Origin of the sequence: Brevibacterium sp. 2SA, assembly GCF_005502845.1 — a bacterium.
Taxonomy (GTDB): domain Bacteria; phylum Actinomycetota; class Actinomycetes; order Actinomycetales; family Brevibacteriaceae; genus Brevibacterium.
The window spans coordinates 56,490-143,210 of sequence record NZ_SCMW01000005.1 but is presented as its reverse complement, the minus strand read 5'-3'; the positions used below and the strand labels follow the sequence as shown (position 1 = coordinate 143,210).

At 68.4% G+C, this 86,721-nt stretch carries 70 protein-coding genes and 3 tRNA genes; 46 read left to right on the top strand and 27 right to left on the bottom strand.

The genetic code is table 11. The features are described 5' to 3' along the window. From dnaA to FFS20_RS03955, 9 genes are all read left to right on the top strand, one after another. Positions 1 to 1,162 (top strand): chromosomal replication initiator protein DnaA (dnaA, locus tag FFS20_RS03995; RefSeq protein WP_249356631.1); only part of this gene is annotated, 1,162 nt, incomplete at its 5' end. Positions 1,163 to 1,689: 527 nt separating this feature from the next. Next, on the top strand, positions 1,690 to 2,829 hold the full coding sequence (gene dnaN, locus FFS20_RS03990) for a DNA polymerase III subunit beta (protein ID WP_171006973.1): 1,140 nt from the start codon (positions 1,690 to 1,692) through the stop codon (positions 2,827 to 2,829). After that, a complete protein-coding gene (recF, locus tag FFS20_RS03985) occupies positions 2,830 to 3,984 on the top strand; it encodes a DNA replication/repair protein RecF (protein WP_137824623.1) in 1,155 nt (384 codons plus the stop codon). Next, on the top strand, positions 3,981 to 4,493 hold the full coding sequence (locus FFS20_RS03980) for a DciA family protein (RefSeq protein WP_137824622.1): 513 nt from the start codon (positions 3,981 to 3,983) through the stop codon (positions 4,491 to 4,493). Before recF ends, FFS20_RS03980 begins: the two co-directional genes overlap by 4 nt. A 190-nt stretch (positions 4,494 to 4,683) precedes the next feature. After that, positions 4,684 to 6,681, top strand: a complete 1,998-nt coding sequence (gyrB, locus tag FFS20_RS03975) for a DNA topoisomerase (ATP-hydrolyzing) subunit B (protein WP_137824621.1) — start codon at positions 4,684 to 4,686, stop codon at positions 6,679 to 6,681. A gap of 178 nt (positions 6,682 to 6,859) precedes the next feature. Continuing rightward, the gene (gene gyrA, locus FFS20_RS03970) at positions 6,860 to 9,511 is read left to right on the top strand and encodes a DNA gyrase subunit A (protein WP_137824620.1); all 2,652 of its coding nucleotides are present in this window, start codon (positions 6,860 to 6,862) and stop codon (positions 9,509 to 9,511) included. Next, positions 9,508 to 10,386 carry a DUF3566 domain-containing protein gene (locus tag FFS20_RS18210; protein ID WP_249356627.1) on the top strand — a complete coding sequence of 293 codons (879 nt, stop codon included), beginning with the start codon at positions 9,508 to 9,510 and terminating at the stop codon, positions 10,384 to 10,386. Before gyrA ends, FFS20_RS18210 begins: the two co-directional genes overlap by 4 nt. A 121-nt stretch (positions 10,387 to 10,507) precedes the next feature. Beyond that, positions 10,508 to 10,581 (top strand) — tRNA-Ile (locus FFS20_RS03960). Positions 10,582 to 10,732: 151 nt separating this feature from the next. Next, a tRNA-Ala gene (locus FFS20_RS03955) sits at positions 10,733 to 10,805 on the top strand. A 96-nt stretch (positions 10,806 to 10,901) separates the two neighbouring features. On the opposite strand, the gene FFS20_RS03950 is transcribed toward FFS20_RS03955, so the two are convergent. Continuing rightward, positions 10,902 to 12,026: an Atu2307/SP_0267 family LLM class monooxygenase gene (locus FFS20_RS03950; RefSeq protein WP_137824619.1), complete on the bottom strand. Its 1,125-nt coding sequence runs from the start codon at positions 12,024 to 12,026 to the stop codon at positions 10,902 to 10,904. Positions 12,027 to 12,290: 264 nt separating this feature from the next. On the opposite strand from FFS20_RS03950, the gene FFS20_RS03945 reads away from it, so the two are divergent. The 3 genes from FFS20_RS03945 to FFS20_RS03935 all read left to right on the top strand — a co-directional run bounded on the left by FFS20_RS03945 (position 12,291) and on the right by FFS20_RS03935 (position 16,069). Next, positions 12,291 to 13,730 carry a DHA2 family efflux MFS transporter permease subunit gene (locus FFS20_RS03945; RefSeq protein ID WP_249356641.1) on the top strand — a complete coding sequence of 480 codons (1,440 nt, stop codon included), beginning with the start codon at positions 12,291 to 12,293 and terminating at the stop codon, positions 13,728 to 13,730. 370 nt (positions 13,731 to 14,100) lie between these two features. Further along, complete coding sequence (locus FFS20_RS03940) at positions 14,101 to 15,378, top strand: sodium:proton exchanger (protein WP_249356623.1); 1,278 nt, start codon at positions 14,101 to 14,103, stop codon at positions 15,376 to 15,378. A gap of 25 nt (positions 15,379 to 15,403) precedes the next feature. Then, complete coding sequence (locus FFS20_RS03935) at positions 15,404 to 16,069, top strand: metal-dependent transcriptional regulator (protein ID WP_212743280.1); 666 nt, start codon at positions 15,404 to 15,406, stop codon at positions 16,067 to 16,069. A 7-nt stretch (positions 16,070 to 16,076) separates the two neighbouring features. On the opposite strand, the gene FFS20_RS03930 is transcribed toward FFS20_RS03935, so the two are convergent. Next, complete coding sequence (locus tag FFS20_RS03930; protein WP_249356620.1) at positions 16,077 to 17,300, bottom strand: MFS transporter; 1,224 nt, start codon at positions 17,298 to 17,300, stop codon at positions 16,077 to 16,079. Positions 17,301 to 17,452: 152 nt separating this feature from the next. Between FFS20_RS03930 and FFS20_RS03925 the strand changes: the two genes are divergently transcribed. Continuing rightward, positions 17,453 to 17,908, top strand: a complete 456-nt coding sequence (locus tag FFS20_RS03925) for a MarR family transcriptional regulator (protein WP_137824615.1) — start codon at positions 17,453 to 17,455, stop codon at positions 17,906 to 17,908. On the opposite strand, the gene FFS20_RS03920 is transcribed toward FFS20_RS03925, so the two are convergent. The 3 genes from FFS20_RS03920 to FFS20_RS03910 form a co-directional block, all read right to left on the bottom strand. Continuing rightward, complete coding sequence (locus FFS20_RS03920) at positions 17,878 to 20,439, bottom strand: excinuclease ABC subunit UvrA (RefSeq protein ID WP_137824614.1); 2,562 nt, start codon at positions 20,437 to 20,439, stop codon at positions 17,878 to 17,880. The two genes, FFS20_RS03925 and FFS20_RS03920, sit on opposite strands and share 31 nt — an antisense overlap. Before the next feature lie 194 nt (positions 20,440 to 20,633). After that, the gene (locus tag FFS20_RS03915; protein WP_137824613.1) at positions 20,634 to 20,894 is read right to left on the bottom strand and encodes a hypothetical protein; all 261 of its coding nucleotides are present in this window, start codon (positions 20,892 to 20,894) and stop codon (positions 20,634 to 20,636) included. Between the two features lie 275 nt (positions 20,895 to 21,169). Continuing rightward, positions 21,170 to 22,543 carry an NAD-dependent succinate-semialdehyde dehydrogenase gene (locus FFS20_RS03910; protein WP_137824612.1) on the bottom strand — a complete coding sequence of 458 codons (1,374 nt, stop codon included), beginning with the start codon at positions 22,541 to 22,543 and terminating at the stop codon, positions 21,170 to 21,172. Between the two features lie 197 nt (positions 22,544 to 22,740). On the opposite strand from FFS20_RS03910, the gene FFS20_RS03905 reads away from it, so the two are divergent. Then, positions 22,741 to 23,142, top strand: a complete 402-nt coding sequence (locus FFS20_RS03905) for a VOC family protein (RefSeq protein ID WP_137824611.1) — start codon at positions 22,741 to 22,743, stop codon at positions 23,140 to 23,142. Between the two features lie 60 nt (positions 23,143 to 23,202). On the opposite strand, the gene FFS20_RS03900 is transcribed toward FFS20_RS03905, so the two are convergent. The 3 genes from FFS20_RS03900 to FFS20_RS03890 all read right to left on the bottom strand — a co-directional run bounded on the left by FFS20_RS03900 (position 23,203) and on the right by FFS20_RS03890 (position 28,783). Continuing rightward, positions 23,203 to 25,656 carry an HNH endonuclease signature motif containing protein gene (locus FFS20_RS03900; RefSeq protein ID WP_171006972.1) on the bottom strand — a complete coding sequence of 818 codons (2,454 nt, stop codon included), beginning with the start codon at positions 25,654 to 25,656 and terminating at the stop codon, positions 23,203 to 23,205. Positions 25,657 to 26,325: 669 nt separating this feature from the next. Next, on the bottom strand, positions 26,326 to 27,942 hold the full coding sequence (locus FFS20_RS03895) for an MFS transporter (protein ID WP_249356615.1): 1,617 nt from the start codon (positions 27,940 to 27,942) through the stop codon (positions 26,326 to 26,328). Between the two features lie 175 nt (positions 27,943 to 28,117). After that, a complete protein-coding gene (locus tag FFS20_RS03890) occupies positions 28,118 to 28,783 on the bottom strand; it encodes a TetR/AcrR family transcriptional regulator (RefSeq protein WP_137824609.1) in 666 nt (221 codons plus the stop codon). 199 nt (positions 28,784 to 28,982) lie between these two features. Between FFS20_RS03890 and FFS20_RS03885 the strand changes: the two genes are divergently transcribed. Further along, positions 28,983 to 29,192, top strand: a complete 210-nt coding sequence (locus FFS20_RS03885; protein ID WP_137824608.1) for a DUF5808 domain-containing protein — start codon at positions 28,983 to 28,985, stop codon at positions 29,190 to 29,192. Between the two features lie 56 nt (positions 29,193 to 29,248). On the opposite strand, the gene FFS20_RS03880 is transcribed toward FFS20_RS03885, so the two are convergent. Continuing rightward, positions 29,249 to 29,626: a DUF488 family protein gene (locus FFS20_RS03880; RefSeq protein WP_137824607.1), complete on the bottom strand. Its 378-nt coding sequence runs from the start codon at positions 29,624 to 29,626 to the stop codon at positions 29,249 to 29,251. Between the two features lie 253 nt (positions 29,627 to 29,879). Between FFS20_RS03880 and FFS20_RS03875 the strand changes: the two genes are divergently transcribed. From FFS20_RS03875 to FFS20_RS03865, 3 genes are read left to right on the top strand one after another with little or no spacing between them, the layout of a single operon-like run. Beyond that, the gene (locus FFS20_RS03875) at positions 29,880 to 30,926 is read left to right on the top strand and encodes a Dyp-type peroxidase (protein WP_137824606.1); all 1,047 of its coding nucleotides are present in this window, start codon (positions 29,880 to 29,882) and stop codon (positions 30,924 to 30,926) included. A gap of 19 nt (positions 30,927 to 30,945) precedes the next feature. Next, positions 30,946 to 31,746 (top strand): pyrimidine reductase family protein, encoded by an 801-nt coding sequence (locus tag FFS20_RS03870; RefSeq protein WP_137824605.1) that lies wholly within the window; start codon positions 30,946 to 30,948, stop codon positions 31,744 to 31,746. Next, the gene (locus FFS20_RS03865) at positions 31,743 to 32,366 is read left to right on the top strand and encodes a hypothetical protein (RefSeq protein ID WP_171006971.1); all 624 of its coding nucleotides are present in this window, start codon (positions 31,743 to 31,745) and stop codon (positions 32,364 to 32,366) included. Before FFS20_RS03870 ends, FFS20_RS03865 begins: the two co-directional genes overlap by 4 nt. A gap of 96 nt (positions 32,367 to 32,462) precedes the next feature. On the opposite strand, the gene FFS20_RS03860 is transcribed toward FFS20_RS03865, so the two are convergent. Beyond that, entirely contained in the window at positions 32,463 to 35,771 is a 3,309-nt protein-coding gene (locus FFS20_RS03860; RefSeq protein ID WP_137824604.1) for a S41 family peptidase, read from the bottom strand. 78 nt (positions 35,772 to 35,849) lie between these two features. Here FFS20_RS03860 and argS point away from each other — a divergent pair, with 78 nt between their 5' ends. The 3 genes from argS (at position 35,850) to FFS20_RS03845 (ending at position 40,422) form a co-directional block, all read left to right on the top strand. Beyond that, positions 35,850 to 37,586: an arginine--tRNA ligase gene (argS, locus tag FFS20_RS03855; protein WP_137824603.1), complete on the top strand. Its 1,737-nt coding sequence runs from the start codon at positions 35,850 to 35,852 to the stop codon at positions 37,584 to 37,586. After that, a complete protein-coding gene (locus FFS20_RS03850; RefSeq protein WP_349290510.1) occupies positions 37,583 to 38,860 on the top strand; it encodes an MFS transporter in 1,278 nt (425 codons plus the stop codon). The genes argS and FFS20_RS03850 overlap by 4 nt, the downstream gene beginning before the upstream one ends. A 137-nt stretch (positions 38,861 to 38,997) precedes the next feature. Beyond that, on the top strand, positions 38,998 to 40,422 hold the full coding sequence (locus tag FFS20_RS03845; protein ID WP_137824602.1) for an FAD-linked oxidase C-terminal domain-containing protein: 1,425 nt from the start codon (positions 38,998 to 39,000) through the stop codon (positions 40,420 to 40,422). Positions 40,423 to 40,600: 178 nt separating this feature from the next. Here the strand turns inward: FFS20_RS03845 and FFS20_RS03840 are convergent, their stop codons facing one another. Next, positions 40,601 to 41,320 (bottom strand): hypothetical protein, encoded by a 720-nt coding sequence (locus tag FFS20_RS03840; RefSeq protein WP_249356610.1) that lies wholly within the window; start codon positions 41,318 to 41,320, stop codon positions 40,601 to 40,603. Positions 41,321 to 41,496: 176 nt separating this feature from the next. Here FFS20_RS03840 and FFS20_RS03835 point away from each other — a divergent pair, with 176 nt between their 5' ends. After that, positions 41,497 to 42,039 carry a peptidylprolyl isomerase gene (locus tag FFS20_RS03835; RefSeq protein WP_137824600.1) on the top strand — a complete coding sequence of 181 codons (543 nt, stop codon included), beginning with the start codon at positions 41,497 to 41,499 and terminating at the stop codon, positions 42,037 to 42,039. A gap of 35 nt (positions 42,040 to 42,074) precedes the next feature. Continuing rightward, positions 42,075 to 42,776 carry a rhomboid family intramembrane serine protease gene (locus tag FFS20_RS03830; protein ID WP_171006969.1) on the top strand — a complete coding sequence of 234 codons (702 nt, stop codon included), beginning with the start codon at positions 42,075 to 42,077 and terminating at the stop codon, positions 42,774 to 42,776. A 182-nt stretch (positions 42,777 to 42,958) separates the two neighbouring features. Here FFS20_RS03830 and FFS20_RS03825 read toward each other — a convergent pair whose 3' ends face one another. Then, on the bottom strand, positions 42,959 to 43,687 hold the full coding sequence (locus FFS20_RS03825; protein ID WP_137824599.1) for a cell division protein CrgA: 729 nt from the start codon (positions 43,685 to 43,687) through the stop codon (positions 42,959 to 42,961). A gap of 297 nt (positions 43,688 to 43,984) precedes the next feature. Here FFS20_RS03825 and FFS20_RS03820 point away from each other — a divergent pair, with 297 nt between their 5' ends. The 4 genes from FFS20_RS03820 (at position 43,985) to FFS20_RS03810 (ending at position 46,731) form a co-directional block, all read left to right on the top strand. After that, a complete protein-coding gene (locus tag FFS20_RS03820; protein ID WP_137824598.1) occupies positions 43,985 to 45,325 on the top strand; it encodes a class E sortase in 1,341 nt (446 codons plus the stop codon). A gap of 1 nt (position 45,326) precedes the next feature. Beyond that, on the top strand, positions 45,327 to 45,497 hold the full coding sequence (locus FFS20_RS17855; RefSeq protein WP_171006968.1) for a hypothetical protein: 171 nt from the start codon (positions 45,327 to 45,329) through the stop codon (positions 45,495 to 45,497). Beyond that, positions 45,494 to 46,150 carry a gamma-glutamyl-gamma-aminobutyrate hydrolase family protein gene (locus FFS20_RS03815; protein ID WP_137824597.1) on the top strand — a complete coding sequence of 219 codons (657 nt, stop codon included), beginning with the start codon at positions 45,494 to 45,496 and terminating at the stop codon, positions 46,148 to 46,150. The genes FFS20_RS17855 and FFS20_RS03815 overlap by 4 nt, the downstream gene beginning before the upstream one ends. A gap of 68 nt (positions 46,151 to 46,218) precedes the next feature. Beyond that, a complete protein-coding gene (locus FFS20_RS03810) occupies positions 46,219 to 46,731 on the top strand; it encodes a GyrI-like domain-containing protein (protein ID WP_137824596.1) in 513 nt (170 codons plus the stop codon). 40 nt (positions 46,732 to 46,771) lie between these two features. On the opposite strand, the gene pknB is transcribed toward FFS20_RS03810, so the two are convergent. From pknB to FFS20_RS03775, 7 genes are all read right to left on the bottom strand, one after another. Further along, entirely contained in the window at positions 46,772 to 48,691 is a 1,920-nt protein-coding gene (gene pknB / locus FFS20_RS03805) for a Stk1 family PASTA domain-containing Ser/Thr kinase (RefSeq protein WP_137824595.1), read from the bottom strand. 100 nt (positions 48,692 to 48,791) lie between these two features. Then, complete coding sequence (locus FFS20_RS03800; protein ID WP_137824594.1) at positions 48,792 to 50,591, bottom strand: protein kinase; 1,800 nt, start codon at positions 50,589 to 50,591, stop codon at positions 48,792 to 48,794. Beyond that, a complete protein-coding gene (locus FFS20_RS03795; protein WP_137824593.1) occupies positions 50,588 to 52,057 on the bottom strand; it encodes a penicillin-binding transpeptidase domain-containing protein in 1,470 nt (489 codons plus the stop codon). Before FFS20_RS03795 ends, FFS20_RS03800 begins: the two co-directional genes overlap by 4 nt. Continuing rightward, a complete protein-coding gene (locus tag FFS20_RS03790; RefSeq protein ID WP_137824592.1) occupies positions 52,054 to 53,661 on the bottom strand; it encodes an FtsW/RodA/SpoVE family cell cycle protein in 1,608 nt (535 codons plus the stop codon). Before FFS20_RS03790 ends, FFS20_RS03795 begins: the two co-directional genes overlap by 4 nt. Further along, complete coding sequence (locus FFS20_RS03785) at positions 53,661 to 55,115, bottom strand: PP2C family serine/threonine-protein phosphatase (protein WP_137824591.1); 1,455 nt, start codon at positions 55,113 to 55,115, stop codon at positions 53,661 to 53,663. The genes FFS20_RS03790 and FFS20_RS03785 overlap by 1 nt, the downstream gene beginning before the upstream one ends. Then, on the bottom strand, positions 55,112 to 55,660 hold the full coding sequence (locus tag FFS20_RS03780; protein ID WP_137824590.1) for an FHA domain-containing protein: 549 nt from the start codon (positions 55,658 to 55,660) through the stop codon (positions 55,112 to 55,114). Before FFS20_RS03780 ends, FFS20_RS03785 begins: the two co-directional genes overlap by 4 nt. Continuing rightward, the gene (locus FFS20_RS03775) at positions 55,657 to 56,511 is read right to left on the bottom strand and encodes a DUF3662 and FHA domain-containing protein (protein ID WP_137824589.1); all 855 of its coding nucleotides are present in this window, start codon (positions 56,509 to 56,511) and stop codon (positions 55,657 to 55,659) included. Before FFS20_RS03775 ends, FFS20_RS03780 begins: the two co-directional genes overlap by 4 nt. 562 nt (positions 56,512 to 57,073) lie before the next feature. Between FFS20_RS03775 and FFS20_RS03770 the strand changes: the two genes are divergently transcribed. Continuing rightward, positions 57,074 to 57,160: transfer RNA gene (locus FFS20_RS03770), tRNA-Leu, on the top strand. On the opposite strand, the gene FFS20_RS03765 is transcribed toward FFS20_RS03770, so the two are convergent. Further along, entirely contained in the window at positions 57,139 to 58,245 is a 1,107-nt protein-coding gene (locus tag FFS20_RS03765) for an AraC family transcriptional regulator (protein ID WP_249356607.1), read from the bottom strand. The two genes, FFS20_RS03770 and FFS20_RS03765, sit on opposite strands and share 22 nt — an antisense overlap. A gap of 189 nt (positions 58,246 to 58,434) precedes the next feature. On the opposite strand from FFS20_RS03765, the gene FFS20_RS03760 reads away from it, so the two are divergent. The 5 genes from FFS20_RS03760 (at position 58,435) to FFS20_RS03740 (ending at position 64,225) form a co-directional block, all read left to right on the top strand. Beyond that, positions 58,435 to 59,316 carry an NmrA family NAD(P)-binding protein gene (locus FFS20_RS03760; protein ID WP_137824588.1) on the top strand — a complete coding sequence of 294 codons (882 nt, stop codon included), beginning with the start codon at positions 58,435 to 58,437 and terminating at the stop codon, positions 59,314 to 59,316. Between the two features lie 17 nt (positions 59,317 to 59,333). After that, entirely contained in the window at positions 59,334 to 59,843 is a 510-nt protein-coding gene (locus tag FFS20_RS03755) for an anthrone oxygenase family protein (protein WP_137824629.1), read from the top strand. Between the two features lie 105 nt (positions 59,844 to 59,948). Continuing rightward, a complete protein-coding gene (locus tag FFS20_RS03750; protein ID WP_137824587.1) occupies positions 59,949 to 61,166 on the top strand; it encodes a hypothetical protein in 1,218 nt (405 codons plus the stop codon). A 35-nt stretch (positions 61,167 to 61,201) separates the two neighbouring features. Continuing rightward, positions 61,202 to 63,037 (top strand): bifunctional 3'-5' exonuclease/DNA polymerase, encoded by a 1,836-nt coding sequence (locus FFS20_RS03745; RefSeq protein ID WP_137824586.1) that lies wholly within the window; start codon positions 61,202 to 61,204, stop codon positions 63,035 to 63,037. Between the two features lie 102 nt (positions 63,038 to 63,139). Continuing rightward, positions 63,140 to 64,225, top strand: coding sequence for an NAD(P)-dependent alcohol dehydrogenase (locus tag FFS20_RS03740; protein WP_137824585.1), 1,086 nt, complete (start codon positions 63,140 to 63,142; stop codon positions 64,223 to 64,225). A gap of 30 nt (positions 64,226 to 64,255) precedes the next feature. Here FFS20_RS03740 and FFS20_RS03735 read toward each other — a convergent pair whose 3' ends face one another. Next, positions 64,256 to 64,708 carry an anthrone oxygenase family protein gene (locus tag FFS20_RS03735; RefSeq protein WP_137824584.1) on the bottom strand — a complete coding sequence of 151 codons (453 nt, stop codon included), beginning with the start codon at positions 64,706 to 64,708 and terminating at the stop codon, positions 64,256 to 64,258. 85 nt (positions 64,709 to 64,793) lie between these two features. Here FFS20_RS03735 and FFS20_RS03730 point away from each other — a divergent pair, with 85 nt between their 5' ends. Both FFS20_RS03730 and FFS20_RS03725 read left to right on the top strand, forming a co-directional pair. Further along, entirely contained in the window at positions 64,794 to 65,366 is a 573-nt protein-coding gene (locus FFS20_RS03730) for a TetR/AcrR family transcriptional regulator (protein ID WP_137824583.1), read from the top strand. A 127-nt stretch (positions 65,367 to 65,493) separates the two neighbouring features. Beyond that, entirely contained in the window at positions 65,494 to 65,994 is a 501-nt protein-coding gene (locus FFS20_RS03725) for a VanZ family protein (RefSeq protein WP_249356604.1), read from the top strand. Here the strand turns inward: FFS20_RS03725 and FFS20_RS03720 are convergent. Next, positions 65,979 to 66,455, bottom strand: a complete 477-nt coding sequence (locus FFS20_RS03720; RefSeq protein WP_137824582.1) for a MarR family transcriptional regulator — start codon at positions 66,453 to 66,455, stop codon at positions 65,979 to 65,981. The genes FFS20_RS03725 and FFS20_RS03720 overlap by 16 nt on opposite strands. 108 nt (positions 66,456 to 66,563) lie before the next feature. On the opposite strand from FFS20_RS03720, the gene FFS20_RS03715 reads away from it, so the two are divergent. Beyond that, a complete protein-coding gene (locus tag FFS20_RS03715; RefSeq protein ID WP_137824581.1) occupies positions 66,564 to 66,935 on the top strand; it encodes a VOC family protein in 372 nt (123 codons plus the stop codon). 72 nt (positions 66,936 to 67,007) lie between these two features. On the opposite strand, the gene FFS20_RS03710 is transcribed toward FFS20_RS03715, so the two are convergent. Together FFS20_RS03710 and FFS20_RS03705 are read right to left on the bottom strand one after the other, a co-directional pair. Then, positions 67,008 to 67,940 carry a methyltransferase gene (locus FFS20_RS03710; RefSeq protein ID WP_137824580.1) on the bottom strand — a complete coding sequence of 311 codons (933 nt, stop codon included), beginning with the start codon at positions 67,938 to 67,940 and terminating at the stop codon, positions 67,008 to 67,010. Between the two features lie 10 nt (positions 67,941 to 67,950). Beyond that, a complete protein-coding gene (locus tag FFS20_RS03705; RefSeq protein ID WP_137824579.1) occupies positions 67,951 to 68,799 on the bottom strand; it encodes a PhzF family phenazine biosynthesis protein in 849 nt (282 codons plus the stop codon). 369 nt (positions 68,800 to 69,168) lie between these two features. Here FFS20_RS03705 and FFS20_RS03700 point away from each other — a divergent pair, with 369 nt between their 5' ends. The 3 genes from FFS20_RS03700 (at position 69,169) to FFS20_RS03690 (ending at position 74,574) form a co-directional block, all read left to right on the top strand. Continuing rightward, positions 69,169 to 69,933: a M50 family metallopeptidase gene (locus FFS20_RS03700; protein WP_137824578.1), complete on the top strand. Its 765-nt coding sequence runs from the start codon at positions 69,169 to 69,171 to the stop codon at positions 69,931 to 69,933. A 282-nt stretch (positions 69,934 to 70,215) separates the two neighbouring features. Next, positions 70,216 to 70,899, top strand: a complete 684-nt coding sequence (locus FFS20_RS03695; RefSeq protein ID WP_137824577.1) for an HAD family phosphatase — start codon at positions 70,216 to 70,218, stop codon at positions 70,897 to 70,899. A 741-nt stretch (positions 70,900 to 71,640) separates the two neighbouring features. Beyond that, the gene (locus FFS20_RS03690; protein WP_249356601.1) at positions 71,641 to 74,574 is read left to right on the top strand and encodes an HNH endonuclease signature motif containing protein; all 2,934 of its coding nucleotides are present in this window, start codon (positions 71,641 to 71,643) and stop codon (positions 74,572 to 74,574) included. A gap of 269 nt (positions 74,575 to 74,843) precedes the next feature. Here FFS20_RS03690 and FFS20_RS03685 read toward each other — a convergent pair whose 3' ends face one another. Beyond that, positions 74,844 to 76,427 (bottom strand): nucleobase:cation symporter-2 family protein, encoded by a 1,584-nt coding sequence (locus FFS20_RS03685; protein WP_137824576.1) that lies wholly within the window; start codon positions 76,425 to 76,427, stop codon positions 74,844 to 74,846. A 532-nt stretch (positions 76,428 to 76,959) separates the two neighbouring features. Here FFS20_RS03685 and FFS20_RS03680 point away from each other — a divergent pair. After that, a complete protein-coding gene (locus tag FFS20_RS03680; RefSeq protein ID WP_212743282.1) occupies positions 76,960 to 78,390 on the top strand; it encodes an 8-oxoguanine deaminase in 1,431 nt (476 codons plus the stop codon). 54 nt (positions 78,391 to 78,444) lie between these two features. On the opposite strand, the gene FFS20_RS03675 is transcribed toward FFS20_RS03680, so the two are convergent. Next, a complete protein-coding gene (locus FFS20_RS03675; RefSeq protein ID WP_249356590.1) occupies positions 78,445 to 79,260 on the bottom strand; it encodes a GntR family transcriptional regulator in 816 nt (271 codons plus the stop codon). 113 nt (positions 79,261 to 79,373) lie between these two features. Between FFS20_RS03675 and eat the strand changes: the two genes are divergently transcribed. The 6 genes from eat (at position 79,374) to FFS20_RS03645 (ending at position 86,174) form a co-directional block, all read left to right on the top strand. Further along, positions 79,374 to 80,810: an ethanolamine permease gene (gene eat, locus FFS20_RS03670; protein WP_137824574.1), complete on the top strand. Its 1,437-nt coding sequence runs from the start codon at positions 79,374 to 79,376 to the stop codon at positions 80,808 to 80,810. A 144-nt stretch (positions 80,811 to 80,954) separates the two neighbouring features. Beyond that, positions 80,955 to 82,400 carry a glutamine synthetase family protein gene (locus FFS20_RS03665; RefSeq protein ID WP_249356586.1) on the top strand — a complete coding sequence of 482 codons (1,446 nt, stop codon included), beginning with the start codon at positions 80,955 to 80,957 and terminating at the stop codon, positions 82,398 to 82,400. Continuing rightward, positions 82,381 to 83,199 carry a gamma-glutamyl-gamma-aminobutyrate hydrolase family protein gene (locus FFS20_RS03660; protein WP_249356581.1) on the top strand — a complete coding sequence of 273 codons (819 nt, stop codon included), beginning with the start codon at positions 82,381 to 82,383 and terminating at the stop codon, positions 83,197 to 83,199. Before FFS20_RS03665 ends, FFS20_RS03660 begins: the two co-directional genes overlap by 20 nt. 13 nt (positions 83,200 to 83,212) lie before the next feature. Then, positions 83,213 to 84,580 (top strand): aldehyde dehydrogenase family protein, encoded by a 1,368-nt coding sequence (locus FFS20_RS03655; protein WP_137824573.1) that lies wholly within the window; start codon positions 83,213 to 83,215, stop codon positions 84,578 to 84,580. A 67-nt stretch (positions 84,581 to 84,647) separates the two neighbouring features. Then, the gene (locus FFS20_RS03650) at positions 84,648 to 85,424 is read left to right on the top strand and encodes a 3-oxoacyl-ACP reductase (protein ID WP_137824572.1); all 777 of its coding nucleotides are present in this window, start codon (positions 84,648 to 84,650) and stop codon (positions 85,422 to 85,424) included. Positions 85,425 to 85,427: 3 nt separating this feature from the next. Further along, positions 85,428 to 86,174, top strand: coding sequence for a type 1 glutamine amidotransferase (locus FFS20_RS03645; RefSeq protein WP_137824571.1), 747 nt, complete (start codon positions 85,428 to 85,430; stop codon positions 86,172 to 86,174). 6 nt (positions 86,175 to 86,180) lie between these two features. Here FFS20_RS03645 and FFS20_RS03640 read toward each other — a convergent pair whose 3' ends face one another. Next, positions 86,181 to 86,567 carry a hypothetical protein gene (locus FFS20_RS03640; RefSeq protein WP_137824570.1) on the bottom strand — a complete coding sequence of 129 codons (387 nt, stop codon included), beginning with the start codon at positions 86,565 to 86,567 and terminating at the stop codon, positions 86,181 to 86,183. Positions 86,568 to 86,721: the final 154 nt, after the last annotated feature.

Genomic DNA, 86,721 nt, shown 5'->3' with positions numbered 1-86,721 from the left:
ACCTGAGACCGTCGCCCCCCGCCCCGAGGCGGCACCGGGTGAGACCGGGATCCGGGAAGCGGAGATCGCCGAGGCGACCGCTGCCCCGACCCCGCCCGTCGACGTTCCCGGGGTCTCCCAGCTCAACCCGAAGTACACGTTCGACACGTTCGTCATCGGCGCCTCGAACCGCTTCGCCCATGCCGCCGCCTTCGCCGTCGCCGAGGCACCGGCGAAGGCGTACAACCCGCTCTTCATCTACGGGGACTCCGGACTCGGCAAGACCCACCTCCTCCACGCGATCGGGTTCTACGCGACGCAGCTCTTCCCCGAGATCCGCGTCAAGTACGTCTCGAGTGAGGAGTTCGTCAACGACTTCATCAACACGATCGGCTCGTCACGGACGTCGAACGCGCTCCGTCCCGCCTTCCAGCGGCGGTACCGCGAGGTCGACATCCTCATGATCGACGACATCCAGTTCCTCCAGGGCAAGGACGCCACCGTCGAGGAGTTCTTCCACACCTTCAACGCTCTGCACAACGAGGCCAAGCAGGTCGTCATCACCTCCGACCAGCCGCCGAAGATGCTCAAGGGCTTCGAGGAGCGGCTGCGCTCGCGCTTCGAATGGGGCCTGCTCACCGACGTCCAGCCCCCGGACATGGAGACCCGCTTCGCGATTCTGCGCCGCAAGGCCGCCGGCGAGCAGCTCGACGTCCCCGACGAGGTGCTCGAGTACATCGCCTCCCGGGTCTCGTCGAACATCCGCGAACTCGAGGGCGCTCTCATCCGGGTCACCGCCTTCGCCAACCTCAACGATCAGCAGGTCGACGTCTCCCTGGCCGAAACGGTGCTCAAGGACTTCATCACCCAGGACGACACCCCGGCGATCACCGCAGCCGACATCATGGGCCAGACTGCCGCCTACTTCAGCCTCACCCTCGACGACCTCTGCGGCACCTCGCGCTCCCGGACGCTGACGACGGCACGGCAGATCGCGATGTACCTGTGCCGGGAGCTCACGGATCTGTCGCTGCCGAAGATCGGCCAGGCCTTCGGCGGCCGCGACCACACGACGGTCATGCATGCGAACAAGAAGATTCGAACGCAGATGGCCGAGCGACGGGCCGTCTACACCCAAGTCACCGAACTCACAAACCGCATCAAACAACAGCACCGCCTATAGAAGACGCTATGCACACCTGTGGATAAGTCTGGGGACAATCCGATCACAATGGGGATAACCCTGGGGACGGAGGCCGTGGAGCACGTGGACCGCTGTGAACTACACGTCTGTGCTTACCCAGGCCTCCCCGACCGGTCGTCCTGCGGTGCACAGGCGATCCACACCCTCACCGAGGCGGCGATCCCCTGATCTCCGGCACCTGCCCGACCGTCATCCACAGATTCCACAGGTGCTGATACTTCTGCTGTATCAACTCAAGGGGATAGGAGGGCGGACGCCATCGACTGCGCTCGGCGGACGGCTCGGCTACCGTGCGGTCACTCCGGAGGCTGAGGACTATTCGAACATCGCCTCGAAGACGATTCTCGGATCCGAGATCCACGGATCGGACCGCCACCTCGGCGATCGTCCGGGCAGCCGTGACGACCACGCTCGGGTATCGGATCATCGGTTAGGCTGTGTACAGTTTTCCGAGCACCGTCAAGCCACAGTCGCGAGCACATCGGGTGATTTCCCGAAGGAGTGAAGTGAACGCCGAAGCAACCCCTCTGAAGTTCAAAGTCAATCGTGACGTCCTCGCCGACGCCGTGACCTGGGCGACCAAGACCCTCCCCAATCGGCCCTCCGCTCCCGTCCTCACCGGCATCCTCATCACCGCCGAGACCGGCGGCACGGTGCGCCTGGCCGTCTTCGACTACGAAGTCTCCTCCCGGGTCGAGATCTCCGCCGACGTCGTCTCCCCGGGCACCGTGCTCGTCTCCGGTCGGCTCCTCGCCGACATCTCCAAGGCCCTGCCCAACCAGGAGGTCACCCTCGAACAGGTCGGGTCGAAGGTCGACGTCACGTGCGGTTCCTCCCGCTTCTCGCTGATGACGATGCCCGTGGCCGAATACCCGTCGCTGCCGCAGGTCCCCGACGATTCGGGAACCGTGTCCGCCGGCGAATTCCAGAACGCCGTCTCGCAGGTCACGATCGCCACGTCGAAGGACGACACCCTCCCGATCCTCACCAGCGTCCGCGTCGAGATCGAAGGTGAGAAGGTCACCCTGCTGGCCACCGACCGCTACCGCCTCGCCGTCCGCGAATTCACGTGGAACCCGGGTCGCCCTGACGTCTCCGCCGTCGCGCTGCTGCGCGGTCGCACGCTCTCCGATGTCTCGAAGTCCCTCGGCGGGGACGTCACGATCGGCCTGAGCACGGACGCCGGCAAGGACCTCATCTCGTTCACCTCGGCAGGACGGGTGACGACCTCGCTGCTCGTCGAGGGCGAGTACCCGAAGGTCCGCTCGCTCTTCCCCGACTCGGTGCCGATCCACGCGATCGTCGAGACCGCGGTGCTGCGCGAAGCCGTGCGTCGCGTCTCCCTCGTCGCCGAGCGCAACACTCCGCTGCGCTTCGAGGTCAGCGACGGCATGCTCACCCTCCACGCCGGCACCGGCGACGACGCGCAGGCCTCCGAGGCCGTCGAAGCCGTGCTCCAGGGCGAGCCGATCACCGTCGGCTTCAATCCGCACTACATCGCCGAGGGGCTCGCGGCGATCGAGAGCCCCTACGTCAACTTCTCCTTCACCCAGCCGATGAAGCCCGTCATCATCTCCGGGCAGAAGGACCTCGACTCCTCGGCCGATGAGTCGTATCGCTATCTGCTCATGCCCACGCGCATCTGAATGTGGATATCCCGACTCTCGCTGCGCAACTACCGGTCATATCCTGAGCTCGACCTCGAGTTCGGGCCCGGAGTCACCACCTTCGTCGCCGACAACGGCACCGGCAAGACGAACATCGTCGAGGCGATCGGGTATCTCGCGCATCTGCGCTCCCACCGGGTGGCGTTCGATGCCCCACTGGTCAACGAAGAGGCGAGTTCGGCGACCGTCTCCGCTCTCGTCAACCGCGGGGCGCGGCATGCCGCCGTCGAAGTCTCCATCCAGGCCAAAGGCGCCAACCGCGCGCGGGTCAACCGCTCGCCGGTGAAGATCAGGGAGATCCTCGGACTCGTCTCCGCCGTCGTCTTCGCACCCGAGGACCTCGCCCTCGTGCGCGGCGAACCGGCCGAGCGCCGGTCGTGGATCGACACCCTCGTCGTCGCCCGCAATCCGCGCTTCGCCTCGGTGATCACGGACTTCGAGCGCGCCCTCAAACAGCGCAACGCCCTCCTCAAACGCCTCCGCGAGGACCGCGATCCCGGGCTCGAGGCGACCCTCGACATCTGGAACATGGCCTACGCCGAGGCGGCCGCCGAACTCGTCTTCGGCCGGCAGCGGGTGCTCGCCGACATTGTCGACCCGCTCAAGGAGAACTTCGCCTACATCGCCGCCGATGCCCGTCTCGAACGGCAGGGGGTGAGCGCACGCTACGACTCGCGCATCGACTACTCGCAGACCACCTCGGCGAGTGAGGCCCGCGAACTCCTCCTCGGTGCCCTCGAGAGGCGCCGGACGACGGAGATCGACCGCGGGCTGACCCTCCACGGGCCCGGACGCGACGACCTCTCCCTGATGATCGGCTCGCATCCGGCGAAGGGGTACGCCTCCCACGGTGAGACGTGGTCGCTCGCGCTGGCGATGCAGCTCGCCGGCTGGGATCTCCTCAGCGCGGATGCGGGATCGACCGCCGAGCAGCCGATCCTCGTCCTCGACGACGTCTTCGCCGAACTCGACACCGGGCGGCGCAACCGGCTGGCCGCGCGGATCACCGCCGCCGAGCAGGTCCTCGTCACCGCCGCCGTCGACGCCGACCTGCCCGCGGGCCTCGACGGCGCGCGGATCGACCAGTCGACGCTGCTCGGGACCGACGGCACGGATGAGGGGCCCGCCTCATGAGCGGCATCAGCCGCGACGAGGCGACCCCGGTCGCCGCTCTTGAAGCCCTCGACCGGGTGCGGCGGATGGAGGCGACCGAGGCGAGATTCGTCCGCAGCCGCCGTCGCTCGCGCGTCCGCGCGGAGGTCACCTACACCTCGGCGGGCAAGGACCGTCGCGATCCCACGGCGATCTCCTCGGTCCTCGGCGGACTCATCAGCTCCCGCGGCTGGTCGTCGTCGATCGACATCGGCAAGGTGCTCGGGCGCTGGCCCGACCTCGTCGGCGAACAGGTCGCCCGCCACTGCACCCCCGTCGACTTCTCTCCGCCGCTGCTCGTCATCGCCGCGGACTCGACGACGTGGGCCACCCAGCTGCGGGTGCTGCGTCCGACGATCCTCCGGGCCCTCGAGGCGGGACTCGGATCCTCGACGATCACCGAACTCGAGATCCGCGGTCCGGCCGGACGGACATTCAAGAAGGGCCGCCGCAGCGTGCGCGGCCGCGGTCCGCGCGACACCTTCGGATAGAGGGAAATCGGCGAAGTCGGCAGAATCAGCAGAAGGCCTGTAGCGGCGATAACCGGACCCGTCTGCGTCCGGGGGTACGTCTGCCGGGTCGAAAATCCCGATATGGACGTTTCTGTGCCGCTTGCGGGCATTTGTCAGCTGCGCGCGGTAGAATAATGAGCTGATAACGTCCATTTGTACGAGGAGTCACATGACGACCGAGGAACAGCCCCATTACGACGCCGGGGACATCACGGTACTTGAAGGTCTCGAAGCGGTCCGCAAACGCCCTGGCATGTACATCGGGTCGACCTCGGAGCGCGGACTCCACCACCTCGTGCAGGAGATCGTCGACAACTCCGTCGACGAGGCGATGGCCGGGTACGCCGACGACATCGACGTGACGATCCTCGCCGACGGCGGCGTCCGCGTGGCCGACAACGGCCGCGGAATGCCGGTGGCGATGCACCCGACCGAGCACAAGCCCACCGTCGAGGTCATCCTCACGATCCTCCACGCCGGCGGCAAGTTCGGCGGCGGCGGCTACGCGGTCGCCGGCGGCCTCCACGGCGTCGGGTCGACCGTCGTCAACGCCCTGTCCGAGCGCCTCGACGTCGAGGTCCTCCGCGACGGCTACCACTGGACGATGGACTTCCGCCGCGGCGTGCCCACCGGCGAGCTGCAGCGCGGGGAACCGACGGACAAGACCGGCACGATCGTGACGTTCTGGCCCGATGCGGAGATCTTCGAGACCACCGACTTCTCGTACGAGTACCTGCGTGCCAGGTTCCAGCAGATGGCCTTCCTCAACAAGGGTCTGAAGATCAGGCTGATCGACGAACGCCACGCTCAGGTCGACGACGACAACGTCCAGATCGACGAGGACGAGGAGACCGACGCGAAGCCGCGCGAGGTCACCTACCAGTACGATCACGGTCTGCTCGACTACGTCGAATACCTCAATTCGGCGAAGAAGGTCGACCTCATCAACCCCGACATCATCGTCTTCGAAGCCGAGGAGGCCGCGGAGACGCTCTCCCTGGAGATCGCGATGCAGTGGACGACGGCCTTCAGCGAGTCCGTCCACACCTACGCCAACGTCATCAACACGCACGAGGGCGGCACCCACGAGGAGGGCTTCCGCACCGCGCTGACCTCGCTCATCAACGGCTACGCGCGCGAGCAGAAACTGCTGCGGGAGAAGGACCCCAACCTCACCGGCGACGACATCCGCGAAGGCCTCACCGCCGTGATCTCCGTCAAGGTCGGCGACCCGCAGTTCGAGGGACAGACGAAGACGAAGCTCGGCAACTCCGAGGTCAAGGGCTTCGTCCAGCGCGTCGTCCGCGACGAACTCGGACACTGGCTCGAGTCGAACCCCGCCCAGGCCAAGGACGTCGTGCGCAAGGCGCTGCAGGCCTCGCAGGCCCGGCTGGCGGCCCGCAAGGCCCGTGAGGCGACCCGCCGCAAGGGCCTCCTCGAGTCCTCCGGCATGCCCGGCAAGCTCAAGGACTGCCAGTCGAAGGACCCGAACATCTCCGAGGTCTTCATCGTCGAGGGCGACTCCGCCGGTGGTTCCGCTGTGCAGGGACGCAACCCGTTCACGCAGGCGATCCTGCCGCTGCGCGGCAAGATCCTCAACGTCGAGAAGGCCAGGCTCGACCGGGCGCTCGGCAACAACGAGGTCCAGGCGATGATCACCGCCTTCGGCACCGGCATCGGCGAGGAGTTCGACCTCGACAAGCTCCGGTACCACAAGATCATCCTGATGGCCGACGCCGACGTCGACGGCCAGCACATCACGACACTGCTGCTCACCCTGATCTTCCGGTACATGAAGCCGCTCATCGAACACGGCTACGTCTATCTCGCGATGCCGCCGCTCTACAAGATCAAGTGGTCGAACGCGCCCTACCAGTTCGCCTACACGGACAAGGAGCGCGACGCGCTGCTGGCCACCGGCAAGGCCGAGGGCAAGCGCCTGCCCAAGGAACAGGCGATCCAGCGCTACAAGGGCCTCGGCGAGATGAACTACGAAGAGCTGTGGGAGACGACGATGGATCCCGACACGCGCCTGCTCCGGCAGGTCACCCTCGACGACGGGATCGTCGCCGACGAGATCTTCACCGTCCTCATGGGCGACGACGTCGACTCCCGTCGCCGCTTCATCCAGGAGAACGCGAAGGACGTCCGCTTCCTCGACATCTGAGCCGGCATGCGGATCCGGATGCCCCGCCTCGGCGCCGAATCCGCTTGACCGCCGCGCACATTCCATCCGCCGCCGTTCGCCACGGATCCCGCGCCTTCACGGACGGGAGCGCCGCTCCCGCTGAGGGAGAGGGCACCGAGGCCGGAAGAACGGTCACGACACAAGGGAAGAGCCCACATTGGCTGACGATTTTGAAACCCCCACCGAGATCAACCGCGTCGAACAGGTCGATCTCAACCTCGAGATGCAGAAGTCGTACCTCGACTATGCGATGAGCGTCATCGTCGGGCGCGCGCTGCCCGACGTCAGCGACGGACTCAAGCCCGTCCACCGTCGAGTCCTCTACGCGATGTACGACGGCGGGTACCGCCCCGACCGCAACTTCTCCAAGTGCGCCCGCGTCGTCGGCGACGTCATGGGCCAGTACCACCCGCACGGCGACTCCGCGATCTACGACGCCCTCGTCCGCCTCGTCCAGCCGTGGACGATGCGCTACCCGCTCATCGCCGGACAGGGCAACTTCGGCTCACCCGGCGACGACGGGGCCGCAGCCCCCCGGTACACGGAGTGCAAGCTCGCGCCGCTGGCCATGGAGATGGTCCGCGACATCGACGAGGACACCGTCGACTTCCAGCCGAACTACGACGGCCGCAGCCTCGAACCCGTCGTCCTGCCCTCCCGGTTCCCCAACCTGCTCGCCAACGGTTCGGCGGGCATCGCAGTGGGCATGGCGACGAACATCCCGCCGCACAACCTCCGCGAACTCGCCGCCGGTGCCCAGTGGCTCCTCTCCCACCCCGAGGCGACGAAGGAGGAGGCGCTCGAAGCCCTCCTCGGCATCGTCAAGGGCCCCGACTTCCCGCTCGGTGCGACGATCCTCGGCCACAAGGGCATCGAGGACGCTTACCGGACCGGTCGCGGATCGATCACCCAGCGCGCCGTCGTCGAGGTCGAGGAGATCCAGGGCCGCACGTGCCTCGTCGTCACCGAGCTGCCCTACATGGTCAACCCCGACACGCTCGCGGCGAAGATCGCCTCGTACGTCAAGGACGGCAAGGTCGCCGGCATCGCCGACCTCCGCGACGAGTCCTCGGGCCGCACCGGCCAGCGCCTCGTCATCGTCCTCAAGCGCGACGCCGTCGCGAAGGTCGTGCTCAACAACCTCTACAAGCACACCTCGCTGCAGGAGAACTTCTCCGCGAACATGCTCGCGCTCGTCGACAACGTGCCGCGCACCCTCTCGCTCGACTCGTTCCTGCGCCTGTGGGTCAAACACCAGATCGAGGTCATCGTCCGCCGGACGAAGTTCCGCCTGCGCAAGGCCGAGGAGCGCGCCCACATCCTCCGCGGCTACCTCAAGGCCCTCGACGCCCTCGACGAGGTCATCGCCCTGATCCGCCGCTCCCCGTCCTCGGACGAGGCGCGCACCGGGCTGATGGAGCTCCTCGAGGTCGACGAACTGCAGGCCAACGCCATCCTCGACCTCCAGCTGCGTCGCCTCGCGGCCCTCGAACGGCTGAAGATCCAGGAGGAGTCGGAGAAGATCGAGGCGCTCATCGCCGAGTACAACCACATCCTCGAGACGCCTGCGCGCCAGCGCGAGATCGTCTCCGAGGAGCTCGACGAGGTCGTCGACCGGTTCGGCGACGACCGCCGCACGAAGATCCTCGCCGGGTTCGACGGCGATGTGTCGATGGAGGACCTCATCCCCGAGGAGGAGGTCGTCGTGACGATCACGCGCGGCGGCTACGCCAAGCGCACCCAGTCGACCCTCTACCGCGCCCAGCACCGCGGGGGCAAGGGCATCAAGGGCGCGCAGCTGCGCGGCGACGACGTCGTCGAGCAGTTCTTCGTCACCTCGACGCACAACTGGCTCCTCTTCTTCACGAACACCGGCCGCGTCTACCGCGCGAAAGCCTATGAGATCCCTGAGGGTTCCCGGGACTCCAAGGGACAGCACGTTGCGAATCTCCTGGCACTTCAGCCCGGTGAGACGATCGCGAAGGTGCTCTCGATCCGCGACTATGACGAGGCCGAGTTCCTCGTCCTCGCGACGAAGTCCGGTGTCGTCAAGAAGACCCGCCTGAGCGAGTACGACTCGAACCGCACCGGCGGCGTCATCGCCATCAACCTGCGCGAATACAAGGGCGAGCCGGACGAACTCGTCTCCGCCCGCATCGTCGGATCCGAGGACCACCTCCTCATGATCTCCCGCAAGGGCATGTCGATCCGCTTCGCTGCCGACGACGACTCGATCCGCCCGCTCGGCCGCGTCACCGGCGGTGTCACCGGCATGAAGTTCAAGGACGACGACGAGCTGCTCACCATGGACGTCGTCCAGCCCGGCACCTACGTCTTCGTCGTCACCGAAGGCGGCTACGCCAAGCGCACCCCGGTCGACGAGTACCGCGTCCAGGGTCGCGGCGGCCTGGGAATCCGAGTTGCGAAGATCACCGAGCAGCGCGGAGACTTGGTCGGAGGCCTCATCGTCGACGAGGGAGAAGAGGTCCTCGTCGTCATGGAGCGCGGTAAGGTGGTGCGGTCGAACATCGATGAGGTTCCTGCGAAGGGACGCAACACCATGGGTGTGGTGTTCGCGAAGCCGGGCAAAAATGACCGTATCATCGCAGTAACCCGTGGACCCGAAACCGCAGTGGAAGACGAAGACGACGCCGAGGTTCCGGCACTCGAGGGCGCAGCTCCTCAGGCCGCGGCACCCGAGACCGAGGGTGCCCAGCCCGAGGGTGCGGCGACCGACGGTGCCGACACCGCCGGCGCAGAACCTGAAGGTCTGGACCCCGAGACCGGCAGCGAGGATGTGGAAGAGTGAGCGACAACAAGCAGTCAGGACCCGGCAAGATCATCCGCACATCGAGCGGTTCGACCCGACTGACCGCCGGTTCCGGCAAGAGCGAGACCGGCTCGGGCTCGTCCGGGTCCGGATCGTCCGGCTCCGCGCGCTCCGGTTCCTCGGGGTCGTCGGGATCGTCGAACAGCGGCCGCGGCGGTGCTGCGCCGCGCACCGGCACGTCGGCGAAGGCGGAGAAGTCCGCCGCCCCGGCGACGGAGAAGGCCACGGTCGTCGCTCCGCCGGCCCCGAAGGCCTCACCCAAGCCCGGTCGCGCACCCTCGACGGGATCGGCACCCACCGCCCCGGCCACCTCGGCGAGCACACAGACCGCTGACTCCCAGTCGACCGCCTCCCAGACCGCGGGCGGGACCGGCAGCGGTCCGTCCACCTCGGTGATGGGCAACGTCGCGAACACGGTGCGCGCCAGCTCCGGCGGCGTGAAGATGGGCGTGAAGAACATGGTCGACAACGGCAAGGGGAAGAAGCGGAAGGGTCCCCGGACCGTCCGCCTCACCGTCGCCGCCGTCGACCCGTGGTCGGTCATGAAGATGTCCTTCCTCATGTCCGTGGCCATCGGCATTGCGACGATCGTCGCGTTCGTCGTCCTCTGGATCGTCCTCCAGGCCACCGGCGTGATGAGCGGCCTCGAGGCGACGATGACGGAGCTCGCCGGCGCGGAGTCGGCCGAGCGGATCATCGGCATCTTCGGCTTCGGCCGGGTCGTCGCCGCGGGCTTCATCATCGCGGTCATCAACATCGTCCTCATGACCGCGCTCTCGACGCTTGCGGCCTTCGTCTACAACATCGGCTCGCTCATCGCCGGCGGCTTCCATCTGACGCTCACCGACGACTGAGCTGACCGGTCCGGCCGCACAGGATCCGCGCGCCGGCACGCTGTGAGGCGTGTCACGGCGCGCGGATTTGTGCAGGGGATGCGCCGTTCGGTATATTTTTACTTCGGGTTCACCCCGAAAAGGGCCTATAGCTCAGGCGGTTAGAGCGCTTCGCTGATAACGAAGAGGTCCCTGGTTCAAGTCCAGGTAGGCCCACTTCCTTTCGAGGAGGATCATGAAGAAGTGGATTCTCTCCGGTCTCACCCTTGTGGGGCTGGGGGTGTTCTTCCGGTGGCGGCACACGAATCAGCGTGCCCAGGCCGAATGGTCAAAGCACACCGACTCGGTGTAGGGTGATTACCCACCTGGGGGTATGGCGCAATTGGTAGCGCATCTGCTTTGCAAGCAGAGGGTTAGGGGTTCGAGTCCCCTTACCTCCACTCGAGAGCAATTGAGACAGCACTCGTTGACAAAGGCCCAGAATCCGCGGATTCTGGGCTTTCGTCGTGCTCGGGACGCGTCTGCTCCCGCCCCGGTCACCTGCCGGCGAGGATGTCCTTGACGAGTGGGACGACCGATTCCCCGTAGAGGCCGATCGACGTCTGCCGGACGGCGTGCGTGACCTCGGACTGGTCGTACTTGAGGTCGAAGCGGTTGACGCCGAGGGCCCGCACAGTCGTCGCGATCTTCTTCGCCACGGTCTCCGGGGAGCCGACGTAGAGGGAGCCGGTCTCGATCTCCGCTTCGAAGTCGCCCGGCTGCGGCGGCGGCCAGCCGCGTTCACGGCCGATCTTCTTCCGCGACTTCAGCCAGCCGTCGTAGACGAGTTCGCGGGCTGCCTCGTCGGTCTCGGCGACGAGACCCGGTGAGTGGACGGCCACGGGCCGGTGCGGCACGCCGTACTCGTCCTGCGCGCGCTTGAAGAGGTCGATGTAGGGGGCGAACCGTGCAGGTTCGCCGCCGATGATCGCGAGGAACAGATTGAACCCGTACTTCGCGGTGCGCACGACCGACTCCGGGCTGCCGCCGACCCCGACCCACGCGGGGATCGGCTTCTCGGTGGTCGGGTAGACCCGCTGGTTCGACAGCGGCGCGCGTGTCGTCCCCTGCCACGTCACCGGCTGGTCCCGCAGCAGCTTCGCCAGCAGCTCGAGCTTCTCCTCGAAGAGCACCTCGTAGTCGCTCAGGTCGTAGCCGAAGAGCGGAAACGACTCGATGAACGAGCCGCGTCCCGCGACGATCTCCGCGCGCCCGTTCGACACCGCATCGAGGGTCGCGAACCTCTCATAGACGCGAACCGGGTCATCGGAGCTGAGCACAGTGACCGTCGACCCGAGCTGGATCTTCGTCGTGCGCGCCGCAGCCGCTGAGAGCACCATCTCCGGACTCGAGACGGCGAAGTCGGGCCGGTGGTGCTCGCCGACCCCGAAGAAGTCGAGTCCGACCTCATCGGCGAGGACCACATCGTCGACGAGGTCCCGAATCGCCTGTGCCTGCGTCACCGGAGTGCCGTCTCCGGCCACCGTGACCGAACCGAAGGTGTCGACGCCGAACTCCACGTCCCCGGCTGTCGTGCCTGGGCCTGTCGTGTCTGCGCCTGCTGTGTCGGGGCCCGCCGCATTCGTGCTGGCCGTGTCCGCCGTTTCCGCATTGTCTGTCATGATCCTGCCAACGCCGAGGCAGTGCGAAAGATTCCGTGTCAGCACCGCATGCGACGCTGGAGGCCGGGAAGGAGAACTGTGCGACAATTCTTCCTGCAGCCGGAATAAGCGCAATGACGTCGCCGTTGAGTGCTGTGTCTGCCTGATATCCCGCCTCATCTGCGGGGACCGACCACCACGTCCGATCGGAGTCCTGACTTGTCGTCCGACAAGAACACCACCCCAGCTTCAGCCTCGAGCGAGGACGTCATCGATCCCGCGGGGATGCGGGTCATCTGGCTGCTTCTCGTCGCCGCCTTCGTCGCGATCCTCAACGAGACGACGATGGCGATCGCGATCCCCGAACTCAACCGCTCGCTCCACATCCCGCCGGAACTCGGCCAGTGGCTGACGAGTGCGTTCATGCTCACGATGGCCGTCGTCATCCCGACCACCGGCTTCCTCCTCCAGCGCTTCACGACGCGGCAGATCTTCCTCACCGCGATGATCCTCTTCTGTCTCGGCACGCTCATCTGCCTGCTCTCGCAGGGCTTCCCGATGCTCCTCGTCGGACGCGTCGTTCAGGCCGGCGGCACGGGTATCATGATGCCGCTGCTGATGACGACGATGATGAACGTCGTCCCGCCGCATCAGCGGGGCCGCATGATGGGACGGGTCAGCCTCGTCATCTCCCTGGCTCCGGCCATCGGCCCGACGATGTCGGGCATCGTCCTCGACTCGCTGGGCTGGCGCTGGCTCTTCGGCATCGTCCTTCCGATCGGCCTCATCGCCCTCGGTCTCGGTGCGAAGTGGATGACCAACCTCGGTGAGACCACCCATGCCCCGATCGACGCCGTCTCGATCATCCTCTCGGCGTTCGCCTTCGGCGGGATCGTCTTCGGCCTCAGCCAGTTCGGCGGCGGCGAATCCGGTGCCGGCGCCTCGGCGGGCACGGGTCTGGCCTGGGCGGCGATCGCCGGCGGCCTCGTCTTCCTCGGCCTCTTCGTGTGGCGGCAGCTCGTCCTCATCAGAGCAGACCGGGCACTGCTCGATCTGCGGGTGTTCACCTCGCGCAACTACGTCCTCTCGGTCATCATCATGGCCGTCGTCGCGCTCTCGATGTTCGGCACGCTCTCCCTCCTGCCGCTCTACCTGCAGAACGTCGTCGGCCTCGGCGCGACCCAGTCGGGCCTCGTCCTGCTGCCGGGGTCGATCCTCATGGGCCTCCTCGGCCCGGTGATGGGCCGGATCTACGACGCCAAGGGTCCGCGGACGCTGCTCATCCCCGGCACGATCCTCATTGCCTCGGCGATGTTCGCGTACTCGAACGTCGGCATCGGCACGCCGGTGTGGGTCCTCGTCCTCATCCAGATCGGGATGTCCCTCGGCCTGGCCGGATCGTTCACTCCGCTCTTCTCTGCGTCATTGGGATCCCTCGACCGGCACCTGTACTCACACGGCTCGGCTGCGCTCAACACGCTGCAGCAGGTGGCCGGTGCGGCAGGCACCGCACTGCTCATCTCGATCTACTCCTCGGCGCTGCACACCGGGCAGGCCGCCGGTGAGAGCGTCGCCGAGGCCGGTGCCCCCGGTGCCCACAACGCATTCCTGCTCGCCTCGATCATCGGGCTCGTCCCCGTCGTCCTTGCGTTCTTCATCCAGAAGCCCGAGGACCAGCGGGAGGTCACCCGCGACGAAGCTCCGCTCGTCGACGACAACTTGTAAGCAGGCAGCCGTCGTCGCGACCGTCCCCGCATCGGTGATCTGAGCCACATGAGCACCGGCGACAGCCCTCGCCTGCCCCGCGAACTCGGGGCAGACGAGGACTGCGGCAATTGTGTGGGATGCCCAAGTCTCAGGTGTGCGTAGACACACCGAACCCGCGTGGACGAGCCTGGAGGGCGAAGGGGAGTAGTTCCTCGCCGGAGACCACCGGCTTGAGCCCTGTCGACACACTGGCGGTCACGAGGACCGCCCGGCGCGGCACCTCGCAGGGACCTCATCGACTCAGATGGGGCACGTGAGGCGAACGAGACCTTCGGCCGCTTGTCGCGTCCGAGGTCCTGCCCGGCTGCGGCACGTTGAAGGAGTCCACGTGCCCCCTGCACTCATCCGTCGCATCATCCTCTGCCTGCTCATCGCGGCTCCCGCTGTCGTCGTGCGCGTCGCCGGCATCGAGATCGCCCCGGTCGTCGAGCTCGTCCTCTTCGGCGCCGCGATCGTCGCCGCCGCGTTCCTCCTCGCCTGGGCCGCCGAGGCTGCGCAGAAGGACATCGCCGGGGCGCTGGCGATCGCGCTCCTCGCCCTCATCGCCGTCCTCCCCGAATACGCCGTCGACCTCTACTACGCGTACCGGTCGGGCTCGGACCCGCAGTACCTCCACTTCGCGGCCGCGAACATGACCGGGTCGAACCGCCTGCTCCTCGGCTTCGGCTGGCCGCTCGTCGTCATCATCGCCCTCCTCGTCGCCTACCGCGTCTCGAAGCGCACCGGCGGCCCGGTCAACCGTGCCCTGCAGCTGAGCGGTGAGAGCCGGATGGACATCGGCTTCCTCGTCATCCTCGCCCTCATCGCGTTCATCATCCCGCTCATCGGCAGCATCCCGCTGTGGTTCGGCATCGGCCTCATCGTCATCTTCGGCCTCTACCTGTGGCGGGCCGGTCAGGGTGCCGACAACAGCGACGAGGAGTTCGTCGGCGCCGCAGCCCTCATCGTCTCGATGCCGACGCGGGCCCGCCGGATCACCGTCGTGGCGATGTTCATCGTCTCCGCGGCGATCATCCTCACCTCGGCTGAGCCCTTCGCCGAGGCGCTCGTGGCCTCGGGATCGACGCTCGGCATCGACTCCTACTTCCTCGTCCAGTGGCTCGCCCCGCTGGCCTCGGAGTCACCCGAGTTCATCATCGCCGCGATGTTCGCCCTCCGCGGGCTCGGCGGTGCGGCGATCGCCACGCTCATCGCCTCGAAGGTCAACCAGTGGAGCCTGCTCGTCGGCTCGCTGCCCGTCGCCCATTTCCTCGGCGGCGGCGACACGATGCTGCCGCTCGATGCCCGGCAGGTCGAGGAGTTCACGCTCACGGCCACGCAGACCATCCTCGGCGTCGCGATCATCCTGGCCCTGCGCTTCCACTGGATTCCCGCGGTCGGACTCGCCGCGCTCTTCGGGGTCCAGTTCTTCGTCACCGACACGACCGGACGCTACGTGCTCTCGGCGATCCAGGTCGTCCTCGCGATCATCTTCCTCATCATCCATCGCAGGGACATCATCCCGACCCTTGCCGCCCCGTTCCGCCGCACGACGCAGCTGACGGGCGCCTCGGCGGAGAGGACGGACCCCGCCGAGGCGGGCGCGACGACGGGACCGCGCGCGTAGGAACCTCATGCATAGAATGGTCAACGTGCCACGTCCCGCAGTCACCCGCATGGTCGAGGACTACGTCACCCTCATCTGGAAGGCCTACGAATGGCCGGGAGGCCGTCCCTCCACGACGGACCTCGCCGAACAGCTGGGCGTGACCGCCTCGACGGTTTCGGCGAACCTCAAGAAGCTCGCGAAGGACGGCTACCTCGACTACGAGCCCTACGGGGCGATCGCGCTCACCCCTGCCGGGCAGGAGATCGCCGTCGAGATCGTCCGTCGGCACCGGATCGTCGAGACCTACCTCGTCGAGAAGCTCGGGCTGAGCTGGGACCAGGTCCACGACGAAGCCGACCGGCTCGAGCATGCGGTCTCCGACCTCGTGCTCGAGCGGATGGATGCCGTCCTCGGCGGTCCCACCCGGGACCCGCACGGTGATCCGATCCCCGATGCCGACGGTCACACCGCGGCCGCACCGAATCTCTCGCTCGCCGAGGTGACCGTCGGTCGCGATGTCACCGTCGTTCGCGTCTCCGATCGGTCCCCCGAGCTGCTGCGCTACCTGAAGGACCGCGGCATCGTGCTCGGCACGGTTCTCCAGGTGACAGCCGTCAACCCGGCCGCCTCGGCGATCGGGGTGAGCATCGACGGCGTGTCCGTCGAACTCGCCCTCAGCGCCGCCGAGGCGATCCGGGTGGGATGGTGAGGAGGCCTCAGCCCGCGGTCGCCGGAGTCTCAGCGGTCTCCGGAGTCTTCTCGTCACGGGTGGTCGGGCCGCCTCGGCGCAGCTCTCCGCCGCGGGAGAGCCCGGCGATGACGAAGACGACGAGGCCGGCCAGGGTGACGAGCGCGCCGGCCCAGAGCGGGGAGGCGTAGCCGAGGCCCGCGGCGATCGTCAGCCCGCCGACCCAGGCACCGAAGGCATTGCCGACGTTGAACGCGGCGATGTTCGCACCCGATCCGAGGGTCTGCGCCGTTCCCGAGTGGTTCATGATGCGCATCTGCAACGGCGGCACAGTGGCGAAGCCGAAGCCGCCCATCAGGAAGAGCGCGATGATCGCCGCCGGCTGCGAGCCTGCGACCTGCGAGAACACGGCGAGGATGACGACGAGACCGATGAGCAGGGTGAGCAGAGTGGCACCGAGGTTGCGATCGGCAGCGCGCCCGCCGAGGAAGTTGCCGATGAAGAGTCCGACGCCGAAGAGGACGAGGAGCCACGGCACGGTCGAGGCGGCGAACCCGGAGACGCCGGTGAGGGTGAACGCCATGTAGGTGAAGGCGCCGAACATGCCGCCGTAGCCGAGGACGGTGAGCAGGATCGAGGCCCACACCTGCGGTGTGCGGAAGATCCGGAACTCGCCGAGGATGCTGCCGGTCCCGGTCGCGCGCCCGGCGTCCTTGGGGATGAGGGTGACGATGCCGATGAGGGCGATGATGCCGATGATCGCGATCGCCCAGAAGGTCGAGCGCCAGCCGGCGGCCTGGCCGAGGAACGTGCCGAGGGGAACACCGAGGACGTTGGCGCTGGTCAGGCCCGCGAACATCATCGAGATGGCAGCGGCCTGCCGATTCGGGGCGACGAGTCCCGCGGCGACGACCGAGCCGATGCCGAAGAACGCGCCATGGCAGAGCGCGGCGACGATGCGCCCGATCATCATCATCTCGTAGGTCGGGGCGAGCGCGGAGAGCGCATTGCCGATGATGAAGAGGACCATGAGGCCGATGAGTGCGGTCTTGCGGTTGACCCTGGTCAGGGCGACGGTGATGAGGATGGCGCCGATCGCGACGGCGAGGGCGTAGCCGGAGATGAGGTAGCCGGCGACGGTCTCCGTGACGGCGAAGTCGGCGGCGACCTCGGGCAGCAGGCCCATGATGACGAACTCCGTGAGTCCGATTCCGAACCCGCCGATGGCGAGTGCGAGGAGCGCGAGTGGCATGAGGTGTCCTTTCGGAACGATGATCTGTGAGGTGCTCGTGCAATATGCGGCGTGTGCAGTAGTTGCAGACGCATCGACATAGATATTTGCACACGCGCTCTATCGGCGCAAGTGGTGTATTATGGGAAGACCGAGATTGCGAGGAGGAACACATGGGCATCAGGGACGACGCCGTGGAGATCCGCGCCCGCGGCTGGCGCACCCTGGCCGCGCTCCACGGCCTCATCGACACCCGGCTCGAGAAGAGCCTGCAGCGCGAACACGAGCTCTCCGTCGTCGAATTCACCGTGCTCGACGCCCTGAGCAGGCAGGACGGGTGGCATATGCGGATGAGTCAGCTCGCCCGGGCGGCGGCGCTCTCGAGCAGCGCGACGACGCGGCTCGTCACTCGCCTCGAGGATCGGGGGCTGCTCACCCGCATCCTCTGCGCCGATGACCGGCGCGGCATCTACACCGAGCTCACACCGGCAGGGGAGAAGCTGCTCCTCGCCGCGCACCCGACGCATGACCGGGTGCTCGAGGAGACCCTCGCCGAAGCTCGCGAGATGCCCGAACTCGAACCGCTCGTCACTGCGCTCTACGCCGAGGCCCCGGCCGCTGCGAGGTAAGCGGCGGTGAGGCCGGCGCCGTTGGCCGTGGAGTCGGCTCCCTGGGCGGCGAGGTCCGCGGGGGTTCCCGTCGCGACGATCGACCCGCCGTCCGTGCCGGCCCCGGGGCCGAGGTCGACGATCCAGTCGACGACGCTCAGCGTGCGCAGATCGTGATCGGCGATGACGACGGTGTTCCCGGCGTCGACGAGCCGCTGGAGCTGACCGATGAGCATGTCGATGTCGGCCGGGTGGAGACCCGTCGTCGGCTCGTCGAGGATGTAGAGGCTGCGCCCGCGCGATGACCGGTGGAGTTCGGAGACGAGCTTGATCCGCTGCGCCTCCCCGCCGGAGAGGGTCGGCGCGCTCTGCCCGAGGCTGACGTAGCCGAGTCCGATGTTCTGCAGCAGGGTGAGGATCGTTGCCGCCACCGGCACCTCGGCGAGGAAGTCCGCGGCCTCATCGACGGTCATCGCGAGCACATCGGCGATCGTCCGATCCCGGTAGGTGACCTCGAGGGTCTCGGGGTTGTAGCGCTTGCCGTGGCATTTGGGACACGGCGCCGTCTCCGTCGGCATGAAGAGGAGCTCGATGCTCACGACTCCGTCACCGAGGCAGACCGGGCACCGTCCCTCCGGCTGGTTGAACGAGAACCGACCGACGCCGTAGCCGCGCTCCTTCGCCCCCGCCTGGGCCGCGAAGAGCCTGCGGACGCCGTCGAAGAGGCCGGTGTAGGTGGCCGGTGTCGACCGGGAGGTCCGCCCGATCGGCTTCTGGTCGACGACGATGATGCGGTCGAGGGCATCGAGGCCGGACGTCGATGCCGTCGTCAGCTCATCGCTGCCGAGATCCCACACGGGCACCCCGTGGACGAGTTCGTCCCCGATCTCGACGGCGGCCGGATTGCGCTCCTCATCGGCGGCGACTTCGGCCGAGTCGAGGTGGGCGCGGACAGCATCGGCCAGGGCCGTGAGCACGGAGGTCTTCCCAGAGCCCGAGACTCCGGTGATCGCCGAGAGCGCATGGAGCGGCAGCCGGACGTCGATGCCGGTGAGGTTGTGCCCGGTGACGTCGTGGAGCTCGACCCAATCGGTGAGCTGCCGCGCCCCCGACCCGCCCGGTGGAAGCGGAGGCGTCGCGCCGAGGTAGCGGGCAGTGACCGAGTCGACCACCTCGGCGAGACCGGCCGACGGTCCGTTGAAGAGCACCTCACCCCCGTACCGACCGGCGCCGGGACCGAGGTCGACGATCCAATCGGCGGCGCGGACGACCTGCGCACTGTGCTCGACGACGAAGACGGTGTTGCCGTCGTCCTTGAGCCGCGTGAGGGCGGCTAGGAGGAGCTCGAGGTCGGCGGGATGGAGACCGGCCGAGGGTTCGTCGAGCACGTAGAGGACGCCGAAGAGGCCGCTGCGCAGCTGGGTGGCCAGGTGGAGGCGCTTGAGCTCACCGCTCGAGAGCGTCGAGGTGGGGCGGGCGACCTCGAGATAGCCGAGGCCGAGGTCGATCATCGTGCCCAGCTGGCTGACGAGGGCGTCGATGAGCGCCTGCGCAGCCTGGTGGCGTTCGACGGAGAGCGCGGTCGTCGCCGGATGGGTGCGGGCGGATTCGAGGAAGGAGACGAGACCGGTGAGGGGAAGGCGGGCCGCCTCGGCGATGTCGATGCCGGCGATCGTCACTGCGAGCGCTTCGGGATTGAGCCGCTTGCCGTGGCAGGTCGGGCAGAGCCTGTCGGTCATGAAGGACGCGGCCTTCGCCCGCATCCTCGCCGACGGTGAGTCGGCGAACGTGTGCTCGACCCAGCGCTTGGGGCTCATGTACGTGCCCTTGTAGCCCTCCTTGACGACGATGGTGGGCTGGTCGTCGGTCGTGAGCACCCACTCCCGGGTGTCTGCGGGCAGGGAGTCGAACGGGACGGTGATGTCGATGCCGAGGTCGCGGAGGACGCGCCGGTTGTTCTTCCCGCCGAAGGCCCCCGGCCACGCGACGATCGCGCCGTCGTCGATGCTCAGGTGAGGATCGCCGACGAGGAGGTCGTCAGCGACCTGGAGGAGGCGCCCCATGCCCGAGCAGGTCCGGCATGCGCCGACTGCGGTGTTCGGGGAGAAGCTGTCGGAGTCCAGCGGTGCGGCGTCCCGGGGGAACGTGCCGGCGAGATCGGCGGGACGGTAGCCCTCGGGGTAGGTGCCGGACCGCGAGTAGAGCATGCGGAGGACGTTGGAGACCCGGGAGACGGTGCCCACGGTCGAGCGGGTGCTGCCGGACTGCTGCTGCCGGAGGGCGACGGCCGGCGGCAGTCCCGTGATGAGGCGGACCCGCGGTGGCGAACCCTGGTCGATGAGGCGCCGGGCGCAGGGGGCGACGGATTCGAGGTAGCGCTGCCGGGAGTGCGTGTAGATCGTGCCGAAGGCCAGCGAGGACTTTCCCGAACCGGAGATGCCGGTGAAGGCGACGACGGTGTCGCGGGGGATGTCGATGTCGATGTCGCGGAGGTTGTGCTCGTGGGCGCCGCGAACCGCGATGTGCCCGGCAACGACGTCGCGTTCGTCCATGTCAGCGTCCTTTTCGTCATGTTCGCTGCGTCACCGTCACGGCGGTGGTGTCGCGGCGGTGGTGTCGGCGGTTCGCCTCATGCCGCCGGGATTCGATCTTGCCATCGGCGGGAGGAGCACCGGGCATGCGACAGGCCGGTGGCGAGATCGCCACCGGCCTGAGGCGGTGCCGCGAGGGGCAGTGCCGTCAGGGGTCAGGAGTTCTCGTCGCGTTCCTTGTCCGACTGGGACAGATCGCTGGCGGCGACGGAGCGAACCTCCTCGGAGTCACCCTCGCGGGTGAGGTCTCCGGCTTCGGAGGCGACCCAGGCGCTCGTCTCCCCGTCGCGCCCGCCGGACTGGCGCAGCACACTGGCGGCGACCGAACGCTGCTCCTCGGTGGAGTTGGGGTCGTCCATGATGCGGGCGGCTTCGGAAGCGGTGACGGAACCGGATTCGTTGGTGTTCTCGGACATGTGCAGACCTTTCTCGACAGTGGGGCGATACCCCGTGGCGCGATGGGTCGGGCCCCGTTGGGTGGATGTTCAGTCTGGCACCGCCCGGTGGGGCTGTCCACCCCGAATGGCGACAAACATCATTGTCAGCTGACATTGCCGCCGATGACAGGCCCGCCCACGGACGCCGGCACCGATCACTGTGCGAGCGCCCACCGTCCGCATGACGGTGGGCGCTCGGGCGTCGGACCCCACCGCAGGCCGGTGAGGTCGGCAGTGTCGGACTCGCCGCGGGGTCAGGCGTGGACGCGGATGAGGTGCTCGTTGGTGAATGAGCGCAGCGCCCACTCGGCGTTCTCGCGCCCGTAGCCGGAGCGGTTGATCCCGCCGAACGGGTACTCCGGACCGGATTCCATGTGCGAGTTGACGAAGCTCATGCCGGCGTTGATCCGGGCGGCGAAGCGCTCGCCCTTCTCGAGGTCGTCCGTCCACACCGAGCTCATCAGTCCGTAGTCGGAGTGGTTGGCGATGCGCAGCGCGTCCTCTTCGTCCTTCGCACGGTAGATCATCACCGCCGGTCCGAAGAGCTCGTTGCAGCCGAGATCGGAGTCCGGGTCGATGTCGGTGAGCAGGGCCGGAGACATGAACCAGCCGGGTCGGTCGAGCTTCTGGCCCCCGGTGACCAGGGTCGAGCCGTCCTCGACGGACTTCGCGATCCGCTCGACGATCTCATCGCGGGCGCTCTCCGACGACAGCGGTCCCATCCCGACCTCGGGATCGTCGAAGGTCGAGACCTTCGTCGCCTCGACGGCCTTCTTCGCCTCGGCGACGAATTCGTCGTAGAGCTCGTCGACGACGATGAATCGCTTCGGCGAGGTGCACACCTGGCCCGCGTTCGTCAGGCGGATGCCGACGACCTTCTTCGCCAGCGCCGGCACGTCGGTCGAGTCGAGGACGACGAGCGGATCATTGCCGCCGAGCTCGAGGACCGAGCGCTTGAGGTATTTCGCCGCGATTCCCGCGACGGAGGCACCGGCGGCCTCGGACCCGGTGAGCGAGAAGCCCTTGACCCGCGGATCCTTGAGCACCTCCTCGGCGTGGGAGCTGTCGAGGTAGATGTTCTGATACACGCCGACCGGAAGGCCCGCCTCGACGAGGAGGTCGGCGAAGTACTGGGAGGACTTCGGACAGATCGAGGCCTGCTTCATGATGATCGCGTTCCCGACGACGAGGTTGGGGATGACGAAGCGGGCGATCTGGTTGTACGGGAAGTTCCACGGCATGATGCCGAGCAGCACGCCGAGAGGGTCGTGGCGGACGTAGCTGCGGGCGGCTCCGGCAGACGGCAGCTCGGTCGGATTGAGGTACATGTGGGCGTGGTCGGCGAACCAGCGGGCTGTGCGGGCGACCTTGTCGACCTCGGCGAGGCCCTGCTGCTTCGGCTTGCCCATCTCCCGACCGATGATGTCGGTCATCTCGTCGGCGTTGGCGTCGACGAGGTCGGCGAACCGGCGGAGGATCGCCGAGCGTTCGATGAGCGGGGTGTCCTTCCACGCGGTGAAGGCGTCATGACCGCGGTCGATGTAACCGGGAATCTCCTCGACGGGAACCGAGGGGAATTCCTCCTCCAGCTCACCAGTGTTGGCGTTGGTGACAGCGAATCTGCTCATGGGGATGTCCTTTCGCATGTGGAAGTCGTGGTCACTGTCGAGCGTAGACCTGTCAGCGGAACGCTTCGTGTGCGGGCCCCATTCCTGAGATTCCCGAATGGTGGGATACGCGCCGAGGTGGGGGTCGGGTGCGTGCAGAGAGTTTCGGTGAGCAGTGGGGGTTCCCGTGGGCGGAGCCCGATCGTAAGGTGGCTGGCATGGAGAGAGTGAACGGAATCGGCGGATACTTCATGCGTACCCGTGACCCCGAGGCGGTTTCCGCGTGGTATCAGGACATGCTCGGCATCGACATGACGGACGGGGTGTGGCGTCAGGCGGCGGGACCGACGGTGGTCGCGGCGTTCGAGGACGAGACCGACTACTTCGGGTCACGGCCCGACGGTGTCGACCGACAGCAGACGATGCTCAACTTCCGCGTGGACGATCTCGACGCGATGCTCGAGCAGCTGCAGGCCGCCGAAGCGGACGTCATCGATGAGATCCAGGAGATGGAGGGGATCGGACGCTTCGGGTGGGTGACCGATCCCGAAGGCAACCGGATCGAACTGTGGGAGCCCGCCCCGGGAGCGGAGTTCCCGGAGAGCTCCGAGTCGCTCTGATGACGGTGCGACGCTCCTCCCGGCAGAGTCCCGGCACGGCCCACTGAGCTTCGGTCCCGGTCAGAACGGGGGCGGATCGGATGCGGGGTCGTGGTCCCAGATCCTCTCATCCGAGCCTGCACCGAAGTTCTGAGGGTATTCGAGTGGGTCGTCGGGGCCGATGGCGCCGTCATCGGTGAACGTCTCATTGCCCGGGAAGTGCTCGGCTACCGCCTCGGCGATCCTCGTGTCGAAGTACGCGCACGGCGTCGACGATCTGGTACGCCATCTCCGCTCGGCCGCCAGCTGTTCGGGATCGGGTTCGGTGCGGCGGGGTCTGCGGCCGCTGGGGCCTGGTGGCAGTGCCTGCGTCGTGAGCAGATCGGATCCCGGCGGGAGGCTCTTCCGGTGGTCGATCTCGTTCCAGTCGATCTCATTCCAATGGAGGGCCAGCCAGAGCCGGCGTCTGCGCCGGGCGGCTTCGGAGCGGGCGATGGCGTCCTTCATCGCTTTCTGCCGAGCGGCCTCGTCCGCGACTCGACGTCGTTCGGCCTCCCACTCGGCGATCTGCTCTTCGGTGGGCATGACCTCGACGATTGCGGATTCGTCGGGCACCTCATGGTCCGGCACGGCTCGTCGCAGCGGCTTCTCCTGGAGGAGCTCGTAGAGTTCGATCGCCTGTGCCGCATTGATCGGCTGGTCGGGTGCTGTCACCGTGGTCATGAGGCCGTGACCGAATTGGTAGTCGATGGCCGGGGTCGCCGACCCCCGGTCCGCCATGCGCACCGAATATCGCCGGGCAGTCTTGAGCGCGTGGTCCTTCTTGCACAGGGGATGGAGGTTGCCGAACCGCGTCAGTCCGCCGTGGCTCGGGTCGTCATGGTTGTAGGGGTCGACATGGTCGATCTCAGACTTCTCCGCTGTTCTCCGACAGCCCGGCACAGTGCACACCGTCCATTGGGAGATGAGTGTTCTTCTCACCTGCTGGGGAATCGCATAGGTCTTCGCCTGGGCGTTGATCGGAGTGCCCGTGGCCGGGTCGGTGAGGATGCGCGTGAGCGTGGGCGAGCCGGCGGCGATGCGTCGTGCCGTCTCCGCGGGGATCGGAGAGCCGTCGGGCAGAACGCCGGGCAGGTTCGAGTCGCCGAGGAGCGACATGAGCGGAAGCGTGACGACGAGTCCTGCCTGATTGCGGATCCAGTGCGGACCCGTCGGCATTGAGACGTCGATGAAATACTCCCGTGGCACGGGATGGGGCGGCGGACCGGGAAAGAAGGCCGAGCCTGGGCTCCAAGGCGCAGCTGTGGCCTCGGGTGCACCGGTGCTCGTGTTCGGACCTGGGGTGGTGCGCGGATCGGCAGGCGCGCTCGGGTCGGCGGGCGGACGGTGGTCGCCGCCGGTGCGCGGATCGGCGATCGTGGGTCCATTGCCTGTGGCGGTCGGTTCAGCGCTCGTGTTCCGATCTGGGGCCGCTGGGGGATCGAGGAGATCCGTCAGGCCGGAGATGCTGCGCTCATCGGCGGAGAACAGCGGTTCTCCGGTGTCATCGAGCATCGAGGCCGACCGTTCGCTTTCGATCCCCGTCACCGGGTCGATCTCCCGAACCCGGATGCGAAGCTTCGGCTGGGGGCGGAGCAGGATGTCGCACATGAGGGCGTTGATGTCACGCTCATCGATGATCTCGATCCGCGAAGGAAGCCCGAACGTGTTCGTCTGTCCGGCATGGATCGCCCTCGCCATCGCCTGGACGCGTGCGAAGCAGGCATGGATCTCGTCCGCGGGTCCGTTCACCATGAGGCAGGCAGAACCGTCGGAGAACGTCTCGACGCTGACGCGGCGCCGTTCGGCAGCTACCTCGGCACGGTCGGCCGGGGTCTGCAGCAGATTGATCTTCTTGCGCAGTGATGCGCGCAGGGTGTCGGAGGTGATGTCGGCTCGACGGGTCGCGAGATGGTCGTCGAGCTCTGGCAGATGCCTGAAGGCCACGGTCTGGCAGAGGTCGGCGACGGCGACGACCTGAGCGTGGGTGAATTGGCCGTCGAGGGCACGAGCGGTGAATCGCGGGAGCCCGAAGATCAGGGTCATCGACTGGGTGAAGTGCCGATATGAGCGAGCCGTGGTCGTGCCGAGGATCGTCGATGTCTCGGCGACGTGTTCGCTGCGCACATGGTCGTGCACCCACGCCGCGAAGGTCGTGTCGAGCGAGAAGTGGAGGAACTCGGGCAGTGCCGGGGCCTCGTCTCGGTCGCGGTCTCCGTCGTGGTCTTCCGCTTCGCCACCGGCGTTCGAGTCAGCTGCGCTGGAGTCGACTCCGGGGGCGGCAGCGTCAGTCCCGGGGATGCCAGCGTCAGTCCCGGGGGCGTCGTCACTGTCACCACCGATGGCATTGTCCCTCGTCGCGCCAGTGGTGGCGCGCAGGACTGATTCCGAGAGTGACGCGAACCTGTATGGTTCGCCGTCGCCTGGCGCGGGAAGGTCGAGGTCGGCAGCGGCCTCACCGAGGATGATTCCGGCGGTGAGCTCGAAGACCGTCATCTGAGCACGATCGACTGCTGCCGATGCCTGGGCGAAATCCGTGATGCTCGATCCGACGCGCAATGTGTAACGGGAGGTGCCCGAGGACACGGCGCCACTGCCCGAAGACACGGAGTCGTTGCCCGAAGATACGGAGCCGTTGCCCGGAAACTGGGAGACGGGGGATTCAGCGAGAGAATCGGGTGATCCAGCGGCGCGCGCAGGTGGGTGTGCGTCGATGTCGGGGACATCGACGGGGATCGGATCATCATGACTGCTCGAAGGAGCAGTGGTGCCGCGCATTGTGTTTCACCTGCCTCAGACAACAGTGTCGGGGAAGAGTGGTGCCACGAATCAATGGAACAAACTAGTACATCAATAGTAAACAATTAGGAGAGATGAAGTCAACAGTTGATTCGAAATTCATTAGAAGTGTTTTCAGTCTCGCTTCCGTCAGCTCTTCTCTTTGTCCTTCAATGATGGCATTCGGCACTGACACGAGAGTGCACTGATTCGAATCGCGGCAGGGATGTGACTCGGAGTTCGTGGACGAACGCCGGTATCGATGCACGCTCTCACCACGGGCTTTCACACGTTCTCAGAGCGGATGCCATGCAGAAAGGGGCCAAGGCTGCGACCGTGACCGGCCGATCAAGGGTGAGGACAGGGAAAGGAGACCCGCGAGACGGCTCACCTCGCCTCGTCGATGCCGCCCCTCGCCGAGCATCCAGCCTCAGCGGTTCCAGCTCCGGCGCACGCAGATTCAGCAGTCTCCGCTTCCGGACGTGGAGTCCCACCGGGCGCGATCCCGGGTTGCGCAGGCTCGGCGCCGGCAACCTCACCGGACGTTGCCCCAGAACACGCAACCTCACCGGACGCCTCCCCGGAAACCGCACCCTCACCGGATGCAGTCTCCGCAGTCGATGACATGGGGACGGTCACCTCGGCGAGGGACTGCTGATCACGCGCACGCCAGCGCCGTTCGAAGCGGATCGCGATGCCGGCGACGAGGAGCGCGGTGAGGGCGAGGAGGATCGCGACGATGACCGGCGCCCGGAATCCCCAGCCGAGGGCGATGACCGCCGCGCCGGCAGCGGGCCCGAGCGCATTGCCGACATTGAACGCTGAGGTGTTGACGCTGGCCGCGAGGGTCGGCGCCTCGGTCGCGATCTGGAACACTCGGGCGTTGAGGGCGCCGGCGATCGAGAAGCCGCTCGCCCCGACGAGGACCATCGCCACGATCGCCGCCCAGCCCACGTCGGCGACGAGCCACAGCGCGAACAGGCTGATCGCGAGTGCGGTGAGGCTGCCGACGATGTTGCCGAAGACGGTGCGGTCGGCGAGGCGGCCGCCGATGACGACCCCGATGAACGCGCCGACGCCGAAGGCGGCGAGCACACCGGGCACGAGGTCGTGCGAGAGTCCGGCGACCTGGGTGAGGAGCGGGGAGAAGTACGAGAAGGCGGCGAACACGGACGCCTGGAAGAGCGCTGTCGTGCCGAGTGCGAGCCAGATCCGCGGGCCCCGGAAGGCGACGAGCTCGGCGCGGATGAGAGTCGGGAGGTGAATGTCGGCGCGATGGTCCTCGACGGTCGCAGGGTCGTGGGCGCCGGTCGCAGGGTCGTGGGCTCCGGCTGCGGCTCCGCGCGCGTCGTTCGGTGTCGCTCGCGGGCGGGTGGCGATGGCGATGAGGATCGCGGCGAGCGCGGTGACGACGGCGACGGCCCAGAAGGTCGCGCGCCAGCCGAACTGCGTGCCGATCCACGTGCCCATCGGCACGCCGACGAGGTTCGCCACGGTGAGTCCGCCGACGAGGCTCGCGAGCGCCCGGCCGTGCACGGCGGGAGGCGCGATCCGCGTCGTGTGCACGGCGGCAACCGCCCAGAATCCACCGCACGCGATCGCGGAGAGGACGCGGCTGACCATGAGAACGGTGTAGTCGGGGGCAAGAGCGCCGAGGATGTGGAGCGCTGAGAAGGCGACGATCGTGATGATCATCGTCGCCCGGCGCGGAAGTTTGAGGGTGAGCAGGGCCATGGCGGGCGCCCCGACGATCATGCCGATGGCGAATCCTGTGATGAGGAGGCCGGCCTGTGGGATCGAGATGGCGAGGTCGCCGCTGATCGGCTCGAGGATGCCCGCGATCATGAACTCCGAGGTGCCGAGGCAGAAGATCACTGCGGCGAGCAGGTAGACCTGGCCGGGAACGCGCGGTCTCGGTTCGGGGGCAGCGGGCGCGGTGGCGTGGCCAGGGGTCTGGGCAGAGCCGGGGGCGGCATCAGCCGAGGCGCGGTCGGGGGTGGTCATGCTGTCCTGCTTTCGGTCGGCGGAGCGTCGTGCGGGGCGTCGTGCGGGGAGCGTCCGGCGGTCAGTGGAGCGTCGTGCGGCAGTAGCGCGACCGGCAGTCAGTCGAGCCTCGTTCAGTCGGCAGTAGGGGCGGGGCACGTCGCGCAGCGCGGGCACGCCGCCGGTGTCGGTGCGGTCAGGTGGACGAGGGCAGAGGCGCCGGAGTCACCGGAGTCTCCGGAATCACCGGAGTCTCCGCGGCCAGGGTGGTCACCCCGTCCGGGGTGCAGAGGCTTTCGACGAAGGTCCTGGCCTGGGCCTGGACGTTGTCGGCGGGCATGACGCGGGCGGCGATGCGAAGGCCGGCGAGCACGCTGTGGATGAGCTCGGCGGTGACGGCGGCATCGAGGTCCGGGCGGATGTGCCCCTCGGTCTGACCGCGGTCGAGAAGCGCGCGATAGGTCGCAAGCCACGCGGTGCGGTCGGGGTCGAGGATCGTGCACACGGCGTCGACCTCCCGGCCGAGTTCGGCGGCGGTGTTCGCTGAGAGGCATCCGGTGCGCTTCTCATCCGCGCACTGCTGCGCCAGAGCCCCGCCGAGGCGCTCGAAGACGAGCACCGGAGCCGGCAGTGTGCTCGTGCCCAGGTGCTCACGCAGTGGGATGCCCGTGGCCGTGTAGTCGCTGAGCGCGCGGAGGAAGACGGCGTCGAGGCTCTCGAATGTGTTGTAGAAGCTCGACCGGCCGATCCCGGCGCGCTCGCACACGAGTCCGACGTCCGTTCCCGCGTACCCGTGCTCGCTGAACACGGCGATCGCGGCGTCGATGACCGCCTGTTCGTCGAACGTCTTCTTCCTGCCCATGGCTCGAGCGTAGATCATTATGGACATTGGTGTCCAATAAAATTTCCCCATCGCCGAGGCGAGTGTACCCTGACAGCGGATGTCGTCATCAGCGTCGGCAGAGTTGGTCGATCAGTGCTGTGACCTCGCAGGACGGTCGGCAAATGGTGAGACGCGCAGTGAGAAGGGGCGGCACGAGTCGAGCGAGAGGTGAGACGCGATGAGTTCGCTGAGCGCAGGTGAGAAGCAGGCGATGCGGGAGAACGACGCGAACTGGAAGCTCGGCCTCCTCTATTTCTGTCCGCGGGATCCCGGCTTCCTCGTCCCGAAGAGATTCGGCGTCGGCTGGACGCTCAACTTCGGCAGCATCTGGACGCTCATCGCGCTCATCATCATCGTTGCCGTCATCGTCTGGGGCGTCGCGTTCTGACCCAACGCTGCCGGTGTGGGGTTGGAGCGCAGTGAACCCGAGCGCGGAGCGGCCGCCTACCCCTCCTCGCCTGAGTGCTCGAGGACGTGGTCGAGGACGGCGGCCTCGCTGATCTCGGCGTGCTTCGATGCGGTGAGGAGGGTGACGGTTCCCTTCTCCGCATACTCGCGCAGCGCCGCGAACGCCTCGGCGTGGTCGTCATCGTCGAGCTCCGCACGGTAGCGGCGGGAGAACTCCGCGAACTTCGCGGGGTCGTGGGAGTACCACTTCCGCAGGCTCGTCGAGGGGGCCACGTCCCTCAGCCACTCGGTGAGATCTGCTCGCTCCTTGCTCACTCCGCGCGGCCACAGGCGATCGACGAGGATGCGCGCCCCGTCAGCGGGGCTCGGCTCGTCATAGATCCGCCGGACTCGGACACTGTGCTCCGTCGCCATCGTGCTCCCTCACCTTCCATCGTCGCTCAGCCACCCAGTCTAGCTCTCGGCGCCACCCGGCCGCTTCTCGTCACCGACGCTCCGACCTGGGAGAACACCGGCGCGCGAGGGGTACGGGCCGGGCCGGCGAGGGGGTGCGGATTCGTCGGCCTGAGTCCACCTCACGGCGGCTTTCGCCGCGTATACTGACCGACCAAGGACGATTGTCGTCCGACCTCGCACTGTCGGGGCTCGCGGAAGAGGAGACGATTCAGTGACAACGCAGTATGGAAACCCTCCGGACAGCACGAACCCGCAGCACGTCCTCGAGCCGCCGTCGCAGTCGGGCGTCTTCCTCGTCGTCACCGTCAAGCCCGGTGCCGAGGACCATGTGCGCGACTTCTTCGGCGAGATCGGCGGCGTCATCCGCGCGGTCGGCTTCCGCGTCAAAGCGGCCGGCCTCAGCTGCGTGACCGGCATCGGCTCCGACCTCTGGGATCGTCTCTTCCCGCAGAAGCGCCCCGCGAAGCTCCATCCCTTCAAGGAGCTCAAGGGCGGCAAACACGTCGCCCCGTCGACCCCCGGCGACCTTCTCTTCCACATCCGCTCGGACCGGACGGATATGAGCTTCGAACTCACCCGCCAGCTGATGAGCAAGCTCGAGGGCTATGTCGATGTCGTCGACGAGGTCCACGCGTTCCGCTACTTCGACCAGCGCGACATCCTCGGCTTCGTCGACGGCACCGCCAACCCCGAGGACCAGCTCGCCGTCGACACCGTGTTCGTCGGCGACGAGGACCCGGACTTCACCGGCAGCAGCTACGTCATCGTCCAGAAGTACATCCACGATCTGCCGAAGTGGAACTCGATCACCGTCGAGGAGCAGCAGGACGCCTTCGGCCGCCACAAGCTCTCCGACATGGAGTTCCCCGACAAGGACAAGGCCCCCGACTCCCACATCGTGCTCAACACCATCACCGAACCCGATGGCACCGAGCGCAAGATCGTGCGCGACAACATGGTGTTCGGCTCCGTCGAGTCCGGCGAGTTCGGCACCTACTTCATCGGGTACGCCGCCGATCCGACGGTCACGGAGACGATGCTCGAACGGATGTTCCTGGGCGACGGCGACGCCACCCACGACCGGATCCTCGACTTCTCGACCGCGCTCACCGGCTGCCTGTTCTTCGTGCCCACCGCCGACTTCCTTGACAACCCCGCCTCGGTCCTCGGCTCGACCACGGAGTCGGGAACTCAGGTTGCGAGCACTCCGGGCGCGGGCGGCGACCACAGCGGCGGGGTCGGCACGGCGCCGAACTGACCGGCAGGAGAACCCGGTGGTGAGCGAGACTCCGACGGTGCGCCGGATCCTCCCCGGAGACCCCGCGCAGCTGAGTCTGCCCGAGGCCTTCGCCTTCCCGCAGGACCACGCGGCCCCGGCAGGTCCTGGGCAGTCCTGGGTCCGGGCGGTGTTCGTCGCCTCCGTCGACGGCGCCGCGACCGTGTCCGGGCGGGCCGGCGGTCTCGGCAACGCCACCGACCGGGCGGTCTTCGCTCTCAACCGCGCTCTCGCCGATGTCATCATCGTCGGCGCCGGAACCGCCCGCACCGAGGAGTACGGACCCGCCGAGGACGACCCGCAGTGGCGTGCGCTGCGGGCCGGCCGCAGTGCGACTGCGCCGCTCGCCGTCGTCTCCGAGAGACTCGCCCTCGACTTCACGGCACCGCTGTTCACCGACGCCCCGGCTGACGCCCGGACGATCGTCCTCACGAGCGAGTCCTCCCCGCTCGCGGCGCGGGAGAGGGCATCCGAGGTCGCCGAGGTGATCGTCGCCGGAGTCGATGCCGTCGACTTCGCCCTCGCCCTCGCTCAGCTGCGTGACCGCGGCTTCCACCGGATCGTCTGCGAGGGCGGCCCGAGCGTCTTCGCCGAACTCGTCCGCGCCGGGTGCGTCGACGAACTCTGCCTCACTCGTTCCCCTGAGATCGTCGGCGGGACAGGCACCCGCATCGTCCACGGGCCGACCTTCGATCCTCCGGTTCCCCTCGACCTCGCATCGGTGCTCGCCACCGACGACGGGTACCTCTATCTCCTCTACCGATTCCCCGCAGACAGCCGCTCGCTCAGGAGCCGACCATGACCGAGGCCCCACAGTCCCCCGAACCCCCGTCCGGGGCGGCCTCGACGCCGCGACCGGCCGACGGCGCGGAGATCGGGTCGCTCATCGCCGGCGTCTTCGGCCTCGTCTTCCTCATCGTCAACAGCGCCGGGTTCTCGACCTTCGGCCGGATCTTCGTCATCGTCCTCGGCATCGCGGCGTTCGCGGGAATCCTGTTCCTCGCCTTCCGCAGCCTCAGTCGCCGCCGGGGACAGCCCCGACCCGAGGGCGCGACCCCGTTCTCCCGCAGCTACTGGATCATCGTCGCCGTCGAAGTGCTCGCACTCTTCGGCGGCGCGAAGCTGCTCTCGGGTCTCGGCTACCCGGAGCTCGGCGTCGCGTGGGTGGCCGTCGTCGTCGGCACGCACTTCTACGCACTCGGGTACGTCTTCAGGCTCGGCCGCTTCCACGTCCTCGCCACCGTCGTCACGCTGCTCGGCGTCGCCGGATTCATCGCCTTCTTCGCCTCCGCCCCGGCATTCATTCCCGTGCTCGCCGGCGTCATTCCCGGCTTCGTCCTGCTCGCCTTCGCACTCTGGGCGCTCGCCCCCGCCGCCTCGGTGCCGGCCGCACGCGACGCGCAGCCCGAGGTTCCCGCCTGAGACTGAGGTTCCCGCCTGAGGCGGAAGCTTCCGGACGCAGAGTGTCGATCCGACGCCGCGGAATCGACACTCTGCGTCCGGAAGCCGGTGCGCGGCCTACGCCTCCCCGCCGGGTGCGGCACCCGAGGCGTCCCCGCCGGGTGTGCGGGGGCTGCGCACGCGCGGAGCGGGGAGGTCGGGGGCGGTGACGGCCGGCGTCTCGTCGAGGGCGGCGAGCACCTCGGCGATGCCCCGATAGAGCTGCGGATCATCGTCTCCGAACAGCTGCGCGGGATCGTGCTCGACCTCGATGTCCGGGTCGACGCCGTAGTTCTCGACGTCCCAGCCCTTGCCCTCGAGCCAGAACGCGTACCGCGGCTGGGTGATCCCGGTGCCGTCGACGAGGTCGTAGCGGCCGTCGATGCCGACGACCCCACCCCACGTGCGCACGCCGATGACCGGGCCGATGCCCTTGGCCTGCACGCGGGCGTTGATGATGTCGCCGTCGGAGCCGGAGAACTCGTTGGCGAGGAACACGACGGGACCGCGTCGGGTGTTCTCCGGATCCGGGGTCATCTCGTCGTAGCTGCGCACCGCACCCCACGCGATGACGCGGTCGGCGAAGCGCTCGGCGACGAGCGCGCTCGTGTGCCCGCCCCGATTGAACCGGACATCGGCGACGACGCCCTCGGCGGCCATCGCCTGCCGGATGTCGCGGTGGAGCTGCGCCCACCCGCCGGCCATCATGTCGGGGATGTGGACATAGCCGACGCGGCCCCCGGACTTCTCCGCCACGTACTCCCGCCGCGAGCGCACCCAGTCCTGGTAGCGCAGCTTCTCCTCGCTGCCGATCGGCACGACGGCGACCGTGCGCTCCCTGCGCCCGCGGCGCAGGGTGAGCTCGACGATCGTGTCCGCCGCCCCGACGAGCAGGGGGGCCGGCCCGAGGTCGGGGTCGACGCTCTGACCGTCCACCGCGACGATGACATCTCCGGGTGCTGCCCCGACCCCGGCCTGGCGCAGCGGCGATCGCGCCGCCGGTTCGCTCGTCTCACCGGGGAGGATGCGCGCGATCTCCCAGCCCTTGTCCGTGCGCGTGAGATCCGCGCCGAGGAAGCCGAGCCTCTTCGTCTCATCGCCGAGCGGCGCCGGCGGGGTGACATAGGCGTGGGACGTGTTGAGCTCACCGACGGTCTCCCAGAGGATGTCGACGAGGTCGTCGTGAGTGAGCGCCTTCGCCGCGACCCCGCGCCACCGCAGGGTCACGCCCTCCCAGTCGACGCCGTTCATGTCGGAGCGCCAGTAGTGGTCGCGCATGATCCGGGCGTTCTCCTCGAACATCTGCAGCCACTCGGCCCGTCGGTCGAGCTCGAACCGCAGCCGCCCGAGGTCGACGGCGACGTTCTCGTCGTCATCGGCTTCGACCTTCCGATTCGCCGGGCGCACCGTGACGTCGTCGCCGGAGCGGACGACGATGAGCTTGCCGTTGCCGGACACGCTGTAGTCATCGGCCTTGTCGACGACGGTGGTGAGCTTGCGCTTGGCGAAGTCGAAGTACTGGATGACCTCGGCGGCCTTCTCCCCGGTGTCCCCGGAGTGCTTGTCCCCGATCTCCCCGTCCTCGGCATCGCCGACGCGCATCCACAGGACCCCGCCGTCAGCGGCTTCGAGGTCGCGGAAGACACCCGAGGAGACGGGGAACGGCACGATCCGCTCCTCGGCGCCCTCGAGGTCGACATCGACGGTCGTCACCGCCTGGTCCCGCTCGGTCTTCGCCTTCTTGTCGTCCTCGGTGAGGTCGCTGATCGCCCAGCCGCTCGTGCTCGGGCCGAAGGGCGCCGGGTCGGTCGCCGACAGCGGGAGCAGCCACGGCCTCGTCACCCCGTTGAAGGAGAGGTCGAAGGAATGCTGGTTGTATGCGGGATCGAACGTCCGGTCGGAGAGGAAGACGACGTACTTCCCGTCCCGCGTGAACGCCGGGGAGTGGTCGTTGTACTTCCCCGTCGTCAGGGGCGCGCCCTCCCGCCCGGCCTTCACCTCGGCGATCATCAGGCGGTTGAGCTGCTCCTCGCCCTGCGTCGGCTGCGCCCACACGAGGTACCTCCCGTCGGGGGAGAAGCGCGGGGACGTCGCCTCCCCGAACCCGGAGTGCCCAACGACGTGCGTCCGGCCCCCGGAGACCTCGATGAGGCGCACGGTCCCGTCGTGGGAGATCGTCGCGAGCACCTTGCCCGCGGGATCGGCGGCCAGCGACAGCACCCGGCCGAGCGCTCCCGCCCCGATCCGCCGCGGCTCCTTCTCGCCAGCGAGGTCGCGGATCTCGATCGCGTCCTCGCCCTCGGCGTCGGTGACGTACGCGGCCTGCCCGGTGGTGCCGAGGACGACGGGCAGGCGCACCCGCACCGAGGAGTCCGCCGCGAGCGCCCTGGCCGGACCTTCGCGATGGGCGAGGTGGAAGGCCTTGCCCCGCCATTCGACCACCGCGGCGTTGCCCCCGTGATCAGGGGCGATGGCGCCGATTCCGGCGCTGGGATCGAGTGTGAGCGGCTGCACCTGCGTTCCCGGCAGGACGACGTCGAGGGTGCGAACGTCCGAATCGAGGCTGTCGAGGACCTTGATCTGCCCGCGTGAGTGCCACACGATCCGCGTCCCGTCGCTCGTGGCGTCCCGGACATAGCCCTCGGCCTCGGTCTGGTGGGTGAGCCGACGGGGCTCGCCGAGGCTGCCGGGAGTCCGCGTCGCCAGTCCGTCCCAGATCCACAGGTTCGCCTGCTCGCCTGCGTTGTCGGGGAACGTCGCCGCCCGATCCGAGGTGACGACGAGGGAATCGCCGATCCACAGGGGATCGGTCAGGGAGGCCTCCTCGTCGCGGAGCAGCCGCTCCCACTGCGCCCCGGCACCTGTGTCGTCGGCGGTCCGATCGAGCCACAGCCGCGGCGCGGTGCCGCCGCGGTAGCGCTTCCAGTGGGCGGGCGGCCGGCTGAACGGCGTCGACAGCGCACTCACCCCGGTGTGGTGCCGGGCGAAGCCCGAGGCCCGACCCCACGTCAGGCGCTCGACGTCACCGGTCAGGCTGACGGACTTGATGACATGGTTGCGGACCTCGGCCTCACCGGCGTTCGACCCGATGAGGATGTGCTCGTCGTCGGCCCAGCCGAGCATCGTCGTCACCGAGCCTCCCAACCAGGTGAGCCGGCGCAGGGCGCCGGTGGCCACCTCGGCGAGCATGAGCTCAGGATGGCCGTCGCGGAACGACACGAACGCGACATGGGTCCCGTCCGGGGAGATCCTGGGACTGCGCACGGGAGCATGATCCGAGGTCAGACGCCATGCGCGGCCTCCCTCGACGGGGACGAGCCAGACGTCGTCGTCGGCGGTGAAGGCGATGAGATCGCCACTGACATGGGGGTAGCGGAGATAAGTCACGTGATCCACATTACAACCGTGAATCCAGTCCCTGACCTGAGGAAACCCCATTGGCACCGCGCGAATAGAATGGGAGGCATGCCGACGCTCACTTCACTTCTCAACGACCGGTTCGCCGCGGCCCTCACCGCCGCCTTCGGGGAGGACTTCTCCGATCGCGACCCTGTCATCAGGAGCTCGCAGTTCGCCGACTTCCAGGCCAACGTCGCGCTGCCGCTGGCGAAGGAGCTGACGTCGAAGCCCCGCGACATCGCCGCCACGATCGTCGAGAACCTCGACCTCGACGGCGTCTGCGCACCCCCGGAGATCTCCGGGCCCGGGTTCATCAACCTCACGTTCCTGCCGGAGTTCCTCGCCACCGCGCTCGAGACCGGGGACGCCACCGCCGTCGACGCCCAGGCGACGCCGCAGACGGTTGTCATCGACTACTCGGCGCCGAACGTCGCGAAGGAGATGCACGTCGGCCACCTGCGCACGACCGTCGTCGGCGATGCGCTCGCCCGCACCCACGAATATCTCGGGGACACGGTCATCCGCCAGAACCACATCGGCGACTGGGGCACCCCGTTCGGCATGCTCATCGAACACCTTCTCGACGTCGGGATCGGCGAGACGACGGAAGCCGAGATCGCCTCCGACCCGAACTCCTTCTACCAGGCCGCGCGTGTGAAGTTCGACGGCGACGAGGACTTCGCGACCCGCGCCCGGGCCCGCGTCGTCGCCCTCCAGGGCGGGGATGCCGACACGCTGGCACTGTGGGACACCCTCGTCGGGTACTCGAAGACCTACTTCAACAGCATCTACTCCCTCCTCGACGTCACGCTGCGCGATTCCGACCTCGCGGGGGAGAGCACGTACAACGACGAGCTCGCCGATGTCTGCGACGAACTCGAGGCGAAAGGGCTCGCGTGGATCAGCGACGGGGCCCTCTGCGTGTTCCCGGACGGCTACAAGGGCCGCGACGGCGAACCCCTGCCGCTCATCATCCGCAAGTCCGACGGCGGCTACGGCTATGCGACGACCGACCTCGCCGCGGTCCGCCGCCGCGCCCGTGACCTGCACGCCGACCGGGTCCTCTACGTCGTCGGCGCCCCGCAGGCCCTCCACTTCGAGATGGTCTTCGCGACCGCCCGCGCCGCCGGCTGGATTCCCGAGGGCACGACCTTCGAGCACGTGAAGATCGGCAACGTCCTCGGATCCGACGGGAAAATCCTGCGCACCCGCTCCGGCGCCCCGCTGCGCCTGGCCGCCCTCCTCGAGGAGGCCGTGGCCCGGGCCAAGGTCACCCTCGAGGACTCGAGTGCCGACTTCGCCCCCGGTGAGGAGGACGAGGTCGCCGCGATCGTCGGCATCGGCGCGGTCAAGTACGCCGACCTCTCCGTCGCCCACGACACCTCGTACACCTTCGATCTCGACCGCATGCTCGCCCCGATCGGCAACACCGCCCCCTACCTCCAGTACGCCGGGGCGCGGATCCGCTCGATCCTCCGCCGGGCTGACGCGGAGGACGGGGCTCGCGCGTTCGCGACCGCGCCGATCGTCCTCGGTGAGCCGGCCGAACGCGATCTCGCGCTCGCGATCCTCGGGTTCCCCGATGTCGTCGCCGAGGTGGCCGCCGGGTCCGTGCCTCACCGGATGGCCGCGTACCTCTTCGACCTCGCGCAGTCCTTCACCGCGTTCTACGAGCAGTGCCCCGTCCTCGTCGCCGACACGCCTGAGCTGAGGAACTCGCGTCTGCGCCTGAGCGCGACGGTGCTTAAGGTCCTCGAGGCCGGACTCGGCGTGCTCGGCATCCGCGTGCCCGAGAGGATGTGAGCACGCCCGGCCGCCTGCCGGTGACGGGGATGGTGCCGTGGATCGTCGCGGGCATCGTCCTCCTCGCCCTCAATCTGCGCACTCCGATCATCGCGCCGACCGCGGTGCTCGGCGACATCCGCGCCGACACCGGTCTGAGCGCAGCCGGTGCCGGTCTCCTCACCGGTCTGCCTGTCCTCCTCTTCGCCCTCGCCACGCCGCTGGCGACGAAGACGATCCGCCGCCTCGGCGCCGAAGCCACCGTGCTTGCGTGTCTCACCGGGGTGCTCGCCGGCACCGTGCTGCGCTCGGTCGGGCCGACGTGGCTCGTGCTCACGGGCACGGCGATCATCGGGCTCGCGATCACACTCGGCAACATCGTCGTGCCCGTCATCATCCGCCGCGAGGTGCCGTGGAACCAGGTCTCCATGGTCACCGGCCTCTATTCGGCGACGATGAACATCGGCTCGATGGTCACGCTCATCGGCACCGGTCCGCTGGCCGCCCTCGTCGGCTGGCGCTGGGCGATCGGGCTGTGGGGGATCCTCGCGCTCGCGGGCCTCGGATTCTGGCTGCTCGTCCTCCGCCGGCGCAGACGTGCCGAGGCCGAGTTCGACGCTGGGTTCGATGTCGAGGTCGACGTCGAGCTGAAGCGCCCGCCGGAGCCGGGGAAGCGGCCGTGGCGGGAGGCGCCGCCGCAGTTCCGGGCGATCGTCGCCCTCCTCGTCATCACCTTCAGCGGCCAGTCGATCTCCTACTACACGACGACGACGTGGCTGCCGTCGCTGCTCGCCGACACCGAGGGACTCGCCGCCGGTGCGGCCGGCAGCACGGCCTCGCTCTTCCAGGTCGCCGCGATCCTCGGCGCCTTCGGCGTGCCGCTGCTCGCCGGACGGGCCCGCCCGTGGGTGCCCGTGGCGATCGTCGCCGTCCTCTGGCTGTCCCTGCCCGTCGGCCTCCTCCTCGCCCCGGATCAGTACGCGCTCTGGGCGATCACCGGCGGCATCGCGCAGGGCGGCGGTTTCACCGCGATCTTCTCGATCATCGCGCGTACCGCGGGCAGCGACGCACAGACCGCGTCCGCCTCGGCGCGCGTGCAGGGCGGGGGCTACCTCGCAGCGACCCTCGCCCCGCCGTTCGCCGGCTGGCTGGCGACGACGACCGGCGGATGGGTCGGACCCCTGCTGCTCGTGCTCGCCGCAACACTCGCGTTCACGGTCGCCGGCCTCCTCGCCGCCCGCCTCGCCGGACGCTTCACGCCCGGGGGACCCGCGGGTCGACGCGAGGTGCTCTGAGCATCGCCGACGGCGAAGTGCCGACCCGGTGCACAGGAGGGCTTGCCGACCGCGTAGAGTGAGACCCACGACACACCCGACCGTGTGGAGGAGACCGGCGCATCGCGGCGCCGGTGCGCCCTGACCCGAGGAGAACTATGACGGCCGATGTCCTCACTGCCCTGCGGGACGCGCTGCCCGCCGACGCCCTCGTCACCGATCCGGACTCGATGGACGCCTATCGCTGGGATCGGGCGAACGACCCCGGTGCCGGGATGCCGCTGGCGATCGTCCGCGCGACCTCGACCGCCGATGTCCAGGCCGCGATGCGCGTCGCGGCCGCCGCGAAGATCCCCGTCGTCCCCCGCGGGGCCGGTTCGGGGCTCTCGGGCGGCAGCTCCGCTGTCGAGGGCGGAATCATCGTCTGCCTCGACCGGATGCGCGAGATCGACGTCGACCCCGCGACCCGCATGGCCGTCGTCCAGCCCGGTGCCTTCAACGCCGAGGTCAAAGCCGCCGCTGCCGAACACGGTCTGTGGTACCCGCCGGATCCCTCGTCGTACGAGTTCTGCTCGATCGGCGGCAACGTCGCGACGAACGCCGGCGGACTGTGCTGCGTGAAGTACGGAGTGACGACGGACTACGTCCTCGGCATGACCGTCGTCCTCGCCGACGGCCGGGCGATCGAGCTCGGCGGTCCGCGGATCAAGGACGTCGCGGGACTCTCCCTGCTCAAGCTCTTCGTCGGCAGCGAGGGAACCCTCGGCATCATCACCGAGGTGACCCTGCGGCTCGTGCCCGCCCAACTGCCTCCGACGACCCTCGTGGCGACCTTCCCGACGCTCGAGGGTGCGACCCAGACCGTCCTCGACATCTGCGCGCAGATGCGCCTGTCGATGCTCGAGTTCATGGACCGCGCCTCGATCAACGCCGTCGAGGACGAGCTGAAGATGGGCCTCGACCGGGAGGCCGAGGGCATGCTCGTCATCCAGTCCGACGAGCCCGGCGAGTACGCCGCCGGTCAGATCGCCGTCGTCGAGCAGCTGTGCGAGAAGAACGGGGCGACCGAATGCTATGCCACCGATGACGCCGAGGAGGGGGAGGCCTTCGTCACCGCGCGGCGGATGGCGATCCCCGCCGTGGAGAAGAAGGGCACCCTCCTGCTCGAGGATGTCGGGGTGCCGCTGCCCCGCCTCGGCGACCTCGTCACCGGGATCGAGCGGATCGCCGCCGAGCGCGACGTCCTCATCTCCGTCATCGCGCACGCCGGGGACGGGAACACGCACCCGCTGCTCGTCGTCGACCCGACCGATCAGGCCCAGCGGGAGCGGGCGGACATCGCCTACGGCGAGGTCATGGATCTCGCGACCTCGCTCGGCGGCACGATCACCGGCGAGCACGGGGTCGGTCGGCTGAAGAAGCCGTGGCTGCCGGAGTACCTCGGCGCCGACGTCATGGAGCTCAACCACACGATCAAGCGCGCGCTCGACCCCGACAACATCCTCAACCCCGGGGCGATCTACGCCGACGGCTTCAGCCGGGCGGATGCGGCCGAACGACGGGTGGCCGAGCCGGAGGGCTGAGCTGCAGAGACGACTGCGCACTCAGGGGAACCTGAGATGCAGAGACGACTGACCTGCGGGGACGATTGAGCAGCAGAGACTGTGCAGCGGAAACGACTGAGCAGCGGAAACGACTGAGGCGGACCACCGGAGAGGTGGTCCGCCTCAGTCTTGGATGGCGCTGTGCTGAACAGTCAGCTCAGTGCTTCGCGTTGGAGTCCGTGGTCGGGTCGACGGCCGGCTTCGGAGTCGGGGTCGCCGGGGTGGCGGGAGCCTTCGACTCGGGCACCGGGGCCTGGCTGACGTTCGGGGTCGTGCCCTGGCGCGAGGCCGGGGTCGATCCGACGGGGCGGGCGTCGGCCGGACGGTTGTTCGGCAGCGGCGTCGACCAGGGGTCCTCGACCGGCTGGGCCTTCTTCCACACGTAGTAGCCGATGCCGGCGGCGGAGCCGACGACGAGCGTCCACACGAGGGCCTTCTTGCCGCCGCCGGACTTCTGCGCGGTCTCCTTCTGGATCCGCTTGCCGGCCTGCGCGAGGGCCTTGCGGGCCTTCTTCATCGCCTTCTTGTCACCGGTGAGGCGGACGGCGAGGTTGTCGATGAGCTGCGGGGTCTCCATCGCGGCGAGCGAGGTCGCGGCGGTGCCGGCGAACTTGCCGGCGCGCTCGGTGGCCTCGGGCCGGTAGGCTTCGATCCGGTCTGCCCAGTCGTGAACCTGCTGGTTCGCCTTCTCGGCGAGCGCCTCGACCTGGGGGCGGGCCTTCTCGGTGAATGCCTCGACGCGACCGTTGGCCTTATCGGCTGCCTCACGCAGTTTGGGAGCGGCGGCATCCGAGGCGTCGGCCAGGAAGCGGAGCGACGTCTTCTTCGCGGAATCGAGCTTCGACGCGAGCGGTTCCCGAGCTGGCTTCTTCGACATGAACATTCCCAATCCTCTTAAGTCCGGGGGCAACTGATCACTCCCCAGTCTACGGCCTGGCCCGGGGGGAGGGGCCACCGGAGGGCGAGGAATTTGCCTGCGGATCTGCTGGAGGTTTGTGCAAACCCTCCTTGACGGATCAGCAGATTCGCGGCCGGCGTGGAAGAATGAGGGGCATGTCCACATCTGCAACGAACACAGCGGTCCTGCACACCAACCATGGCGACATCACCATCAACCTCTTCGGCAACCACGCCCCGAAGACGGTCGCGAACTTCGTCGAACTCGCCACCGGTGAGCGCGAATACACCGACCCCCAGACCGGTCAGCCCACGAAGGGCGCCTTCTACGACGGCACCGGCTTCCACCGCATCATCTCGAACTTCATGATCCAGGGCGGCGACCCGCTCGGCACCGGCACCGGCGGACCCGGCTACGTCTTCGACGACGAGATCCACCCGGAGCTCCAGTTCGACCGCAAGTACCTGCTGGCGATGGCCAACGCCGGCAAGCAGATGGGCCGCGGCACCAACGGCTCGCAGTTCTTCATCACGACCGCTGAGACCCCGTGGCTCAACGGCAAGCACACGATCTTCGGCGAGGTCGCCGACGACGCCTCCCAGAAGGTCGTCGACGAGATCGAGGGTGTGCGCACCGGTGCGATGGACAAGCCGGTCGAGCCGGTCGTCATCGAATCCGTCGAGATCAAGGACGCCTGAGCACCGCCTCACACGATCTGCCCTACGATGGGTGCATGAGCACACCAGACAAGGGCCCGGCACGGGAAACCGGCCGGGCCCTTTCTCTGCACTTTCCTCCGGTGACGGCGACGATCATGATCGTCACCGGGCTCTCGTTCCTCCTCCAGCTGCTGCCCGGACTCGATCTCCTCCACCGGTTGAGCTACGTGCCGGCGCTCACCGTCGAGCAGCCGTGGCGTCTGCTCACCGTCGCCCTCGTCCACGAACAGCCCTCGCCGGTCCATCTGCTGGCCAACATGCTCGGCCTGTTCTTCTTCGGCTCGTTCGTCGAGCGCGCGCTCGGCCACTGGAGGTTCCTCGCCGTCTACGTCCTCGGCGCGATCGGCGGCTCCGTCATGGTCCTCCTCCTCGCCGAACCGTGGAGTCGGGACTGGGTGACGAACAACATCGGGGCGTCCGGCGCGGTGTTCGCGATCATCGGCGTCCTCCTCGTGCCGACGAAGCGGCTCGACCGCAACATCACCGGCGTCGTGCTCTTCGTCGTCCTCAACTTCGGCTACGGATTCCTCGTGCCGGGAGTCTCGTGGCAGGCGCACTTCGGCGGCCTCGTCACCGGATTCATCCTCGGCGCCGGTGCCCTGCTCGTGGGTCGGAAGCGCTCGGGACTCGTGTTCTGGCTCGTCGCGGCAGCCCTCGTCCTCGTCATGACGGTCGTGGTCATCGCGAAGACGGCCACTGCCGGGGCGGCGCCCTGAACTGCATTCGTGATTTGTCCACAGTGGTTATCCACACGGTGGATAACTTACATCGGTGTATTTCTGCTGGTCACAGGCGTGGAAAAAGTTATGCACAGGACAGTGCGCGGGCTTGGGTATAACTCAACCCCTCCCTCGGCCCGTGTGGCGGGCCGAGGAAGGGGTGAGTGGGCGCAGGTGGCCTAGCGCCAGCGCGTGGACATGATGAGGCCCGCGACGAAGAACGCGAAGCCGATGAGGATGTTCCAGTTGCCCCATGCCTCGACAGGGAACGCACCCTGCGTGATGTAGAACGTGACGAGCCAGATGAGGCCGATGAGCAGGAGGCCGATGAGCACCGGGAGGAACCAGCGCGGGTTCGGCTTGATCGTCTGCTGGCCGGCTTCGGAGGTGTAGCTCGCGGTCTTGCGGCCCTGTGAGCGCTTGGCCGGATTGCCCGAACGGGTCGTGCGCTTCGCTCCCGCCTTCTTCGCCGACTTCTCCTTGGCCGACGACTTCTCCTTGGAGGCTGCGGTGGATTTCGCGGCACCGGACTTCGCGGTGCCCTTGGAGACAGCGGTGTCTTTAGTCGCCGAGTCCTTGGCCGTCGAGTCCGTCGACGTCGAGTCCGTCGTCGCGGAGTCGTTGTCGTCTTCGTCGGAGTCCGTCTCGGCGTCGTCCTTCGCGTCGTCCTTCGCCGAGGTGGTCTCCGACTTCGCAGCTGCCGTGGACTTCTCGTCGGCATCGTCTTCGACGACCTCGACCTCGTCGACGATGACAACGTCGGTCTCGGTGCCGTCGGCATCGACGACCTCGGTGACCTCGATGTCGGTCTCGTCGACCACGGTGGCGTCATCAGCCGTCGTCTTGGCTTTCGCCGCATTGCGCGTGGTGCGCTGAGGGCGCGAGGTCCGTCCATGGGACTTGGCCACGAGTACTCCTTCGACAGCGACCCCAGGGGCGGGCCACCGATTCACTGGTCGGGGACAATCGCCCCTCAGTCTACTCGGGTGGCGGGGCTGAATGAAAAACCTGACCCCAGACTTCGAGTGAGCTGTGAACCCGCCACAGCGCCGTGTTCATGCGATAAAGTGCATTAGGGTGTCCCCGCTTGTCCACAGGGCGAGCCCCGGATTCAAGGTCATAGGCACGGTGCAGCAGTGGTGAATAGTTCCTCCTCGGGTAACGAAGCGTCTTCGCGACCCACCATCCGATCCGCACAGCGGCGGATGCCCACTCCCCAGACACCGCCGACCCACCCCGCAGAGCCGGTCACGGGCCAGGGCGATGCGGGTCCGGCGACCCAGCCCTTCCGGATCGATGCCGCCTCGGCGAACACCGCAGACTCCACCTCCGCCGCTGATTCCACCGCTCCTGCAAACGCCGGCACGAACTACGACGCACCCCTGCCGAGCCGCCGCGAACTGCGCCGCCGTGAAGCCGCTGCTGCCGCCGGTGGTACCGGGGTCGGAGCAGCCGCCGGCACTGCAGCCGGGGAGGGACGCGCCGACGCCCCGCCGCTGCGCTCCGAGCCCACCGAGGCGATGCCCGCCTGGTCCCAGCAGCACGCACAGCAACAGCCTCAGGCGTACCCGCCCACGGGTGCGCAGCCGACGATGGTCCAGCCCGCCTACGCCGACACCACCGGCAACGCTGCCTCCCCCGGAGCGGGTTACGCAGCAGCGGGCTATGCGGCAGCAGCGGCTGCTCCCGCGGCAGCAGGACCCGGCAGTCCTGGCGGTCCGGGAGGCCCCGGAGGCCCGAACGGCCCAGGCGGTCCCGGCGACGGGGGCTCGGGCGGAGGCCGACGGAAGAAGCAGCCGGTCCAGCGTCAGCCGATCGGCCCGATTCGCGGGACGATCCGCACCTTCGGTGAACTCTGCATCACCGCGGGGCTCGTCCTCATCCTCTTCGTCGTCTGGCAGCTGTGGTGGACGGACCTCGAGGCCAACCGCGACAACGAAGTGCTCGCCGACCAGCTGACGAAGGACTGGGCGAACCAGGACCCCAATCAGCTGCCGGACGATCCGGACGAACCCGTCGTGGCCGAGCCGGTCGAGAAGAACACCGCGTTCGGCATCTTCTACATCCCGCGCTTCGGCGACGACTACTACCGGACGCTCGCCGAGGGCGTCGACCTCGAACCCGTGCTCAACCGCATGGGTGTGGGCCGCTACCCGAACTCCGCGATGCCCGGCGAGGTCGGCAACTTCTCCGTCGCCGGCCACCGCGTCACCTACGGCAAGCCGTTCAACCAGATCGCGAAGCTCCAGCCCGGTGACGAGATCGTCGTGCAGACGAAGGACGGGTTCTACACGTACACGTTCCGCAACTTCGACATCATCCTCCCCGATGCCGTCGAGGTGCTCGCCCCGGTGCCCGACCAGCCCGACTACAAGGGCAAGGACCGGATCCTCACCCTGACCGCGTGCAACCCGATGTTCTCCGCGCGTGAGCGCTACATCGCCTACGCCGAGCTCACCGAATGGCGCCCGGCCGGCGAGGGCCCGCCGGACGCGATCAAGGACTCGAAGGCGTACGACAAAGTCAGCAAGAGCGGAGGAGCGTGACATGTACGGACTGATCTGGCGGATTCTGCCCGGGCCGTGGTTCGTCAAACTCGTCCTCGCCCTCATCCTCATCGCGGCCGTCGTCTACCTGCTCATGCAGTACGTCTTCCCCGCCCTCGCCCCCTACATGCCGTTCAACAACGCGACCGTGACCGACGAGGGCGGGCAGTGACCCGCATCCTCGTCGTCGACAACTACGACAGCTTCGTCTACACCCTCGTCGGCTATGTCCGGGAGCTCGGAGCGAGCGCCGACGTCATCCGCAATGACGATCTGTCCGCCGAGGCGGCCGTGGAGCTGGCGCGCGGATACGACGGCATCCTGCTGTCCCCGGGACCGGGTGTGCCCGCGGAGTCCGGGGTGTGCCCGGACCTCATCCGCTGGGCCGCCGAGGCGGGCCGCCCGCTGTTCGGAGTGTGCCTCGGGCATCAGGCCCTCGGCGAGGTCTTCGGGGCGACGGTGACGCATTCGCCGGTCCTCATGCACGGCAAGACCTCGGTCATCACCCACGACGGGGACGGCATCTTCGCCGGCTGCCCCTCGCCGCTGACGGTGACCCGGTACCACTCGCTCGCGATCGTCGACGAGACGATCGACCTCGAGACCTTCGCCGTCACCGCGCGCACCGCCGACGACGTCGTCATGGCCATCGAGCACCGCAGCGCACCCCTCTACGGCGTCCAGTTCCACCCGGAGTCCGTCCTCACGGAATCGGGCTACCTCATGCTCGGCAACTGGCTCGAGGTCTGCGGACTGTCCGGTGCGGCCGCCCGCGCCGCTGCGATGTCTCCGCTCGCCTCGGCGATCTCCGCTCCCTCGGCCTGAGCGGCACTTCCACCTCCCGGGCTCAAGCGCTTAGGATCAACTCAGAGGATCCAGTGAGAGGACATCCCATGGAAGAGCCGAGTTACTTCCCGACCGAGCCGTATCGCGAACTCACCGTCTTCGAGGCCCAGCCCGTGCCCACGGTCGTCGTCGAAGCCCAGAACCATCCGATGAGCGAGCTGCCGGCCCTCTTCGACGCCGTGTACTCCCGGCTCTTCCCCGCACTCGCCGAGGCGGGGGTCGAGCCCGCGGGACCGGCCTTCTCCCTCTACACGCGCCCGCCCACGGACACCGTCGACATCCAGGTGGGCATCCCCGTGGCCACGGGTCTGAGTCAGGCACTCGAGCTCGGCGACGACCTCACCGCGATCCCCGCCGAACTGCCCGGCGGATCGGTCGGAGCGATCTCCCACCTCGGCGGATTCGACGGTCTCGCCGAAGCGTGGAATGCCCACATGCAGGGTCTCGTCGCCGCCGGCCATCACCCGGACATGCCGTTCTTCGAGGTCTACGTCACCGAACCGAGACCGGACATGGACCCGGCGGACCTGCGCACGGACCTCTTCGTCACGCTCGGCTGAGCGCCCCACGGCGCCTGAGCGCCCTGCCGCGGCTGAGAACTCAGTCGCCGTTGCCCCTGGCGTCGGCCCAGTCGTCGAACCATGAGCTGCCGCCGCCGACGGCACCGTCGTTCGACGTGCCGCCGCCGTTGCCGTTGTCCCCGCCGTTGCCATCGGGGCTGTCGGTCGGCGACGGTGCGGTCGGGATGCCGCCGGGGATCGACGGGATCGTCGGGGACGGCTCCGGCGGCTTCTTGGCCACGCGGATGGTGATCTCCGAATCCTGCGCGACATCTGAGCCGCCCGGCGTCGACTGCTCGAAGACCTTGCCCTCCTCCTGATCGGCGGTCTCGACCTCTTCGACCTTGCACTGGAGCTTGTAGTCGTCGCCGGACAGGGTGCTGCAGGCCTCCTCCTGCGTCTGCCCGAGGACATCGGGGACCTTGACGAGTCCCGAGGACACGACGAGATCGACGTTCGAGTCGACATCGACCTTCTCGCCCTCGCCGGGCTTCGTCTCGATGACGACGCCCTTCTTCACATCCGGTGAGTTCTGGGAGATGTGGGTGCCCGCCTGGAGTTTCGCGTCGTTGAGGATCTTCCTCGCCTCCTCCTCGGTCTTGCCCGCGACCTCGGGAACGGTGACGTTCTCGGGCCCCAGGGAGACGACGAGTTTGACGGTGCTGTTCTCCGGGATGCTCTGGCCGGCGGCCGGATCCGTCGAGATCGCACTGCCCTCATCGACGTCGGCGTTGTACGTCTCCTCCGTCGTGACGTCGAATCCCTGATTGCGCAGCTGCGCCTCGGCGGCATCGGCATCCATGCCTGCGACGTCGGCGACCTGGACCTGGACGATCGGTTCGGGCTTGTTGATCTCGTACACCCACAGAGCGACGGCCGCGAGGGCGAGGAGGACGAAGATGCTGCCGATCCAGATCCACGCCTTCGAGCGCTTCTTCACCGGCTGCTGCTCCTGCCGGGTCATGATCTGGGAGACCGGACCGGTCTCGGGCGCCGCCTCGGCGTCGAGCGGGTAGGCCTGCGTCGCCGGCGGCGGACCCATCATTCCGGCCCCACCGGCCGCGGCGAACGCCTGCGTGCGATCGAGGTCGCCGTCGATGCTCAGCGGTCGGCCGTCGCGCGCGGCGAGGACGTCCTCTCGGAACGTGTAGGCGTCCTGGTAGCGCTCGTCGCGATCCTTCTTCAGGGCGTGGAGGACGAGCCGATCGACCTCCGGGGGCACCTCGGGGTTGTAGAAGCTCGGCGGCTGCGGCGTCTCACCGACATGCTGATACGCCACGGCGAGCTGGGAGTCGCCGACGAACGGGGGCCGTCCGGCGAGCAGTTCGTAGAGGAGGCACGCGGTCGAGTAGAGGTCGGACCGGGCGTCGACGACCTCGCCGCGGGCCTGCTCGGGGGAGAGGTACTGGGCGGTGCCGACGACCGACTGCGTCTGGGTCAGGCCGCTGTTGTCCTTGAGCGCGCGGGCGATGCCGAAGTCCATCACCTTGATGTCGCCGTCAGGAGTGAGCATGACGTTCGCGGGCTTGATGTCGCGGTGGACGATGCCGTTGCGGTGGGAGTACTCGAGCGGGGCGAGGACCCCGGCGATGACGTTGAGCGCTTCGTCGACGGTGAGCGTGCCGTGTTCGTTGAGGACCTCGCGCAGGGTCTGCCCCTCGACGTACTCCATGACGATGAAGGGCACGGAGACGCTCGAGCCGCCGGATTCGACGAACTCCTCCTCACCGGAGTCGTAGACGGCGACGATGCCGGGATGGTTGAGACCGGCAGCGGACTGCGCTTCGCGCTTGAGTCGCGTGTGGAAGGAGGGGTCGCGCGCAAGATCGGACCGCAGAAGCTTGATCGCGATGCGTCGACCCAGACGGGTGTCGACGCCCTCGTGCACCTCTGCCATGCCCCCACGGCCGAGGAGGGCACGGACTTCGTACCTCTCCGACAGCACCTTGGGCTCAGTCATGTACTTCCTCCGCGTATGTCACCCGGACGCGTTGAGCAGTCCGGGCAGTTCCTCAAGATTACTATTCTTCGCTCGTCCCATGTCCCAGTCGCCTCGGCGGCTAACCCTCGTCTCCGCTGGAGTCCGTGGTCGCGTTCGTGCCGTTTCCGTTGTTGCCGTTGGAGTTCGCTCCGCCGTTCGGGTTCGACCCGGGATTCGAGCTCGCTCCGTTGTCGGAATTCGCTGACGATCCGCTCTCCGAGCCCGACTCCGAGGACGAACCGGAGTTCGAATCCGAAGAGGACCCGTTGTCGGAGCTCGACGACGACCCGCTGTCCGAGGTCGACGAGGATCCCGAATTCGACCCGGAGTCGGACGACGAGCCCGAGTCCGACCCGTTGCCCGAGCCCGAATTCGACCCGGAGTCGCTGCTCGGTTCGCTCGGCCGCGAGGTCCGCGTCGGCTCGGGTGCCGGCTCCTCGGCCGGTCCTGAGGAGATGTAGAGGGTGACGGTGTCGCCCTCTTGGAACGTGTAGCCGCCGCCGTCGGCCTCGCCGACATCGGCGACGGTGCCCTCAGACCGGTTCGAGTCGACCGTCTGAGTGTCGACCTGGAGGCCCTGACGTTCGAGGTTCTGCGTCGCCGAGGACTCGGACTGGCCGATGTAGTCATTCGGGTCGATCTCGATCTCCTGCGGCGCCTGCGAGGTCGTCGCACTCGTCGACGGAGCGGGAGCCGGCTCCTCGCCGTTCTGCCCGAGGAAGTACCAGAGGAGGGACCCGACGGCGATGAGCGCGAGGATCGCGAGGATCCAGATGAGGATCCTCCCCTTCTTCGACTGCTTCTTCTCCAGCTCGTCGTCGGTGCCGTTGGGATCGTTCGGGTCGCCTGCGGCGACGGCCTGGTTGTAGCCGGTTCCCGCGGGCGGCCCGTAGCCGGGCTGCTGATCGGCACTGTAGACGCGGGTCGCATCGTTGCTCGAGGTGGTCGGCATGACCTGCGTCGAGGGCACCGGGTCGGGGTCGTTGAAGACCTGCGTGAGCGCCTCGGACGCGGCATTGCCGTGGCGCATCTGCGGCAGCGCGGCCTCGGCGGCGGCGACGTTGCCCACGGCCAGCGCCTCGGCGGCCTTGGCCACGGCCATCGCGTCGTCGGGTCGACGTTCGGGCTTCTTCTCGAGCAGGGAGTCGACGAACCGGCGCATCGGCTCGGAGACCGTGTCCGGCAGCGGCGGGTGCTGCTGGTTGACCTGGGCGATCGCGATCGCGACCTGCGAGTCCCCGGTGAAGGGACGCTGGCCGGCGAGGGCCTCGTAGGCGATGATGCCGAGCGCGTAGAGGTCGGATCCGGGACCCGAGCCCTTGCCGGTGGCCTGTTCGGGGGCGAGGTACTGGGCGGTGCCCATGACCTGACCGGTCTTCGTCAGCGGCGCCTGGTCGGTGACCCGGGCGATGCCGAAGTCGGTGATCTTGACCCGGAAGTCCGGGGTCATGAGGATGTTGCCGGGCTTGATGTCGCGGTGGACGACACCGACCTTGTGGGCGGCGCCGAGCGCCTGCGCGGCCTGCGCGACGATGCTCAGCGTGTCCTCCTCGGACAGGGGGGCGCTGCGTTCGATGATCGTCGACAGGGGTTCGCCGGGCACGTACTCCATGACGAGGTAGGGCGAACCGTCCTCGTCGCCGTAGTCGTAGACGCCGGCGATGCCGGGATCGGAGACGCGGCCCATGTTCTGCGCCTCGGCGCGGAAGCGGGCGAGGAACGTCGAGTCCGAGAGGTATTCGTCCTTGAGGATCTTCGCGGCGACTTCGCGTCCGAGCACGGAGTCGACGCCCTTCCACACCTCGCCCATGCCGCCCACGGCGATCCGCGAGGTCAGGGTGTACCGGTTCCCCAGCTGAGTGCCTTCGCTCGGCCTCATTTGTCGACCACCGCTTCCATCATGTCCTTGGCGATCGGTCCTGCGACCGTCGCACCGTAAGCTTCATTGCCGGCGTTGCCGCCGTTCTCGACGACGACCGCGACCGCGATCTGCGGGTCGTCGGCGGGGGCGAAGGAGATGAACCACGCGTGCGGGGCCGCGCCCTGCGCGTGCTGGGCGGTTCCCGTCTTCGCCGCGACCTGGACGCCGGGGATCTGCGCCACCGAGGCGGTGCCGTCGGTGACGACGCCCTGCATCATCGTGTTGAGCTCTTCGGCCGTCTGCCCGGAGACGGGACGCGAGAGCTCTGTCGGCCTCGTCTCCGTGATCGGCTCGAGGGTGTTCGCGTTGAGCACGCGGTTGACGAGCTCCGGCTTCATCATCTTGCCGTCGTTGGCGATGCCCGCGGTCATCATCGCCATCTGCATCGGCGTCGAGCGGACCTCGAACTGGCCGAGCGAGGACTGCGCGAGCTGCGGCGGGTTGAGGTCGGAGGGGAACGTCGAGGGGGTCACGGTGAGCGGGATCGAGAGGTCCTGGCCGAAGCCGAACTTCGCGGCCTGCTCGGCGATCGCGTCCTCTCCGAGATCCATGCCGAGGGAGGCGAAGGACGTGTTGCACGATTCGGCGAGCGACTCCGCAAGGGTGGGGCGACCGCCGCTGCGGCAGGCCCCGGCGTGCGAGTTGCTGATCGTCGCCGTTGTCTGCGGCAGATCGAGGGTGGCCGGGCCGTTGAGCCGCGAATCCGGCGTGTAGTCGCCCGATTCGAGGGCGGCGGCCGCGACGAGGACCTTGAAGGTCGAGCCGGGCGGGTAGAGGTTGCCGCCGATCGCGCGGTTGTAGGCCGGGTTCTCCGGGTCGTTGTTGAGCTGCTCGAACGCCGCGCGCGCCTCGTCGGGGTTGTGGCTGGCGATCGGGTTGGGGTCCCAGCCCGGCGTCGAGGCCATCGCGAGGATCTTCCCGGTCTTCGGGTCGAGTGCGACCGCCGCGCCGGTCTGGTTGCCGAGACCGTCCCAGGCCGCCTGCTGGACGTCGGGGTCGACGGTGAGCTCGACCGCGGCACCGCGCGGCTGCTCCCCGGTGAAGAAGCTGCCGACCTTGTCGTAGAAGAGGGCGTCGGAGTCACCGGAGAGGTAGTCACCGGCGGCGCGCTCCATGCCCGAGGCACCGGAGACGATCGAGTAGTACCCGGTCATCGACGCGTACGCGCGGGGGTCGAGGCCGTCCGAGCCGTACTGGCGCTGGAACCGGTAGCGGTCGTCGACGGGTTCGGAGTAGGCGATCGGCGTGCCGTCGACGAGGATCGGTCCCCGGTCGCGGGAGAGCTGATCGAGGATCTGCCGGTTGTTGAGCGGGTTGGCGTTGAGGGAGTCGGCGGTGACGAACTGCACCCAGCTCGTCGAGCCGAAGAGCAGGGCGAACATGACGAAGCCGACGACTCCGATGTGCGTGAGCGACTTCTTCATCGGTCTCCTCCCTGGGTGGGCTCGTCGGTCGGGCGCTGGTCGGGGCCGCTGGGGCGCCGGGTGCTGAGGTTCGTGGTGACCGCCTCGTCGGCGGGAGTCGTCGCGTGGACCGTCGTCGGCGACTCATCGGAGCTGGTCCGGTCGCTGGGGTTGTTCCGGTGTACAGCGTCGGTCCGGTCGCTGTCGTCGGCGGTCTTCTTCCGGCGGCGCGCCGAGGCGGTCGTCGAGTCGGGGTCCTCGGTGATCTTGAGGACGCCGGTGTGGAATTCGTCGACCGGGCGGCGGGCATTGTCCGACATCCGCAGCAGGAGGGCGATGATCACCCAGTTCGCGACCAGGGACGATCCGCCCTGAGCGAGGAACGGCGTGGTCAGACCCGTGAGCGGGATGAGGCGGGTGACGCCGCCGACGACGACGAAGACCTGGAGGGCGATCGTGAACGAGAGCCCCGCGGCGAGCAGGGTGCCGAAGCCGTCGCGCAGCTTCTGCGCGGTCCTGATGCCGCGTTCGAAGATGAGGAGGTAGCAGAGCAGGATGACGAAGAGGCCGGCCATGCCGAGCTCCTCGCCGAAGCTCGCGTAGATGAAGTCGGATTCCGCATAGGGGACCATGTTCGGGCGTCCCTCGCCGAGCCCGGTGCCGACGAGACCGCCGTTGGCCATCCCGAACAGACCCTGGACGAGCTGGTAGGACCCGCCCGGCGTCTTGTTGTACTCCTCAGCGGTGAGCGCATTGAGCCAACCGTCGATGCGCTGCTGGACGTGGGAGAAGAGCAGGGTCGCGAGGACGGCGCCGGCGGCGAAGAAGGACATGCCGATGATGATCCACGAGACCTTCGAGGTCGCGACGTAGAGCATGGCGACGAAGAGGCCGAAGAAGAGGAGGGAGGTGCCGAGGTCGCGTTCGAAGACGAGGACGCCGACGCTGGCGATCCATGCGATGACGATGGGACCGAAGTCGCGCAGCCGGGGGAAGCGGATGCCGAGGATCTTCGGGCCTGCGAGCACGAGCTGGTCGCGGTAGGCGACGAGGTAGCCGGCGAAGAAGATCGCGAGGAGGATCTTCGCGATCTCACCGGGCTGGAACGACAGCGGTCCGATGCCGATCCAGATGCGGGCGCCGTTGATCGTCCTGCCGAGGCCCGGGATGAGGGGCAGCAGGAGGAAGAAGAGGGCGAGGAAGCCCGAGACGTAGGTGTAGCGGCGCAGCCAGCGGTGGTCGCGGAGGACGATGAGCACGGCGATCGCGAGCCCCACGCCGAGCGTCATCCAGATAAGCTGCTGGGTGGCGCTGTCGAGGAACTCCACGCGACCGAGGTCGACGCGGTGGATCATCGCCAGGCCGAGGCCGTTGAGGAGGACGGCGATGGGCACGAGGACGGGATCGGCGTACTTCGCCTTCCACCACACGACGATGTGGATGAGGAGGGCGAGAGCCGTCAGCCACGCCATGTACCCGTAGATGTCGGTCGGCATGGCATCGTCGACGCCGAGCCCGACGAGCGCGTAGGCACTCGTCGAGGCGACGATCGCCAGGATGATGAGCCCGAGCTCGGCCAGGCGGTAGGGCCTGGGCCGGGCTGCCTGGGAGACGGAGTCTGACATCACTGCGACTCCTGAGTGATCGCGTCACTGGGTTCGGCGCTCTGCCCGTTGGGCGGGGAGGGGGCCGGATCGCTCGGCGCTGTCGCATCCTCGGCGTTGCCGGAGACGGTGCCGGCGCTCTCGGCCTCCCGGCGGAGATTGTCGATGATCCGGTCCGCCTCTTCGCGGGAGTCGGCCTGGATCGAGCTGCGCAGTCGGTCCTGGGAGAAGCTGTTGAGCGCGTCGACCTGGATGTCGGTGGTGTCCTCGAGGCGGCTGAGCTCGATGGGGCCGAGCGTCGTGTCGAGCCCGCGGTAGAGCGTGACCTGGCCGTTGTCGTTCGTCAGGTAGTAGTGGTTGTTGATGTAGTTGTAGGCGAAGAAGCCGGCCACGGCGAGGGCGATGATGACGATGGCGGCGATGATCCACCCGAGGTAGGAGCGCTTCTCGACGTCCTCAGGCTCGTCGTCCTCATCGGACTCGGCCGCATCCTCGGCGTCGTCCTCGGTCAGCGTCCGCACGGACCCGGCGGGCACCTCGGCGGTGGGTTCCTGCCCGGAATCACCGGACCCGGCATCGGTCACGGTCTGCAGGGGCACGGTGTCGGTGGGGACGTCGGTGTTCGCGAAGTCGTGCTGAGCGGTCGTGCCGTCGCCCTCGGGGCGGGTGCCGATCGTCGCGTACTGCGGGTTGAGGTGGACGGAGCCCACGGATTTGCCCTGGGCGGTCTCGACGGTGCCCTCGATGACGTCGCCGATGACGACGGTGACGTTGTCGGCTCCGCCCCCGGCCAGAGCGAGGTCGATGAGCTGGCGGCAGGCCTCGTCGGGGTCGGCCACCTCGGCGAGGACCCGGGTGATGTCGCCGATGTCGGCGAACCCGGTGAGACCGTCGGAGCAGAGCAGCCAGCGGTCGCCGACGTGGGCCTCGCGCAGGGAGAGGTCGAGGTCAGGGGACGTGCCGACGTCGCCGAGGACCTTCATGACGACGGAGCGCTGGGGGTGGGTGTCGGCTTCCTCGGCGGTGATGCGGCCCTCGTCGACGAGCATCTGGACGAAGGTGTGGTCGTGGGTGACGGCGTGGAGTTCGCCGTCGCGGTAGACGTATCCGCGGGAGTCGCCGATGTGCGCGAGCGCGAAGCGGTTGCCCGGCGCGCGCAGGAGAGCGGTGACGGTCGTGCCCATGCCGGCGAGTTCGGGCTGTTCGGCGACGCCGCGGCAGATCCGGTCGTTGGCGTCGAGGATCGAGGTGCGGAGGATCTCGAGGGCGTCCTCGCCTCCGGTCTCACGGTCGAGTTCGGCGAGGCGGGAGACGGTGATCGCCGAGGCGACGTCACCGCCGGCGTGCCCGCCCATGCCGTCGGCGATGAGGAGGAAGTTGGGGCCCGCGTACCCGGAGTCCTGGTTGTTCTTGCGCACGAGCCCGGTGTGAGACCGGGCTGCGGAGCGAAGGGTGATCGTTCCGTCGGTCGTCACGATTGGGTCTCCAACGTCGTATGTCCGATGGTGATCTGAGTGCCGATGCCCAGGTCGAACGGGGCGGTGATGCGCGAACCGTCGACGAACGTGCCGTTCGTCGAGCTGAGGTCCTCGAGCACCCAGGCGCCGTTCCTCGCGATGATGCGGGCATGGTGGCTCGAGGCGAAGTCGTCGTCGATGACGATCGTGTTGTCCGGCGCGCGCCCGAAGGTCACGGGCGCCCCGGAGAGGATGAGCGAGGTGCCGGCCATCGGACCGGCGGTCACCCGGATCGAGCCGGGATTCGCCCGGGGTGCCGGACGCGAGGGCACCGGCGCGGGCTGGGCCTGGCGGTTCTGAGCCTGCTGGTTCTGAGCCTGCTGGTTCTGGGCGGGAGCGGACTGGCGCGAGGAGCCCCGCGCGGCCTTGTTCTTCTTCGCCTTGCGGGGTCCGCGCCGTGCGCCGAAGATGTCCCGCCTGAGCACGCCTGCCACCCCGAAGACGAAGAGCCAGAGGATGACGAAGAACGCGAACCGGAAGACGGTGACGGTGAATTCGCTCACAGAGAGTCCTGTTCGGTGTAGCGCACATCGGCATCGCCTGCCGTGAGCACATCACCGTTGCTGAGGTTGGCGGAGGTCAGTTTGCGTCCGTGGAGCAGCGTGCCGTTCGTCGAGCCGAGGTCGTTGGCGACGGCATGGTCGCCCTCGACGACGATCTCGAAGTGGCGGCGCGAGACACCGGGGTCGTCGATGACGAAGTCCGAGCTGTTCGATGAGCGTCCGAAGACGTTGCTGCCCTGACGCAGGGGGTAGGTCTGTCCGTTGATGTCGACGCTCGCCTCGATCGTGCGCTGCCGGGCCGGGGCGGCCTGGCGGATCGGAGTCGACGACCGCGCCGGCTCACTCGAGCGCCGAGGTGCGGCCTGGCGCTGCGGCACGGGACGGGAGGTCGACGCCGGGGCCGGTTCGACGATGTTGTGGGAACGGGAGACCGGATCGTAGCCGCCGCGGTTGGCCGGCTGAGCCGCCGGAGACCCGTCGGGACGCTGGGTGCTCGAGACGACGCGGTACATGCCCGTGTCGAGGTCGTCGGCTTCGACGAAGTCGACGGACACCGGCCCGACGAAGCTGTACGCCTGCTCGATCGCGTGGTCGCCGATGACCTGCCGGAGATCGGCCCGCAGTTCGGTCTCGATGCCGGAGAGGCGCTCGAAGTCGGCGGGGGAGAGCTCGATCGTGTAGTGGTTCGCGGTCAGGGTGCGTCCGCGGGAGACGACGGCCGCCTTGTTGTCGGCTTCGCGACGCAAGGCCCCGCCGAGTTCGACGGGTTCGACCTGGGAGCGGAAGGCCTTCGCGAAGGCGCCGTTGACGACGTTCTCCAGTCCCTTCTCGAAGCGATCGAGAATTCCCATGGCACCTCCTCCGGTTCGGCATCGTCTGTCTCGTGTTCGGGCGGTCGGCCAGAACGTGGGCACATGGTCTGCACTGCTCTTTCGCGTGGGCGTGACCGTATCCGGCGCGAGGCGCCGTTTCGGGTACACCAACACCCAATCCTAACGCGGAGGCGCTCTCATCTCACGTCCTGCGCGATCTCGGGGCGCACCTCGGCGGGGATTCACTGTGTGCGTTCAGCCTGGCAGGACACGTTGAGCAGCCCGTCGGTGACGGGGAGCCGAGGGCGGCGGTGGGGTGTGGGAGAGCGCTGGGGAAGGTGTCGGCAGCGGGCCGCGACTGTGCGGTGGCTGGAGCGATGCCGATGGGTGCTGGCGGGGCATCGGCGGGGTGGTTGAACCGGGTCTCAGGCGAGCCGGTGGAATGGTCGGTACGGTGCCGGAAGAGCGGCGAAAGTGTGAAGGTCGCCACTTTTCGGTGGTTTCTGCGGCGATTTCGGCTGTTTTCGCTTGTTTTCGCGGGTTCTCGGGCCCTCTGGGTTTCTTGAAATCCGCGCGGCGATGATAAAGTCTTCTCTTGTTCGCGCGAGTGGCGGAATTGGTAGACGCGCTGGCTTCAGGTGCCAGTGATCGCAAGGTCGTGGGGGTTCAAGTCCCCCCTCGCGCACCAGCGGACGAGAGCCCCTCACCGGCCCGATCAGGGTCAGGTGAGGGGCTCTTCGCATGCCCGCCCGGCACGTGCTCGCCCCACGCCTGCCCGCTCTGCCTCCGCACCGCGCCCGGGGTCGTCCCGACGAGGCGGGTGAACGCGCGGTTGAACGCGGCCTCCGAGCGGTAGCCGAGCTCGCCGGCGAGCTTCGCCGCCGTGACCTCGGTGTCCCGCAGCCGCGACTGGGCGATGGCCATCCGCCATCGCGTGAGGTACGCGATCGGGGTCTCGCCGACGAGATCGGTGAAGCGGGCGCTGAATGAGGACCGCGACATCCCCGCGACCCGTGCGAGGCGCTCGAGCGTCCACTCCTCACCGGGGCCGTCATGGATGGCCTCGATGACCCGGCCGATGCGCTCGTCCCGCAGGGATCGCAGCCAACCCGCGCTCGCCTCGGCGTCGGAGTTCATCCACGACCGGATCGCCTGGACGACGAGGACGTCGGCCAACCGCGTCGCCACGGTCTCCGCTCCCGGCTGCGGATGCGCGAGTTCGGCGGCGATGAGCCGCAGGGTGTCGCGCACCGAGGAGGCGACCCCGGCCTCATCCCCGCTGACCCGCAGGATCACCGGCAGGCTGCGGACGAGCTGCCGGGCGGCCGGATCATCGAAACCGACGACTCCGCAGATCAGCCGCGTCGTCGGGCCCGTGCCCCCGTACCGGAGGACGGAGTAGCTCTCGCCGAGGTAGTCCTGCGGCAGGAGATCGACGCGCGGTCCGCGCGGGGCCGCCGGATCGCTGAGGAGGTCGTGACCGCGCCCGTGCGGGACGAGCGCGAGGTCGCCGGCGGCGAGCTCGACGGGCTCCTCCCCGGGCAGGCGCAGCCAGCACGAACCGGCGATGAGGACGTGGAAGCTCACGGAGTCGGCGATCGCCGGCATCTCGAGCGACCACGGGTCACCGAACTCGGCGTGGCAGCAGAACGTCGAGCGCATCCGCAGGGTGCCGAGCACCCGGGCCAGCCGGTCCTCGCCGCCGGGCGCCTCGACAGTCCGACCGGCCGGCGATCGTCGCCGCGGTGCCGGCGTCTCCCGTGAGCTCATCATGTCGGCATCGTGTCACAGCGCGTTCGCCGCGACCAGGGCTCGGTTCGATCAACCGGTCTGTTCGGACGATCGAGCAAGAAGTGCGGCCTCTCGGGCATGGAGTGTCCGAGATGACGTCCGTAGCGTCGGAGATGCAGACAGATCAGCCACCACAACAGATCAGCCGCCCCAGCTGAGAAGGAGTCCATCATGTACGTCATCGCAGGAGCCACCGGACGCGTCGGATCCGCCACTGCCCACACCCTCCTCGACGCCGGTGTCGAGGTCCGCGTCCTCGTCCGCCGGGAGGCCGACGCCGCACCCTGGCGCGAGGCCGGAGCGGACACCGCCACGGTCGACCTCACCGACCGCGCGGGGCTGACGGCCGCCCTGACCGGGGCCGCAGGGTTCTTCGCCCTGCTGCCGTTCGACCTCGGCGCCGCCGACCTCGACGCTCACGCCGATGAGCTCAGCGACGCGATCGCCGGGGCCGTCGCCGAGGCGGGCGTCCCCCACGTCGTCATGCTCTCCTCGGGAGGCGCCGACCTCGCCGCGGGCACCGGCCCGATCACCGGGCTCCACCGCCTCGAACGGGCACTGGGCGAGACCGTGACGACGCTGACGGCCCTCCGGTCGGGGCACTTCCAGGAGAAGGTCTCCGACGTCATCGACCTCGCCCGGGAGACCGGCGCCTACCCCGTGTTCGCGCCCACCGCCGAGGTGCCCGTGCCGATGGTCGCGACCCGTGACCTCGGGGCGATCGCCGCCCGCGCGCTCCTCGCCCCGCCGCCGTCGAGCGAGGCCGTCGACATCATCGGGCCGAGCCGCACGGAGTCCGAGGTCGCCGAGGTACTCGGACGTGCCCTCGGTCGCGCACTCACCGTCGAGATCGTCCCCGAACCCGCGTGGGCGCCCGCGCTCACCGAGGCCGGGTTCGCACCTCACGTCGCCGACAGCCTCGCCGAGCTCTACCGTGCCGACGCCGCGGGTCTCCTCGCGCCGCGGGGCGACCGAAGCATCACGGTGACGACGACGGTCGAGGAGACGATCGCAGGACTGGTCGGGCACGGTTCCGAGACGGGCGCCCTGTGATGATCACCGGTGTCGTGATGATCATCGGTGTTCTCGCGGGCCTCGCGGCGCTGACGAACGGACTGCTCGCCGGACTGTTCTTCGCGTTCGTCTGCGCGATCTCGCCCGCGTACCGGAGACTCGCCGACGGGGAGTTCGTCCGCGGATTCCGGGCGATCAACGCCGTGATCGTCCGTCCGACATTCCTTGTCGTCTTCGTCGGTGCCCCGCTCACCGCGGCAGCCGCTGCGGTGGCGGGGACGCTGAGGATCGGTGTCGCACCGGGAGGCCTCGGAATCGGAGCAGGACCGGCGGGGACGGCGCTGCTGTGGGTCGCGGCGGCCGCCTCGGTGGTCTCCTTCCTCATCACCGTCATCGTCAATGTTCCCCTCAACCAGGGCCTCGACCGTGCACCGATCGACACACACAGGCAGCAGGAGGCGGCGCGCGCGGTGTTCGAGTCCCGGTGGAACCGCGCGAACCTCGCACGGACGCTCATGTCGACGCTGTCGGTCCTCGCGCTCGCGGCCGCGCTCGCTCTGGGATGAGCGGTCCCCGCTCCGGAAGCAGGGTCCCCGCTCCGGGCGCGGCTGTTGCCGAACCGGAACAGGATGAGCACCCCCGGGTTCGAGACCGGGCATAGATTCGCTTCCATGACCTCGATCCGTTCCGCCGCAATCGCGTTCGCCGCCGTGCTCGGTCTGACACTCTCCGCCTGCACAGACGATCCGGACCTGCCGCCCGAGGCGCAGGTGCAGCTGACTCCGCACGGTGATGAGGGCGCGTGGCTCACTGATGCGTACGCGGCCGGGTTCGTCGCGCAGTACGCGACGGCGAACGAGGTGTGCGCGGTGACCGAGGACATGGCGATCGAGGTCGAGCGCGGGGTCGGCGGGGACTCGACGGTGATGGGCAGACAGCTGCGCGGCGGCCAGCTCCTCTGGCAGATCGACGATGCGACCTGCGGGCAGGGCGCGCTGCTGCCCGGGGACCCGGATTCGTCGGTCCCTGCCGCGTCCGCGGCGACGGTCGTCGTCGGGACCCAGTGGCAGTCGGGGATGCGCGCCTGGAGCCTCGTGGATCCGGCCACGGGGACCGAGCGGCAGGCCCTGGGGTTGGGACCCGAGGTCGCGAGCGCTCAGCCGGTGGCCTGGGCCGGCACCCGCGTCGTCGTCCGGACGGGCGACGAGGATCTTGTCGGACTCGACATGGGCACAGGTGAGAAGAAGGGGAGCGAGGTGTGGCGCAGTCCCGTCGCGGCAGGCTCCGAGGTGACCGTCCTCGTCGACGATCTCCTCGGGGTGACGAACCAGCGGGGGAAGCGGATCATCGTTCTCGACCTCGGATCCGGCGAGGAGAGGCTGTCGACCGCCGTCACCCGGCCTGACTGGATCACGTGGGCCAGCGACGGTTATGTGGAGAAGATCCAGGAGACCGACCCCGAATACGCGTTCGTCGACCTCGACGGTCGTGAGGTCGACCGCACGACGGGCGTCTCGCAGTACCCCTTCGTCCCGGACCCCCGTGAGGGCGTGACGTTCCCCCTGCCCGACCACCGGCAGGCCGGCACCGTCGTCGGCGTGAGCGCCGACGGGACGCCCGCCCTCGTCCAGGACGAGCGGCAGAGCGACTTCACGCGCTCTGGTGAGATCGCCGAGCTGCCCGACAGCCTCATCATGCTCCAGGGTGTGAGCGCCGACGGCTCGCTGCTCCTCTTCCCCGGCACTCCCGACGGACTCGTCCTCATCGACGACGCCGGCGAACAGGTCGCGACCTGGCCGCTGGGGTACTCGGAGCTGCGGATCGAATCCGGGCTCATCGTCATCGGGGGAGAATCGGGGACCTCGGTGCTCCTCCCTGGCGACGCATAGGATCCCGTGTCAGCGGCGCGCAGTAGGGTTGACCCATGCCGAGTGAGACCGCGCCGACGGTCGCGTGGTCCGTCATCGGTGCCGCGCGCCGCGACGAACACGCGGGTCCGGGCGACGACGGGACGCTCACCGTCGTCGACCTCGACGCGTCCGGTGCGGAGATCGCCCGAACCGACCTCGCCGAGGCGGCCCTTCCCGACCTCGTCCGTGCCCGTGAACGCAGTGCCCGTGAGGATCGTGCCCGTGAACGTCGCGACGGATCGCCCGATGGCCTCGGCGCGCCCCCCGCCCCTGCGCCGAGGTGGGTGCTCAGTGACACCCCCAAGTGGTCCCCGGCGCTGCTTGCGGCCGGGGTGCGCGTCGACCGCGCCCACGACCTCAGGCTCGCTCATGCGATCCTCGTCCGCTCCGAACTCGTCACCGAGCCCACGGCGCTGCGGGCCGCCACGGAGTGGGATGCGGGACCCGTCACCGCCCCGGCCGTCGGGCAGGCGGAGGCCCTCTTCGACGTCGCCGGCGGTCGCGGGCGACCGAAGGAGGTGCCCCATGACATCGACGCCGCCCTCGCCGAATTCGCCCGGCAGCAGGCGGCGCTGACGACCGCGACCGACCCGGGACGCCTGCGTCTCCTGCTCGCCGCGGAATCGGCCGGCGGCCTCGTCGCCGCGGAGATGCACGTGGCCGGAGTGCCGTGGGACGTCACCGAGCATGAGCGGATACTCACGGACCTCCTCGGCGAGAAACCGGCTGCGGGTGCAAAGCCCGCGAAGATGCTCGCCGTCGCCGAGGAGGTCCGGGCCGCCCTCGACGATCCCCGCGCGAACCTCGATTCCCCGACCCGCCTGCTCGCCTCCCTGCGCAACGCCGGGATCAACGTGTCCTCGACCTCGAAGTGGGAGCTCGCCGAATCCGACCACCCGGCGATCGAACCGCTGTTGCGCTACAAGAGGATGGCCCGGCTGCTCTCGGCCAACGGCTGGCACTGGCTCGCCGAATGGGTGAGCGAGGGCCGCTACCGTCCCGTCTACGTGCCCGGCGGCGTCGTCACCGGGCGCTGGGCAGCCAGCGGCGGTGGGGCGCTGCAGATCCCCCGGCAGCTGCGCCCGGCCCTGCGCGCCGACGGCGGGTGGACCCTCATCTCCGCCGACGTCTCCCAGCTCGAGCCCCGAGCGCTCGCCGCGATGTCCGGCGACCGGGCGATGGCCGAGGCCGGGCGCGGCCGCGACCTCTACTCCGGCCTCGTCGACGAGGGGATCGTCGCGACCCGGCAGGAGGCGAAGATCGCCGTCCTCGGCGCGATGTACGGGTCGACGACAGGGGAGGCCGGCCGGCTCGTCCCCCGCCTGCGCACGTCCTTCCCTGCGGCGATGCGCCTCGTCGACACCGCCGCCGAGGTGGGGCTCGGCGGTGGGATCGTCACCACCTGGCTGGGGCGGTCGTCCCCAGCGCCGAGTGACGGCTGGCGGCAGGTGCAGTCGCAGGCGAATGCGTTCGATGCGACCCCGGCCGATGAGAACCGGGCCAGACGCGCCGCAGGGGACTGGGGGCGCTTCACCCGCAACTTCGTCGTGCAGGGCACCGCCGCGGAATGGGCGCTCGCGTGGCTCGCCGATCTGCGTCTGCGCCTCGCGCGCCTCCCCGAGCTCGACGAGGGGCGGGCCGACGCCTCCGGACCGGTGTTCGAAGGCCGTGCCCACCTCGTCTTCTTCCTCCACGACGAGGTCATCGTCCACGCCCCGGCAGCGCAGGCCGACGCCGCGGCCGACGCGATCAGGGAGGCGGCCGCCTCGGCGGGACGACTGCTCTTCGGCGACGCTCCCGTCGACTTCCCGCTCGATCTGACGATCGGAGAGCGCGCCGCCGCGAAGTGACAAGGCGCCTGGTGACCGGGCGCCGGTCATCGTCACGTCAGGGACACGATGTAGGGTGTCCCCAGATCAGCACCGCACCGCTGCACACACCGGAGGTCACCCATGGCAATCACCGTCAAGGCACTGCAGAAGACCGGGCCCGAGGAGCCCTTCCGCGTCGCGGAGATCGAGCGCCGCGACCCGCGTCCCGACGACGTCGTCATCGACATCCGAGCCGCCGGCATCTGCCACAGCGACATCCACACCGTCCGCAACGAATGGGGCGAGGTCGACTTCCCGCTCGTCGTCGGCCACGAGATCGCCGGAGTCGTCTCCGCCGTCGGCGCGGACGTCACCGACTGGAAGGTCGGTGACCGCGTGGGGGTCGGCTGCCTCGTCGACTCGTGCGGCGAATGCGCCGAATGCCTCGCCGACCAGGAGCAGAACTGTCTGCGCGGCAACGTCGGCACGTACAACTCAACCGACGTCGACGGCACCATCACCCAGGGCGGGTACGCGGAGAAGGTCGTCGTCAACGAGCGCTTCGTCCTCCGCATCCCCGACGGCCTCGACTTCGACGTGGCCGCCCCGCTGCTCTGCGCCGGCATCACCACCTACGCGCCGCTCAACCGCTGGGGCGCCGGTGAGAAGAAGGCCGGAGCGCCGAAGAAGGTCGCCGTCCTCGGGCTCGGCGGACTCGGGCACATGGGTGTCCAGATCGCCGCGGCCATGGGCGCCGAGGTCACCGTGCTCTCCCGCAGCCGCAAGAAGGAGCAGCTCGCCATCGACCTCGGGGCCGAGCGGATGCTCGCGACGACCGACGAGGACTTCTTCTCCGAGCACCGCGGCGAGTTCGACCTCATCCTCAACACGATCAGCGCCGACATCCCCGTCGACGCGTACCTGCGACTGCTCGCCCCGCGCGGAGTCATGGCCGTCGTCGGGCTGCCGCCGAACAAGCAGGAGCTCGGCTTCGGATCGCTCATCGGCGGCGGCAAGGTGCTCGCCGGATCGAACATCGGCGGCATCGCCGAGACCCAGGAGATGCTCGACTTCTGCGCCGAGCACGGCATCGCCGCCCAGATCGAGACGATCGACATCGCCGAGGCGGACTCGACCTACGATCGTGTCGTCGCCGGTGAGGTCTACTTCCGCGCTGTCATCGACATCGCCTCGCTGACCGCCGCCGAGGCTGTGCCTTCGACCTGACCCAGGGACCGCGAACTGCGGCCGGCCGCGTCAGAGCATCGTCGCCGCACTTGCCACGAGGGCGAATGCGGCGACGATGACGGCGACGCGCACGACATGGAGGCGGTCCCACCGTCGCATCTGCGCGCGCCAGTCGTCCGGGTGGTCCTCGGCCGTCCACGCCTTCGTCCGGGTGTTGATCGGCACGAGGAGGACGGTGGACATGACGACGCTGACGACGAGCAGCACTGCCGCGCAGCCGGCCAGGGCGGCTTCGGGGCGACCCCACAGGAGCACGGAGAGCACGACCGTGACGACGAGCGAGCCGATGTAGAGGATCGGCATCGCCCGTCCGAGCAGACGCGCCCCATCGGCACGCGCGGCGATCGCAGGTCCGGCGGGCAGGCGGAGGAGGATCGGATGGAGTGCGAAGGCGACGGCCGCCTCGATCCCGACGAGCAGGCCGATGACGACGATCGCGACGACGGCGGTGACCGGTTCCATGATGAGTCCTTTATCTAGCGGTGCTAGATTATCTAGCACTGCTAGAATAGGGCGGGTCGAGTGAGAGGGCAAGAGGGGAGCTGCGGTGGCGACGTCGTCGAAGGCGGAGGCGCGGACGTCCGCGCGCCGCGCGGCGATTCTCGCCGCCGCCCGTGACCGCGCGGAAGCCGAGGGGTGGACGGCGGTGACGACGCGTCGTCTCGCCGAGGCGATCGGCTATTCCCAGCCGGTGCTCTACGGCCATTTCCCCGGCGGCAAGACGGAGATCATGCGCGCTGTCGCCCTCGAGGGATTCGTCGAGCTGCGACGGTGCTGCGCCGCCGCGGTCGAGCGAGCAGGGGACACCTCGGTCGAGCGGGCAGGGGACGCCGCGGCCGTCGCCGCACTTGCCGGGGCGTACCTCGACTTCGCCGGGGACCACCCTGCCGTCTACGAGGCCATGTTCGCGCAGCCGATCGGTGCGCGCTTCGCCGAGGAGGGCAATGAACCGGAGCTGCGCGGGGCCTTCACCGTGCTCGCCGAGGTGATCGGCGATGACACCGCCGCTGAGGTGTTCTGGAGTGCGCTCCACGGCATGAGCCTGCTCGAGGCGGCTGGGCGGATGAAGGTCGAGGACCGCAGTCGGCGCATCGGGGAGCTGACCGCACGGTTCCCGTGAGGCTGGGCCTCTGCCGGTCGGCTCCGCCGGTGAGGAGCAGTCTGACCGCTCCTGGCATGACGGCTGGGAGTCCCACCTCGGCGAGATCGCTATCGTTGTCGGTGATGACAGGTGACGGTGATGACGGATGACAGTGACGACAGGTGACGGGCGGCAGACGATGAGCGGATACCGGCAGCGGCTGCGCACAGTGCCGCTCGCACTCCTCATCCTCTACACCGCGTTCATCGCGCTCGTCACGCTCACCCCGCAGCAGCTCGACACGGGCCCCGACTCGTTCGTCTCGCGCCTCCTCGCTTTCCTCGCCTCCCACGAGTCGACGGCGTGGATCGACTACGTGACGCTCGAGAAGCTCGCCAACGTCGGACTCTTCGTCCCGTTCGGCTTCCTCCTCGCCCTGCAGCTGGGACCGCGGCGCTGGTGGATCGCCTGGGTCGCGGGTCTCGTCTTCACATGCCTCATCGAAGGCACTCAGCTCACCCTGCTCTCACCCACGCGGTTCGGCACCGTCAGCGACCTCGTGACGAACACCCTCGGCGCCGGTCTCGGGGCCGCCCTCGCGCTGCTGGCCATGCTCATCTGGCCTCCGCGCACGGAGAAGGAGCCCGTCGACTACGTCGTGCGGTGAGGCGGCTCGTGGGAGGGGTCTGCCGGTCCCTCAAGGGCATCGATGCAGGTGTCGAGTGCCTCGCCGAGGCGCTTCCGCCCCGCCTGGTCGAGGCCGGTGACCATGCGCTCCTCGATCCCCTCGACGAGTCTCGACGCCTGCGTGAGCAGGGTCTGCCCGTCGGCAGTGAGCGTCGTCGGCCGGGCTCGCCCTGAATCGACGGTGTCGGGTCGGGTGACGAGGTCGCGATCCTGCAGGCCGCGCAGCAGCGTGTTCATTGCCTGCCGGGTGACGAACGCGCCGCGGGCGAGCTCCGAATTCGATGCTCCAGGGCTGCGCTTGAGCAGTTCGAGGCACGCATACTGCGGCGTCGAGAGGCCGAGCGGTCGAAGGACTTCGTCCATGCGCGACTTCAGCAGCGACTGCAGGTGCTTGAGCTGATACCCGATCAGTGATTCGAGGCGAGGACTCTCTTGACTCATGTCAATATTCTGACATACGGTGGCAATGTCAGAAACCTGACATTGACAAAGCTCCGATGGGTTCGCAGTGTCGAAAGTGACGTCGGAGCATGAGGGAAGGAAGCCATCATGACCGTCAACGGAGTGGATTTCGTCGCCCTGCAGGTGCGCGATGTCGACGACGCCGCCGATTTCTACGAGACGCGGCTCGGGCTGACCCGAGCGCCGGCCAGTCCTCCCGGTGCCGTCGTCTTCGCGACCGAGCCGATCCCCTTCGCCGTCCGCGAACCGCTGCCCGGTGTCGATCTCGACGCCGTCGAGCGGCCGGGAACCGGGGTGGCGCTGTGGCTGAGCTGTGTGGGCACCGCGGAGCTCCATGACGCACTCGCCGAGGCGGGGGTGGAGATCCTGCGACCGCCGTCACCGAGCCCGTTCGGTCTGACGTTCACCTTCAGCGATCCGGACGGCTACGCGGTCACCGTGCACGAAGCGGGAGTGTGAGCTGGCCGCCTCGGCGATCGGACCGCCTCGGCGCGGTCAGCGGGAACGGCGAGGTCAGCGGGAGCGGCGCGGTCAGCGGGAACGGCGTCCGGGGACCCAGCAGGCCACCTCGGCGCTGTAGTCGTCGAAGTCGGCACCGAAGCGCTGCCGCAGATCCGCCTCCTCATGGGGGCGGATCATCCAATTCCACAGCAGGGACCCGGCGATCGCGTAGACGATGACGAGCCACGATTCGATGAACATGCCGATCGCCACGCCCTGGACGACTCCGGCGACGGCCATGGGATTGCGGACGAAGCGGTACGGGCCGTCGTCGACGAGGCGGTTGGGCATCGCCGACGGCAGCGGCGTGCCGCCGCCGAAGCGCGCCATCGTCACCGCCGACCAGATGCCGAGCGCGCTCGCGAGGACGAGGAGGGCGAAACCGGCGAGGACGACGAGGAAGGGGAACTTGACGTCGAGCTGCCAGCGCTCCTCGAGGGACTTGATGATCCATGGGAGGATGACGAGGAAGACACCCCAGAAGCACACGAGCTGGGCGAACGTGCGCATGAGAAGTGCGTTCTCACCGTCGGTGCGGGAGCTGCGGAAGGCGAACGGCCCGACGAGGAGGCGCTCGCTCGGCACGCGTCCGAAAGCGACGAGGGACCCGGCGATGACGCCGGCGACGGCAGCGGCGATCATGGCGACCGCGCCGAGTCCGGCCTGCGTCGTCACGGTCGCGTAGACGGTCATGCCGAGGGCGACGAGGATCGTCCACGGCACGACGACCCACACCGCCAGGCGGACGCCGAAGGCGACGGCCGCCGAGGCGAGGACGAAGAGGGGGATGTCGAAGACGGCGACGACGATGGGGTCGAGCGGGCCGAGGGTCGCAGTGCGCACGCCGGGCATCGTGAAGACGCCTGCCCACCAGGCGGCGCCGAGGAGGGCCTGGAGTCCGAAGTAGACGCGACCGTGGGCGGCGGTGACCGGCACATCGGTCGGGCGGAGTGTGTTCGTCATCGTCCTGCCCTCACGCGCTCGCGGTGCCGGTGAAGCACACGGTCGTCGGGCCACCCACCCAGACGGCATCGCCGTCCCGGGTGATCGAGATGACGCCGGCACGGCCGATCGCCGTGCCCTGCGTCGCGGTGTAGGCATCCGGAACGAGGCCCGAATCCATCAGCCACTGGGCGACGGAGGCATTGAGGCTGCCGGTCACGGGATCCTCGGCGACCCCGACGCCGGGAACGAACGCGCGGACTTCGTATTCGTGGTCAGACCCCTGCCGATGAGCGCCGACGACGCCGAGCTTGAGGTCGGGAAGCCCCGCGAAGTCAGGGGTGAGCGCGAGCACCTGGTCTGCGGAGGCGAGCCGGACCGCGGCCCAGCCCGGACCGTTGTCGACCCACGCGTGGTCGAGGATCTCGCTGCGATCGACACCGAGCGCGGCGGCGATGTCGGACACGAACGATTCGTCGAGGGGACCGGACCGGAGGAGATCCGGAGCGGCGAAGGCGAGCTGATCGGCGGTTTCGGTGCTGCGGCGCAGCTCGACGAGGCCGACCCCGCACTCCTGGACGAGACGATCCTCGCGCTGGGGCTGACCGCCCGCGTGCAGCCACGCCGCTGCGGAGCCGAGCGTCGGATGCCCCGCGAAGGGCAGCTCGCGGGTCCTCGTGAAGATGCGCAGTCGGTAGTCGGCGCGCTCGTCGGTGGGCGGGAGGACGAACGTCGTCTCCGACAGGTTCGTCCAGTTCGCGATCTGTGCCATCTCGTCGTCGCTGAGGCCTTCGGCGTCGAGGATGACGGCGACGGGATTGCCGCGATAGGGAACGCTGGAGAAGACATCGACCTGGGCGAACGCGCGCTCGCGGGGCATTGAGACTCCTTACCGTGTGCTGGGCCTGTGACCATCGTAGTCACGGAAGCTCAGCGTTCCCGGACAGTGGGGGCCGCCTCGGCGAACTTCCCCTCCCTGCGATCTTAAAGGACAGGGTGGATTGTCGGAGTCGGCTGGCTGTTCGGACTGGCAGGGAGGGGCGCCGGGGAGGGCGAGCGGATGTGGGTGACCGCGGATCCCGAGCGGGCGCGTCTCTTCGATCCCGAGACGAAGCTGGCGATCGCCTGAGCGCCTCACTCAGGGTCGCTTCCTAGACTTGAGCGCTCAGGCCCGGCCGAACGGTGCGGGCGCGGGGCAGGCGCGCGCCACGACGGTGCGGGGACTGCGCAACGGGCGAGTGAGGTGGCGATGGACCTGCAGCAGGGCGTGTCGACGTGGTGGGAGGCGATCACCTCGGGATTCGGGCGCGGTGACGGCCTCGACCTCGGTCCGACGCAGCTGCTCATCATCCTCGGCATCCCGCTCGTCATCACGATGACGCCGGCGATCTGGCGGTTCTTCGGACTCTTCGTCACGTTCGTCCACGAGCTCGGGCACGCGTTCGCCGCCCTGATGACCGGCCGAGTGGTGCGCGGGATCTCGCTCAACTTCGACCATTCGGGGCAGATGAACTCCTTCGGTCGGGTCGGGTTCTCCGCCACCTGGTCCGGCTTCTGGGGATACCCGGCGCCCGCGGTCCTCGGACTCGTCCTCATCACCTCGGCGATCTACGGCTGGGCGCCGCTGGCACTGTCGCTGGGCGCCCTCGTCCTCCTCATCGCGCTCATCTTCATCCGCAACGTCGCCGGTGTCGTCATCGCCGTGTGCACGGCGATCGCCGCGCAGCTGCTCGTCGTCTTCCTCCCGCTCGAGTGGATCGCGGTGTTCGTCGCGGGCCTCGGCGTCGCGCTCGCCCTCGGCTCGCTCAAGGACCTCGTCAAGGTCATCCGCGTCCACACCCGTCGGCGCAACGTCCAGCAGTCCGATGCCTACATCCTCAGCCGCGGCTCGTCCGTGCCCGCAGGGGGATGGCTGACGCTCTTCGGGCTCGTCATCATCGGGTGCGCGCTCGGGTCCGGGCTGCTGCTCTACTCGGCATTCGCCGAGTCCGGCGGGGTCGCCGGGCTGATGTGAACCGGGTCGCCGGGCTGATGTGAACGGGGTCGCGCCACTGACGTGACGCTGCGGGGCCCGGGACCACCGCGACGGTTCGGGGGCTGCTGGGACTCGGGTCGGTGGGTGCTGCTGGGACCACCGAGGCGGTGGGTGCTGCTGGGACTCGCGTCGGCCACCTCGGCGAGGACAGCGATGCGACTTCGACGCCAGGTGAGCGCGGGATGCCAGGTGAGCGCGGGATGCCAGGTGAGCGAGGGATGGATGACGGAATCGGCCTCGGCGGATGACAGAATCGACCGTATGGATCTGAGCCCGAAATTCGCTGCCGTGCTGTTCGACTGTGACGGCGTCCTCGTCGATTCCGAGAGCATCACGAACGGGGTGCTGCGCGGCATGCTCGCCGAGCTCGGCTGGAACCTGTCGCAGGAGGAAGCGGTCGCGCGGTTCGTCGGCAAGATGCTGCGCGACGAGGCCGACGTCATCGAAGCGCACACGGGATTCCGCATCGACGACGCGTGGCTCACCGATTTCCGGCGGCGCCGCAATGTCGAGCTCGAGGCCTCCCTGCAGGCCATCCCCGGAGTCGTCGAGGCTGTGCGGACCATCGTGCCCGCGTATCCGGGCAGGCTCGCGTGCGCGTCGAGCGCCGATCGCCCGAAGATCGAGCTGCAGCTGAAGAAGATCGGCCTCTACGACGTCTTCGAGGGCCGGATCTTCTCCGGGATGGAGCTCCCCAAGTCCAAACCGGCCCCCGACGTCTACCTCGCGGCCGCGGATGCGCTGGGAGTCGATCCCGCCGAGGCGGCCGTTATCGAGGACTCGCCCACCGGCGTCATCGCGGGGCGGGCCGCCGGATCGTTCGTCTTCGGCTTCTGCCCTCCCTCGCCCGTCCATCAGCGGCCCGAGGCTCTGCTCGCCGTCGGCGCCGACGCCACGTTCGACTCGATGACCGAGCTGCCCGGGCTGCTGACCAGCGAGGTGTGAGGCGGGGGAGTTTGAGCCGGAAACACTGAGGCGGCGGGTCTCGGGCGCTGAGTCCGAGACGGGATGTCTGAGACGCTGAGCAGGGGTCGGGGCACTGAGTCGCTGAGCAGGGGTCGGGACTACTGAGACGCTGAGTAGGGATCGGGGCTGCTGAGACGCTGAGCATGTGTCCCGACGTGCAGTCACGTGCGTCGACGGAGGATTGAGGTGCCCGTGGGTTGAGGGGCTGCGACGACGTTCGGAGTGCCGAGCGGACACGCGGAGTGCCGAGCGGACACGCGGAGTGCCGTCCGACCACTCACCGATTCCTTTGAAAAGCAGACCGCAACGGCGACTCGCAGTCACGTGTCGAGGGCGGACCGGGCTGGGTTCTCGTGGTGACGCGGACTCGACCAGCGCCCCGTATTCGCGACGGACTGGCTTCGCTCGGCGGGTTCGTTCCGCCTGACGCTCCCAGCATTCCGAATCGCGGGAATTAGTCCGGTTCCACGCGCAATGCACGCCGCAGGACCCTGGTGTCCATCGAGGCTGCCCCGCCGATAAGCGCGAGCGCGGTATGCCCGATCCGACTCTCCGAAGCGCACTCGGACCTGACGGTTTCGCTCGTGACCGCTCCCGAAAATCGCTCATTACTGCGAAGCGAATGAATTTCACGTTCGAACGAGTTTCGAAATAAGCATTGACATCGATTGTGATGTGAACTACACTAATGTCATTAGCCACGCTGATGTGGGAAGACAGGTGAATCCCGTGACTGACACAATCGAATCGGTTCCATCCGCAGATCAGCCTGGCTCGAATCCCCGTGGTGTCGAGGTCGATCCGACCTCGCCCTACGCCGACGTCTACGCGGTCTACACATCCTCGGACCGGGCGCAGATCGCCGCTCTCGAAGCGACGGCGCGCGCCTTCCTCGCCGATGTCATCGGTCATCTCGACCTCCTCAATCCCGATCCCGGCAGCCCCTACCGGCATGCGACCTTCACCGAGACAGCGTGGAGGTTCATCCGACCCCGTAAGGGCACCGGTGATGAGCCCGACGAACAGAGTGCGACCTGTGGCGACGCCGCGGGCCCTCCAGACGCCGCGGGCCCACCAGATGCCGAGGTCTCGTCCGATGCCGGCTCTTCTCTAGACGCCGGCTCCTCTTCCGATGTCAGGTTCTCTTCTGATGCCGAGTTCTCTTCAGATGCCGAGGTCTCGTCCGATGCCGGCTCCTCTCCCGATGTCAGGCTCTCTTCCGATGCCGAGTTCTCTTCTGATGTCGAGTTCTCTTCAGATGCTGGGGCCTGTTCAGACGCCGGGGCCGGTGACCCGGTCGCCGGCCCGATCGACACGGAGCCCGGCAGAACCGGTTCAGATGATTCCGAGTCCCAAGTCCCGGCGCCTGCTGAGGGCGGCACAGGAGCACCCGGGGCGCCGGGAGCAGAGAGTGTCGATTCGGCGTTTCTGCCGGGATTCCCCAAGTTCAGCGAGACCCAGACGATGGATGGATGGGTTCACCGGTTCTCCCACACCGAGGACGTCGCTGAGCTCTCAGCGATCCGCGGCTCGACGGTGTCCGGCACCTACGCGCACATTGTCGCCGCAATGACGCTCGTCCATGGGCTGCCCAGGTTCCACGCGCGATGCGCGGCCGGAGAGTTCACGATCGAGCACATCCTTGCCGCCGCGCAGGCGTGCCGCCATCTCAGGTTCACGAAGCTGCTGGCCATCGATCGCTACCTCGACGAGCGCCGCGCGGACATCACGATCGAAACCTTCAAGAAGTCGCTCGCCATGAAGATCGCGGTTCTGCAGCCCAGCGAGGAGAGGACGGAGAGCGCCCGCGAACACCGTCGCGTCGATCTCACCACGTACCCCGATGGCACGGCGTGCCTGACCCTGACCGGGTCGTCGGCAGACCTGCAGGCCCTCTACGTGCGCATCGAGGCCTTCGCGAAGCTCATCCGCAACGGCAGCACCGCAGCCATCGCCGACCAGCTTCCGCCTGGGGCCGTCATCGACGACGACCGCGGCATCGCCGCACTCATGTTCGACATCTTCACCCGCACGGTTCCTCAGGTCAGCATTCAGGTGCGCGCCCACGACACCGACACGGGCGAAACGACGACAAGGGAGATTCCCCTTGACCTCGACGACGTCAGAACTGCCGAGGACATCGACGCCGCAGTCGCCGCAGCAATCACCGCCGACGCAGCAACCACTGCCACCGCAGCAACCACTGCCGATGGCTCAGCAGGCGGCGACCATTCAGGGGGTTCTGACTCCGCCGGCCGTTCCGACACCACCGGCCGTGCTGACGCCGCCGGCCGTTCCGACACCACAGACGCTCCTGTGGGCTCCGGCGGCAATGCCTCAGCGGTCATCGCCGATTCAGCGGGCGACACCAAGGACCACCCTTCTCCTACGGGCCTTGACGTTGCGCACCGACTGCAGCGACTCCCCGGCGTTGAGCTGGATGATTTCGGTCGGGCGGCGTACGCCCTGTCGGTCTCGATGCCGACCGACGAGTTCTGGATGCGTGCCCAAGCGAAGATGATCACCACCGTGCCCTGCATGTCCCTGGCGCAGCAGGCGGATCTGCCGGGCACCTTCTCCGACGGATCCCCGGTTCCCGCCGAGACCGCGCGATACATCGCCGCCCACTCGAGGACATGGACCCGGATCCTCACCGACCCGGCGACCGGCACGCCGATCGACGCGAAAGCTCTCAGCTATCAGATCCCCGCCGCGATCCGACAGACGCTCATCGCACAATGGCGCGGATGCACCGCTCCGGGCTGTCGACGACGGGCCGAGACCTCGGAGATCGACCACATCATCCCGTTCGATCACGACGATCCGGCATCCGGCGGCAAGACCGTGTTCGGCAACCTCCATCCGCTCTGCAAACAGCACCACCAGGCGAAAACCGACGGGAAGTACTCGGTGCGGATGGTGGAACCCGGCGTGATCGAGTACCGCTTCGCCCATGGCAGCACCGCGACCGTACCGCCACCCGATCACCCGGTGAACGCCGAGAATGCCAGACTCATGCGCGAGATCGGCGATGCCGACCCGCCAGCGCCATCCGGTCCGCCCGATTCATCGGGCCCATCGGATCCGCACGATACGCCGGGGCAAGGGAGTCCGCCAGACTCATCAAACCTGCCAGAGTCGCCAAACCTGCCGGGCAAACCGAACCTGCCGAATTCGCCGGACTCACCAGACCAGCCGGACTCACCGAACCGGTCAGAGTCATCGATCCGGCCAGGTTCACTTGACCTGCCGGAGTCACCGAACCTGCCGGACTCTCCGGTGCAACCCCAGCCGCCCGACCCATCGACGTCTCTCGACCCACCGCCGCCATCCCATTCATGGACGCGTTCCGACACAAGCGACATGCCTGAACCACCGGGGCCGCCCGATCCGAACGACGCATCTCGATCACCGAAGTTGCCCGATCCGAACGACGCATCTCGATCACCGAGGTTGCCCGATCGGAACGAGGCGCCGTGCGAACAGGGCGGCGAGGTCCGCCGCTCGGGTGAGGTGCGGCGGTCCGCCGAATCTCCTGGACCCGAGGGAAGCGGCGGACACCCCGGGTGGTGGGCGAAGTTCGGGTCGATCGAGTGGAAGAACCCGAAAGACAGGGAATGGGTGTGGGACAACGGCGAACCCCCGCCGTTCTGACAGCCTGACAGCGCCCTCGGGGTGACGCTCATGATCACCGACACTGCGCGACACTGACGATCACCACCGCCGGGCGACGTTCACGATCACCCCCACAGTGTGACGCTCATGATCACCGACACTGCGCGACATTCGCGATCACCCCGCCACGCGACGCCGGCGATCACGATCACCCCGCCGTGTGACCTTCACGATCTCCGACGCTGCGCGCCATTCGCGTTCACCCCCGCTGGGCGACGTCGACGATCACGAACGACAACCTCGGCGGGTCACTGCTCCGATTCTTCGATGACGCGGCGGACGTCGTCCTTCGTCTTCACCTCGCCGTTCTTCGTGGCTTCGACGATCTTCTCGTGCTGGTCATCGGTGACGACGGGGACCTCCTCGCCGTTGCAGTCGACGATCTTGCCGTCCTTGATCGTGTCGCCCTCGGCGAGGATCGCCTCGTGGTCGAGGAGACGCTGCAGATCCTGCTGCCGAACCACGCGCCCGGTGCCCGCGACGAACACGGACCGGTCCGAGCGGTCCTTCGTCTTCGCGCCGATGTGGTTGAAGATGAGGTTGAGCAGCACGGCCATGATCGTCGCCGACGAGATGCCCGAGTGGAGGATGATGCCGACCCACGACGGGAACGAGTTGTAGAAGTCCGGCTCGACGACGGGGATGATGCCGAAGGCCAGGGAGACCGCGACGATGATCATGTTGAGGTTGCCCTCGTACTCGACCTTCGACAGCGTCCGGATGCCCGAGGCCGCGACCGTGCCGAAGAGGACGATGCCGGCACCGCCGAGAACCGGCGACGGGATCGCTGCGACGACTCCGCCCATGACCGGCAGCAGACCGAGCACGACGAGGATGACACCGCCGGCGGTGACGACGAAGCGCGACTTCACGCCGGTGATCGCCACGAGGCCGACATTCTGCGCGAACGCCGACTGCGTGAACGAGTTGAACACGGGCGAGACGGCCGAGGAGAGCATGTCGGCGCGCAGGCCGTTCGCGATGCGCTTCGAGTCGACCTTCGTCTTGACGATCTCGCCGACGGCGATGATGTCGGCCGTCGTCTCGGCGAAGGTGACGATGATGACGATGAACATCGAGATGATCGCCGCGGCGGAGAAGGTCGGCATGCCGAACGCGAACGGCTCGGGGAACGCGAAGATGCCGCGATCGAGGACGTTCGAGAAGTCCGCCCACCCGAAGATCAGGCAGACGACGGTGCCGACGACGATCGCCAGGAGGATCGACAGGCGCGAGATCATCGCGACGGGAATCCTGCTGAGCAGCAGAACGACGGCGAGAGTGCCGACCGCGATGAGGATGTTGCGGGCGCTGCCGTAGTCAGGCGCCTCGGCGTTGCCGCCCATCGCCCACCCGGCGGCCACCGGCATGAGGGAGAGGCCGATCGTCGTGATGACGGTGCCCGTGACCACCGGTGGGAAGAACTTGACGATGAGGGCGAACCCCGGCGCGACGATGAGCCCGATCGCCGAGGCGACGAGCACTGCTCCGAAGACCTCGGGCAGACCGTCGCCGCCGGCGAGGATCGCCGTCATCGTGGCGACCCCGGCGAACGACACGCCCTGGACGAGCGGGAGCTGAGAACCGAAGAACGGCACACCCCACGACTGCAGGATCGTCGCCAGACCACCCATGAACAGGCACGATGCGATGAGCACGCTGATGCCGGCATCGTCGAGACCGGCGGCCTTGCCGATGATGAGGGGGACGGCGATGATGCCGCCGTACATCGTGAGGACGTGCTGCAGGCCGTACGCGAACGACGTGCCGACCGGCAGCCGCTCGTCCTCTGGCCGCTGCGTCTTGTGCTTGGACTGTTTGGACACCGACATTGTCTTCTCCATCGAATTCCTGCTCGCGCCCCGAATGATCGGGCGCGAACCTGCTGGCCGGTCGCTGAAGGCGGTGCCGTCCGGGAGTGCGTCAATGCACCGCCGAGAACGAAGGCTCACATCGTGAACCCGGCCTGCGCCTTGAGAGGATCGGATCGCTGTACTGCTTCCGGTGAGGTCGGCCGGAATGTTCCTCTGGCGAATATCACTTCCAAGATGTGAAAGTATTTTTCCTTATCGCAGAATGCTAAGCGAATGCTGTCGGGTTGGCAACTCGAAATCGTGATGCGGAGCACATGTTAGAGTTCAGTCTTGTCGGTGTCGGTTCCGCGCACAAATCAGCGCCGGATCCCACAGATCAGCGCCGGATCCGCACAGGGTGGACGAGCAGCGCGAATCACCCCCGCATCGACCGGCGGAGCAGCAGACGCCGTGAAACCTGAGCTGGTGGCGATGGCCCCAGCGTCCTCGCCTCACCGGCGGCCGGGCACGCGCCCGACCGCGACAGCCCACCCATCGAGAGGCGATGACGATGACGAGAATCTGGCTGCGCAACCCCCTGGCCGTCCACCTCGGGCGCTCCACCCGGGCAGACAGCGCTTCCCCGGCGGGGAGCCCTGCAACCCACGACACCCATGACGCGACTGACGCACGCGGCGGCATCGTCGTCGACACCGCGTCCGGCACGATCGTCGAACTCGTGCCCGCCGGAGGCGCGCCCGGCATCCCTGCCGACGAGATCGTCGATGCGAGCGAGCACGTCATCACGCCCGGACTCATCAACACCCACCACCACTTCTACCAGACGCTCACCCGCGCCTGGGCGCCCGTTGCCGACCTCCCCCTCTTCGGCTGGCTGACCAACCTCTACCCCGTCTGGGCGCGCCTGACCCCGCGCGCCCTCGAACTCGCCACGACCGTCGCGATGGCCGAACTCCTCGAATCCGGATGCACGACCGCCGCCGACCACCACTACCTGTTCCCGACCGGCATGGACGATGCCATCGACGTCCAGGTCGGCGTCGTCCGGAACCTCGGCATGCGCGCGATGCTCACCCGCGGCTCGATGTCGCTCGGTGAGGACGACGGGGGCCTGCCGCCGCAGCAGACCGTCCAGGACGCCGAGGTGATCCTCGCCGACTCGCGCCGCCTCGTCGAGACCTACCACGAGCGCGGCATCGGCGCACAGGTCCAGATCGGCCTCGCCCCCTGCTCACCGTTCTCCGTGACGACCGAACTCATGCGCGACAGCGCCGCGCTCGCCGCCGACCTCGACGTCCGCCTCCACACCCACCTCGCCGAGACGCTCGACGAGGAGGACTTCTGCCGTGAGCGCTTCGGCCTGCGCACCGTCGACTACCTCGAATCCGTGGGCTGGCTGGGCGACCGCACGTGGCTCGCCCACGGCGTGCACTTCGACGACGAGGAGATCGTCCGCCTCGGCGCGGCCGGGGTCTCCGTCGCCCACTGCCCGACCTCGAACATGCGCCTGGCCTCGGGCATCGCCCGTGCCGTCGAACTCGAAGACGCCGGCGTCAGCGTCGGACTCGGGGTCGACGGCTCCGCCTCGAACGATGCCTCGAACCTCATCCGCGAAGTCCGCCAGGCCCTCTACATCCAGCGTCTGCGCTACGGCGCCGAGGCGGTCACCTGCGGCCGCGTCCTCGACTGGGCGACCCGGGGGTCCGCGGCGGCCCTCGGCCGCGACGACATCGGCGAGATCGCCGTGGGCAAGCAGGCCGACCTCGCCCTGTTCCGCCTCGACGGGCTCGCGTTCTCCGGCGCGCACGATCCGCTCCCCGCCCTCGTCCTCTGCGGGGCGGAGAAGGCCGACCGGGTCATGGTCGCCGGCGCCTGGCGCGTCCGCGACGGTCGCGCGATCGGCGCGGACGGTCAGACGCTCGACACCGAGGCCCTCATCGCCGCCCACCGGGAGGAGGCCCGCAGGCTCGTCGCCGGGTGATGCCCTCGCCGAGGCGGGGTCGCCCTCGGTCGGTCACGCCGGGGCCGGGTCCGGTCACTTCCCGTCGAGGAATCCGCGCAGCAGCTGCTCAGTGCCCTCGGCGTGCTGGGCGGCCAGCGTCGCCGCCGCCTCGGCGTCGTGGTCGAAGATCGCTTCGACGATGCGCGCATGCTGCATGCACGAGTGCTCGACGTTCGTGTGGATGAACGGGATCTGATCGAGCAGCGCGTTGATCCGGTCCCGGGTCGTCGCGGCCGCCTCGGCGAGCGAGGGGATTCCCGTGAGCTCGGCGATCGTCAGGTGGAACCGCGCGTCGAGGGCGCGGAACTGCTCGATGTCCTCGGCCGAGCTGCCCAGCGGCATCCAGCAGCCCTGCTCCGCGGCGGTGAGCGTCTCCCGCTCCTCGGCGCTGAGCTCGCGGGCGGCGACGACCCGGGCGGCCGCAGTGTCGAGGATGAGCCGGAACCGCACCGCATCGTCGAGTTCGCCGAGGTCGATCCCGGCCTCTCTGTCGGCGGCCGGCAGGCGGGTGACGAACGTGCCCCCGTAGCGACCGCGGCGGACGCTGACGACACCGGCGGTCTGGAGCTCGCTGAGCGCCTGCCGCAGAGTCGCCCGGGAGACGTTGATCCGCGCGGCGAGCTCGCGTTCGGGCGGCAGCTTGTCGCCGACGAGGTACTGGCCGAGACGGATCGCGCGGAGCAGCTCGGCGATCGTGTGCTCGAAGACGTTGCCGCCGCGCAGCCGGGCCGGACGCTGGGACCCCGCAGCCGCCTCGGTGACATCAGCTTCCTCGGTGGCACCGGCGTCCGCGGTGACGTCAGCCTTGCCGCCCACGCCGCCGCCTGAGTCGTCTGCGTTCCGATCCACGTCCACTCCTCAAGACTAACCTCGGGCGATCCTTGACACCGTGATCTGGGTCATACTACATTCGACTCCAGCCAATGGTCTGAACATGATCCATTGAATCGCTGGGAGCGGATATGTCCAAGAACATCGAGTACGGCAACGTCGATGAGCACTACCTCGAGAAGCGACAGCTGAGGAAGGGCGCGGCCGGGTGGATCCTCCTCGCCGGCCTCGGCGTCGCCTATGTCATCTCGGGCGACTTCTCCGGCTGGAACCTCGGCCTCGCGGAAGGCGGGTGGGGCGGTCTCCTCATCGCATTCCTCCTCATGGGACTCATGTACGTGTGCATGGTCTTCGGTCTCGCGGAGCTCTCCTCGACCCTGCCGACGGCGGGTGCGGGATACGGGTTCGCCAGACGCGCGCTCGGCCCCCTCGGCGGCTTCGCCACCGGCATGGCCGTCCTCATCGAATACACGATGGCCCCGGCAGCGATCTCGACCTTCATCGCCGGGTACGTCCAGGCGCTCGGCATCCTGCCGGAGTCCGTGCCCTCGTGGACGATCTACCTCGTCGCCTACGCGATCTTCATCGGCATCCACCTGTGGGGCGTCGGCGAGGCGCTGCGTCTGATGTTCGTCATCACCGCAGTCGCCGTCATCGCGCTCATCGTCTTCGTTTTCGCCGCGATCCCGCACTTCGATGCGAGCAACCTCTTCGACATCGCACCCACGGCGGCGCTGGGCTCGAGCACGTTCCTCCCGATGGGCATCAGCGGCCTGCTCGGCTCCCTCGTCTTCGGCATCTGGTTCTTCCTCGCCATCGAGGGTGTGCCCCTGGCCGCCGAGGAGTCGGCCGACCCCAAGCGCGATATGCCGCGGGGCATCATCACCGCGATGGCCATCCTCGTCGTCTTCGGCGCCCTCATGCTCCTCCTCGTCCCGGGCATCGCCGGTGCGGCCGCCATGGGCGAGTCGGACAACCCGCTGCCCGAGGCGCTGCGGGCGGCCTACGGGGAGGGCTCGTGGCTGGCGACGTTCGTCAACTGGGCCGGACTCGCCGGACTCGTCGCGAGCTTCTTCTCCATCATCTTCGCCTACTCGCGGCAGCTCTTCGCCCTCTCCCGGGCCGGCTACCTGCCCAGGTGGCTCTCCCACACCGGCAAGCGCAAGACCCCCGTGCTCGCTCTCATCGTCCCCGGCACGATCGGCTTCCTCATCGCCGTGCTCTCCGGCGGCAACGGCGGTGTCCTCCTCAACGTCGCGGTCTTCGGTGCCACGGTCTCCTACGTGCTGCTCAACCTCTCGCACATCCGGCTGCGCTTCAAGGAGCCCGACCTCAAGCGCGGCTACCGCACCCCCGGCGGGGTCGTGACCACGGGCATCGCGCTCGTCCTCGCCTCGGTGGCGGTCATCGCGACGTTCTTCGTCGACATCCTCGCCGCCGGCATCGCCGCAGCCGTCTTCCTCGTCGCGCTCGCCTACTTCTGGTTCTACTCCCGCCACCGCCTCGTCGCGAGCGCCCCGGAGGAGGAGTTCGCACAGATCGAGGCCGCCGAGAGCGAACTCAAATAGCCGAACCACTCGGCGTCTCCGACCCCCGGCGCATCCCCATCCCCACTCATCCCCATCCCCACTCATCCACAGGCTGACGACACCGACTCACGACACAGACTCACGACACCGACGCACGACAACTGAGAACAAGAGGAAACCCTGATGAACGACCTCACGACCTCACCGAAACCGACGATCACCTCGGCGCCCACGACCGCGCACTCGCCTCAGCGGACGTCGCGCGGATCGGTGCAGGCTGAGCCCCTGACGCTCGAGGAACTGCGACGGCGCACCGAGGACGGCTCGATCGACACCGTCGTCGTCGCCGTCACCGACGCCCAGGGCAGGCTCCAGGGCAAGCGCCTGGGAGCGCAGTTCTTCCTCGACGACGTCGCCGGACACGGCTCGGAGGCCTGCAACTACCTGCTCGCCGTCGACGTCGACATGAACACCGTCGACGGCTACGAGATGTCCTCGTGGGAGACCGGCTACGGCGACCTCGTCATGCAGCCGGACCTGAAGACGCTGCGGCTGCTGCCGTGGCAGCCGGGCACGGCGATGGTCAACTGCGACCTGTTCTGGACGACCGGCGAACCCGTGACCGCCTCCCCGCGGCAGATCCTCAAGCGCCAGCTCGACCGGCTCGCCGAGGCGGGACTGAGCGCCCATGTCGGCACCGAACTGGAGTTCATCACGTTCGACACGAGCTACGAGGACGCCTTCGACTCCCGCTACACGAACATGACCCCGGCGAACCAGTACAACGTCGACTACTCCCTGCTCGGGACCGCCCGGGTCGAGCCGCTGCTGCGCGACATCCGCAACTCGATGGCCGGTGCCGGCCTCTACGTCGAGGGCGCGAAGGGCGAATGCAACTTCGGCCAGCACGAGATCACCTTCCGCTACCAGCAGGCGCTCAAGGCCTGCGACGACCACGCGGTCTACAAGAACGGGGCGAAGGAGATCGCCGCCCAACACGGGAAGTCGATCACGTTCATGGCGAAGTACGACCAGAAGGAGGGGTCGTCGTGCCACATCCATCTCAGCTTCCGCTCCGCCGACGGTGACATGGTCATGGCCGGCGACGGCGAGCACGGCTTCTCCACCCTCATGAACCACTTCATCGCCGGGCAGCTGGCGTGCATCGAGGACTTCACGTACTTCTTCGCCCCGAACATCAACTCGTACAAGCGCTTCGTCGAAGGCTCCTTCGCCCCCACCGCGGTCGCGTGGGGCTTCGACAACCGCACGTGCGCGTTCCGGGTCGTCGGCTCGGGTCCCTCGCTGCGCGTCGAATGCCGCGTCGGCGGGGCCGACCTCAACCCGTACCTCGCCGCGGCCTCCCTCATCGCCGCCGGGCTCTACGGGATCGAGCACGAACTCCCGCTGCCGGCGATCACCGAGGGCAACGCGTACATGTCCGATGCGAAGCGCCTGCCGACGACGCTGACCGGCGCGCGGGACCTCCTCGAGACCTCCGACATCGCGAAGGAGGCGTTCGGCGAGGACGTCGTGCGCCACTACGTCCACGCCGCCGACATCGAACTCGCCGCCTACAATTCGACCGTGACCGACTGGGAGAGGATCCGTGGCTTCGAACGACTCTGACATCGCCGAGGCGGGACCCGGGTCCGCAGCAGCGCATGAGGATCCCGTGGTGCCCGCTCCCGTCATCGGGATCAGCTGCTACCTGCAGCAGGCCCAGTGGGGAGTGTGGGACACCGAGGCGGCCCTCGTCCCCGCCGACTACGTCCGCATGGTCGCCGCCGCCGGCGGCATCCCGGTCCTCCTGCCCCCGCACGGTCAGTCGCCTGCGGTGCTCGAGCGCCTCGACGGGCTCCTCATCGCCGGCGGTGCCGACGTCGACTCCGCGGCCTACGGGGCGCAGCCGCACGAGCGCACCGGCTCGCAGCCGTTCCGCGACGACAGCGAATTCCTCCTGCTCGCCGCCGCGCGGCAGCGGGGTCTGCCCGTCCTCGGCATCTGCCGCGGCCTCCAGGTCATCGCCGTCGCCCACGGCAGCACGCTCATCCAGCACCTGCCCGAGGTGACCGGCCACACCGATTACCAGCCGAGCCCCGGGGTCTACGGTGAGGTCGTGGTGACGACGGAGCCGGGCACCATCGCCCGCGCGGTCCTCGGGGAGACGGCGACGGCACCGTGCTACCACCACCAGGCCGTCGACCGCCTCGGCGCGGGACTCACCGTCACCGCGCGCAGCCCCGAGGGCCTCATCGAAGCGATCGAGATCGACCCCGCCCACCAGCCCGACGACGGGACCGGATGGCTCTTCGCGGTGCAGTGGCACCCCGAGCACAACCCGGACGACGCCCGCGTCGTCACCGCCCTCGTCGACGCCGCGCGGGACCGCCTCGGCGCCCCCATGAGCATGACCGCACCAGCGTGAAGGAGACACCGCATTGAGCACGTACACCGTCGTCAACCCGGCCACGGAGGAGTCGATCGCCGAGGTGGAGCTCGCGGACCTCGCGGCCACCGACCGGGCGATCGCGCGGGCCGCCGAGGCGTACGAGACGTGGCGCCACGTCGCCCCCGCCGATCGGGCCCGGCTGCTGCGGCGCTTCGCCGCCGCCGTCGACTCCGCGATCGATGAGCTCGCCGCGCTCGAGGTCGCCAATGCCGGGCACACGATCTCGAACGCGATGTGGGAGGCCGGCAACGTCCGCGACGTCATCGAGTACTACGCGGCGGTGCCCGAGCGCCTCTTCGGCCGGCAGATCCCCGTCGCCGGCGGGGTCGACATCACGTTCCACGAACCGCTCGGCGTCGTCGGGGTCATCGTGCCGTGGAACTTCCCGATGCCGATCGCCGCATGGGGGTTCGCCCCGGCGCTCGCGGCCGGCAACACCGTCGTCCTCAAACCCGCGGAGATCACACCGCTCACGGCGATCCGGATCGGGGAGCTCGCCCGGGAGGCCGGCATCCCCGAGGGCGTGCTGACGATCATCCCCGGCAAGGGATCGGTCGTCGGGGAGCGCTTCGTCACCCACCCGGCGGTGAGGAAGGTCGTCTTCACCGGGTCGACCGAGGTCGGCAAGCGGATCATGGCCGGGTGCGCCGACCAGGTGAAGAACCTCACCCTCGAACTCGGCGGCAAGAACGCGAACATCGTGTTCGATGACGCCGACGTCGCCGCCGCTGCGGCCGCGGCCCCCGGTGGGGTGTTCGACAACTCCGGGCAGGACTGCTGCTCGCGGTCGCGCCTGCTCGTCCAGCGCGGCATCTACGACGAGTTCATGGCCGCGCTCGAGGAGGCTGTCGGGGACTTCGCCGCGGCCGACCCGACCCTGCCCGACACCGCGATGGGTCCGCTGGTCACCGCCGCCCACCGGGACAGGGTCGCAGGCTACGTCGCTGCCGGCGACGTCGCGTTCACCGGGACCGCGCCGACCGGGCCCGGCTTCTGGTTCCCGCCGACCGTGCTCACCCCGCCGACGACTTCGACGGTCGACTTCACCGAGGAGATCTTCGGGCCCGTCCTCTCGGTCGTGCCCTTCGACACCGAGGCGGAAGCCCTGCGGATCGCCAATGACACCGAGTACGGGCTCTCCGGGTCGATCTGGACGGCGAGCCTCGACCGCGCGATGCGCGTGTCCCGCGGTGTCGAGGCCGGGAACCTGTCGGTGAATTCGCACGCTTCGGTGCGCTATTCGACGCCGTTCGGCGGGTTCAAGCAGTCCGGTCTCGGCCGGGAGCTCGGACCCGACGCGGTCGCCTCGTTCACCGAGGTCAAGAACGTCTTCTTCGCGACCCAGCCGGCGGACTGAGCGACCGGCCGAGTCCACCCCACACCACACCAGTCACACCAGCCACACCAGAGCATCAAGGAGAGCAATGACCACTGCGGCAACCCGACTCAAGGACAAAGTCTGCGTCATCACCGGCGGTGCCTCGGGCATCGGGCTGGCCAGCGCGCGGCGCCTGGCCGAAGAGGGGGCGAAGGTCGTCATCGCCGACCTCGACGAGACGCGCGGGCCCGAGGTTGCCGAGGAGCTCGGCGGCCTGTTCGTCCGCGTCAACGTCGCCGAGGAGGAGGACGTGAGGAACCTCTTCGCCCGCACCGTCGAGCACTACGGACGCGTCGACGTCGCGTTCAACAACGCCGGCATCAACCCCACCGATGACAGTTCGATCCTCACGACCGACCTCGCCGCGTGGCAGAAGGTGCAGACGGTCAACCTCACCTCTGTCTTCCTCTGCTGCAAGTACGCGCTCGAGCAGATGGTCAAGCAGGGGTCGGGATCGATCATCAACACGGCGTCGTTCGTCGCGCTCATGGGGGCGGCGACCTCGCAGATCTCGTACTCCGCGTCGAAGGGCGGGGTGCTGTCGATGAGCCGCGAACTCGGCGTCGAATTCGCCAAACAGGGCATCCGGGTCAACGCCCTGTGCCCGGGACCGGTCAACACGCCGCTGCTGACCGAGCTCTTCGCCGCTGACCCGGTGCAGGCGCAGCGGCGTCTCGTCCACGTTCCGAGCGGACGCTTCGGCGAGCCCGAGGAGATCGCGGCGGCCGTCGCGTTCCTCGCCAGCGACGATTCGACGTTCGTCAACGCCTCGACGTTCACCGTCGACGGCGGCATCACCTCGGCGTACGTCACCGCGGAGTAGGACATGGGACCAGGCGGCGTGACGATCCTCGTCATCGAGCACGAGAAGGGCACCGGGCCGGAGCGGTTCGGTCAGTGGCTGGAGGAGGCCGGCGCCGAGGTGGTCGTCGTCCGGCCGTACCTCGGCGACGCGATCCCGGTCGACGTCGACGGTCACGGGGGCGGCGGCCTCGGCGACTATGCAGCCCTCATCGTCCTCGGTGGGGCGTCCGGTCCCCTCGAGGACGCGGACAATCCGTGGTTCCCGGAGGTGAGGAGCCTGCTGCGCCGGTCAGCCGACGGCGAGTTCCCGAGCTTCAACATCTGCCTCGGCGGGGAGCTGCTCGCCGCGGCCACGGACGCGCCGATCACCCGGCGAGCGCGCCCGCAGATCGGCATCTACGATCTGCACACCACCTCGGCGGGGGAGGCGGACCCGGTGTTCGCCGCCCTGTCGGGGATGACCCTGCCGTCCGTGCTCTTCCACCAGGAGGAGATGGCGCTGCCCGAGGGCGGAGAGCTGCTCGTCACCGGGTCGGACGCCCCGGTGCAGGGCTTCCGCGTCGGCGAGTTCGCGTGGGGCACGCAGTTCCACCCGGAGACGGACGCCGGCCAGATCCGGCGGTGGCTGCGTTCGGACGCGGTCGCACTGCCCGAGGGGAAGACGACGGACTCGATCGTCGCCGAGCTCGACGCCGCCGATGCCGAGCTCGTGCGCGTGGGACGCCTGCTCGCACAGAGCTTCGTCACGTACCTCAGGGAGCGGGGTTGACGTACCTCAGGGGTAGACGATCTTCTGGTCGGTGTTGCTGTAGCTGATCGAATCGGCCATCGAGCCGACGAGGCCCATCGTCACGCGCAGCAGCCCCGGTTCGACATCGTCGAGGGGCGGTGGCGTGTCGGTGCCGATGGTCACCGAATCCCCGCTCTTCGTCGTCGCGGTGATCGACCCGAGGTAGACGCTGACGTGGCCCTTGAGCGTCATCTGGTCGGCCTTCGTCACGAGCCCCGGTTCATCGGGCGGCCGCACCGTGAGTGAGAACCCGTCGATCGTGATCGACTCCGCGGTGATCTTCAGCGCGCGGATGCTCCCGCCGTCGGCCGTGGGCACGCTGACGATCGAGATCCCGCTCAGGCCGGTGAACGACAGCTTCTCCGATCCCATCGACGCGGGTGTCTTCGCGAAGACCGGGGCGTTGTCGTCCTCCTCCGCGTCGACGGGTGCCGTCGGTGTCGGCGACGGACTCGGTGACTCGGTGGGTGACTCGGTCGGTGACGGTGATTCGGTGGGTGATGGGCCGATCGGCGCTGGCCCGGTC

Bases quoted from the DNA above. Each gene is read 5' to 3' on its own strand.
- FFS20_RS03950 (WP_137824619.1), bottom strand. From the start codon at position 12,026: ATGACAGACAATGCGGAAACGGCGGACACGGCCAGCACGAATGCGGCG.
- FFS20_RS03760 (WP_137824588.1), top strand. From the start codon at position 58,435: ATGTACGTCATCGCAGGAGCCACCGGACGCGTCGGATCCGCCACTGCC.
- FFS20_RS03775 (WP_137824589.1), bottom strand. From the start codon at position 56,511: ATGGGAATTCTCGATCGCTTCGAGAAGGGACTGGAGAACGTCGTCAAC.
- FFS20_RS03880 (WP_137824607.1), bottom strand. From the start codon at position 29,626: ATGGCGACGGAGCACAGTGTCCGAGTCCGGCGGATCTATGACGAGCCG.
- FFS20_RS03840 (WP_249356610.1), bottom strand. From the start codon at position 41,320: ATGTCGAAGAAGCCAGCTCGGGAACCGCTCGCGTCGAAGCTCGATTCC.
- FFS20_RS03915 (WP_137824613.1), bottom strand. From the start codon at position 20,894: ATGTCCGAGAACACCAACGAATCCGGTTCCGTCACCGCTTCCGAAGCC.
- recF (WP_137824623.1), top strand. From the start codon at position 2,830: ATGTGGATATCCCGACTCTCGCTGCGCAACTACCGGTCATATCCTGAG.
- FFS20_RS03900 (WP_171006972.1), bottom strand. From the start codon at position 25,656: ATGACGGTCTTCGAGCTCACCGCCGGAATCATCCTCGGTGAGGCCGCT.
- FFS20_RS03715 (WP_137824581.1), top strand. From the start codon at position 66,564: ATGACCGTCAACGGAGTGGATTTCGTCGCCCTGCAGGTGCGCGATGTC.
- FFS20_RS03700 (WP_137824578.1), top strand. From the start codon at position 69,169: ATGGACCTGCAGCAGGGCGTGTCGACGTGGTGGGAGGCGATCACCTCG.
- FFS20_RS03895 (WP_249356615.1), bottom strand. From the start codon at position 27,942: ATGACCACCCCCGACCGCGCCTCGGCTGATGCCGCCCCCGGCTCTGCC.
- FFS20_RS03740 (WP_137824585.1), top strand. From the start codon at position 63,140: ATGGCAATCACCGTCAAGGCACTGCAGAAGACCGGGCCCGAGGAGCCC.
- FFS20_RS03755 (WP_137824629.1), top strand. From the start codon at position 59,334: ATGATCATCGGTGTTCTCGCGGGCCTCGCGGCGCTGACGAACGGACTG.
- FFS20_RS17855 (WP_171006968.1), top strand. From the start codon at position 45,327: ATGTACGGACTGATCTGGCGGATTCTGCCCGGGCCGTGGTTCGTCAAA.
- FFS20_RS03945 (WP_249356641.1), top strand. From the start codon at position 12,291: ATGCGGGTCATCTGGCTGCTTCTCGTCGCCGCCTTCGTCGCGATCCTC.
- FFS20_RS03685 (WP_137824576.1), bottom strand. From the start codon at position 76,427: ATGTCGGTGTCCAAACAGTCCAAGCACAAGACGCAGCGGCCAGAGGAC.
- FFS20_RS03750 (WP_137824587.1), top strand. From the start codon at position 59,949: ATGACCTCGATCCGTTCCGCCGCAATCGCGTTCGCCGCCGTGCTCGGT.
- FFS20_RS03795 (WP_137824593.1), bottom strand. From the start codon at position 52,057: ATGAAGAAGTCGCTCACGCACATCGGAGTCGTCGGCTTCGTCATGTTC.
- FFS20_RS03830 (WP_171006969.1), top strand. From the start codon at position 42,075: ATGAGCACACCAGACAAGGGCCCGGCACGGGAAACCGGCCGGGCCCTT.
- FFS20_RS03705 (WP_137824579.1), bottom strand. From the start codon at position 68,799: ATGCCCCGCGAGCGCGCGTTCGCCCAGGTCGATGTCTTCTCCAGCGTT.
- eat (WP_137824574.1), top strand. From the start codon at position 79,374: ATGTCCAAGAACATCGAGTACGGCAACGTCGATGAGCACTACCTCGAG.
- FFS20_RS03925 (WP_137824615.1), top strand. From the start codon at position 17,453: ATGGGCATCAGGGACGACGCCGTGGAGATCCGCGCCCGCGGCTGGCGC.
- argS (WP_137824603.1), top strand. From the start codon at position 35,850: ATGCCGACGCTCACTTCACTTCTCAACGACCGGTTCGCCGCGGCCCTC.
- FFS20_RS03910 (WP_137824612.1), bottom strand. From the start codon at position 22,543: ATGAGCAGATTCGCTGTCACCAACGCCAACACTGGTGAGCTGGAGGAG.
- pknB (WP_137824595.1), bottom strand. From the start codon at position 48,691: ATGACTGAGCCCAAGGTGCTGTCGGAGAGGTACGAAGTCCGTGCCCTC.
- gyrB (WP_137824621.1), top strand. From the start codon at position 4,684: ATGACGACCGAGGAACAGCCCCATTACGACGCCGGGGACATCACGGTA.
- FFS20_RS03725 (WP_249356604.1), top strand. From the start codon at position 65,494: ATGACAGTGACGACAGGTGACGGGCGGCAGACGATGAGCGGATACCGG.
- FFS20_RS03890 (WP_137824609.1), bottom strand. From the start codon at position 28,783: ATGGGCAGGAAGAAGACGTTCGACGAACAGGCGGTCATCGACGCCGCG.
- FFS20_RS03885 (WP_137824608.1), top strand. From the start codon at position 28,983: ATGAGTTCGCTGAGCGCAGGTGAGAAGCAGGCGATGCGGGAGAACGAC.
- FFS20_RS03800 (WP_137824594.1), bottom strand. From the start codon at position 50,591: ATGAGGCCGAGCGAAGGCACTCAGCTGGGGAACCGGTACACCCTGACC.
- FFS20_RS03650 (WP_137824572.1), top strand. From the start codon at position 84,648: ATGACCACTGCGGCAACCCGACTCAAGGACAAAGTCTGCGTCATCACC.
- FFS20_RS03640 (WP_137824570.1), bottom strand. From the start codon at position 86,567: ATGGGATCGGAGAAGCTGTCGTTCACCGGCCTGAGCGGGATCTCGATC.
- FFS20_RS03980 (WP_137824622.1), top strand. From the start codon at position 3,981: ATGAGCGGCATCAGCCGCGACGAGGCGACCCCGGTCGCCGCTCTTGAA.
- FFS20_RS03820 (WP_137824598.1), top strand. From the start codon at position 43,985: ATGCCCACTCCCCAGACACCGCCGACCCACCCCGCAGAGCCGGTCACG.
- FFS20_RS03835 (WP_137824600.1), top strand. From the start codon at position 41,497: ATGTCCACATCTGCAACGAACACAGCGGTCCTGCACACCAACCATGGC.
- FFS20_RS03865 (WP_171006971.1), top strand. From the start codon at position 31,743: ATGACCGAGGCCCCACAGTCCCCCGAACCCCCGTCCGGGGCGGCCTCG.
- FFS20_RS03645 (WP_137824571.1), top strand. From the start codon at position 85,428: ATGGGACCAGGCGGCGTGACGATCCTCGTCATCGAGCACGAGAAGGGC.
- FFS20_RS03710 (WP_137824580.1), bottom strand. From the start codon at position 67,940: ATGACGAACACACTCCGCCCGACCGATGTGCCGGTCACCGCCGCCCAC.
- FFS20_RS03695 (WP_137824577.1), top strand. From the start codon at position 70,216: ATGGATCTGAGCCCGAAATTCGCTGCCGTGCTGTTCGACTGTGACGGC.
- FFS20_RS03810 (WP_137824596.1), top strand. From the start codon at position 46,219: ATGGAAGAGCCGAGTTACTTCCCGACCGAGCCGTATCGCGAACTCACC.
- FFS20_RS03905 (WP_137824611.1), top strand. From the start codon at position 22,741: ATGGAGAGAGTGAACGGAATCGGCGGATACTTCATGCGTACCCGTGAC.
- FFS20_RS03665 (WP_249356586.1), top strand. From the start codon at position 80,955: ATGAACGACCTCACGACCTCACCGAAACCGACGATCACCTCGGCGCCC.
- FFS20_RS03790 (WP_137824592.1), bottom strand. From the start codon at position 53,661: ATGTCAGACTCCGTCTCCCAGGCAGCCCGGCCCAGGCCCTACCGCCTG.
- FFS20_RS03930 (WP_249356620.1), bottom strand. From the start codon at position 17,300: ATGCCACTCGCGCTCCTCGCACTCGCCATCGGCGGGTTCGGAATCGGA.
- FFS20_RS03720 (WP_137824582.1), bottom strand. From the start codon at position 66,455: ATGAGTCAAGAGAGTCCTCGCCTCGAATCACTGATCGGGTATCAGCTC.
- FFS20_RS03845 (WP_137824602.1), top strand. From the start codon at position 38,998: ATGACGGCCGATGTCCTCACTGCCCTGCGGGACGCGCTGCCCGCCGAC.
- FFS20_RS03745 (WP_137824586.1), top strand. From the start codon at position 61,202: ATGCCGAGTGAGACCGCGCCGACGGTCGCGTGGTCCGTCATCGGTGCC.
- FFS20_RS03680 (WP_212743282.1), top strand. From the start codon at position 76,960: ATGACGAGAATCTGGCTGCGCAACCCCCTGGCCGTCCACCTCGGGCGC.
- FFS20_RS03765 (WP_249356607.1), bottom strand. From the start codon at position 58,245: ATGATGAGCTCACGGGAGACGCCGGCACCGCGGCGACGATCGCCGGCC.
- FFS20_RS03920 (WP_137824614.1), bottom strand. From the start codon at position 20,439: ATGGACGAACGCGACGTCGTTGCCGGGCACATCGCGGTTCGCGGCGCC.
- FFS20_RS03735 (WP_137824584.1), bottom strand. From the start codon at position 64,708: ATGGAACCGGTCACCGCCGTCGTCGCGATCGTCGTCATCGGCCTGCTC.